Origin of the sequence: Roseiarcus fermentans, from assembly GCF_003315135.1 — a bacterium.
In the GTDB taxonomy this organism is placed as follows: domain Bacteria; phylum Pseudomonadota; class Alphaproteobacteria; order Rhizobiales; family Beijerinckiaceae; genus Roseiarcus; species Roseiarcus fermentans.
In genome coordinates this window covers 55,056-144,165 of record NZ_QNRK01000018.1, presented here as the reverse complement: position 1 = coordinate 144,165, position 89,110 = coordinate 55,056, and the positions used below count along the sequence as shown (strand labels likewise).

Annotated in this window: 71 protein-coding genes and 1 tRNA gene (1 of these 72 running past the window's edge); 20 read left to right on the top strand and 52 right to left on the bottom strand. The window is 68.5% G+C overall.

Features of this window, described 5'->3' with window-relative positions; translation table 11 throughout:
* Positions 1–115: 115 nt before the first annotated feature.
* From DFR50_RS16950 to kdpF, 14 genes are all read right to left on the bottom strand, one after another.
* A complete protein-coding gene (locus DFR50_RS16950; protein WP_113890454.1) occupies positions 116–571 on the bottom strand; it encodes a YbhB/YbcL family Raf kinase inhibitor-like protein in 456 nt (151 codons plus the stop codon).
* A 78-nt stretch (positions 572–649) separates the two neighbouring features.
* Positions 650–1,078, bottom strand: coding sequence for a TA system VapC family ribonuclease toxin (locus DFR50_RS16945; protein WP_113890453.1), 429 nt, complete (start codon positions 1,076–1,078; stop codon positions 650–652).
* Positions 1,038–1,313, bottom strand: a complete 276-nt coding sequence (locus DFR50_RS31445; RefSeq protein WP_147262792.1) for a DUF2191 domain-containing protein — start codon at positions 1,311–1,313, stop codon at positions 1,038–1,040. The genes DFR50_RS16945 and DFR50_RS31445 overlap by 41 nt, the downstream gene beginning before the upstream one ends.
* A 158-nt stretch (positions 1,314–1,471) precedes the next feature.
* Positions 1,472–2,167 carry an urea ABC transporter ATP-binding subunit UrtE gene (gene urtE / locus DFR50_RS16935; RefSeq protein WP_113890451.1) on the bottom strand — a complete coding sequence of 232 codons (696 nt, stop codon included), beginning with the start codon at positions 2,165–2,167 and terminating at the stop codon, positions 1,472–1,474.
* A 205-nt stretch (positions 2,168–2,372) separates the two neighbouring features.
* Positions 2,373–3,143: an urea ABC transporter ATP-binding protein UrtD gene (urtD, locus tag DFR50_RS16930; RefSeq protein WP_113890450.1), complete on the bottom strand. Its 771-nt coding sequence runs from the start codon at positions 3,141–3,143 to the stop codon at positions 2,373–2,375.
* Positions 3,140–4,267, bottom strand: coding sequence for an urea ABC transporter permease subunit UrtC (urtC, locus tag DFR50_RS16925; RefSeq protein WP_113890449.1), 1,128 nt, complete (start codon positions 4,265–4,267; stop codon positions 3,140–3,142). The genes urtD and urtC overlap by 4 nt, the downstream gene beginning before the upstream one ends.
* Positions 4,264–5,871: an urea ABC transporter permease subunit UrtB gene (gene urtB, locus DFR50_RS16920; protein WP_113890448.1), complete on the bottom strand. Its 1,608-nt coding sequence runs from the start codon at positions 5,869–5,871 to the stop codon at positions 4,264–4,266. Before urtB ends, urtC begins: the two co-directional genes overlap by 4 nt.
* A gap of 76 nt (positions 5,872–5,947) precedes the next feature.
* Positions 5,948–7,201 (bottom strand): urea ABC transporter substrate-binding protein, encoded by a 1,254-nt coding sequence (urtA, locus tag DFR50_RS16915; protein ID WP_113890447.1) that lies wholly within the window; start codon positions 7,199–7,201, stop codon positions 5,948–5,950.
* A 229-nt stretch (positions 7,202–7,430) separates the two neighbouring features.
* Positions 7,431–8,126 (bottom strand): response regulator, encoded by a 696-nt coding sequence (locus tag DFR50_RS16910; RefSeq protein ID WP_113890446.1) that lies wholly within the window; start codon positions 8,124–8,126, stop codon positions 7,431–7,433.
* The gene (locus DFR50_RS16905; protein ID WP_113890445.1) at positions 8,123–10,822 is read right to left on the bottom strand and encodes a sensor histidine kinase; all 2,700 of its coding nucleotides are present in this window, start codon (positions 10,820–10,822) and stop codon (positions 8,123–8,125) included. Before DFR50_RS16905 ends, DFR50_RS16910 begins: the two co-directional genes overlap by 4 nt.
* Before the next feature lie 16 nt (positions 10,823–10,838).
* A complete protein-coding gene (gene kdpC / locus DFR50_RS16900) occupies positions 10,839–11,444 on the bottom strand; it encodes a potassium-transporting ATPase subunit KdpC (protein ID WP_113890444.1) in 606 nt (201 codons plus the stop codon).
* Positions 11,445–11,458: 14 nt separating this feature from the next.
* Complete coding sequence (gene kdpB, locus DFR50_RS16895; protein ID WP_113890443.1) at positions 11,459–13,516, bottom strand: potassium-transporting ATPase subunit KdpB; 2,058 nt, start codon at positions 13,514–13,516, stop codon at positions 11,459–11,461.
* A 20-nt stretch (positions 13,517–13,536) separates the two neighbouring features.
* Entirely contained in the window at positions 13,537–15,246 is a 1,710-nt protein-coding gene (gene kdpA / locus DFR50_RS16890; RefSeq protein WP_113890442.1) for a potassium-transporting ATPase subunit KdpA, read from the bottom strand.
* A gap of 16 nt (positions 15,247–15,262) precedes the next feature.
* Positions 15,263–15,337 carry a K(+)-transporting ATPase subunit F gene (gene kdpF / locus DFR50_RS16885; RefSeq protein WP_245427865.1) on the bottom strand — a complete coding sequence of 25 codons (75 nt, stop codon included), beginning with the start codon at positions 15,335–15,337 and terminating at the stop codon, positions 15,263–15,265.
* Between the two features lie 547 nt (positions 15,338–15,884).
* Here kdpF and DFR50_RS16880 point away from each other — a divergent pair.
* A complete protein-coding gene (locus DFR50_RS16880; RefSeq protein ID WP_113890440.1) occupies positions 15,885–16,862 on the top strand; it encodes an EpsD family peptidyl-prolyl cis-trans isomerase in 978 nt (325 codons plus the stop codon).
* 17 nt (positions 16,863–16,879) lie between these two features.
* Here the strand turns inward: DFR50_RS16880 and hypE are convergent, their stop codons facing one another.
* From hypE to DFR50_RS16845, 7 genes are all read right to left on the bottom strand, one after another.
* Positions 16,880–17,929 (bottom strand): hydrogenase expression/formation protein HypE, encoded by a 1,050-nt coding sequence (hypE, locus tag DFR50_RS16875; protein WP_210208940.1) that lies wholly within the window; start codon positions 17,927–17,929, stop codon positions 16,880–16,882.
* Positions 17,926–19,080, bottom strand: a complete 1,155-nt coding sequence (gene hypD, locus DFR50_RS16870) for a hydrogenase formation protein HypD (protein WP_113890439.1) — start codon at positions 19,078–19,080, stop codon at positions 17,926–17,928. Before hypD ends, hypE begins: the two co-directional genes overlap by 4 nt.
* Before the next feature lie 13 nt (positions 19,081–19,093).
* A complete protein-coding gene (locus tag DFR50_RS16865; protein WP_113890438.1) occupies positions 19,094–19,315 on the bottom strand; it encodes a HypC/HybG/HupF family hydrogenase formation chaperone in 222 nt (73 codons plus the stop codon).
* Between the two features lie 2 nt (positions 19,316–19,317).
* Positions 19,318–21,597 carry a carbamoyltransferase HypF gene (gene hypF / locus DFR50_RS16860; protein WP_210208939.1) on the bottom strand — a complete coding sequence of 760 codons (2,280 nt, stop codon included), beginning with the start codon at positions 21,595–21,597 and terminating at the stop codon, positions 19,318–19,320.
* 5 nt (positions 21,598–21,602) lie between these two features.
* Positions 21,603–22,499, bottom strand: a complete 897-nt coding sequence (hypB, locus tag DFR50_RS16855) for a hydrogenase nickel incorporation protein HypB (protein ID WP_113890437.1) — start codon at positions 22,497–22,499, stop codon at positions 21,603–21,605.
* A 230-nt stretch (positions 22,500–22,729) separates the two neighbouring features.
* Entirely contained in the window at positions 22,730–24,139 is a 1,410-nt protein-coding gene (locus DFR50_RS16850) for a GumC family protein (protein ID WP_147262791.1), read from the bottom strand.
* Between the two features lie 681 nt (positions 24,140–24,820).
* Positions 24,821–25,063: a 2-C-methyl-D-erythritol 2,4-cyclodiphosphate synthase gene (locus DFR50_RS16845; protein WP_210208938.1), complete on the bottom strand. Its 243-nt coding sequence runs from the start codon at positions 25,061–25,063 to the stop codon at positions 24,821–24,823.
* Positions 25,064–25,175: 112 nt separating this feature from the next.
* Here DFR50_RS16845 and DFR50_RS16840 point away from each other — a divergent pair, with 112 nt between their 5' ends.
* Positions 25,176–25,661, top strand: coding sequence for a cupin domain-containing protein (locus DFR50_RS16840; RefSeq protein WP_113890435.1), 486 nt, complete (start codon positions 25,176–25,178; stop codon positions 25,659–25,661).
* A 75-nt stretch (positions 25,662–25,736) separates the two neighbouring features.
* On the opposite strand, the gene DFR50_RS16835 is transcribed toward DFR50_RS16840, so the two are convergent.
* The 3 genes from DFR50_RS16835 to DFR50_RS16825 form a co-directional block, all read right to left on the bottom strand.
* Positions 25,737–26,072 (bottom strand): c-type cytochrome, encoded by a 336-nt coding sequence (locus DFR50_RS16835; protein WP_170153251.1) that lies wholly within the window; start codon positions 26,070–26,072, stop codon positions 25,737–25,739.
* Positions 26,073–26,242: 170 nt separating this feature from the next.
* The gene (glnA, locus tag DFR50_RS16830) at positions 26,243–27,652 is read right to left on the bottom strand and encodes a type I glutamate--ammonia ligase (protein WP_113890434.1); all 1,410 of its coding nucleotides are present in this window, start codon (positions 27,650–27,652) and stop codon (positions 26,243–26,245) included.
* An 86-nt stretch (positions 27,653–27,738) separates the two neighbouring features.
* A complete protein-coding gene (locus DFR50_RS16825) occupies positions 27,739–28,077 on the bottom strand; it encodes a P-II family nitrogen regulator (RefSeq protein ID WP_113890433.1) in 339 nt (112 codons plus the stop codon).
* Positions 28,078–28,599: 522 nt separating this feature from the next.
* Between DFR50_RS16825 and fabD the strand changes: the two genes are divergently transcribed.
* The 5 genes from fabD (at position 28,600) to mltG (ending at position 34,035) form a co-directional block, all read left to right on the top strand.
* The gene (gene fabD / locus DFR50_RS16820; protein WP_113890432.1) at positions 28,600–29,571 is read left to right on the top strand and encodes an ACP S-malonyltransferase; all 972 of its coding nucleotides are present in this window, start codon (positions 28,600–28,602) and stop codon (positions 29,569–29,571) included.
* Between the two features lie 11 nt (positions 29,572–29,582).
* Positions 29,583–30,320, top strand: a complete 738-nt coding sequence (fabG, locus tag DFR50_RS16815; RefSeq protein WP_113890431.1) for a 3-oxoacyl-[acyl-carrier-protein] reductase — start codon at positions 29,583–29,585, stop codon at positions 30,318–30,320.
* A gap of 276 nt (positions 30,321–30,596) precedes the next feature.
* Positions 30,597–30,839: an acyl carrier protein gene (locus DFR50_RS16810; protein ID WP_113890430.1), complete on the top strand. Its 243-nt coding sequence runs from the start codon at positions 30,597–30,599 to the stop codon at positions 30,837–30,839.
* A 140-nt stretch (positions 30,840–30,979) separates the two neighbouring features.
* Complete coding sequence (gene fabF, locus DFR50_RS16805; protein WP_113890466.1) at positions 30,980–32,239, top strand: beta-ketoacyl-ACP synthase II; 1,260 nt, start codon at positions 30,980–30,982, stop codon at positions 32,237–32,239.
* Positions 32,240–32,355: 116 nt separating this feature from the next.
* Complete coding sequence (gene mltG, locus DFR50_RS16800) at positions 32,356–34,035, top strand: endolytic transglycosylase MltG (protein ID WP_113890429.1); 1,680 nt, start codon at positions 32,356–32,358, stop codon at positions 34,033–34,035.
* Positions 34,036–34,132: 97 nt separating this feature from the next.
* Here the strand turns inward: mltG and epsI are convergent, their stop codons facing one another.
* Positions 34,133–34,825 (bottom strand): exosortase-associated protein EpsI, B-type, encoded by a 693-nt coding sequence (gene epsI, locus DFR50_RS16795; RefSeq protein WP_170153250.1) that lies wholly within the window; start codon positions 34,823–34,825, stop codon positions 34,133–34,135.
* 241 nt (positions 34,826–35,066) lie between these two features.
* Here epsI and amaB point away from each other — a divergent pair, with 241 nt between their 5' ends.
* Positions 35,067–36,569, top strand: a complete 1,503-nt coding sequence (amaB, locus tag DFR50_RS16790) for an L-piperidine-6-carboxylate dehydrogenase (protein WP_113890427.1) — start codon at positions 35,067–35,069, stop codon at positions 36,567–36,569.
* A gap of 67 nt (positions 36,570–36,636) precedes the next feature.
* Here amaB and DFR50_RS32135 read toward each other — a convergent pair whose 3' ends face one another.
* Complete coding sequence (locus tag DFR50_RS32135; protein ID WP_113890426.1) at positions 36,637–37,068, bottom strand: leucine-rich repeat domain-containing protein; 432 nt, start codon at positions 37,066–37,068, stop codon at positions 36,637–36,639.
* A 360-nt stretch (positions 37,069–37,428) separates the two neighbouring features.
* On the opposite strand from DFR50_RS32135, the gene DFR50_RS16780 reads away from it, so the two are divergent.
* Both DFR50_RS16780 and rimO read left to right on the top strand, forming a co-directional pair.
* Positions 37,429–38,790, top strand: coding sequence for an MFS transporter (locus tag DFR50_RS16780; protein ID WP_170153249.1), 1,362 nt, complete (start codon positions 37,429–37,431; stop codon positions 38,788–38,790).
* A gap of 1,165 nt (positions 38,791–39,955) precedes the next feature.
* Positions 39,956–41,296 (top strand): 30S ribosomal protein S12 methylthiotransferase RimO, encoded by a 1,341-nt coding sequence (gene rimO / locus DFR50_RS16775; RefSeq protein WP_113890424.1) that lies wholly within the window; start codon positions 39,956–39,958, stop codon positions 41,294–41,296.
* Between the two features lie 42 nt (positions 41,297–41,338).
* Here rimO and DFR50_RS31435 read toward each other — a convergent pair whose 3' ends face one another.
* The 7 genes from DFR50_RS31435 to DFR50_RS16750 form a co-directional block, all read right to left on the bottom strand.
* A complete protein-coding gene (locus tag DFR50_RS31435; RefSeq protein ID WP_147262789.1) occupies positions 41,339–41,782 on the bottom strand; it encodes a hypothetical protein in 444 nt (147 codons plus the stop codon).
* Between the two features lie 33 nt (positions 41,783–41,815).
* Positions 41,816–43,399, bottom strand: coding sequence for a P-loop ATPase, Sll1717 family (locus DFR50_RS31430; RefSeq protein WP_147262788.1), 1,584 nt, complete (start codon positions 43,397–43,399; stop codon positions 41,816–41,818).
* 270 nt (positions 43,400–43,669) lie between these two features.
* A tRNA-Val gene (locus tag DFR50_RS16770) sits at positions 43,670–43,744 on the bottom strand.
* A 70-nt stretch (positions 43,745–43,814) separates the two neighbouring features.
* A complete protein-coding gene (locus DFR50_RS16765) occupies positions 43,815–45,035 on the bottom strand; it encodes an NAD(P)/FAD-dependent oxidoreductase (RefSeq protein ID WP_113890465.1) in 1,221 nt (406 codons plus the stop codon).
* A 27-nt stretch (positions 45,036–45,062) separates the two neighbouring features.
* Positions 45,063–46,643, bottom strand: coding sequence for a heme biosynthesis protein HemY (locus DFR50_RS16760; RefSeq protein WP_113890423.1), 1,581 nt, complete (start codon positions 46,641–46,643; stop codon positions 45,063–45,065).
* Between the two features lie 60 nt (positions 46,644–46,703).
* Positions 46,704–47,852: a COG4223 family protein gene (locus tag DFR50_RS16755; protein ID WP_113890422.1), complete on the bottom strand. Its 1,149-nt coding sequence runs from the start codon at positions 47,850–47,852 to the stop codon at positions 46,704–46,706.
* 31 nt (positions 47,853–47,883) lie between these two features.
* Positions 47,884–48,630, bottom strand: a complete 747-nt coding sequence (locus DFR50_RS16750) for a uroporphyrinogen-III synthase (protein ID WP_113890464.1) — start codon at positions 48,628–48,630, stop codon at positions 47,884–47,886.
* Between the two features lie 105 nt (positions 48,631–48,735).
* Here DFR50_RS16750 and DFR50_RS16745 point away from each other — a divergent pair, with 105 nt between their 5' ends.
* Positions 48,736–50,790 carry an acyltransferase family protein gene (locus DFR50_RS16745; RefSeq protein ID WP_170153248.1) on the top strand — a complete coding sequence of 685 codons (2,055 nt, stop codon included), beginning with the start codon at positions 48,736–48,738 and terminating at the stop codon, positions 50,788–50,790.
* Between the two features lie 114 nt (positions 50,791–50,904).
* On the opposite strand, the gene DFR50_RS16740 is transcribed toward DFR50_RS16745, so the two are convergent.
* Complete coding sequence (locus tag DFR50_RS16740; protein WP_113890420.1) at positions 50,905–51,474, bottom strand: hypothetical protein; 570 nt, start codon at positions 51,472–51,474, stop codon at positions 50,905–50,907.
* 16 nt (positions 51,475–51,490) lie between these two features.
* Positions 51,491–52,318, bottom strand: coding sequence for a hypothetical protein (locus tag DFR50_RS16735; protein WP_113890419.1), 828 nt, complete (start codon positions 52,316–52,318; stop codon positions 51,491–51,493).
* Between the two features lie 149 nt (positions 52,319–52,467).
* Between DFR50_RS16735 and tsaD the strand changes: the two genes are divergently transcribed.
* Positions 52,468–53,529: a tRNA (adenosine(37)-N6)-threonylcarbamoyltransferase complex transferase subunit TsaD gene (tsaD, locus tag DFR50_RS16730; protein WP_113890418.1), complete on the top strand. Its 1,062-nt coding sequence runs from the start codon at positions 52,468–52,470 to the stop codon at positions 53,527–53,529.
* 8 nt (positions 53,530–53,537) lie between these two features.
* Here the strand turns inward: tsaD and DFR50_RS16725 are convergent, their stop codons facing one another.
* Complete coding sequence (locus tag DFR50_RS16725; RefSeq protein WP_113890417.1) at positions 53,538–53,786, bottom strand: hypothetical protein; 249 nt, start codon at positions 53,784–53,786, stop codon at positions 53,538–53,540.
* Positions 53,787–53,999: 213 nt separating this feature from the next.
* Here DFR50_RS16725 and DFR50_RS16720 point away from each other — a divergent pair, with 213 nt between their 5' ends.
* Positions 54,000–54,710 (top strand): DUF1013 domain-containing protein, encoded by a 711-nt coding sequence (locus DFR50_RS16720; RefSeq protein ID WP_113890416.1) that lies wholly within the window; start codon positions 54,000–54,002, stop codon positions 54,708–54,710.
* Between the two features lie 91 nt (positions 54,711–54,801).
* On the opposite strand, the gene DFR50_RS16715 is transcribed toward DFR50_RS16720, so the two are convergent.
* From DFR50_RS16715 to bmt, 6 genes are all read right to left on the bottom strand, one after another.
* Positions 54,802–55,902, bottom strand: coding sequence for a calcium:cation antiporter (locus DFR50_RS16715; RefSeq protein ID WP_113890415.1), 1,101 nt, complete (start codon positions 55,900–55,902; stop codon positions 54,802–54,804).
* Positions 55,903–56,011: 109 nt separating this feature from the next.
* Positions 56,012–57,205 (bottom strand): tlde1 domain-containing protein, encoded by a 1,194-nt coding sequence (locus DFR50_RS16710; RefSeq protein ID WP_170153247.1) that lies wholly within the window; start codon positions 57,203–57,205, stop codon positions 56,012–56,014.
* Positions 57,206–57,407: 202 nt separating this feature from the next.
* Entirely contained in the window at positions 57,408–58,865 is a 1,458-nt protein-coding gene (locus DFR50_RS16705) for a hypothetical protein (RefSeq protein ID WP_113890414.1), read from the bottom strand.
* Positions 58,866–58,952: 87 nt separating this feature from the next.
* Positions 58,953–59,858, bottom strand: a complete 906-nt coding sequence (gene rpoH, locus DFR50_RS16700; RefSeq protein ID WP_113890413.1) for an RNA polymerase sigma factor RpoH — start codon at positions 59,856–59,858, stop codon at positions 58,953–58,955.
* A 133-nt stretch (positions 59,859–59,991) separates the two neighbouring features.
* Positions 59,992–61,089: an RluA family pseudouridine synthase gene (locus DFR50_RS16695; RefSeq protein WP_113890412.1), complete on the bottom strand. Its 1,098-nt coding sequence runs from the start codon at positions 61,087–61,089 to the stop codon at positions 59,992–59,994.
* Entirely contained in the window at positions 61,086–62,087 is a 1,002-nt protein-coding gene (gene bmt, locus DFR50_RS16690; protein ID WP_113890411.1) for a betaine--homocysteine S-methyltransferase, read from the bottom strand. Before bmt ends, DFR50_RS16695 begins: the two co-directional genes overlap by 4 nt.
* A gap of 130 nt (positions 62,088–62,217) precedes the next feature.
* Between bmt and DFR50_RS16685 the strand changes: the two genes are divergently transcribed.
* The 4 genes from DFR50_RS16685 (at position 62,218) to DFR50_RS16675 (ending at position 66,148) form a co-directional block, all read left to right on the top strand.
* Positions 62,218–62,802, top strand: coding sequence for a DUF2478 domain-containing protein (locus DFR50_RS16685; protein ID WP_113890410.1), 585 nt, complete (start codon positions 62,218–62,220; stop codon positions 62,800–62,802).
* 632 nt (positions 62,803–63,434) lie between these two features.
* Positions 63,435–64,970 carry a PLL family lectin gene (locus DFR50_RS31425; RefSeq protein ID WP_147262787.1) on the top strand — a complete coding sequence of 512 codons (1,536 nt, stop codon included), beginning with the start codon at positions 63,435–63,437 and terminating at the stop codon, positions 64,968–64,970.
* Positions 64,971–65,474: 504 nt separating this feature from the next.
* Positions 65,475–65,729 (top strand): FitA-like ribbon-helix-helix domain-containing protein, encoded by a 255-nt coding sequence (locus DFR50_RS16680; RefSeq protein ID WP_113890409.1) that lies wholly within the window; start codon positions 65,475–65,477, stop codon positions 65,727–65,729.
* Complete coding sequence (locus tag DFR50_RS16675; protein ID WP_113890408.1) at positions 65,726–66,148, top strand: type II toxin-antitoxin system VapC family toxin; 423 nt, start codon at positions 65,726–65,728, stop codon at positions 66,146–66,148. The genes DFR50_RS16680 and DFR50_RS16675 overlap by 4 nt, the downstream gene beginning before the upstream one ends.
* Before the next feature lie 115 nt (positions 66,149–66,263).
* On the opposite strand, the gene DFR50_RS16670 is transcribed toward DFR50_RS16675, so the two are convergent.
* The 7 genes from DFR50_RS16670 to DFR50_RS16640 form a co-directional block, all read right to left on the bottom strand.
* A complete protein-coding gene (locus DFR50_RS16670; protein WP_113890407.1) occupies positions 66,264–67,367 on the bottom strand; it encodes a hypothetical protein in 1,104 nt (367 codons plus the stop codon).
* A 353-nt stretch (positions 67,368–67,720) separates the two neighbouring features.
* A complete protein-coding gene (locus tag DFR50_RS16665) occupies positions 67,721–70,867 on the bottom strand; it encodes an efflux RND transporter permease subunit (protein ID WP_113890406.1) in 3,147 nt (1,048 codons plus the stop codon).
* Between the two features lie 64 nt (positions 70,868–70,931).
* Positions 70,932–72,203 (bottom strand): efflux RND transporter periplasmic adaptor subunit, encoded by a 1,272-nt coding sequence (locus DFR50_RS16660; protein WP_113890405.1) that lies wholly within the window; start codon positions 72,201–72,203, stop codon positions 70,932–70,934.
* On the bottom strand, positions 72,200–72,838 hold the full coding sequence (locus DFR50_RS16655; protein ID WP_170153245.1) for a TetR/AcrR family transcriptional regulator: 639 nt from the start codon (positions 72,836–72,838) through the stop codon (positions 72,200–72,202). The genes DFR50_RS16660 and DFR50_RS16655 overlap by 4 nt, the downstream gene beginning before the upstream one ends.
* A 220-nt stretch (positions 72,839–73,058) precedes the next feature.
* Complete coding sequence (locus DFR50_RS16650) at positions 73,059–78,998, bottom strand: DUF3320 domain-containing protein (protein WP_113890403.1); 5,940 nt, start codon at positions 78,996–78,998, stop codon at positions 73,059–73,061.
* Positions 78,999–79,296: 298 nt separating this feature from the next.
* Positions 79,297–80,970, bottom strand: a complete 1,674-nt coding sequence (locus tag DFR50_RS16645; RefSeq protein ID WP_113890402.1) for an electron transfer flavoprotein-ubiquinone oxidoreductase — start codon at positions 80,968–80,970, stop codon at positions 79,297–79,299.
* A 615-nt stretch (positions 80,971–81,585) separates the two neighbouring features.
* Positions 81,586–82,536 carry a glutathione S-transferase family protein gene (locus tag DFR50_RS16640; protein WP_113890401.1) on the bottom strand — a complete coding sequence of 317 codons (951 nt, stop codon included), beginning with the start codon at positions 82,534–82,536 and terminating at the stop codon, positions 81,586–81,588.
* Between the two features lie 147 nt (positions 82,537–82,683).
* On the opposite strand from DFR50_RS16640, the gene DFR50_RS16635 reads away from it, so the two are divergent.
* From DFR50_RS16635 to lon, 3 genes are all read left to right on the top strand, one after another.
* Positions 82,684–83,265, top strand: coding sequence for a Uma2 family endonuclease (locus DFR50_RS16635; RefSeq protein WP_113890400.1), 582 nt, complete (start codon positions 82,684–82,686; stop codon positions 83,263–83,265).
* 129 nt (positions 83,266–83,394) lie between these two features.
* Positions 83,395–83,796, top strand: a complete 402-nt coding sequence (locus tag DFR50_RS16630; RefSeq protein ID WP_113890399.1) for an Hsp20/alpha crystallin family protein — start codon at positions 83,395–83,397, stop codon at positions 83,794–83,796.
* A 2-nt stretch (positions 83,797–83,798) separates the two neighbouring features.
* Positions 83,799–86,207: an endopeptidase La gene (gene lon / locus DFR50_RS16625; protein ID WP_113890398.1), complete on the top strand. Its 2,409-nt coding sequence runs from the start codon at positions 83,799–83,801 to the stop codon at positions 86,205–86,207.
* 46 nt (positions 86,208–86,253) lie between these two features.
* Here the strand turns inward: lon and DFR50_RS16620 are convergent, their stop codons facing one another.
* The 3 genes in view from DFR50_RS16620 to DFR50_RS16610 are tightly spaced (at most 5 nt apart) and all read right to left on the bottom strand, a layout consistent with a single transcriptional unit that may run on beyond the window.
* Complete coding sequence (locus DFR50_RS16620; RefSeq protein WP_113890397.1) at positions 86,254–87,870, bottom strand: alpha/beta fold hydrolase; 1,617 nt, start codon at positions 87,868–87,870, stop codon at positions 86,254–86,256.
* A complete protein-coding gene (locus DFR50_RS16615; protein ID WP_113890396.1) occupies positions 87,867–88,652 on the bottom strand; it encodes an ATP-binding cassette domain-containing protein in 786 nt (261 codons plus the stop codon). Before DFR50_RS16615 ends, DFR50_RS16620 begins: the two co-directional genes overlap by 4 nt.
* Before the next feature lie 5 nt (positions 88,653–88,657).
* Positions 88,658–89,110, bottom strand: the final stretch of a protein-coding gene (locus DFR50_RS16610) for an ABC transporter permease (RefSeq protein WP_113890395.1). Its footprint extends 576 nt past the window's final position; 453 of the gene's 1,029 nt are visible here — the last part of the coding sequence; its start codon lies beyond the right edge, outside the window — the gene reads right to left on this strand; it ends in the stop codon at positions 88,658–88,660.

Below are 89,110 nucleotides of genomic sequence, written 5' to 3'. Positions count from 1 at the left end.
AAAAACCCCTCTTGTAGTGAAGACCTTTTCGCTCAAGCCATTGCTTTCCTTCACGCCGCTACCCGAAAATTGGCCGAATCCGCGAAGACGGGCTAGGGGCGGCGCGTTCGCGCGTTCACCGCTCGTACAGCCCGACGAAGGTCGCTTCCGCGAGCACATGCTTGCGCGCTTCGCTCTCGACGTCGCGGCAGCGCGGGTCGGCGTGGACGTTGAGCTTGTCGACCGAGAGCGCGAGCAGGGTGAAGCGGTAGTGGTGCGACCCGTCGCCCTTGGGTGGGCAGGGTCCGCCGTAGCCCACCCGCTTGAAGTCGTTGACCGCCTGCCGGAAGTGCGACGCGCCGGCGCGACCGGCCCCGCGCGCGAGGCGCGACCAGGCGTGCGGGATGTCGTAGGCCGCCCAGTGCCGCCACACCCCGTCGGGGGCGTCGGGATCGTTGCACAGGAGCGCGAAGCTCCTGGTCGCCGGCGGCGCATCGGTCCATTGCAGCGCGGGCGACAGGTCCTCGCCGTCGCAGGTGCAGATTTTGGGGATTCTGCCGTCGTCGGAGAAATCGGTCGAGGTCAGACGCATTGGTCCTCCATTTTCTTCTTGATTGGAATATGGCCACCACCGCGGTGAGCGGCTCGGCGCCTATTGCCTGAAACAGACCTATTTGCAGGGGTCGACCCAGCGAAGTCCCGGAAAGCGCGCGAAATCGCCGTCCGTCGAATAGAGCACGTAATTTCGCTCCATCGCGAGGACGGCGAGATGGGCGTCCGTGGTGAGATTGCCCGCCGCCCCGAGGCGCTCGAGTTCAGCGCGCAGCCTCGCAAAATGGTGGTCGGAAGGGAGCGCCACGTGGACGTGCGGCTGTGCGAGCCATTGTTCGAGCCGCGCTGTGGCGTCGGTCACGGCGAGCGGCCGCTCGAAGATTCTGCGGTTCGTGACGATCCGTATGAAGCCGAGCATCACGACCCACGCCAGACCGACGCCTTCGTTCCCGGCCAGGCACGAGTCCCACCAGCGCCGCGCCCTCTCGTGAACGGCCGAGTCGACGTTATGAGCGTGAATCAGGAGGTTGACGTCGGGTAAGATCATGCGCGCGGGCGGCGTAGTCCTCCGCCTCCAGTTCGTCGAGGAATTGGCCAAGCTTGTCGAGGTCGATTCCTGGGCGGACGCCGAAGGAATGAGGAATCACTTTCGGCGCCGTCCGGGGACTCGCGGCCTCGCCGAGACCGGCGCGAAGCGTGCGGTTGACGGCCTCCTTGAACGGGACCCCGAGTTCGCGCGCGCGCTGCTTCAGGAGGCCCGCAAGATCGTCGTCGAGCGTCAAGGTCGTCCGCATGACGGCAATGTCGGTTCGCGGCAGCCTGATGTCAAGACATCACGCCGGCGCTCTCGGCTCGACGACATCGTCATGATGTTATATTTGACAATAGCAATATGGGGAACCGGTTCGGCAGCGAGAGGCAATTGATTGCCGGTACGGCGTCACACGGTCATCCGCCCGCGCACGTCGGCCTCGTTCATCGCCTCGCGCGTTCCCGCCAGCACCACCGCGCCGCGGTCCATCACCGCGTAGTCGTCGCAGATGTCGCGCGCCCACTCGAAATATTGCTCGACCACCAGGATCGCCATGTCGCCCCTGCGCCTGAGGTGGACCAGCGCCCGGCCGATGTCCTTGATGATCGAGGGCTGGATGCCCTCGGTCGGCTCGTCGAGGATCAAGAGTTTCGGCTTGGTCACCAGCGCGCGGGCGATGGCGAGCTGCTGCTGCTGGCCGCCCGACAGGTCGCCGCCACGCCGGCCGAGCATGTCGTTGAGGACGGGAAAGAGCGAAAAGATCTCGTCGTCGATGACCCGCTCGGCGCGTTTCAGGGCGGCGAAGCCGGTCATCAGGTTCTCGCGCACGGTGAGCAGCGGAAAGATCTCGCGGCCCTGCGGCACGTAGCCGAAGCCGCTGCGCGCGCGCAAATGGCTCGGCAGCCGCGTCACGTCGTGGTCGTTCCAGCGGATCGCGCCCGAGGCGACCATGTGCTGGCCGACGATGGCGCGCAGGAGCGACGACTTTCCCACGCCGTTGCGGCCGAGCACCGTCAAAATGCGGCCGGTCTCGGCCTTGATCGACACCGAGCGCAGCGCCTGCGCCGCGCCGTAGAAGAGATCGATGCGGTCGACGGTCAGCATCGCCCTTCTCCGCGAAGCGGGGAAGGTGGCGCGAAGCGCCGGATGGGGTGGGGAAAGCAGGACACCGGGCGCGACGAGAGGGCGGCGACGGTCGCGCGATCCGGCCAGTATCGATGCATCGGCCCACACCCCATCCGGCGCTTCGCGCCACCTTCCCCAGCAAAGCTGGGGAAGGGAAATCCGTGGCCAGGTTCTGCCATCATCCTCACCGTCCCAGATAGACTTCGACCACGCGCGGATGAGCGCTCACCTGGTCGAGCGTCCCTTCCGCGAGCACCGCGCCCTCGTGCAGACAGGTCACCTTGACGCCGAGTTCGCGCACGAAGGTCATGTCGTGCTCGACCACCACCACCGAATGGGTCCTGGCGATCTCGCGCAGAAGCTCGGCGGTGGCGGCGGTCTCGGCGTCGGTCATGCCCGCGACCGGTTCGTCGACGAGCAGGAGCTTCGGGTCCTGGGCGAGCAGCATGCCGATCTCGAGCCATTGCTTCTGCCCGTGCGACAGCGACCCCGCGACCCGGGCGCGATGGTCCTGAAGGCGGGTGGTGACGAGAATGCGGTCGATGGTCGCCCGCACCCCCGGCTCGGCGCGCCCGAACAAGGTCGCCCGGACGCCGCGCGGCGCCTTCACCGCGAGCAGCAGGTTGTCCTCGACCGTGTGGTTCTCGAACACCGTCGGCTTCTGGAATTTTCGGCCGATTCCCAGCGTGGCGATGTCGGCTTCGTCGAGGCGGGTGAGATCGTACTTGCCGTCGAACATCGCCTCGCCCGAGTCGGGGCGGGTCTTGCCGGTGATGACGTCCATCATGGTGGTCTTGCCGGCGCCGTTGGGGCCGATGATGGCGCGCATCTCCCCCCGCTGCAGCACGAGCGACAGTTCGCGCAGCGCCTTGTAGCCGTCGAAGGACACGCTGATCCCGTCGAGATAGAGGATCGAGGAGGTCAGCGTCGGGTTGGCGGTGTCGGCGAGCGTCATGGGTCGGCCCCTTCCTCGACCGCCAGGGCCGGCGGTTCCGGCGTCGGCGCTTTGTCCCGCGGCGGCGCGAGCAGCAGTCCGAGCAGGCCGCGCGGCAGGAACAGCGTGACGAGCACGAACAGCGCGCCGAGGCCGTAGAGCCAGAATTCCGGAAAGACGCCGGTGAACCAGGTCTTGGCGAAATTGACCGCGATCGCCCCGATCGCCGCGCCGACCAGCGTCGCCCGGCCGCCGACCGCGACCCAGATCGCCGCCTCGATCGAATTCGCCGGGGCGAACTCGCTCGGGTTGATGATGCCGACCTGCGGCACGTAGAGGGCGCCGCCGATCCCCGCCATCACCGCGGAGACGACGAAGGCGGTGACCTTGTAGGTCTCGACCCGGTAGCCGAGGAAGCGCATCCGGCTCTCGGCGTCGCGGACGGCGGTCAGCGCCTTGCCGTACTTCGAGCCGATCATCGCGCGCGCCGTCGCATAGGCCAGGATCAGCGCCACCGCGCTCGCCGAGAACAGCGCCGCCTTGGTCGAGGCCGACTGCAGCGAAAAGCCGAGCAGGTCCTTGAAGTCGGTCAGGCCGTTGTTGCCGCCGAAGCCGAAGTCGTTGCGGAAGAACTCCTTGTAGAGCGCGAAGGTCATCGCCTGGGTGATGATCGAGAGATAGACGCCGGTGACGCGCGAGCGGAAGGCGAACCAGCCGAAGGCGAGCGCGAGCAGTCCGGGAACCAGCATGACCATCAGCATCGCATAGGGGAACCAGTCGAAGCCCCACCAGGCGACCGGCAGCGCCTTCCAGTTCAGGAACACCATGAAGTCCGGCAGGATCGGATCGGCGTAGACGCCGCGCGTGCCGATCTGGCGCATCAGGTACATGCCCATGGCGTAGCCGCCGAGAGCGAAGAAGGCGCCGTGGCCGAGCGACAGGATGCCGCAATAGCCCCAGACGAGATCGAGCGCGACCGCGAGGATCGCGTAGCAGAGGTACTTGCCGAACAGCTGCACCAGATAGGGCGGCAGGCTGAACGGCGAGCTCTCCGGGACGCCGAGCGAAAGCGCCGGCACGGCGATCGCCGCGGCCGCGAGCAGGAGGACGAACACGAGTCCGATGCGGTCGAGTCGCGCGCTCATGCTTCCACCGCCCGGCCCTTGAGTGCGAACATGCCCCGCGGCCGCTTCTGGATGAACAGGATGATGACCACCAGCAGCACGATCTGGCCCTGGACCGCGCCGATCAGCGGTTCGAGAATCTTGCCCGCGACGCCGATCATCAGCGCGCCGAGCGCGGTTCCCCACAGGTTTCCGACGCCGCCGAACACCACCACCATGAAGCTGTCGATGATGTAGCCCTGGCCGAGGTTCGGCGAGACGTTGTCGATCTGCGACAGCGCGACGCCGGCGATCCCCGCCACCCCCGAGCCGAGCGCGAAGGCGAGCATGTCGACGCGGGCGGTCGAGACGCCCATCGCCGCGGCCATGCGGCGGTTCTGGGTGACCGCGCGCATCTGCAGACCGAAGCGGGTCGCGCGCAGCACGAACTGCAGGCCGACGAACACCACGATCGCGAGCGCGATGATCCACATGCGGTTCAGCGTGATCTCGAGGCCGCCGACATGAAAGGCCCCGGACATGAACGGCGGGTTGGAGACCTGGCGGTTGGCGGCGCCGAAGGTCGAGCGCACCGTCTGCTGAAGAATGAGCGAAACGCCCCAGGTCGCGAGCAGCGTCTCGAGCGGCCGGGTGTAGAGGTAGCGAATGATCAGGCGCTCGATCAGCACGCCGACCGCCGCGGCGACCACGAAGGCGAGCGGAATGGCGAAGGCGAGCGACCAGCTCTGCAGCGAGGGCGGCAGGAGCAGCTGGACGACATAGGTGGCGTAGGCGCCGAGCATCACCATTTCGCCGTGCGCCATGTTGATGACGCCCATGACGCCGAAGGTGATGGCCAGTCCGATGGCGGCGAGCAGCAGCACCGACGACGCGCTGAGGCCGTACCAGAGGTCCTGCGCCGCGCCCCAGAGCATCAGCCGCGTGCGAACGTTTGTCAGCGCCGACTGCGCCGCCGCCTTGACGTCGGGATCGGCGGCCTTCTCGCCGATGGCGGCGATCAGGCTCTCGGCGTCGCGGTCGCCCCGCGCCTTGAGGGCCTCGATCGCCGACAGCCGGTCCGCCGACGTCGCGGACTCGCTTTCGGCCAGGATCGCGGCGACCGCGAGGTTGATCGCGTCGGCGACACGGCGGTCGCTTTCCCGCGCGAGCTGGCTCTTGAGCGCCGGCAGCGCCTTGGCGTCGCGGCTCTTGAACGCCGCGGCCGCCGCGGCGAGCCGCTTGTCGGGGTCGGGACTGGCGAGCGTCAGGGTGCCCAGGGCGCTGTCGATCGCGACGCGCAGCGCGTTGCTGACCCGCACTTTCCTGAAGCCGTCGGGCGAAGCGAGGGGTTCGCCGGTCCTGGCGTCGACGAGCCCGCCGTCGGTCGCGCGGATGGCGACGACATGACTGGCGGGATCGGCCATGAGGCGGTTGTCGCCGAGCGCCTCCAGGATCGCCGCCGCCCGTGGCGGGGCTTGCTCGGCGAGCTGGCCGATCGCCTTCTGGGTGTCGGGAAACTTGTCGGTGAGGAACAGCGCCAGCGTGTCGTCGAGACTGTCGGCCCGGGCTGCGCCGGCGAAACCGGAGACGAGCGCGAGAACGGCGAGCGCGAACGCGAGGGCGCTTAGGCGAACGGCGGGGAGCAATCGGGCCTCGCTTCGGCTCGGGGGGCCTCCCCCGCGCGACGGCGCGGGAGAGGGGTTCGACGGGACGGTCGGGCGATCAGCCGCCGCACTTGCCGGTCTTGACGTTGAAGTTGCCGCACGACATCGGCTTGCGCCAGTCGGCGATCAGGTCCTTCGAGCCTTCGAGATACGGCGACCACTCGTTGGCGACGACGGTGCCGGGCGTCTGCCAGACCGTGTTGAGCTGGCCGTCGGCCTGGATCTCGCCGATGTAGACGGGCTTGGTGATGTGATGGTTCGGCATCATGGTCGACAGGCCGCCGGTCAGGTTCGGCACCGCCACGCCGATCATCGCGTCGATCACCTTGTCCGGATCGAAGCTCTGCGCCTTCTCGACCGCCTTGACCCACATGTTGAAGCCGATGACGTGCGCCTCCATCGGGTCGTTGGTGGTGCGGTTCGGCTTCTTGGTGAAGGCGTGCCATTCGTCGATGAACGCCTTGTTGGCGGGCGTGTCGATCGACTCGAAGTAGTTCCAGGCGGCGAGATGGCCGACGAGCGGCTTGGTGTCGAGACCAGCGAGTTCCTCTTCGCCGACCGAGAACGCCACCACGGGGATGTCGGTCGCCTTGATGCCCTGGTTGCCGAGCTCCTTGTAGAACGGCACGTTGGCGTCGCCGTTGATGGTCGAGACGACCGCCGTCTTCTTGCCGGCCGAGCCGAACGCCTTGATCTTCGACACTTCGGTCTGCCAGTCGGAGAAGCCGAACGGCGTGTAGTTGATGGAGATGTCCTCGGCCGGCACGCCCTTCTGCTTGAGGTAGGCCTCGAGGATCTTGTTGGTCGTGCGCGGATAGACGTAGTCGGTGCCCTCGAGCACCCATCGCTTCACCGATCCGCCTTCCGGGCTCATCAGGTAGTCGACGGCGGGGATCGCCTGCTGGTTGGGCGCGGCGCCGGTGTAGAACACGTTGCGCTCGGATTCCTCGCCTTCATACTGCACCGGGTAGAACAGGATCGAATCGAGTTCCTTGAACACCGGCAGGACCGACTTGCGCGACACCGAGGTCCAGCAGCCGAACACCGCCGACACCTTGTCCTTCTGGATGAGCTCCTTGGCCTTTTCGGCGAACAGCGGCCAGTTGGAGGCCGGATCGACGACGACCGCCTCGAGCTTCTTGCCGAGCACGCCGCCCTTCTTGTTCTGCTCGTCGATCAGCATGAGCATGACGTCCTTGAGGGTCGTCTCGCTGATCGCCATCGTGCCCGACAACGAATGCAGGACGCCGATCTTGATCGTGTCGTCGGCAGCCCAGGCCGCGGATGCGCCGAGCGCCAGCGCGCCGCCCATGAGCGCGCCCGCCGCGCGCGATAGGATACCTTGAGTCAAGGACATCGAAGACCTCGTGAAAAGGGCCCGTGCAGGGCCGTGCCAGCCTGGCCCCGCAGGAGCCGGGACTGCCGACGCAACGAGCATGCCAGCGGCGTTTTGCCGCGGTTCCCCGCGCGCCGGCGCCGGCGCCGGAGGCTCGGGCGCCGAGGAATTCATCAGATCGTTGGAACAAGACTGCTTCGGCGCCTCAGCCTTCGGCAGCGCGGTAGCCGACGCCCGGCTCGGTCTTCACGATCCTGGGCGAGGTCGGATCGCGCTCGATCTTCGCCCGCAGCTGGCCGATGAACACGCGCAGATATTGCGTGTCCTCGGTGTGCGCCGGCCCCCAGACCGCCGACAGGATCTGGCGGTGGGTGACGACGCGGCCGGCGTTGCGGAACAGGACGGCGAGGAGGTCGTATTCCTTGGGGGTCAGCCGGATCGGCGCGCCGTCCCGGGTGACGAGACGCCGCTCGAAATCCATCGCGACGCCGTCGATCTCGATCCGCTCGGCCGGGTGCGCCGCCGTCGCCCTGTGGCGCAGGGCGGTCCTCAGCCGCGCGGTCAATTCGCCGATCCCGAACGGCTTCTCGACGTAGTCGTCGGCGCCGAGGTCGAGGGCGGCGATCTTTTCGGACTCGCGGTCGCGCGCCGAGAGGATGATCACCGGCGTTTGCGAGAACGTGCGGATGTCGCGCAGCACGTCCTTGCCGTCGCGGTCGGGAAGGCCGAGATCGAGGACGATGAGGTCGGGCGCGCCGGTGACGGCCAGGCGGAGCGCCTGCGCGCCGGTCTCGGCGGCGACGACGTCGTATCCCGCCGCGGTCAGGGCGACGTGGAGGAAGCGCTGAATCTGCGGCTCGTCGTCGACGACGAGAACGCGAGGGCCCTTCGCCTGGGTCATGTTCGGGCCCGGGCGGCGGCGGAGGGCGCGGCGGCGGGCAGCCGGATGACGATGCGGGTGCCTCGCCGCCGCACCGCAGGGCTCTGCGCGGCGATCGTTCCGCCCATCAGCTGGATCAGGCTGCGGCAGACCGAAAGGCCGAGACCGGTGCCGGGCTTGCGCCCGTCGGCGCGTCCGCCGCGATAGAACTTCTCGAACACCTTCTCGAGGTCGGCCGGCTTCACCCCCGGCCCTTCGTCGGTGACGCTGATGACGACCTCGTCCCCCTCCCGGCGTCCGTGAATGCTGGCGCCGCTGTCGGCGGCGTACTTGTGCGCATTGTCGAGCAGGTTGAACAGGACCTGCTCGAGAAGCTTGTCGTCGCCCCGGACGAACGGCAGGTCGGGCGCGAGATTGATGCGCACCGGCTGCTTGGGAAACGCCTTTCGGCTGCGTTCGGCGGCGCCCTGCACGACGTCCGCCACGTCCACCAGGTCGCGATTGACCTTGAGGCCGCCCGCTTCGATGCGCGACATGTCGAGCAGGTTGGCGACGAAACGCGACAGGCGCGCCGTCTCGTCCTCGATCGAGCTCAACAGCTCGACCCGCTCCTCCGGCTTCATCTTGTCGCCGAGCGCGCGCAGCGAGGTCGCCGCGCCCGCGATCGCCGAGAGCGGGGTGCGCAGGTCGTGCGACAGGGAGGCGAGCAACGCGTCGCGGACGCGCTCGTTCTCCTGCATGGCCGCCGTGTCGACCGCCTCGCGCGCGAGGTTCACCCGGTCGAGCGCGATCGCGGTCTGGTCGAGGATCGAGGACAGCGCCCGCTCCTCGTCCCCCGAGATCGGCTGGTCGGGCGCGTGCGGCTCGAAGCCGCAGACCGCGATCGGCCCGCGCGCGGCGAGGAGGGGGCGAAACTGGAACTCGACGTTCGGCAGGGTGCCGGTTCCCCAGCCGGCCGCCTCGTTTTTCTGCTGCGCCCAGCGCGCGGCGGTCATGGCGGTGGCGTCGAGCTGCGCGTCGGGCGGCCAGGCGGCGCGCAGCTCGAGGTCGTCGCCCTCGGCCACCAGCAGCACGATCCGGCCGCCGAACATCGAGTGCAGATGCGCCGCCGCCGCCCACAGCACGTCGTCGGCGGTCGAGGCGCCGGCGAGCTTGCGCGAATAATTGTAGAGCGAGCGCATCACCTCGGCGTTCTTGATCACGCCTTCGCGCTGGTCGCGCGCGCGTCCGGTGAGCGAACCGGTCAGGACCGAGACGCCGAGGAAGACCAGCAGCGCGAACAGCTCCTGCGGCTGGGCGACGCCGAAATTGTAGACCGGCCGGACGAACAGCACGTTGAAGGCGGCGAAGGACAGGAACGAGGCGATGACGGCCGCCCGGGTGCCGAAACGCATGCCGGCGATCACCACCGCAGCGAGGAAGATGATCGACAGGTTCGGCAGCTTCACCGCCGCGTTCAGCGCCTCCCCGATCGCGGCCGCGCAGGCGACGAAGCCGAGCGCCGCCAGGAGCTCGACGCCGAGCCCCTTCGGGTCGAAGCTCGGCCTCGGCAGGAACCGCCGCGCCGGCTCGCTCTTCTCGTGCGGCACGATATGGACTTCGATCGACCCCGACCGCCGGATGATGGCGTCCGGCAGGGAGCGGCCGAGCGCCCGCGCCAGCGCGCCGGCGCGCGACTGGCCGAGCACGATCTGGGTCACGTTCTCGCGCCGCGCGAGGCGAAGGATCTCCTCGGGATAGTCGGCGCCCTGCAGGCGGGTGGTGTCGGCCCCGAGGCGTTCGGCGAGGCCGAGGGTCCGGGCGAGCTGGCTCGCCCGGGTGGCGTCGTTCACGTGGCCGACCGGCTCGACATAGACCGCCGTCCAGGCGGCGTTCAGCGAGGTCGCGAGTTGCGCGGCGCGCCGGACCACCCGCTCGGAGACTTCGGCCGCGCCGACGCAGGCGAGCAGTCGCTCGGACGCGCCCCACGGGCCCTCGATCGCCTTCTGCCGCAGATAGTCGACGATCTGGTCGTCCACCCGGTCGGCGGTGCGCCGCAGCGCCAGCTCCCTCAGCGCGGTCAGGTTGCCGGCGGTGAAGAAATTCTGCGTCGCCCGCCGCGCCGTCTCCGGGAGATAGACCTTGCCCTCGTTGAGGCGCTGGATCAGCTCGTCCGGCGTGATGTCGACGAGCACGACGTCGGTGGCTTCCTGAAGCACCCGGTCCGGAACGGTCTCGCGCACCGTCACCCCGGTGATGCGCGAGACGACGTCGGCCAGGCTCTCGAGGTGCTGGATGTTCATCGCCGTCCAGACGTCGATGCCGGCGGCGATCAGCTCCTGCACGTCCTGCCAGCGCTTCGGGTGGCGGCTCTCGGGCGCGTTGGTGTGGGCGAGTTCGTCGACCACGATCAGGGTCGGCTTGCGCTCGAGCGCCGCGTCGATGTCGAAGTCGGCGAACGCGTGGCCGTGATAGTCGCCGATCCGCCGCGGCAGGACCTCGAGGCCCTCGAGCAGCGCGCCGGTCTCGGCGCGCCCGTGCGTCTCGACCAGGCCGACCACGACGTCGACGCCCTCGTCCTTCAGGCGCCGCGCGGCCTGCAACATCGCAAACGTCTTGCCGACCCCGGGGGCGGCGCCGAGAAACACCTTCAGCTTTCCCGACGTCTCCCTGCGGAACGCCGCAAGGAGCGCGTCCGGATCCGGACGACCGTCGTCGGGTCGATTCAGTTGCGCCATGTCGTACCGAAGTCCCTCAGGACGACTTTATCCGATCCAGCGCCAAATTCAGCTGCAAAACGTTGACCCGCGATTCGCCGATCCAGCCGAGGGCCGGCCGCGCGACCGACGCCTCGACCAGGGCGCGCACGCGCGCTTCGTCCAGGCCGCGCGCTTTCGCCACCGAGGGGACCTGGGCGAACGCGTTCGCCGGCGAAATGTCAGGATCGAGTCCGGACGCGGACGTTGTGACGGCGTCGGCAGGGACCGGACCCGCGCCGAACTTCGCCCGCCAGTCCGCGACCCCGGCCTTGACCCGATCGACCAGCTTCTGCGACGTCGGGCCGAGGTTCGAGGCGGCGGAACCGGCGGCGTTGTAGGGCGCGTCGATCGTCTTCGTCGAATCGTTCGGGTCGGTGTCGGTGGTGGCCGACGGACGCGGGTGGAAATACCGGTCGCTGGTGAAATTCTGGCCGATCAGGGCCGAGCCGACCACGACGCCGTCCTTCTCGATCAGGCTGCCGTTCGCCTGCCGCGGGAACGCGATCTCAGCGATGCCGGTGACGGCGAGCGGGTAGACGAGGCCGGTCAAGAGCGTGAACAGGACGAGCAGCACGACGGCCGGGCGGATGTGTTGCAGCATGAGTGTCAATCCTTTCAGGCCAGATGCAGTGCGGCGACGAGCAGGTCGATCGCCTTGATGCCGACGAACGGCAGGACGAGTCCGCCCAAGCCGTAGATCAGCAGGTTGCGGCGCAGGAGCGCTGCGGCCCCGACCGGACGGTAGGCGACGCCGTTCAGGGCCAGCGGGATCAGCGCGATGATGATGAGGGCGTTGAAGATGACCGCGGACAGGATCGCCGACTGGGGCGAGGCGAGGCGCATGACGTTGAGCCCGGCGAGCTCGGGATAGGTCGCGAGGAACAGCGCCGGCAGAATGGCGAAATATTTGGCGACGTCGTTGGCGATCGAGAAGGTGGTGAGGGAGCCGCGGGTCATCAGCAGCTGCTTGCCGATCTCGACGATCTCGATCAGCTTGGTCGGGTTGGAGTCGAGATCGACCATGTTGCCGGCTTCGCGCGCGGCCTGCGTGCCGGTCTGCATCGCGACGCCGACGTCGGCTTGCGCGAGCGCCGGGGCGTCGTTGGTTCCGTCGCCGCACATGGCGATCAGCCGGCCGCCGAACTGCTGCTTGCGGATGTAACCGAGCTTGTCCTCCGGCGTCGCCTCGGCGAGGAAGTCGTCGACGCCGGCCTCGGAGGCGATCGCCGCGGCGGTGACGGGATTGTCGCCCGTCACCATGACCGTGCGGATGCCCATGGCGCGCAGGGCGGCGAAGCGCTCCTTGATGCCGGGCTTCACGATGTCCTTGAGATGGATGACGCCGAGAAGGCGGCCGTTGTCGGCGACGGCGAGCGGCGTGCCGCCCGACATCGCGACCCGCTCGACCGCCTGGCGGAACTCGTGCGGCGTCCTGTCCATCGACGTTTTCAGATAGCGCAGGATCGAGTCGATCGCGCCCTTGCGGACCGAGCGGGTCCCGACGTCGACGCCGGAAATGCGGGTCTGCGCGGCGAAGCGCACGACCTTGGTCTCCGCCGGATCGAGGTCCGGATCAGGCAGCCCGAAGTCGCCCTTCGCCAGCGCCACGATCGACCGGCCCTCGGGCGTTTCGTCGGCGAGGCTCGACGCCAGCGCGGCGGCCGCGAGATCGTCGACCCGGACGCCGGCGACCGGCAGGAATTCGGTCGCCATGCGATTGCCGAAGGTGATCGTGCCGGTCTTGTCGAGCAGCAGCGTGTCGACGTCGCCGGCCGCCTCGACCGCGCGCCCGGAGGTGGCGATCACGTTGAAGCGGATCAGCCGGTCCATGCCGGCGATGCCGATGGCGCTGAGCAGCCCGCCGATGGTGGTCGGGATCAGGCAGACCAGCAGGGCGATCAGCACGGTCGCCGACAGTTCCGTGCCCGAATATCTGGCGATCGGCCACAGGGTGACGCAGACGATCAGGAAGATCAGCGTCAGGCCGGAGAGGAGAATCGACAGCGCCATCTCGTTCGGGGTCTTCTGGCGCTCGGCGCCCTCGACCAGCGCGATCATCCGGTCGATGAAGGTCGATCCGGGCGCCGCGGTGATCCGCAGCTTGAGCCAGTCGGAGAGAACCGTGGTGCCGCCGGTGACCGCCGAACGGTCGCCGCCGGCCTCGCGGATCACGGGCGCCGATTCGCCGGTGATCGCCGATTCGTTGACCGACGCCACGCCCTCGAGAATCTCGCCGTCGCCGGGGATGATCTCGCCGGCCTCGACGAACACGACGTCGTCGAGCTTGAGGTCGAGCGCGTTCACCGTCTCGAGCGGCCCGCGCAGGTTTTCCGGGTTCGCGTAGCGTCGGGCCGGCGTGTCGGTGCGCGTCCGGCGCAGCGCGTCCGCCTGCGCCTTGCCCCGCCCCTCGGCGACCGCCTCGGCGAAATTGGCGAACAGCACCGTAAACCACAGCCAGGCGGCGATCTGACCGGAAAATGCGGCCTGCCCGTTGTGAACGACGAGATCGCGCACGAACAGGACCGTCACCAGGGCCGACACGACCTCGGTGACGAAGATCACCGGATTCCGGGCGAGCGCCCGCGGATCGAGCTTGCGCAGGGCGTCGACCGCCGCGACGCCGATGATCCGCGTGTCGAACAGGCTTTGCGGTTTTGATTTGTGGGATGACATGGGAATCCGCGCCTTTCCGATCAGTAGGTCTTGCCGGCGAGCATCAGGGCGTGCTCGACGACCGGTCCGAGCGCCAGGGCCGGGAAATATTGCAGGAGGTAGAGAATGACGATCACGCCGACGAGCAGACCGACGAACAGCGGCCCGTCGGTCGGGAAGGTGCCGGCCGAGGCCGGGATCTTCTTCTTCGCCGCGAGCGAGCCCGCGAGCGCCAGCACCGGCACCACATAGGCGAACCGGCCGAGCAACATGGCGAGGCCGCCCGTCGTGTTGAACCAGAGCGTGTTGCCGTTGATCCCGGCGAAAGCCGAGCCGTTGTTGGCGTTGCTCGAGGCGAAGAGATAGATGATTTCGGACAGGCCGTGCGGTCCGCTGTTGCCGAGACTGTCGAGCGCCGTCTGGAGGAGAACCGACGCGCCCACGAAGCCGAGCACGATGAGCGGATAGATGAGCACCGCCAGCATCGAAAGCTTCATCTCGCGCGCCTCGATCTTCTTGCCGAGATATTCCGGGGTGCGGCCGACCATCAGCCCTGCGATGAACACGGCGATGATCGCCACAACGAGGAAGCCGTAGAGCCCAGCCCCGACGCCGCCCGGCCAGATGCAGCCGGCGAGCAGGTTGAACATCGGCACGAGGCCGCCGAGCGGCGTATAGGAATCGAACATGGAGTTGACCGCGCCGGTGCTCGTGCCGCTGGTAGCGGTCGTGAACAACGCGGACATCGCCTGTCCGAAGCGCACCTCCTTGCCCTCGAAATTGCCGAGCGAGGGATCGACGCCGAGCGCGGCGAGGATCGGATTGCCTGCGGCCTCCGACCAGTAGACGACAAGAATGCCGATCAGGACGAACACCGCCATCGTCGCGAGGATCGCCGAGCCCTGCCGCACTTGGCCGACGACGCGGCCGAACGCCAACACCGAGGCGGTCGGGATGAGGAGAATCGCAAAGATCTGCAGGAGATTCGTCCAGGCGTTGGGGTTCTCGAACGGGTGCGCCGAATTGGCGTTGAAGAAGCCGCCGCCGTTGGTGCCGAGCTCCTTGATGATCTCCTGACTGGCGACCGGGCCGATCGAGATCGTCTGCTTCGCCCCCTCGAGCGTGGTCGCGTCGACTGCGCCGAGAAGCGTCTGGGGGACGCCGAGGGCGACGAGCGCGAAGGCGAGCACGAAGGCGAGCGGCAGGAGGAGGTAGAGGGTGATCCGGGTGAGGTCGGCCCAGAAATTGCCGACCGTCTGCGCGGACGACCGCACGAAACCGCGCGCCAGCGCAAACGCCATCGCCAGGCCGGTGGCGGCGGACACGAAGTTGTGAACGGTGAGGCCGAGCATCTGGGTGAGATGGCTCATCGTCGTCTCGCCGCTGTAATTCTGCCAGTTCGTATTGGTGATGAAGCTGGTCGAGGTGTTGAACGCGAGGTCCGGCGCGACCGCGTCGAACCCCCTCGGGTTCAGCGGCAGGACGCCCTGCAGCCGCTGCAGGGCGTAAAGAGACAGGAAGCCTGCGATGGAGAAGACGACCATCGCGAGGGTGTAGCCGAGCCAGTCCTGCTCCCTCCCCGGATCCACTCCGGCCAGGCGATAGAAGCCGCGCTCGACGGGTCCCACGACCGGCGAAAGGAATGTCCTTTCGCCCGCGAAAACCCGGGCGATGAATGCGCTGAACGGCACGGCGCACGCCACGACGAGGGCGAGAACCAGTGCGATTTGCGACCAGCCGGTCAAAGTCATCGTGACATCCTCGGAATCAGAATTTTTCGGGTCGGATCAGGGCATAGAGAAGATAGAGGCCGAGCAGCACCGCCGCGGCCAGCCCAATCATCGGTTCGATCATTGTGTCCGCCTCCTGAAGCGCTCCGCCAGCAAGCGGACGCCGCCTCGTTCGCAAAAACTCATGAGATCATGGGTAGATCGGAGTGAACTCGCGCTTCCCGGGGCGCGCCCGTTCGCGCTACAGCCGGCGCAATCCCACGGCGTAAATTCCCATCGAGCCGATCAGCGCCAATCCAATGGCGACAAACGTGACGTCGAGCATGACCGCCTCCTTCGATCAGGCCTTGTACGGGGCGAACTGTAAGGTTTCGATCGCGATTGAACCGGCGCCTCGTAACGATCTCATAAAGCTTCGGCCGGCGTTCAGGCGGCGTGGCGGTCTCTTGACGTTGAAAACTCAATTCACATCTGTTTTAAGGAGCGCGGTTAGCAAATTCGCGCGAACGGTCCTATAGCGTACGCCCGAGCGCGCAAACCCCTGAAGGGACGCGCCGGACAAGCAGTACGCGGGGAGCAGACGGCGGGTTCGCCAAGCTTTCGAGATCGCGCCCGCCGCTGCCTTCCGACGCGCGGCAGGCCAACCTGGGAGACTAGCTTTGCTGCATGTTCTGAGACGGAGCGACGCGCGATGGCGGATCGCGGCGACGATTTTGGCGGTGACGGGCGCGCTCGCCCTCGCCGGATGCGGAAAAAAGGCGGACACGGCCGTGGTCGGGCAGGTCGTGGCGCATGTCGGCCCGGACGACGTCACACAGCAGGAAGTCGACAACGAACTGCGTCTCGCCAACGTCCCGGCGGACAAGCGGACAGACGACGTCGTCAAGGCGATTCTGACCCGCATCCTGGAACGAAAATATCTGGTGCAGCAGGCGATCGCCGCCAAGATCGACCGCGAGCCGACCATCCATCTCGACCTGATGCGGGCGCGCGAGAACATTCTCGCCGGGGCTTTCGCCCAGCGCGAAGTCGGGCAGAAGGCCACCGCCATCTCGAAGAGCGAAGTCGACGGCTACATCCAGGGGCATCCCGACCAGTTCGACAGGCGCAGGATCTTCGAGATCGAGCAGGTCTCCTTTGCGCCGATCAAGGACATGGAGGGGCTCGCCGCCGCGACCAAGGATTACAAGACCATCGACCAGGTCGAGGCGAAGTTGAACCAGCTCGGCATCAAGTACAGCCGCGGCCCCGCCGCGCTCGACAGCGCGACCATGCCGGAACAGATGCTCAAGACGCTCGACGCAAGGAAGCCTGACGATGTCTTCTTCGTCCGCTCGAGAAGCAACGCGAGCTTCTTCAAGGTCGCTTCGGTCGATAACAAGCCTTTGACCGGCGACGAGGCGCAGGCGCTCGGCAAGCGCGAGCTGGCCCAGGAGCTCCTGAAGAAGACGGCCGAGGACACCTCCAGGGCGGCGGTCGCGTCGACCAAGTTCGAGGGCGACTACAACCGGATCATGTCCGCCGCCACGCCCGCGGCCCCTGCGCCCGCCGCCGACGCCGCTCCCGCCGCCGGCGAAGCGGCGCCGGCCATCGCGACGCCGGGGACCGAGCCGCAAAAGGACGCGCCCAAGAACTGATCCCGGGCGGCCGGGACTCAGCAAATGCGGGGGAGCTGCTCGCCGGCCAGCCAGTCGACGATTCGCCCCCCGCCGAACACGGTGCGCATTTCGACGAAGCGATCGGGGTCCTCGACCGCCCGGCCGATCATCGCGGCGCGCGCGCCGAGCGGATGGGCGCGCATGGCGGCGAGCAGCGGTTCGAGGCGGTCCGGCGCGACGATCGCCACGAGCTTGCCCTCGTTGGCCACGTTCAGAGGATCGAGGCCGAGGAACTCGCAGGCCGCGGCCACCTCGGCGCGCACCGGAATCGCGTCCTCCTCGAGGGTGAAGCCGACGCCCGACTGATTGGCGAGTTCGTTCAGGGTCGCAGCGAGCCCGCCCCGGGTCGGGTCGCGCATGACCCGCAGGCCCGGTCCGGCCGCCGCCACCATGTCCGCGACGAGGCCGTGCAACGGCGCGCAGTCCGACAGGATCGCCGTCTCGAACTCCAGGTTTTCGCGCTTCGACATGACCGCGACGCCGTGATCGCCGATCGTTCCCGAGACCACGACCGCGTCGCCCGGCTGGACGGCGTCGCTCGACAGCGCCAGTCCGGGCGGCGTGACGCCGACGCCGGCGGTCGAGATGAAGATCTTGTCCGCCTTGCCGCGCTCGACGACCTTGGTGTCGCCGGTGATGATCGGTACGCCCGCCGCGCGCGAGGCCTCGCCCATGCTGCGGGCCACCCGGACGAGGTCGGCGAGCGGCAGTCCTTCTTCGAGCACGAAGCTCGCCGACAGATAGAGCGGGCGCGCCCCCGCCATGGCGATGTCGTTGATCGTGCCGTTGACCGCCAGCGTCCCGATGTCGCCGCCGGGGAAGAAGATCGGCGAGACGACATAGGCGTCCGTGGTCATCACCATCCGGCACGCCGCCACCTCGAAGGCGGACTGGTCGTTGCCGGCGGCGAGCCAGGCGTTGTCGAAGGCGGCGAGGAAGACGTCCTCGATCAGGCGCCCCATCGCGCGACCGCCCGCGCCGTGCGACAGGTCGACGCGGCCGTTGGCGAGGTCGAGCTTGCGCCGGATCGGCTTCGCCAGGCTCACGCGATCTCCTTTCGCCGGGCGGCCGCGGCGTTGTCGCGAAAGCGCCCGTAGGTCCAACGCGCGGCGCAGGCGCCCTCGGGGGAGACCATGCACGAGCCCATCGGCGTGTCGGGAGTGCAGACCGTGCCGAACAGCCTGCATTCGCGCGGGGTCTTGGCGCCGCGAAGGATCGCCCCGCATTCGCAGGCGGGATTGTCCGCCGCCGGCGTCTCCGCGAGGCCGAACCGCCGCTCGGCGTCGTAACGAGCGAAGGCGGGGCGCAGGCGGAGCGCGCTCGCCGGGAGAGAGCCGAGGCCGCGCCATTCGAACGCCTCGCGCGTCTCGAACACCGCGGCGATCTCCGCCTGCGCCCGCGCGTTGCCCGAGGGGGTCACGGCGCGGATGTATTGATTCTCCACCTCGGCGCGGCCGTCGTTGATCTGTCTGACCAGCATCAGGATCGCCTGCGCGACGTCGAGCGGCTCGAAGCCGGCGATGACGACCGGCTTGCCGTCGTCGCGCGCAAACGGCCGATAGGGCTCGACGCCGATCACCGTGCTGACGTGAGCCGGGCCGATGAAGCCCTCGATCAGGACCGGCGTCTCGTCGCCCTCGCCCCCGCCGTCGAGGATGGCGCGCATCGCCGGCGGCGTCATGACGTGATTGCACAGGACGGAAAAGTTCCCGAGCGCCTGTCGTTCCGCCGCGCGAACGGCGAGCGCGGTCGCCGGCGTCGTGGTCTCGAAGCCGACGGCGAAGAACACGACCTCGCGGGCGGGCTCCGCCTCGGCGATGCGGAGCGCGTCGAGGGTCGAATAGACCATGCGGATGTCGGCGCCCGCCGCCTTCGCCTTGAGCAGGCTCGAGCCGTTCGAGCCCGGCACACGCATCAGGTCGCCATAGGCGCACAGCGTGACGGCGGGCAGACCGGCGCAGGCGATCGCCATGTCGAGCCGCGCCATCGGCAGCACGCAGACCGGGCAGCCGGGGCCGTGAATCAGGCGCACGTTCGCCGGCAGCAGGTCCTCGAGCCCGTAGCGCGAGATGGCGTGCGTGTGCCCGCCGCAGAACTCCATCAGGCGATAGACCCGGTCGGGCCTCACCTCGCGCGCGATCGCGGCGGCGATCGAGCGGGCGAGCGCGCCGTCGCGATATTCGTCGACGTATTTCATCGGCGGCCTTCCTTCACGCGTCGGCTGCGACCGCTTGCAGGAGCGCGAGCGTCTTTCGGGCTTCCTCGGGATCGATCCTGGCGAGCGCGTAGCCGACATGCAGCACGACGTAATCGCCGACCTTCACGTCCTCGACGAGCGCGATCGAGACGACCTTGACGACGCCGTCGAGGCTGACCCTGGCCATGTCGCCTGGCAGAATTTCGCGCACTTCGACAGGGATTGCGAGGCACATCGTCACGTCTCTCCAGATGGCGCGGGCGCCGCGCCGGCGCGGGCGAGAGCGAATGCGGCCTGCCCGAACGACACGCCGCCGTCGTTGGCGGGAACCTGGCGCGGCAACGCCGGCTCGACACCGGCCGCCCGCAGCGCCTCGACCAGACCTTCGGCCAGCACGCGGTTCATCAGGCAGCCGCCGCCGAGCGCGATCCGCGTCAGGCCGCGCGCCCGCGCCGCCGCGCCGATCCAGTCGGCGAGCCCGGCGACCAGCGTGCCGTGAAACGCCTCGGCCGCTTCGCGACCGCCGAGGCCGCCGTCCAACATCGCCGCCATCAGCGGCGCGAAATCGAGCCGATGATCGGCGACCGCCCATCCGCCGGGGACGACCCGCGGGCGCTCGACCAGCGCCTCGAACTCCATCGCCGCCTGGCCCTCGTAATGCTGCACGAGGCGGACGCCCGCCAGGGCTGCGGCCGCGTCGAACAGCCGCCCGAGGCTGGTCGTGCGGCGCGCGCGCGGCCCCCGCCGCAACGCTTCGGCGAGCCGCGCCGCTTCCGGCGCGGCGGTGAACAGGGTCTTGGCGTCGTCGAGCCGGCCGAGGCGCTCGAGCATCGCAACGCCCATGCGCCACGGTTCGCGCGCCGCCCGATCGCCGCCCGGCAGCGCCAGCGGCGCAAGCGATCCCAGGCGTTCCCATCGCGCGCCGTCGAGGGCGAGGAGTTCGCCGCCCCAGGGCGCGCCGTCGGCGCCGTAGCCGTAGCCGTCGAGGGCGACGCCGAGGATCGGCCCGCGCCAACGCCGCTCGGCCGCGGTCGCTGCCACATGGGCGACGTGGTGCTGCACCGGGATCAGCGGCAGGCCCGAGGCCTCGGCGGCCCGGGTCGAGACGAAATCGGGGTGAAGGTCGCAGGCCGCCAGCTCCGGCTCGACCTGCAGCAGATCGATCAGCCGCCGGACCGTCTCCTGCCGGAAGCGGATCGTCTCGCGATCGTCGAGGTCGCCGATGTGCTGCGACACGAACGCCTCGCGGCCGCGGGTGATGGTGACCGTGTTCTTGAGATCGGCGCCGGCCGCAATCACGCACGGGCCGTCCGCGCCGAGATCGATCGGGTCGGGCACGAAGCCGCGCGCCCGGCGCAGGAAGGCGGGGGCGCCGTCGACGACGCGCAGGACGGAATCGTCGGCCCTGACCACGATCGCCCGCTCGTGGGTCACGATCAGGTCGGCGACGCCGCGCAGGCGGCTGTCGGCGTCCTCGTCGGAGGCGACGAGCGGCTCGCCGCCGAGATTGGCGCTGGTCGCGACCAGCGCCAGCTCCGAGGGGGCGTCGCGCCAGCGCCGGAAGTCGGGGGCGCCGGCGAGCGCGTGCAGGACGAGCCAGTGCAGCGGGGTGTAGGCGAGCATGACGCCGATGTCGCGGAGGTTGGGGGCGACGCTCGGGGCGAGCGCGCCGCGGCTCCGCGCCAGCACGATCGGCCGCGCGCGATGGGTGAGCAGCGCCCGCTCCGCCGGCCCGATGTCGGCCAGCCGGGCGGCGCTCGCCGCGTTCGCCACCATGACCGCGAACGGCTTGGCGTCGCGCGCCTTGCGGCGCCGCAGCGCCGCGACGGCCGGCTCGTCGCGCGCGTCGCACAGAAGGTGAAACCCGCCGAGGCCCTTCAGGGCCACGATCTTTCCGTTCCGCAGCGCTTGCGCGACCTCGGCTATGGGGACACTGAGCTTCGGCCCGCAGCGCGGACAGGCGATCGGCTCGGCGTGAAACCGCCGGTCGCCGGGATCGGCGTAGTCGCGCGCGCAAGCCTCGCACATCGGGAACGGCGCCATCGACGTCTGCGCCCGGTCGTAGGGCAGCGACCTCGTCAGGGTGTAGCGCGGCCCGCAATGGGTGCAGGCGATCAGCGGGTAGCCGAAAAAGCGGCTGGCGGAATCGAACAGCTCGTCGAGGCAGGCCTCGCAGACGCCCGCGTCCGCGCCGATGCGGGTGCGCGACCGGCCGCCCTGCGTGGCGTCGATCGAGAATCCGTCGCCGCCCGTCGCCGCAATCGCCGTGACCTCGATCGAATCGATGCGGGCGAGCGGCGGCGGCCCGGTTTCGAGCGCGGCCAGGAAGGCTTCCGTCCGCGGCCCCTCGATCTCGATCAGCACGCCCTCGCCGTCGTTGCGGACGAAGCCCGCGAGCGACAGCCGCGCCGCGAGGCCATAGGCGAACGGCCGGAAGCCGACGCCCTGCACCGACCCGCGCACGCGCAGCCGCAGCCGCAGTCCCGGCGGGCGGAGCGCGGCGGCGGTCGCGCCCACGCTCCTCAGGCCCTGGCCAGGGCCGCGACGTGGCGGGCGGCGCTGGCCTCGATCCAGGCGACGAACGCCGCGATTCCTTCGCCGGTTCGCGCCGAAACCGTCAGGGTCTGAAGGTTCGGATTGATTCGCAGCGCATTGGCGAGACAGAGGCCGACGTCGAAGTCGAGATGCGGCAGAAGGTCGGCCTTGTTGAGCAGCATCAGGTCGGCGCTCACGAACATGTCCGGGTATTTGAGCGGCTTGTCCTCGCCTTCGGTGACGGACAGCACGACGACGCGCCGGGCTTCGCCCAGGTCGAAGGCGGCGGGGCACACCAGGTTGCCGACGTTCTCGATGAACAGCACCGCGCCCGCCTCCGGGCGCAGCGTCTCGAGCGCATGCCCGACCATGTGCGCGTCGAGGTGACAGCCGCGGCCGGTGTTGATCTGGATCGCCGGCGCGCCGGTCGCCCGGATCCGTTCGGCGTCGTTCGAGGTCTGCTGGTCCCCCTCGATCACCGCGACCGGCGTGCGCGCCTTCAGCGCCGCGATGGTCTTGACCAGGAGGGTCGTCTTGCCCGAACCGGGACTCGAGACGACGTTCAGCGCGAACAGCCGCCGGGCGGAAAAGACGCTCCGGTTCTGGCGCGCGAAGGCGTCGTTCTTCGACAGAATGTCCTGCTCGATCCGAATCAGGCGTTCCGCGCTCACGCCCGGGGCGTGCGCCGCGTGGCCGTGGTCGGGCGCGTCGCCGCCGGGACGGCGCCCGGGATCGTGATCGTGATGGGGGTGGGGATGCGCGTGCGGTCCCGCGCCGTCGCCGTGATCGTGGACGGCGTCGTGTTCGTGACTTTGAATCCCGGCGGCGGTCCTGCCGTCTGCGGGGGCGACCTCGGCCTGACCGCACCCACATATGCCGCACATTCAGCGTCTCCCCCCGACAAGGCCCGGTCTCGAGCGCCGCTTCGGCTCACCGGCGCTCGAGCGATCCTATCGGGGCGGGACGCCGCTTTCCACTGTCAATCGAGCGTCGGGAAGACGGGTGCGCCGCGTCGGATGGTCTCATCCGCGTGACGGCGCCGCCGCCCGTGCGGACAGGCGACGCCGCCGCGCGTCTCCGCCGCGCCGGTCCGGGCGCGAGCCCGCGACGGGCTTCAGCTCGCAGCCAGCAGCCGCCGCCGCCGCTCGTCGCCAAGGCGCCTGCCGCGCCTCGTCGCCTGGATGACCCCGAGCAGCGGCGCAGACGTGGCGCTGGCGAAGTCCGCGGGGAACCGGATCCGCCGGTCGGTCGCTTCGGCGATCAGCGCGAGGATCATGCCCAGGGTCAGACCGCCGCCGAGCGCGGCCGGGATGACGATGATCGGCTTCGGGAACGCCGGGCTGATGGGCGCAACGGCCTTGTCCAGCGGGGAGATGTCGCCAAAGGTGAGCTTGCTCTGCAGTCTCGCCTGGGACGCCACCCGCTCGCGGGCGTTCAGTTCGTCGAGCTTGAAGACGACGTCGCGTTGCAGGTCGCCCAGACGATCGCGCTGTCCCTGCGCAGCGATCAGCGTCTTCTGGTCCTGGGCCTGGGCCATCTCGAGCGCAGCGATCTGGCTCTGCACGGACGCGATCCTCTGCTTCAGGTGCTCCCGTGACTTCTCGGTGGCGTCCGCGAACTGCTTGCGCAGCGTCGCGAGATTCGCCGAGGCAGAAACCATTTTCGGATTGTTCGCGCCGAGCGAGTTCTTGACCGACTCGATCTCGGCCTGCGCGCTCGCGATCTTGTCCTTGAGCCCGTTGATCAACTGCAGGTCGGGGTCCGACGGATCGGCCGCCAGCTCCGTCGCGCCCGAAGCCAGGCGACTCTGGAGCGACGTCAACGTCGCGCGCGCGTTCGCGAGGTCGGTCGTCACGGCGCCGAGAGCGGCCGACTCCGTATCGGAGCCCAGATTGTTGGCGCTGGGCGCCACGACGTTGGTCCGCGACTGGAACTGTTCGAGCGCGTTGCGCGCCTCCTGCAGGTCTCTGCGCAAGTCCTGCAGCTGCGGCGCGAACCAGCGCGCCGTCTGGTCGCCGGCCGCCGCCTTCATGGCGATCGTCTCGTCGATCGTCGCCGCCAGGAACGTGTTGGCGAACAGGGCGGCCTGGTTCGGATCGGACGTCTTGTACTTGATCGACAGGACGTTCGTTCCGGGTTCAAACTGCGCGACGACGTTCTTGATGATCGTCCCCGCCATCCAGTCGTCGATGCTCTCGCGGCCGAACGACGACGACGCCCGATACTCGGCCTGAATATACGGGCTCGAGGTCAGGTTCAGCCGCTTGACGACGTCCAGCGCGACACGCTGACTTCCCACCAGCTGAATCAGGTTGCCCTGGATCAGCGTGGTCGACATGGGCGACGCGGCCATGTCGGTCACCGGATTGATGCTTCCGGGATCGATGCTCGCCGTCGCCTCCGCGTCGTACCGGGACGGCACGAACAGCACCACGCCGGCCGCGACGACCGCGGCGGAGAGAAATGTCAGCGCGACGATCCAAGCCCGTCGCCAAAGAATATACAACATCTCGCTGGGTGACACAATCGGCTCCTCTTGATGAAATTCGCCGGAAAGCCTAAGCGCCCAAGGACCGTCCGCCGGTTCGGCGACGGCCCATCTCTTCGGGGTGTCGAGCGTCGGCTGGGCCAGACTCGCTCGTCCCGGAAAATCGCCCGTACCGCGCCGCCGCCCGTATCAGGGTCTCGTCACGCCTCCTGTGGCATATAGAGCACCCTGAAAAAATATCCACAGGATTCGCTTAAGGCCGGGTGTACGGCCGCCGAGCGGAGTCCGTCCGGCGCGAGGCCCGCGCCTTGGCTGCGCCCGCTGTCGTCCAGCGCCTGCTGTCGATAGCGAATTCAGTTGTCCGGTTTTGGTAGCTCATCAAATGTCCGCTTCTTCTGGTTCTGTTCTCCTGTGGACATGTGGGCGAAGCGAGGCGTCGTCCAAGGTCCACAGGTCGCGCCGCCGAGCGGATACAGGCGGCGCCAAGGAACGGCTTGAGCTGCCCTTTCTGGTCGTAGCGGCCGACCTCGACATTGCGAGCGACGAAGTCATCCACGCCGACGCCGCGCCCCGCCGCATGGATCGACTTGCCTTCGGCTCGGCAATGACAGCGCCCCCCGAGGCCCGGCTCAGCGGTCGCTGAATCCCTCGATTCCCGCCCAAGCGCTTGAATGCATTGCGCCGGTGGTCTGAAAACCCGCCGCGGCGCCCAGGACGTTATTGAAAGCGTTGAGGTCCGGTCGGAAAACCGGGGTCGCGGAGGATCGGGGTCGCGAGGCGGCCGATTCCCCCGGTGAAGCCGAGCCGTTCGGCAGCGGTCGCCTCTACCGACACCCGCCCGGCGTCGAAGCCGGCGATCTCCGCGACACGGGCGCGCATCGCCTCGCGGTGCGGACCGACCTCGGCGCTTCGCAAAGCCGGCGCCGCGCGTCCCGCCTCGGCAGGGACGCCGGCCGTCATTGCAAGCGTCGAAAAGGTCTGATTCCGCCTCGTGGGTCGCGCAAGGCCGTCGCGAAGACCGCCCTTCCGGTCCGCGCCGACGCGCTCTAGAGTCGGCCCCGGAGGCTCGCCCATGTCCGCTGAAACCTCATCCCGTCCCGTCGCGCTCGTCGCAGCCGAGGCGCCGCTGCGCGCAAAGGCGTCCAACTATCCGGCGCCGTTCGTCGCGCGGGTCAGCAACCGCGACAAGCGTCCGCTCGGCGACCTGTTCGGCCTGTCGAATTTCGGCGTCAATCTCACGCGCCTCGCGCCCGGCGGCGAATCGGCCCTGCGCCATGCGCACCGGATCCAGGACGAGTTTGTCTTTATCCTCGAGGGCCGGCCGACGCTGGTCACCGACGCCGGCCGCACGACGCTTTCCCCCGGCATGTGCGCGGGTTTCAAGGCGGGGAGCGGCGACGCCCATCACCTGATCAACGAGACGGACGCCGACGTCGTCTATCTGGAAGTCGGCGACCGCATGCCCGGCGACAGCGCGGCCTATCCGGACGACGACCTCTCGGTGGCCATGGTCGACGGCAAGTGGCGTTTCTCCCGCAAGGACGGCACGCCCTACTGACCGCGCGCGGACTCGCGTACGGGCATTGGGCCGTTCGCCCGATGCGCCGGCAAGCCGCCCGCCGCGGTCGCCGCCCTACTTGCCCAGGCTCGCGATATAGGCGCCGAGGTCTGCCGCCTCGCCGCGGCCGAGCTGCATGTCCGGCATCTTGGGATGGGGGTCCATCAGGAACTTCGCCGTCTTGTCGGCGCTGAAGTCGGGGCGCCTGGCGATCGAGGCGAAGGTCGGCACGCTGTCGGCCCCATGGGTCTGGTCGGGCGCGACGATGTGGCACGCAGCGCACCAGCGCTTCGCGATCGCCTCGCCGTTGGCGACGTCGGCGGCGGCCAAGGCCGCGCCGGCGAGGCCGGACCAGAGCAGGAGCCCGAGCGCGGCGGACGGGACGAACGAACGGACGGCGGACGGGATCATGACAGGGCGCCTCCCAGCGACGACGGAAAGACTCGGTCTGTCAGGATACGCTGGCAGGGCGCCGGCTCCAAGCGGCGAAGCGTCGCGCAAGAACGCCGGCGGAGGACCGGGTTCCACACAAGCAAAAGGGGCGGCCGAAGCCGCCCCCTCGATCCTTCCGAGACCGAGCCTCAGCAGGAATAGTACATGTCGTACTCGACCGGGTGCGGCGCCATCTCGAAGCGATAGACCTCGGACATCTTCAGCTCGATGTAGCTGTCGATGAAGTCGTCGTTGAACACGTCGCCGGCCTTGAGGAAGGCGCGGTCCTTGTCGAGGCTCGAGAGCGCCTCGCGCAGCGAGCCGCACACGGTCGGGATCTTCTTGAGCTCCTTCGGCGGCAGGTCGTAGAGGTCCTTGTCCATCGCCGGACCCGGGTCGATCTTGTTCTTGATGCCGTCGAGGCCGGCCATCAGCATCGCCGCGAAGGCGAGGTACGGATTGGCGGTCGGATCGGGGAAGCGGACCTCGACGCGCTTGGCCTTCGGGTTGGACGTCCACGGAATGCGGCACGAGGCCGAGCGGTTACGGGCCGAATAGGCGAGCAGCACCGGCGCCTCGAAGCCCGGGACCAGACGCTTGTAGCTGTTGGTCGACGGGTTGGTGAAACCGTTGAGCGCCTTGGCGTGCTTGATGATGCCGCCGATGTAGTAGAGGCATTCCTGGCTGAGGTCGGCATAGAGATTGCCGGCCATGATCGGCTTGCCGGCCTTCCAGATCGACTGGTGGACATGCATGCCCGAGCCGTTGTCGCCGTAGACGGGCTTGGGCATGAAGGTCGCGGTCTTGCCGTAGCTCTGGGCGACCATGTGGATGCAGTATTTGTAGACCTGCATGTGGTCGGCCATCGTGGTCAGCGACCCGAACTTGAGGCCGAGCTCGTGCTGGGCGGAGGCGACCTCGTGGTGGTGCTTCTCGACGACCGCGCCCATCTGGGCCATCGCGGCCAGCATCTCGCCGCGCATGTCCTGTGCCGAGTCGATCGGCGGGACCGGGAAGTAGCCGCCCTTGGTGCGGACCCGGTGGCCGAGGTTGCCGCCCTCGTAAACCGTGGCGCTGTTGGTCGGCAGCTCGGTCGAATCGACCTGGAATCCGGTGTTGTAAGGCTCGGACGAGAAGCGGACGTCGTCGAACACGAAGAACTCGGCTTCCGGGCCGACGAAGCAGGTGTCGCCGATGCCGGTCGACTTGAGATAGGCCTCGGCCTTCTTGGCGATGCCGCGCGGATCGCGATTGTAGGGCTGGCCGCTGGCGGGATCGAGAATGTCGCAGTTGAGGACCATGGTCGAGGCGGCGAAGAACGGGTCCATGCACGCCGACGTCGGGTCGGGCATCAGGGTCATGTCGGATTCGTTGATCGCCTTCCAGCCGGCGATCGAGGAGCCGTCGAACATCAGGCCGTCGGCGAACGCATCCTCGTCGATCAGGGTCTGGTCGAAGGTCACATGCTGCCACTTGCCGCGGGGATCGGTGAAACGCAGGTCGACATACTTGACGTCGTTGTCCTTGATCGCCTTCAGGACATCCTTGGCGGTCTTCATGATTACCCTTTCCTTACGATTGAAGTCGTTGTTCCGCCCGCCACCGTCCGCGGCGGGTAGCCCTCGAAAATTCGCCCTTTGGAGCCCTAGATCGCGTCCGCGCCTGTCTCTCCGGTGCGGATTCGGATGGCTTCGTCGATCTGCGATACAAAAATCTTGCCATCGCCGATGCGGCCGGTCTGCGCGGCGTTCCGGATCGCCTCGACCGCGGCCTGGAGGTTCTCGTCGGCGACGACGACCTCGATCTTCACCTTCGGCAGGAAGTCCACGACGTACTCAGCGCCGCGGTAGAGTTCCGTGTGGCCCTTCTGCCTGCCGAAGCCCTTCGCCTCGATCACGGTGATTCCTTGGATTCCCGCTTCTTGCAGCGCTTCCTTCACCTCGTCGAGCTTGAACGGCTTGATGATCGCCTCGATCTTCTTCATGGCGGAGAAACTCCCCTGGCCCCGGGCCGCCGGGCCGATCGGCGCCTCCGGCAGCGGGCGCGAGGCTCATAACACCGGATTTTCGATCGCGCCATGGGGCGCCCGGCATTCGGCTGCGAGCCGTCGCCGGGTTCGTATCCGCCTAATTTTCAGGCAATAACGGCTGCGATTCAGGCAACCCGCCGGCTGTTCCCTGTTCACCGCGGGGACAGCCGCCGCCTTCGACGGTCTCGGGGAGGCGAAGTGGATCGCGGCTTCACACATCAGACCCGCGGGCTCCCTTCGCCGGACGCCAGGACTGGAGGCTGGCCTTCGCGACCGCCTCTGCGCCGACGTCGCCGCGCCGACGAGGCGGGAGAACACGCGGCGATCACGCTCGCATCGTGGAAATCGCTTCCCCGCCACGCTTCGGGCGGCGAGCGGGAGAGGGCGGGGCCGGGCCGCGGCGGGGTTGCGACATGACGTTCCTTGACAGCGCAGAGGAACCTGTGTCTTTGCGCGCCCGGCATGACGAGGGTTCCCATGAAGACGGCCTTGGTGTTTCCGGGTCAGGGGTCGCAGGCGGTCGGCATGGGCAAGGCGCTCGCGCAGGCCTATCCGGAGGCGCGCGCGGTGTTCGAGCGGGTCGACGCGGCGCTGTCCCAAAATCTGTCACGGCTGATGTTCGAAGGGCCGGAATCCGATCTGATCCTGACGGCGAACGCCCAACCGGCGCTGATGGCGGCGAGCCTCGCGGCGCTGCGGGCGCTCGAGACCGAGGCGGGCTTCGACATCGCGCGCGACGCCGCCTTCGTCGCCGGACATTCGCTCGGCGAATATTCGGCGTTGTGCGCCGCCGGCTCGATCACCCTCGAGGACACGGCGCGGCTCCTGCGCCTGCGCGGCGAAGCGATGCAGAAGGCGGTTCCCGTCGGCGAAGGCGCGATGGCGGCCCTGCTCGGGCTCGACTTCGGCGCGGCCGTGGCGATCTCCACCCAGGCCGCGAGCGACCTCTATCTCGAAGGCGCGGTCTGCCAGGCGGCGAACGACAACGGCGGCGGCCAGGTCGTCGTGTCGGGATCGAAGGCCGCGGTCGAGCGCGCGATGGAGCTCGCCAAGCTCGCCGGGGCCAAGCGCGCCGTGCTCCTGCCGGTCAGCGCCCCCTTCCACTGCGCGCTGATGAAACCCGCCGCCGAGGCGATGCAGGCGGCGCTGAAGGCGGTCGACATCCGGGCGCCCAAGCCGCCACTCGTCGCCAACGTGCGGGCCTCGGCGGTCGAGGACCCGGAAGCGATCCGCGCCGGCCTCGTGGAGCAGGTGACGGGAACCGTCCGCTGGCGCGAGAGCGTCGCCTGGATGCACGCGCAGGGCGTGACCCGCTTCATCGAGGTCGGGACGGGCAAGGTGCTGGCGGGTCTCGTCAAGCGCATCGCCGACGGCGCGACGGCGATCAGCGTCGGTCAGCCCTCCGACGTCGCCGCCTTCGTCGCGGCGACGCGCTCCAGGCCCGATTGAAAGGCGCCCGCATGTTCGATCTCACCGGCAGGTCCGCGCTGGTCACCGGCGCATCGGGCGGTCTCGGCGGCGCCATAGCCCGGGCGCTCCATGCGCAAGGGGCGGTCGTCGCGCTGTCGGGGACGCGGCGCGAGGCGCTCGAGGCGCTCGCCGCCGAACTCGGGGACCGCGTCCACGTGACGCCCTGCGATCTCTCCGATCCCGCCGCGGTCGAAAGGCTCGTCCCCGCGGCGGAAGCCGCGCTCGGCGCGCTCGACGTGCTGGTCAACAACGCCGGGGTCACGCGCGACAATCTCTTCATGCGGATGAAGGACGCCGAGTGGGACACGGTGCTGGCGATCAACCTCACCGCCGCGTTCCGCCTTTCGCGCGCGGCGCTGAAGGGCATGATGAAGCGCCGCTTCGGCCGGATCATCAACATCACCTCGATCGTCGGCGTCACAGGCAATCCGGGGCAGGGCAACTACGCCGCCGCCAAGGCCGGCATGATCGGGATGTCGAAGGCGCTGGCGGCCGAGGTGGCCTCGCGCGGGATCACGGTGAACTGCATCGCGCCTGGGTTCATCGCCAGCCCCATGACCGACGCGCTCAGTGACAAGCAACGGGAGCAGATCCTCGCCTCGGTTCCGATGGGGCGGCTCGGCTCCGGCGCCGACATCGGGGCGGCGGCGGCCTGGCTCGCGAGCCCGGAGGCGGCCTACGTCACCGGGCAAACGCTTCACGTCAACGGCGGAATGGCAATGATTTGAAACGTTTGGATGGCGCTGACGGAGTTGCGGAAAGCGTCGCCGGCCCTCTCGCCTTCACGGGAAAGATATGCTATCGACCCCGGTCGTCGCCGGGCGTCCAGCACGTTCCGGGGAGGGTTTTCGAGCGTCGGCGTCACCGTTACCGCTGAGAAACTCGAGCCGCCCGCAACAAAGCTTGCGCGAGGCGGAGGGTCGAACGGTCGGCGCCCCTCGCGGGGGTCGATCGGGGAACATGAACAACGCGGGCGAGGGCCCGGCGCACAAGGGAAGTTGACAATGAGCGATGTCGCAGAGCGCGTAAAGAAGATCGTCGTGGAACATCTCGGCGTGGACGCCGACAAGGTCGTCGAAAGCGCCAACTTCATCGACGATCTGGGCGCGGACTCGCTCGATACGGTCGAACTGGTCATGGCGTTCGAGGAAGAATTCGGCGTCGAGATTCCGGACGACCAGGCCGAGACGATCGTGACCGTCGGGGACGCGGTCAAGTTTCTCGAGAAGGCTTCGGCTGACAAGTAAGCAATACGGGGCGTCGCCGCGCACAGCGCCGGGCTCTTTCGAGCGCTTGGGGGCCGGCGTCTCGTCCGGCCCTTCGCGATTTGGGGTCGCCCCGTCGCGCGTGGGCGCTTTGAGCGCGATCGCGACATAGGATGGAACGCATGAGGCGGGTCGTCGTCACAGGGCTTGGCATGGTCAGCCCGCTGGCATGCGGCGTCGAGGCGACTTGGCGTCGCCTCATTGCAGGGGAATCGGGCGCCCGCAAGGTCGAGCGGATCGAAGTGTCGGACATCCCGTGCCAGATCGCGGCGCAAGTGCCGCGCGGCGATGCGCCCGACGCCTTCCACCCCGACGAATGGATGGACCCCAAGGAGCAGCGGCGCGTCGACGACTTCATCGTCTACGCGATGAGCGCCGCGACCCAGGCGCTCCGGGACGCCGATTGGGCGCCGAAGACCTACGAGGAAGAGATCGAGACCGGTGTCCTGATCGGCTCCGGAATCGGCGGCCTGGGCGGCATTTACGACGCCTCGGTCACGCTGCACGAGAAGGGTCCACGCCGCATCTCGCCGTTCTTCATCACGGGTCGGCTTATCAATCTCGCCGGCGGCCAGGTGTCGATCGCCCACAAGCTCAAGGGACCCAACCATGCCGTCGTGACGGCGTGCTCGACCGGCGCGCACGCGATCGGCGACGCCGGGCGCCTGATCGCGCTCGGAGACGCCAACGTAATGGTGGCGGGCGGCGCCGAATCCGCCGTCAACCGGCTGGCGCTGGCGGGCTTTTCGGCCTGCAAGGCGCTGTCGACCGGGTTCAACGACCGGCCCCGTCAGGCGTCCCGCCCCTACGACCGCGATCGCGACGGGTTCGTCATGGGCGAAGGCGCCGGCTGTGTGGTGCTGGAGGAATACGAGCACGCCAAGGCGCGCGGGGCGCGCATCTACGCCGAGTTGATCGGCTATGGCCTGTCCGGCGACGCCTACCACATCACCGCGCCGTCGCCCGACGGGGACGGCGGCTTCCGATCGATGGCCGCTGCGATCAAGCGCGCCGGGATCAGCGCGTCGGACATCGACTACGTCAACGCGCACGGCACCTCGACCCCGATGGGAGACGAGATCGAATTGCGAGCCGTCGAGCGGGTGCTGGGCAATTCCGCCGCCCGCACGACGATGTCGTCGACGAAATCGTCGATCGGCCATCTGCTCGGCGCCGCCGGCGCAGTCGAGGCGATCTTCTGTGTTCTGGCGATCCGGGACCAGATCGCGCCGCCGACGCTCAATCTCGACAATCCGTCGGTCGAGACCGCGATCGATCTGGCGCCGCACGCGGCGCGCAAGCGGCCGATCGAGATCGCGCTGTCGAATTCGTTCGGGTTCGGAGGCACCAACGCTTCGATCGTTTTCCGCGCGGCCTCGTGAGCGGCGCGGCGCCGACAAAACTTTCGCCCTGCAGCGCGGTCATATAAGGTCGCGGCGGCGCGCCGCGGCGTAACGCAAGGTCCCGGCGCGCTCCACAAGAGTACGAGAGCGTCGGCATGAGCGCACCACCAGGCAACGGCGGCGACCCCCCGCGGGCGAGGGCGAGTCTGTTCCGGCGCGCGAGCAAGCCCGCGCGGGTCGAGCCCGACCGCGCGCAACCCAGGAAGCCGAAGAAGCCCCGCGGGTCGCTGCTGTCGTCGCTCAGCGCCTTCCTGACCTTTGTCCTGATCGGGGCCGTCATCGCCATCGGCGCCGTCGCCTGGCTGATGGTCGATGCGCGCCGGCCCGGCCCGCTGACGGCCGACCGAATCGTCAACATTGTGCGCGAGGACGACGGCGGCAGCATCGCCGACCAGCTCCAGCGCGCGGGGGTCATCGACAGCTCGACTTGGTTCACGCTCCTGACCCTGCTCGACGGCAACCGGAGCGCTCTCAAGCGCGGCGAGTACGAGTTCAAGGCCGGCGTCAGCATGAACGAGATCGAGAGCCTGTTGGCTTCGCACAAGGTCGTCCGCCACAAGATCACCATTCCAGAAGGCCTGACGAGCGATCAGATCGTCGGGCGCCTTCGGGACGACGACGTTTTGGTCGGCGACATCAAGGAGACGCCGCGCGAGGGCTCTCTGATGCCCGACACCTATTATTTCGAGCGCGGCGACACCCGGCAGTCGATCATCGCCCGGATGGCGAAGGCGCAGGTCCACATCGTCGACGAGATCTGGAAGGAGAGGTCGCCGGATCTGCCGATCCGCTCGCCCGGGGAAATGGTGACGCTCGCCTCGATCGTGGAGAAGGAGACCGGCAAGGCCGACGAACGGCCGCGCGTCGCCGGCGTGTTCGTCAACCGGCTACAGAAGCACATGCGGCTCGAGTCCGATCCGACGATCGTCTACGGGCTCGTGTTCGGCAAGGGAACGCTCGGGCGCCCAATCACCCGCGCCGACGTCAATCAGGCGACGCCCTACAACACCTATGTCGTGGACGGCCTGCCGCCAGGGCCGATCTCGAATCCCGGCAAGGCCGCGCTCGAGGCGGTCGCCAACCCGGCCCGAACGAAAGACCTATTCTTCGTCGCGGACGGAACCGGTGGGCACGTCTTCGCCGAGTCGTTCGGGGAGCACCTCAAGAACGTTGCGCGCTGGCGGCAGATCGAGAAGGACGCCAAGGACCATCTCGCCCCCGACGCGACGCCGACTGCGCCGCCCGCCATTCACGGCGGCATCGAACCCGCCGACCCCGCGTCGTTCGGGGCCCTCGTCCCGATCTCGCCCGCCGAGGCCGGTCAGACGGCCGTGGTCGCCCGGCTGGCCAGGATCGGCGCGAGCCGCAAGGCCATGGCGACCGCCCTCTCCTCGCTCGGCGGCGGCCAGTCGGGTGGCGGCCGATCGATCGAGGACCTCGGCGCGGTCGTGGCGGGCGTGAACGACGCTCCCAGCGAGGGCGACGCCTTCGGCGACGTGGACGCTTCGATCGACGGCAGCGGCTCCGCCGCTTCGGTCCCGATGTCGCCCCGGATGCTCGCCGACCAGAGGGCGCGCGAGGCGAAGTACGGCCTCGGCGCTCCGCAGCCCGCGGCGGAAGCCGGCGCGGCGGTCGCCCCGCCGACGGCCTTGCCGCCGACCGCGTCGGGACGGCCGCGCATCTTCGACGCCTCGGAAGGCACCCGGCTCGATCCGCTGCTCAACAAGACCTACGACCTGAGCTACGCCAAGGCAGTGCCGACGGTCGGCCCATAGCGGAGAAAACCATTCGCGAAGGGTGAGTGGCGCATGGCGAGTTGGTATGTTCGCTATCACTGCTCGCCGCTGGAAGGCGCACGGGCGCGTTCAACTCCTACAGCAGAGCCTTCGACGGCTCGCCGACGAGGAAGGCGCGGGTGTCCGGCGGCACGCTCCCGAGCAGATCGCGGATGAACTTCTCCTCCAACGCGGCCGCCCGGTCCGGCGGGACGTTGAGGGTGGAGACGCGGAACAGAGCGCCGTCGGGTATCAGGCCGCGCAGGCCGTATTCGAGCTTCAACCGGTTGCGCGCCCAGTTGCTGTTGGTGACGTCGTAACCGATCCGCATCCAGTAGGCGATCGGCTCGGTCCGTCCCTCGCGGGTGGCGACGAGCCGCGTCAGCGGGATCGGCTTGCCCGAGGGGTCCCAGGCGAACGCAGTCGTCACTGGGTTCGTCACCCGGAACCCCTGCGCGGTGTAGCAGACCTCGGGATGGTGCAATTGCAGCCGGTCGCTCTGGCTCTCGCCGTAAGCAATCATCAGCATGATCCCGCGCCCTTGCTTGTCGACGAATGCCCGGGACACTTCCTGGTTGTAGATTTCCGCCTCCAGACCATCCGGCGGCGGCTTGATCGCCTGGACCCCCGGCAGGGCCGACCATTCGCCGAAGGCGTGGGGAATGTGAGCGTCGATGTCGAACGCCTCGTGCGAGCGGGCCATGAGCCGGCTTGGCGTCAGCACGTAGGCGAGCGCGGCGGCGGCGAGCATCGCCACGCAAGCCAGCAAGACATTCATCGAACGGGCCATCTCGCAATCCGAAGGTTGTTTCGAATGAATCAACATATGCCCCAAAACCGGCGAGCGGAAAAGCCGGTCATGAAGTTTCCGCTCATCACATACGGGCGCGATCGGGCTAAATTGCGGCCTCGTCGCCGTCGCACGAAAGCGCGCCTCCCGACAAATAGGCCTTGCTCCCCTGCGGCCCGTTTTGCCATGGAGGGCGCTGCCCGCCGGACCGACGCCGGCGATCCGAAAAAGAGGAACGGCCATGACCGCCCATGACACTCTCGAACGCGCCGGGCTGTCCCGCGGGCAGTTCGCCGGCGGGACCCTCGCGGTCCGTTCGCCGATCGACGGCTCGGAGATCGCGCGCGTCAACGAAACCTCGCCCGGCGACATGGCCCGAGTGATCGCCGCAGCGAAGTCCGCGTTCCGCATCTGGCGCGACGTCCCGGCGCCGCGCCGCGGCGAACTCGTGCGCCTGTTCGGCGAGGAGCTGCGCGCCGCCAAGGCGGCGCTCGGCGCGGTGGTCACGCTGGAAGCGGGCAAGATCGTCTCCGAGGGACTGGGCGAAGTTCAGGAGATGATCGACATCTGCGATTTCGCCGTCGGCCTGTCGCGCCAGCTGTACGGGCTGACCATCGCCTCCGAGCGCCCGGGCCACCGCATGGTGGAGACCTGGCAGCCGCTCGGCCCCTGCGCGGTGATCTCGGCGTTCAACTTCCCGGTGGCGGTGTGGGCATGGAATGCGGCGCTGGCGCTCGTCTGCGGCGATCCTGTGATCTGGAAGCCGTCGGAGAAGACCCCCTCGAGCGCGCTGGCGGCAATGGCGGTTCTGGAGCGGGCGCTGAAACGCTTCGGCCCCGACGCGCCGCAGGGGCTGGCGCAGATCGTGATCGGGGGGGCTGCGATCGGCGAGGCGCTGGTCGCCTCGAAGGACATCGCAATCGTCTCGGCGACCGGCTCGACCCGGATGGGCGCCGTCGTCGGCCCCAGGGTCGCCGAGCGCTTCGGCCGCGCCCTTCTCGAACTCGGCGGCAACAACGCCATGATCGTCGCCCCGTCCGCCGACCTCGACATGGCGGTGCGGGCGATCCTGTTCTCGGCCGTCGGCACCGCCGGGCAGCGCTGCACCTCGCTCCGCCGGCTGATCGTTCACCGCTCGATCCGCGCCGATCTGACCCGCCGGCTCGTCAAGGCCTATTCGAGCTTGGCGATCGGCGATCCGCGCGACCCGAAGACGCTGGTCGGACCGCTGATCGATCCCGCCGCGCGCGAGCGCATGGGCGCCGCGCTCGCCCGCGCCGAGGCCGAGGGCGGGCGCGTCCACGGCGGCGGGGCGGTCGTCACGGGGGTTCCGGACGGTGGCGCCTACGTGAAGCCGGCGATCGTCGAGATGCCGGGACAGGGCGGGGTCGTGCGCGAGGAGACCTTCGCGCCGATCCTCTACACCCTCGGCTACGACACGCTCGAGGAGGCGATCGGGCTGCAGAACGACGTTCCCCAGGGGCTCTCGTCCTGCATCTTCACCCTCGACCTGCGCGAGGCCGAGACGTTTCTCTCGGCGGCCGGTTCCGACTGCGGCATCGCCAACGTCAACATCGGCCCCTCGGGCGCGGAGATCGGCGGCGCCTTCGGCGGGGAAAAGGAGACGGGCGGCGGGCGCGAGAGCGGCTCGGACGCCTGGAAGAACTATATGCGCCGCCAGACCAGCACGGTGAACTATTCGGCCAGCCTGCCGCTCGCGCAAGGGGTCCGGTTCGACGTGTGAGGCCAGGCGCCGCGCGAGCGGCGGCGTCTCGCCGCGCCCCGGGCGCCCTCGGTCGGTCGCGCGCGCTTTACACCCACGTCGCGCGCAGGCAGCGGCCGACGCGCTTGAGCTGGACGTGGGCGGCGACGCCGGTGTTGTCCAGGTTCAGGCTCTGCAGGCACAGCGTCTCGGTCAGCGAGACGTCGAAGCTTTCGAGCGGGTTGCCGGACAGATCGAGGGTCTCGAGGCCGACGGCGCCGTTCAGCACGTCGGCGTGGAACGCGCGCAGCTTGTTGTTGGCGAGCGACAGGTCCGTCAGCTTGGCGTTCTGGCTGAAGGCGCCGAGCGGAATGAACTCGATCTGGTTGCCCGACAGGTTGATCTTCGTCAGCTGCTCGTGATCCTCGAACGCGTTGATCGCGATGTCGCCGATGTTCTGGCTGGAAAGATCGACGACTTCGCTCCGTATCGTATATCCGAAGTCCGTGAGTACGTCTTTGGTGAGAGTGAGACCCGACATCGCCGCCCCTCGTTGTGGCTTGCGGGCGCCGACCGCGGCGCGGCGCCTTTGCGCGACCAGACCACGAAACAGCGCCCTCGCTAATGCGACCGGTCGTCGCGCGCCGCCGGGAGGGCGAAGCCGCCGACGGCTCGTGGGCGGCGGCGACAATGGGCTGGTCGCAGCGGCCTGTCTCGGCGACGGCGTTCCGGCTCGTCGACCCACCCCGGCGGCGGGGTCAGCGGCCTGCCGGGCCGCAACGCCGCTCGCGAGATCGTGAAGGGCTCGCGCAGACGGCGCGTCGGGCGATGATCGCCGCCCCATTGCGCCGCGCCGCCGGATCGGTCTATGCGCGGCGACCCCCCAGGTCCCGTCCCTCTCATGACAGCAGCCAGCGACGCCGCCACGCACGACGGCCTCCCCAATCCGCAGCGCCTGCTCGCCTTCCTGACGCTCGCCGTGGCCGTCTCCATGGCGGTGCTCGACGGCAGCATCGTCAATGTCGCCCTGCCGACGATGGCGCGCGACCTCGCGATCCGGCCGGAGGCCTCGATCTGGATCGTCAACGCGTTCCTGCTCGCGGTCACGGTGTCGCTGCTGCCGCTGTCGGCGCTCGGGGACACGATCGGCTATCGCCGCGTCTACACGCCCGGTCTGGCGCTGTTCACCCTCGCCTCGCTGGCCTGCGCGCTCGCGCCGTCGCTGCCTTTCCTCACCGTCGCCCGCGCCGTGCAGGGTTTTGGCGCGGCCGGGATCATGAGCGTCAACATCGCGCTGGTCCGCTTCATCTATCCGTCGTCGAAACTGGGCCAGGGCGTCGGCAACGTCGCCGTGGTTGTCGCGGTGTCCTCGGCGGGAAGCCCGACGGTCGCGGCGGCGATCCTTTCGGTGGCGTCGTGGCGCTGGCTGTTCCTGATCAACGTTCCGTTGGGGGTCGTCGCCCTCATCCTCGCGATGCGCACCCTGCCGGACACGCCGCGTTCGAAGCGTAGCCTCGACTTCGTCAGCGTCGCGCTCAACGCGCTGACCTTCGGCCTGCTGATCGCCGGCGTCGACGGCCTCGGCCAGAACCGGGAATTCGGCGTCGCGATCGGCGAGCTGATCGCCGCGGCGGCGTTCGGCGCGCTGTTCGTGCGCAGGCAGCTCGGGCAGGCCGCGCCGCTGCTGCCGGTCGATCTGCTGAAGCGGCCGATCTTCGCCTTGTCGCTCGCGACCTCGATCGCCTCGTTCGCCGCGCAGAGCCTCGCCATCGTGGCGCTGCCGTTCTACTTCGAGGACACGCTCGGCCGTTCGGAGACCGTGACCGGCCTCTTGATGACCCCGTGGCCGCTCGCCACCGCGTTGATCGCGCCGATCTCGGGACGGCTCGCCGACCGCTTCGCGCCCGCCCTGCTCGGCGGCGCCGGGCTTCTGGCGATGTCCTGCGGCCTCGCCTTCGTCGCCCTCGACGTCGGCCATGCGGACACGGGCTCGCTGATCTGGCGCCTGGCGTTGTGCGGCCTCGGTTTCGGCTTCTTCCAGTCGCCCAACAACCGGCTGATCATCGGCAGCGCGCCGCCGAACCGCAGCGGCGGCGCCGCCGGCCTGCAATCGGCCGGGCGGCTGATCGGGCAGTCGTTCGGAACGGCGCTGATGGCGGTGGCGTTCGGCCGCGCGCCCGGGCACGCGACGGCGATCGCGCTCTGGGCCGCGGCGGGCCTGGCGCTGTTCGGCGCCTGCGCGAGCACGCTCAGGAAGCGTTGAAGGCCGGCGTTGCGGGCGCAACGGGAGAAGAGTCGGCGCAATTCAGGCAAGCTCCGAAAGATATCAGCGGGATAGGCGCCAAAACCTGTCACTTTGTAACTGCCAAACCCGTCATTGCGAGGAGCGAAGCGACGAAGCAACCCATGCCGCCGCTTGCCTCCTGCGGAAAAAATCGCTCCGTCTTCTGCTCGCAACGAAGGGCGGCGGGACGATCAGAGGGCGCAACAGCAGCCCAGCGGCCCTGGATCGCTTCGCTTCGCTCGCGATGACGGCGCTGTTCGCTGCCGGCTTGGGAGTAACGTCACTTTGTCACTTTGTAACGCCCAAGTGGACGCCGAAGAACGCCGTTGCAAAATCGACGCAAACGGCGGCGTGGATGGCTTCGTCCCCCCGGGCTCTTCGACCCGGGGGTTGCTCCTCGCAATGACGGTGGGCGTTACCTGTCACTTTGTAACTCAAGCCTTGGGGCGCCTTGGGCATGACGGGCGGTCGTCGACGCCGAGGCGGGGGCGATGGCGCCTCGAGCCGTCCTCGCGAGGCGCCCGAAGGCGACACGGCGATCCAGGCGGCCGCCTGCGCCGACGTTGCAGCGCGGCGACGCCCGGCAGGCCTTGGCCGCGCCGCCCTGGATCGCCACGTCCCCCCCGATCCAGGTCTCGATCCAGGTCCGGGGGTCGCTCCTCGCGATGGCGGGCCACGTCGCTTCGCTCCTCGCGAGATGGCGGCTTTGGTGTTACTTTTTCCCGTCATTCTCCCGTCATTCCCATCTTCCCATCGTGTCTCCCGAGCGCCCGTTTCGCCATCATGGCGATGAGCCGGAACGGCGACGTGGCGATAAACGGCCGCCACGGCAGCCAAGCGGCCCTTGAATCGCTTCGCCTTGCTCGCTCTCGACGCGTTCCTCGGCGCCCACCCAGCTGTCACAAACGTCTCCTTGCGAGGATCGCGAAGCGGACTCGGGCGCGCGGCGTTCCATTCCAACGGCGACGGAACAAAGATAGAACATAGCTGACGGTCCGGCAAGATTTTGCTGCCTGCCCGTTCGGCCGTTCTCCGGAGGCGAGGGGCGCTCGGCCTGTCCGGCGCCCGGCGTTAGCCTGCTCCCAGGGCGCCGGATCGGCGCGCGCGCCTTGCGGCGGGGCCCGGCGCGTGGCAAGCGGAGCCGATGTCCGACCTTCCCGATCCCGACCTGCGCCCCGCGCCGCGCATTTCCTTCGTCTCCCTCGGCTGCCCCAAGGCGCTGGTCGACAGCGAGCGGATCCTCACGCAATTGCGCGCCGAGGGCTACGAACTGTCGAAGACCCACGCCGGCGCCGACGCGGTGATCGTCAACACCTGCGGCTTCCTCGACAGCGCCAAGGCCGAGTCGCTGTCGGCGATCGGCGCCGCGATGGCGGAGAACGGCCGCGTCATCGTCACCGGCTGCATGGGCGCCGAGCCGGACGCGATCCGCGACGCCTTTCCCAACGTCTCCGCGATCACCGGCCCGCAGTCGCTGGAGAGCGTGATGACGGCGGTGCACGCGGCCGCGCCCGCGCCGCACGACCCGTTCGTCGATCTGATCCCCGAGCAGGGGGTGAAGCTGACGCCGCGCCATTACGCCTATCTCAAGATTGCGGAGGGGTGCCACAACCGCTGCACCTTTTGTATCATCCCGAAGCTGCGGGGAGATCTGGTGTCACGGCCTGCGGGGGACGTCCTTCGCGAGGCGGAAAAACTGGTCAAGGCGGGCGTGAAGGAATTGCTGGTGATCTCGCAGGACACCAGCGCCTATGGCCGGGACCTGCGCTACGCCCCGAGTCTCTGGCGCGACCGCGAGGTGGCGGCGAGGTTTTTCGACCTCGCGCGCGAACTCGGCTCGCTCGGCGCCTGGGTGCGGCTGCACTACGTCTACCCCTACCCGCATGTCGACGACGTGATCGCGCTCATGGCCGAGGGCCGCGTGCTGCCCTACCTCGACATTCCGTTCCAGCACGCCGCGCCGAGCGTGCTCAAGGCGATGCGCCGTCCGGGCGATCAGGCGAAGACGCTCGACCGCATCCGGGCGTGGCGCGCCGCCTGCCCGGACCTGACGCTGCGCTCGACCTTCATCGTCGGCTTCCCCGGCGAGACGGAGGAGGATTTCGAGACGCTGCTCGCCTGGCTCGACGAAGCCAGGCTCGACCGCGTCGGCGCCTTCCCATACGAGCCGGTCAAGGGGGCGGAGGCCAACGACCTCGGCCTTGCGCCGGTCCCGCCCGAGGTCAAGGCCGCCCGCCACAAGCGCTTCATGCTCCGCCAACAGGCGATCAGCGCGAAAAAGCTCGCGGACAAGGTCGGCCGGCGGCTCGAGGTGATCGTCGACCAAGGCGGCGTCCATTCGGCGAAGGGCCGCACGAAGGGTGACGCGCCGCAGATCGACGGCGCTGTCCACATCGCCACGAGGCGGCCATTGCGCGCCGGCGACCTCGCGACCGTCAGGATCGAGCGGGCGGACGCTTATGATCTGTGGGGGACGGCGGTGTGAGCCTAAGAAGCAGCATAGTCGGCGAAACCTGAGTCGCCCTGTCTAGGGAGCGTGTTTGCAAATCAAATCTCCGAAAGTGTGCAAGACCTCCCCCACTACGCCTGTACATAAAGTGTTGGCTAGAATGATCCACCTCATACGTTGTAAATCCTGCCTTTCCATCGCCAAGACTTTTGCATGCTTGGAATTGGCTTCAAACAATGATAAACCATATTGTTGCAATTCCCGGGCGCTATCATCATCCTTGCGGTCTCTATGATTTCGCTCTAAACGAGATTCCATCCATCGTTCGTAGGCGAACTGCAGCAAAGAAAGCCCAAGTGACATGGTAACAACCATTCCACCGAACCTATTCAACCAATGCTCATCATGTGATTTGAGTGTGACGAATATTGCCGTAAATGTGATAACTATAACGACATAGTATAAAAAGAGCACGCCGATAAGTAATAAATAGCGGCCGTCAATCTCTCTACGGGTTTTCATAGTCCGTGATCCCCGGAGTACGAATATATATAATTATTCCTGTATCACTGCATGGGCTTCTAGGTAATCTGCCCCGCGCGGTAGAACAACTAGTCGAGACTCCTGCGGCTTTAATTCGTATGTGCGAGAGAATAAAGGATGAACACAAAGCTCGCTTTCGTCGTTCGCCGTAAGAGGACGATTTTGATTGAATTGAAAGCGCGCCTTGATATACGTATCTGTTCTTGCCGTGACGAGTCCAATTGCCCCAGTAGAGAATAGTAACTTGCGGAACAGCCAAAAATCTGGTTCCGGATAAACAGAACTAGCCATAAGCTTCCGCGCGCCGCTCTGATTATATACATTGTGTAATACTCCGTAAGAAAACGTTCTCGTTAATAACGGCATCACCTCATCAAATAATCTAACTATATTGTCGTATAAAGTCTTATACATCGCAAGTATGGCATCTTTGTTTATGACTTCGACTTCCGCGATCGCTCTCTTTATTTGAGTCTCTGATGCTCGTCCCTCAAATATGAGATGATCTGGTATTCCCGTTTTACTTCCCCATAGTTGATTAAGAATCATAATGAATTGTCGTGGCAACATGTGGGTATGACGTAAAAGATATATTAGCGTGTCCTCAGTTTCGCCTAAGTCATTTTTAATTGTCTTTGGAAGAAAATTACTCCAGAACTGCCAGAGACTGTCCCTATCCATCAATCGAAGGTCACCGAATCGCTCAAATTGCGTAGGAGCATAGAGTTTTAAATATATCAAAATCCTTGCGGCTGAAATTCTGTATAATTCTTCGGCAGTCCAGTGCAAATATTGTCGACGAAAGCTGTCTTTCCCAGGATTAGAAAGCAAATGCTGCATCTCTTCAAGCAACTCTGATGGTATACATAAGCGGATGTCTATGCCTTGCCTAAGAGCTATAATATTACTTGCCGCTCTGCAAAGGCCTTCGAATACACGACTCTGTAATGGATCGGTCAATTTGTATTCGTCATTACTGTCAAATATGACAACACATCGAATTGCATTATCAGACACGGTTCGTTCTATACGATCAAGAAATTCTTCCGAAGTTACCGTTGGTGTCACATCCTCCCGTATTACGCTTCGTATCGCATCGTCGACAGTATCCGGTCTAACGATCTCCAGTCGCCTCGCTATGAGTAGCCAAATGCGTCGCCTCCATGCCTCAGCGACTATTTCTGGAGGTGGAATAATCTTTGCATCGACATACATATATTCGAGATTGAATATCTCACTTGGCGTGTTTGCTTCAACGACAAGATCCGGTGCCTGAGCTAGCGTCTCCGGCGGTAGGCTAAAGCGTTTAATGAAATCTCGGGACTCTTTACCGGCTTGCGAATTCAATACATAAGGTGTTGCGGTATAGCTTCGCACAAGAGCGCTCTTGCCCGACCCACGTCTACCAATTATTAAATGCGAGCCCCGAAGCAAGTCCGCAAAGGCGTGGTTATACCAATCGAATAACTGAGAAGCAGCTTTTGGATCTTTTATTAACTCCGTCTGTGAGGGACCAAACGGCATTCCCGGGTGAACAAGCTTTCTAAGCTCCCGCGCGAGATTCGTGTTGCTGCCGATATCGCGTATGTTACTCACTGCTAGGTACCCCCCTCACAAGTTGTTAACTTGGTCGTACGAAAAGTCAGCTTTGTCATTGTTGACGTAGACGCTAATGAAAACATCTTGCGCAATGTCAGTCGCGCATAGCCGAAGCACACTAGCTGAATTGAATACCGAGTCCACTGCGGAGAGATAACTCTCGTCCAAGTCGGGGGGGCAATGCCAGCGACAATTCGCCACCCTCGCTTGGGCTCGAAACGCCTTCCCCGCGATTCAGACAGATAGCTTCCGGATGGTCCATCAGGCTGGTGGGCGATGCAGGGATCGAACCTGCGACCCCTCCCGTGTGAAGGGAGTGCTCTACCGCTGAGCTAATCGCCCGAGCCGTGACGGCGCGAGGGTCTTTACGGCCCCCGGGGGCGCCGCGTCAAGATGCGCCTCGTGGCCGCTTTCAGCCTTTCGCCAGCGCCCGGATGTCGAAGTCCGGGTCGGCGGCCTGCTCCGGGGTCAGGGTCTTGCCCGAGGCGAGAATGCGCTTGGCGGCGGCGTGGTCGCCGGCGCGGTTCACCGATTCGACCACCGCCAGCCTGCCTTTGCGGAAGCCGTAGGTCGAGAAGGCGCGGGTCGCCGGATCGCCGCGCACCACCCACTGGTCGACGTCGTGCGACAGACCGACGATCAGGAGCTTCAGGTCCCCCTGGTCGCTCCAGAACCACGCCAGCGCGTCGTAGGCTTTCGGCTTGCCGGCGAGCCGGGCGGCGACCAGCTTGCCCTGGTCGACGGCGTTCTGGATCGACTCGAGCCGGGTGACGAAGCCGAGGGTGGCGTTGGGAAAGGCGGCGCAGTCGCCGATCGCGGAAATCGCGGGATCGGAGGTGACGAGACGCTCGTCGACCAGCACCCCGTTGCCGCAGTCGAGGCCCGCCGCGCGGGCGAGCGCATCCTCGGCGGTGACGCCGACGCCGACCAGCACGAGGTCGGCCGGCAAGACTTCGCCGTCGCTGAGCACCACCGCCTCGGCCTTGTCGGTCCCGCTGATCTCCCTCACGCCGACGCCGAGAAACAGCCGGGCGCCGAACGAACGGTGGGCCTCGGCGTAGAAATCCGACAGCGCCGGCGACACCGCGCGGCCCATCGGCCGGGCGATCTCGACCACCGCCGTCTCGGCGCCGAGCTTGGCCGCGGTCGCGGCGACCTCGAGCCCGATGAAGCCGGCGCCGATCACCACCACCCTGAGGCCCGGGACGATGCGTTCGCGCAGGGCGGCGGCGTCGGCGATGGTGCGCAAAGCGTAGACGCCGGGCAGATCGACGCCGGGAACCTCGAGCCGCCGTTGCCGCGCGCCCGTCGCCAGAATGAGGTGTCCGTAGGGAAGCGACGTCCCGTCGGCGAGCGCCACCGTTCGCGCCGCCCGGTCGATGCGGACCGCGCGCGCGCCGAGCCGGAGGTCGATGCGCTGGGCGGGATAAAAGGCCTCGGCCCTGAGCGGGAGGCCGTGCAGGTCCATCTCGCGCTTCAGGAACGCCTTCGACAGCGGCGGCCGCTGATAGGGCAGCTCCCGCTCATCGGACAGAAGGACGATCTCTCCGTCGTACCCTTCCTCGCGCAGGCTCGCGGCGGCCTGCACGCCGGCATGACCCGCCCCGACGATGACGACGGGGGACACAGACAGCGAATGCTCCAATGCGAAGCGCCTCGTTCAATCGTTTGCGTAGATCCAGGACCGGCGACGCTTCCGCGGCGGCAGCCTGGGGCCCGGATCGTCCGGCGCGACGCTGTCCGGATCGACCACGACGCCGGCGCGCGGCGGAGAGGCCGGCGCAGGACCCGCCGGGGGCGCCTCGACGACCGGCGCGCGCGGCTCGGGGATCGCCGCGGCTTCCAGCGCGGCCTTGGGCGCGGCCGCGGGCGCGACGTCGGCGGCGCGCGGCAGAAGGCTCGGGGCTTCCTGGGGCGGCTGCGGCTCGCTCGGCTCGGGCGGCGCTTCGAAACGCTCGTCGGGCGTGCGCCAGACGTAGGCGTCAAGCGTCCCCGCGGGCGAGACGGGCGCCCAGCGATCGCTGATCACGCCGTCGGCGATCCAGGCCTTGTCGTGCGGGGCTCGGGCCGCGCGCGACAACCATTCGCGCATCGCGCCGAGATTGCCGTCGGCCTCCTCGATGTCCGCCACGAGGACGCAGACGCGTCGGGTCGGACGGCCATGCGGGGAATCGGAGGCGAGCAGCGGCGCGATCGCCGAGCGGGCCGCGTTCAGGTCATGCGCTTCGAGCGCGGCCCGGCCGATGGTCAGCATCGACTCGGGATCGTTGGGGGCGAGACGGGCGAGGGCGCGAGCGCGGGCGAGGCGGTCGGCCGGCGAGTCGCTCGGGCGCATGCGAAGGTAGGCGGCGGCGAGATCGGGGTGCGGCGTCTCGGCATAGGCGTTCTCGATCGCCCGGTTCGCCTTGCGGGCGTCGCCCGTCCCGGCGCCGGCGAGGCGGCCGAACAGCGCCGCCGCCGGGACGAGGCCGGGCGCGAGCCGGCAGGCCTCCTGCGCGAGCGCCGCCGCGCCTTTCGGATCGCGCTCCCTGGCTTCGTCCGCCATCGCCGTCTTGAGGACGGCGCGCCAGCGCTGGGCGGTCGGCTTGTCGAGCAGGCGCGCGGCGGCGTTGGTGTCGACGGTCGCCAGCGCGCCGGCCCAGTCGCCCTGGCGGGTGCGGTCGTCGAGAACGGCCTGCCCGGACCAGGCGGCGGGGTGCTGGGCGTTGGCGCGCATCGCATATTGCAGCGCCGCGACGTGATCGCCGCCGCGCCGCGCCTCGACATGCAGCCCGCGCAGGCCGAGGCCGCGGGTGTCGTGATCGTCGAGCATGGCGTTGTAGGCCGTGATCGCGCCTTCCCGGTCGCCGCCGAGTTGCGCGGCCTGGGCCGTCAGCAGCCGGGTCAGCGGGTCGTTGGCGACGAGGCGGTTGGCGTCGGCGGCGTGCTTGACCGCCGCCCGCGCGTCGCCGGCATGAACCGCGACGAAGCCGCGCGAAATCGCGTCGATCCAGCGGGCGCGCCGCCGCGCCCGCGACGACAGCGACACGAGCGAGGGAATGCGAAACACGAATCGCAGAATGCTCCACAGAATCGTCCACAGGATCGCGATGACGACGACAATGCCGAGCGCCATCATCAGCGACACTCTGTACTCGACCCCGAACCAGGTCAGCGTCACCACGCCCGGATTGTTGGCGAGCCACATCAAGCCCCAGCCGGCGAGGGCCACCCCAGCAAGGAGAATCAACAGACGAAACATGATGTCTCCGACTTCGAAATCCGCGACGACCCGCCGGAGGCGGATCCCGTGGGGACGTCCTCAGGGCTTGGCTTCCGCCAGCCGCGCTACGGCGGCGTCGCGGATCGACTGCGCGGCGGCGATCGCCTCCAGCTTGCTCTTCGCGTCGGCGGCGAACCCGGCGGCGGCGTCGCGCGCCGGCTCGGGCAGCTTGGCGAAGGCCGCGAGCGCCGCGCCGAGGTCGCCGCGCCGAAGGTCTCCGAGGACCTGCGAGGCCACCGCCTGCGGATCGTCGCCCTGGACCTCGCCGACGTCGCGAATCTGGACGAGGCTGCGGACGTGGGCGAGCATCCGCTCGGCGACCGTCCCGGTTTCCTTGGGGGCGATGGCGGCGAAGAGCTTCGGCTCCACGGACTGGAACGAGGCGGCGAGCGCATTGGTCGTCGGCGCGCCGCCGGCGAGCGGCTTCAGGGCCGCGAGCTTGGCCGGATCGACGCCGAGCCCCGTCAGGGCCGAAAGCTCGGCCGTATACGGCGCTCCGGTCGCGAGCTTGTCGCGGATCGTTTCGGCGACGATCGCCACCGCTGCGGGATTGCCGCCCGGTTCCGGGGCCTTCGCCGCCGCGACCGCGTCCTCGAGCTTCTGCATCCGGCTGGTGAGCGCGGACAGATCCGGCGCGGGCGGTTCTTTCTCGAGCTTGTCGAGGCGGGCGGCGAGCGCCGGGATCTCCGCCGAGACGGCCTCGGCGCCCTCGTCGTTCTTCGGCGCCGCGGCCTTTGCGGCTTCGAGCGCGCCGATGCGCTTGTCGAGCCCGGCGATCGCCGCGCTGTCGTGACCGACCGCCGTCTCGACGGCGGCGAGCCGGCTCAAATCGGATTCCGAAAGCTCGCCCTTCGGCGGAAACTGCAGGAAATAACCGGCGGCGAGCGCCGCGACGATCGCGCCGCCGACGGCGCCGCTGACGAGCGCGAGTCCGGCGCCGGGTCCCTTGGACGCCGGGGGCTGGCGAGGCGGCAGAGCGCTGGCCGCCGCCGGTCGGGGGCGGACGTCCTCCTCGGCGGCCGCGGGGCGCGCCTCCGGGCTCTCGGCCGAAGCGCCCGGGACGGCGTCCTCCGCCGCCGCCTTGACCTCGCCCCCTGCGATCGCGCCGTCGCGCGGCGGCTCGTCGCGATGGATCGGCGCGCCGCCGCTCTGCTCGGTCGTGATCTCACGGTTTTCGTTGTCGACCATCGCTCATGCGTCCCCGAAGCTCAGCGCCGCCCTATATACGGGACCCGCAATGGGTTGGAAACACCGTCGCGGCGTCCGCCAGGGTTGTGAACAGCGCCGCCTCCTCCGGCCTTGCCGCCACGCGCACGTCGGGCGCGCCCGCGGCCGTCAACGGACCGGCCGTGTCCGCCGACATGCAGATGTGGATCATGCGCCGGAAATGCCCGTCCTGCCCGGCCGAGCGGGCGAGTTCCGCCGCGAGCGCCGCCGATCGGCGCGAATAATGCAGCGCCGCGGCGCAGCCGCCGAAGACCCGTATCTCCTTTGAAGTCCAGTGCTTGCGCGCCTCGGCGGCGTATACCTCCACGATGTCCATTTCATGCGTGGTCATCAGAGCGGCTTCGATCGCCGGTTTCCGATCCCGCCCGGCGAGATAGAGCACCGCTGCGCCGGGTGAAATCGTCCGCGCGAGCAGATCGATCAGATGCGCCGAATCCGGCGCCGGCGGTGCGACAATTCGCCACCCGCGCCGTTCCGCCGCGCGCGCCGTTTTTGCGCCCACCACGAACAGGGGAGCCGCGTGATCGATCGGCGCATCGCGGAGAAAGGCCTTGGCGCTGGTCGCGATCACGGCGTCGTAAGCAGGCCTGCGCGGCGCGACGGCGAGCGGCAGGGCGTCGATCACCGGCAGACAGACCGCAGAAAAGCCGAGGCGGCGCAATGCGATGGCGCTCCCGGCGGCATCGTCGCGGGCGCGGAACAGCGCAACCCTCCGCTTCGTCGCGTTCCGGTTCGGCATGGCGGCATTATCGGCGCTCGGGCGGGCGACACAAGCGCGCCTTGCGGTCCGGCGCTCCGGGCTTTACCGGTCACGCCCTCGCGCAACCCGAGAGACGGGATTTCTTTGGACCAGCCGCTCGACACGCCCGACATCGCCGCGGCAAGGGCCGGCCGCGACCTCGGTTTCCGGCCGGACATCAACGGGCTGCGCGCGCTCGCGGTGATCGGCGTGGTCGTGTTCCACGCCGATCGCGCGATCCTGCCCGGCGGCTTCGCCGGAGTCGACGTGTTTTTCGTCATCTCCGGATTTCTGATTTCGCGCATCATTCTGTCGGAATGCGCCGCCGGACGCTTCTCGCTGGCGATGTTTTACGCCAAGCGCGCCCGGCGCATCCTGCCGGCGCTGCTGGTCGTGGTCGCCGCGGTCTGGATCGTCGGCTGGTTCCGCGCCGCGCCGACGCAGTTTCGCGACATCGGCGGCGGCATGCTGGGCAATTCCTATTTCACCGTCAATTTCTGGCTTCTCCGTCTCGCCGGCGTCGGCGGCTATTTCGGGACCGACTCGGCGACCAAGCCGCTCCTTCACCTGTGGTCGCTCAGCATCGAGGAACAGTTCTACCTCGTCTGGTCGGTTCTGACGGCGGCGCTGCATCGCCTCGCGCCGCGGCTGCTGCCGTTCGCGATCCTGGCGATTTTCGTCGCCTCGTTCGCCTACTGCGTCTTTCTGACCCCGGTCGATCCGATCGGCGCCTTCTACCTCCCGTGGGCCCGGGCCTGGGAACTGGCGCTCGGGGCGCTGCTCGCCTATCGCGAGGTGTTTCTGCCCGCCCCGCGGCCGTCGCGCCTGCGCGCCGACGTGGGCGCGGGGCTCGGCGTGGCGCTGATCGTCACCGCCTATTTCGTTCTCAGCGAGGCCCTGCCGTTCCCGGGTTGGCGCGCCGCGATTCCGACCCTCGGCTGCGCGCTGGTGATCGCGAGCCCGGGCTCACGGATCGGCGCGATCGCGCTCGGCAACCGCGGCGCCGGCTTCTTCGGCCTGATCTCCTATCCGCTCTATCTCTGGCACTGGCCGCTGTTCGCCTTCGCCCACGCCTGGCCGGGCGTGATCCCGACCCGAGCGGTGCTGTTCGCCCTCGCGGCGGCGGCGGTCGCGCTGGCCGACCTCACCTACCGCTTCGTCGAGCGGCCGGCGGCGGCGCTGTTTCGGCGTCGGCCCTACGCGCTCGCGATCGGACTGGTCGCAGCCCTCGCTGCGACCGGCGTCGTCGGTCGCCTCACCTACGACTCGAAAGGCTTTCCCGGTCGGTTTCCGCCGCTGGTGACCCGCGTGTTCAATTTCAGCGCCAACGGCGCGGACGGCGATCCCTTGATGTCGTGCTTCTATCAGCGCGACGATCGCGCCTACCCGCTCGACGAGGAGCGGCGGCGCGCGGCGGCGTTCTTCGAGGCCCATCGCTGCGGCGTCCCGCGCGATCCGTCCAGGCCGACCATCCTGGTCGTCGGCGATTCGCACGCCGCCCACCTGTTTTCCGGCCTCACCCGGACCTACGGAGACCGGGCCAACGTCGTGGCGCTGGCGGCGGTGTTCTGCGTTCCGCTCGTCGAACATGTCGACATGGACCAGGGCGTGGCGGGAACGCCGCGCTGCCGGGCGATCAACGACGACGTGTTCAGCCGAATCCGGCGGATCAGGCCCGACGTGCTGGTGGTCGGCGGCTATTTCTCCCAGTACGATCACGAAGCGAACTGGCGCTATCCCGGTTTTCTCGACGCGATGGTCGCGGGCGCGAGGACGCTGCACGCCGACGGCGTCGGTTCGATCGTGATCGCGGGCGAGGTGCCGACCTGGGCGCCGGTGCTGCCGATCCTGGTCGGGCGCGACCTGCTCGAGTCGGGGTCGGCCGCGGAATTCTCGCCGATCGGGGTGCGTCCGGATTCGCTCGACACCGACCGCGCCCTCGCGGCGAAGGACTGGGGACCGGGCGTCGTCTACGTGTCGCAGGCGGACAAGCTTTGCGGCGCCGACGGCTGCCGGCGCCTCGTCGGGCGCGATCTGCCCGACGATCTGCTGGCTGTCGATTACGGCCATTACAGCGTCCGGGGATCGCGGTTCGCCGTCGAAACCATCCTCGCCCCGGCGATCGACGCGGCGCTCGCCGCCGCGCGACCCGCGCGCTAGAGCGAGATGCGATTCTGTCGAATCGCATCTCGCTCTAATTCTTTGAAAGAGCGGGATTATTCGCGAAAAACCGGCGTCCACTTCTTCGCATCCCGCTCCAGGCGGAGGCGCGGTTCAACCCACCTCCGCCGATTGCCGCAGCGCATTCGAGCGCAGCACCGGCTCGGCGCGCGGCAGGCGCACCGCGGCGAGCCCGTCCGAGTCGACCGGAAGCTCGTCGGCGTAATCCTGGAGGCGCAGGAGCGACAGCCAGCCGCCCTCGTTGGCCTCGTCCGCGCCGAAATCCTCGAACGCCAGGAATTCGAGATCGGCCACGCCCGCGGTCTCCTTGACCCACAGGGCGGACGACATCTGGATGGCGTCGAGCAGCGACAGAAAGCGCGGCTGCTCGTCCGGTCGGCGCAGCGCCGCGGGCCGCTGCCAGCGAACGTCCCGCAACCGGGCGGCGCGCAGCATGCAATTGGGATCGGGCGTGACGAAAGTCGCGATCGAGCGCAAATAGCGGGTGAATTCGGCCAGGGCCGCGAACCGGCCGGCCACGAAGGCGGACGGCCTCATCTCCGCGAACATGATGCTGTTCACCCAGATGCGGCGCTTGCCGGTCGCGGCCTCGGTGAGAATCGTCTCGATGTCCGATTCCGCCTCGCCGGACCGGCCGCTCGCGTGCCGCAAGAGCACGTTCATGTGCAAAAAGTGCCTATCACTTGTAGAAATGATCGAGCCCATCGTCCCAATCTCCGACCGAAGCCGGCGTCATAGCCCCCCGAATGTCGAGCGTCCGGGTCGCCCGCGGCAGTTCCTCGATTGTCATGACTTCTATGCGTTCAGGCAGATTGCTGTCTCCGGTGAAGATCGCGCGTCCCGCGACCGAGACGTCCTTGTTGCCGAACGGGTTCAAGGCGTCTTCTCCCATCGACCTGTCGAACAGGCATTCAAGCTGCGTCTCCCCACCGGCGAGCGCCAGGCGACCCGTCCAGGCCGCGCTGCGATAGTCGATGGCTTCGAGGCGACCCTCGAACGACATGATGACGCTGCCGGCGAACCAGATGTCCCGCGACGGCGGTTCGTCGCCGAGGCCGACGCGGTCGACCTGACGGCGGAAGAACGCGTCGAGCGGCAGTTCGCTGTCGTGATAGCGAACGAGGACGACGTAGGCCGGATCGAGCGCGGCGGCGATGCGCTGAAACCCCCGCATCAGGCGGCGGTACTGCAGCAGAATGCGATAGTCGCTCTGGTAGACCCGCCCGGCGCAGCGCCGGAACAGCGCGATCGACGAGGGCGCGCGCGGGTCCGTCGCTCTCATCGTCTCGACGAACCCGAATTCGCAAGGGTCGACGGACAGGCCGCAAACGTGGAACTCGCTCGCCGCGGCCTTGGCGTGGACCTCCCGGTCGGCGGCCAGGAGCGCGGCCCAGACAGCGTCGAACACCTTCTTGAAGACGGCGGTCGCCACGACTCCGGTCAGCGGTCCGCGCGGGCGGACCGGCTGGATGACGACGCGAAGCTCGGTCGGCCCGATCGGGGTCATCGTCGCTTGCCTCCAAGATCGGCTTCGTTATCACGCTGTCCAGCGCCCCGACAGGCGGCGAATCGCCGCTCCTCGCCTCTTCCTCGGCGCCGCGTTCGGGTCTAAGTGCGGGCGAAGCTGAAGCCCGACGCGCCGGGCGAAGGAGAATCATGCGGATTCTGGGCATCGAAACGACCTGCGACGAGACCGCCGCCGCAGTCGTCAGGCTGACGCCCGAGGGCTCGGGCGAGATTTTGGCCGACGAAGTGATGAGCCAGATCGCCGCGCATGCGGCCTTCGGCGGCGTGGTTCCGGAGATCGCGGCGCGCGCGCATGTCGAAGTCATCGACATGCTGATCGCGCGCGCCCTCGCCAGGGCGGGGATCGCCGCCAGGGACCTCGACGGCGTCGCCGCGGCCGCCGGGCCCGGCCTGATCGGCGGCGTCCTGGTCGGCCTGATGGCCGGCAAAGGGATCGCGCTGGCGACCGGAAAGCCGCTGATCGCGGTCAATCACCTCGAGGCGCATGCGCTGACCGCGCGGCTGACCGCCAACATCGCCTTTCCCTACCTGATCCTGCTCGCCTCGGGCGGCCACACGCAGATCCTCGCGGTCAAGGGCGTGGGCGATTACGACCGGCTCGGCGCCACCATGGACGACGCCATCGGCGAGGCGTTCGACAAGACCGCGAAGATGCTCGGCCTGCCCTACCCCGGCGGGCCGGCCGTCGAGGCGGCCGCGCAGGCCGGCGACCCCGAACGGTTCGCCTTGCCGCGGCCGATGATCGGCAGACCGAATGCGGATTTTTCCCTGTCGGGGCTCAAGACGGCGGTCCGCTTCGCGGCGGAGCAGGCGGCCCCGCTCACCACCCGGGACGTCGCCGACCTGTGCGCCTCGTTCCAGGCGGCGGTCGTCGACGTGGTCGAGGACCGGATGCGCGTCGGCCTCAAGCGCTTCCGGGAACGCCTCGCGACGGCGCCGCAGGCGGTGGTCGTGGCGGGCGGCGTCGGGGCCAATCTGGCCATCCGCGGCGCGCTCGCGCGGTTGTGCGCCGAAGCCGGCCTGCCGATGGTCGCGCCGCCGCAAAAGCTCTGCACCGACAACGGCGCCATGATCGCCTGGGCGGGCATCGAACGACTGCGGCTCGGCCGCGCCGATCCGCTCGACTTCGCCGCCCGGCCGCGCTGGCCGCTCGACCCGAAGTCGGAGCCGGCGCGCAACAACAAGGCCTGAGCGGCGACTCAGTCGCCGTCCGGCTGCGTCGCGGAATTCTGGTTCTGCTGCGCGGCGCGCTTGTCCTTCTCGCTGGCGAGATGATGGCCGACGACGCAGCCGCCGATGGCGCCGAGCACGCCGTGATGACCGGCGTAATGGCCCGCCACGCCGCCGACGAGCGCGCCCTTGAGGCAACCCTTGGCCGCCGCGGGCGCCGAACCGATCATCGGCAGGAGGGCCAGCGCGACGGCGCCGGGGACGAATGCGGCCTTCATGGATCACGCTCCTTTGCGCCGCCAACCCGCGAGGCGACGCAAGGTTCCCGATTCGCTGGCCGGACGCGGCGCAAACCGTTGGCCGCCGATTGCAATTCGGCCTCGAGGCGCCTATAGAGAGGCATCCCCCCTGAGTTTTGTCGTTTGAGGCTGCGCCTCCTCCCGGGCCAAAGACCGGATGCGCGCGGCCGAACGATCGCAAGGAGAAGCGCAATGAGCGACGCGCCGCTAATGCCCAAGGCGACCGCCGTCTGGCTGGTCGAGAACACCTCTTTGACCTTCGACCAGATCGCCGATTTCTGCAAACTGCATCCGCTCGAGGTCAAGGGCATCGCCGACGGCGAGGTGGCCACCGGCATCAAGGGTTACGACCCGATCTCGACCGGCCAGCTCAGCCGCGAGGAGATCGCCAAGGCCGAGCGCAGGCCGGACTATCGGTTGCACCTTTCGGTCTCCAAGGTTCGCACGCCCGAGTTCAAGAAGCCGCGCGGCGCCCGGTACACGCCGCTGTCGCGCCGGCAGGACCGCCCCAACGCGGTCTTGTGGCTGTTGCGCAACCACGCCGAGCTCAAGGACGCGCAGATCATGCGCCTCGTCGGCACGACCAAGCACACGCTGCAGGCGATCCGCGAGCGGACGCACTGGAACTCCGCCAATCTCCAGCCGATGGATCCGGTGACGCTGGGTCTGTGCTCGCAGATCGACCTCGATTTCGAGGTCAATCGCGCCGCCAAGGATCGGCCCAAGGTGGAGGAGGCCGGCGGTCAGACCCTGGTTTCGGCGGAGATCACCACGGCCAAGCCCACGCCCGCGCCCGCGAGCCCGTTCGAGGTGTTCGGCGCGCCGAAGCCCAAGCCGGTCGAGGAGCGCATCGACGTCGATACGGTGTTCGGCAAGGTCAAGGAGCCGCGCGTCGAGGAGTGAGGCGCCGATCTCGCCGCTCGAGGCCGGTCGGTCCCTCGTTGCGAGATGCGGCCGGTCCCCGTCGACGCCGAAGAGGCGCCGCCGCGCTTGGTCACGGCACGGCGGCGAGCAGCAGGAACACGCCGAAAATGACGAGGTGCACGGCGCCCTGAAGGATGGTCGCGCGCCCGGTCGCGAGCGTCAGCGAACTCACGAACAGGGTGAGCAGCAGGATCGCCGTGCCCTCGGCGTCGAGACCGAGGGTCAACTCGCGTCCCAGATAGAGCGACACCCCCGCGACGACCGGGATGGTCAGGCCGATGCAGGCGAGCGCCGAGCCGATCGCGAGGTTGAGGCTCGTCTGAAGATGGTTGCTCCGCGCCGCCTTCACCGCCGCCACGCTCTCCGGCAGGAGGACGAGGGCGGCGATGACGACGCCGAGGAAGGACGGCGGAAGATGGGCGGCGTGGATCGCGCGCTCGATCGATTCCGCCAGGGTCTCGGCCAGCAGCACGACCGCCAGCAGCGACACGACGAGCATGACCGCGCTGACGCCGGTCGCGCTCGCCGAGGGCGGCTCCGACTCCTCGCCGATGTCGCTTGCCCCCTCGGGCAGGAAATAGTCGCGATGGCGGACCGACTGGACGAACACGAACACGAAATAGAGCAGCAGCGACAGCACGCTGACGAACACGAGCTGGGTGGGCGAATATTGCGGGCCGAACTTGGCCAGCGTGTAGTTCGGCATCACGAGGGTCAGCACCGCGAGCGTCGCGAGCACGCTGAGCGCCGAGCCGGTTCCCTCGACCCGGAAGCCCTGTTCGCGATAGCGCGCGCCGCCGACCAGCAGGCACAATCCGACGACGCCGGTGAGGACGATGACGACCGCGGCGAACACCGAGTCGCGCGCCAGCGCGTTTTCGGTCGCGCCGCCCGACAGCATCGAGGTGACGATCAGCGAGGCCTCGATCACCGTGACGGCGAGCGCCAGCAGCACCGAACCGAACGGCTCTCCGACCTTCAGCGCGACCACTTCCGCGTGATGAACGGCGGCGAACACCGAGCCCAGCAGCAGCAGGCCGGACAGGATCGCCACCCAAGGGGTTTCGGCGTCGACGACGTGGGCGTGCTCGAGGCCGAACAGGACGAGCGCCGCGAGCGGCGGCGCGTAAACCCGCACGATGGCGGCGGTCGTCCCGTGCGTTGCGGACATGGTTCGCTCCCCTCGCGCCAACGGCCGGCGAGCCGGCGTTGTCGCCGGCGAGGCGATAGCCGATCGGGAGGCAAAACGATAGTCCGGCGCGGACTCCGCCGGCGTCCGCTCAGAGCCTGGAGACGACGGCGAGCTTCCTGACCTGCCCGTTCTGGTAGGCGCGCAGGAAGGCGTCGTAGTCCTTGAACGACACGCAGCCGTTCGAATCGCCGTTCGGTCCCAGCATGTAGGGATGCGCCAGAAGGCCGGCGCGGCCATAGACGCCGCCGTCGCCCACGGGGGTCAGGCGCAGCGCCTGCACCCCGTGAAACAGGGATTCGCGCAGCGTCAGTTCGTAGAGGTGCGGCGGCGTCGGCCCGACTGCGCGCTCGCTGACGAAGCGAATGTCGTCCAGCGCGGCGCCGAGGCCGGAATGGGCCTCGAGGCGGGTCCCGTCCGGAAGATAGACCACCCGCGCCGAGATGTCGTAGATGGCCGTCTGCCGGTCGTAGCCGAGATGGTCGACCGAGGGCGCCGACGAGAACGCGCCGAACAGACCGGCGATGCCGCTGCGCGCATCGCCCGCGGCCGGCTTGGAGACCACCGTCGTCGCCGGCGCAGAAGCGGGACGCGACGGAAGCGCCTCCGCCGCCGGCGGCGCCGAGGTCGGACGCGAAGGCGGAGCGGGCGGACGGGACGCCACGACGGCGCCCGGCTGCTGGCCGATGCCGAGCAGCTTCTGGAAGATATTGCGGCCGTCGCCGGGCGCGGCGGAACCGGGCGCCGGCAGCGCGATCTGGCGCTCCGGGGCGACGGGATTGGGCGCGGGCTCGGCGAAGTCGGACGGGCGGACCGGCGGCAGGGGAACACTTTCGTCGATCCGCGGCACGTCGCGGATCGGCGGGAGCGGAATGACGTCCGGCAGCGCGTTGACGGAAGCGGGCGGCGCGCTCTGAGGCGGCGGCGCCGGCGGGGGCGTCTCCAAGCGCAGCGAGTCCGCGGGCGTCGGCGCTGCGGGCTGCTCGGGAGCGAGACTCGCGAGCGTCGGCGAGGGCGCCGGGGCGTTGGCTTGGGCGCGCCACTCCGGCTCGACGATGAGCGCGCCGAACAGCTTCTCCGGATCCTCGGCGGTCACGGGCGCGTCGACCGGCGCTTTCGCCACGACCGGGGCCGAGCCGTACCGCGCCTGGTGCAGCGCATAGGCGGCGACACACCCGACCGTCGCCGCCGCGACCGCCCCAAGGATCACATGCCTTGCGGCTCTCCCGGAGTTACGTCCCCGCTCCAGCGGAATGCCGCCGATTGCTGCGTCGATCCCCTGCATCCTGCCCTACGCTGAACGCCTCGCTACGAATGGGATGAGAGTTAGCGGCTTTAGGTTTAGGTCCGATTAACGCAGTTCGAGACGGAAGGCCAGACGCTCCGTTGTCCCGCCGGGCAAAAAAAACCTGCGGCGAACGGATTTCACTGTTTTCCAGCGCGCGTCGGGACGTCGGCGGATCGAGGGCCTCGGCGAATCGCGGCCGTCACTTGTCGGCGCTGAGCCGAACGCCATTGACCGTGATCGACCGGTCGTCGCCGATCTCGACCAGCCAGCTCAGCGCGCCGTCGCTCTCGGTCTTCGCCAGGCCCTTGGCCATCGCCACCATCGGCAGCGACTTGGCGGCGACCTCCGGCCCGAGCTCCCTGACCGCGCTCATGGTCCGGTCGAAGTTGCGCATCCGAATCGTCACGACGCCGGAGGTCCTGCCGGCGGCGTAGCGCATTTCGCCCGCGAGATCGGCGTCGATCGCCGGGGCGACGACATGCGACGGCGCCAGCACCACCTTCAGCGGGCCGGCGCCGATCAACGCCGCCGAGACCCTGGCCGAATCGTCGTCCGAAATCGCCGGCCCCGGCCCGCCGAGGCGGAGGCTCTCGATCGCCTTTGCGGCGGCGGCCGCGATGTCGATCCCCTTGACGGTGAAAGCGAGGTTCACCTTCGAGGGCGTGAGGTCGGCGGCGTTGGGGGGCGCGAGCCCGGCCGGGAGGCTGAGGCCCTCGGCGTCGAGGGTGGCGTCGACGGCGCTGTCCGGACCGGCGTTGGTCACGCCGACGCCGAGCTTCGCGCCGGCGAGCGCGATCGCGCCGATCGGGGATGCGATCATCAGCTTCGTGGCTTCGCCGCCCTCGACAAACCGCGTCCCGGGCGCGGCGAGCGTCCGCAGCAGGTCCTTGAGCTCCGATTCGTGCTGGGCGAGATCGGCGCGATGGACGGATAGCAGGCTGACGAGATCGAACAACTTTCTCGTGTTCAGGCCGTCGACCCCGAGGTTGACCGACGCGCTTTCCAGCCGGCCGCTCGAGGCGACGGGATTGCCGTCCTTGTCGGTCACGGAAATCTTGAAGCCGACGTCGCCGAACGCTTGCCTGACCGTGCTCGAGACCGCGCCGTCGGGCTTGACGGTCGTCGCATAGTCCCCCGCGAGCGAGCCGAAATCGAAAGCCTGGGCGAGCTTCGGCGCTTCGGCGGTGAGGAGGCCCTTGCCGGCGCTGGCGGCGCCGCTCGTCCACCAGGCGAGCTGCGGATCGACGACCAGGGTCTGGCGGTAATTCTCGACCTCGAAGACGCTGGTCGCGTCCCCGGTCCGGGTGACGATGCGCGGCAGCGAGTCCTGAACCACGCGCCATTTGCCGTCGTCCTGCTCGAACAGCTTGTAGACGAGCGTCGCGGGCTCGTAGGTCGCGCCCACGCCGGCCCCCTTGAAGAGGCCGTTCACGGCGGCGAGGTCCACGGACAGGATATAGGCCTGACCATCCGGCTTCACGCTGACCAGAGCAGAGCCGCCGGCCGGCGGCGCCGGAACGAAACGGTCCAGGAAGGCCTGGACCGTCCGGGCGCCTTCGGGGGTCGCAGGCCTGTCGCCGGCGAAGGCGGGAACGATCGCGACGCCCGCGAGCAGCCCGGCCAGCGCCGCCCGGCGGCAAAAAACAGTCGCGATCATGCTCGAACCTGCTGCAGTCGGAGAAACCGGCGCGACTCTATCGCATATCCGGCCGTCGCGCGTCTCTCCGAAACGCAGGGGGTCCGATCACGGCGCCGGCAGCGCGGCGGGCGCTCGCGACTTCGCCGCCTGGGCCCGCGCGACTCCCGCCTTGACCGCCGCCTGCACCTTCTCGAAGGCGCGGACCTCGATCTGGCGGACGCGCTCGCGCGAGACGCCGAATTCGGCGGACAGGTCCTCGAGGGTGATCGGGTCCTCCGCGAGACGGCGCGCCTCGAAGATTCGCCGCTCGCGCGGGTTCAGCACCGACAAGGCGCCGCGCAGCGCGCCGAGGCGAGCGTCGGATTCCTCCCGGTCGGCCAGTTGCGACTCCTGGTCGGCCGATTCGTCGACCAGCCAGTCCTGCCACTCGCCTTCGCCGTCCTCGCGCAAGGGCGCGTTCAGCGACGCGTCGCCGCCGAGGCGGCGGTTCATGTCGATCACGTCCTGCTTGGCGACCCCGAGGCGCTTGGAGATCGATTCGACCTGGTCGTCGCGCAGGTCGCCCTCGTCGAGCGCCGAGATGCGGCTCTTCGCCTTACGCAGGTTGAAGAACAGCTTCTTCTGGCTGGCGGTGGTGCCCATCTTCACCAGCGACCAGGACCGCAGGATGTACTCCTGGATCGAGGCGCGGATCCACCACATCGCGTAGGTCGCGAGCTTGAAACCCCTTTCGGGTTCGAATCGCTTGACCGCCTGCATCAGGCCGACGTTGCCCTCGGAGATGACCTCCCCGATCGGCAGGCCATAGCCGCGATAGCCCATGGCGATCTTGGCGACGAGGCGCAGATGCGAGGTCACGAGCTTGTGCGCGGCCTCGCGGTCGCCGTGCTCGCGCCAGCGCTTGGCCAGCATGTATTCCTCTTGCGGCTCCAGCATGGGAAACCGCTTGATCTCTTGCAGATAACGGGCGAGTCCCGATTCGCTGGCGATAACGGGAAGCGACGCGGCCATTGGATCCTCCAGTCGGAGCCGGGATCGAGGCCGGCTCCGTCGGCGCTACGGCCGTCGTGACATTGTGGTCGAGCAAGGATGGCCGAAAAATGGCCAGCCCACGACCGCAAAACGAAACCGCCGCGGCTTTGGATCACCGGCGCGCCGGGCGCCCGGCGCGCAGGACGTCGACCAGACGCGCCAGATCCTCCGGGAGCGGACTGTCGAAGCGCAGCGGCGCGCCGGTGATCGGATGCTCGAAGCCGAGCGCCGCGGCATGCAACGCCTGCCGCCCGAGCGCGGCGAGCGCCGCTCTCGCCTCCTCGGTGAGGTGGGCCGCCTTGGTCTTGAACCCCGCGCCGTAGACCGGATCGCCGAGCAGCGGATGGCCGATCGAGGCCATGTGGACGCGGATCTGGTGGGTCCGCCCGGTCTCGAGCCGGCAGGCGACCAGGGTCGCAGGCCCCAGCGCCTCCACCACCTCCCAATGGGTCACCGCGTGGCGGCCGCGCTCCTCGGGCACGACCGCCATGCGCTCGCGGTTGTGGGCGTGGCGGGCGATCGCGGCGTCGACCTTTCCCGCGCCGGCCTCGAAACCGCCCCAGACGAGCGCGAGGTACTCGCGTTCGAGCGAGCCGGTGCGGCCGTGGTCGGCGAACAGCCCGGCCAGGCCCTGATGGGCGGCGTCGGTCTTGGCGACGACCAGCAGCCCCGAGGTGTCCTTGTCGAGCCGGTGGACGATGCCCGGCCGGCGCACGCCGCCGATCCCCGACAGGCTCGCGCCGCAGTGGCTGATCAGCGCGTTGACCAGCGTGCCGCCGGCGTGGCCGGGGGCGGGATGGACGACCAGCCCGGCCGGCTTGTCGATCACGACGAGGTCGGCGTCCTCGAACACGACGTCGAGCGGAAGGTCTTCGCCCCGCACGGAATAGTCTTCGGGCGGCGGCGCCTCGAACCGAAGCGCCGCGCCGGGCGTCAGCCGCGTCGCGGGGTCGGTCGCGGTGACGCCATCGACCGAAACCTCGCCGGCTTCGATCAGCGCCTTGATGCGGGTGCGCGACAGGGCGAGGCGGCGCTCGGCCGCCGCCCGGCCGAGCCAGCGGTCGAGCCGCTCGCCGGCCGCATCGGCGCCGACCTCGAACGTCTGCGGACCCGATGCGGCGACGAGGGCGCCTTGCGGCGCCGGGGCCGGCGCGGCCTCGTCGTCCTGAACAAAACCCCGTTGCGCGCGCGCCTTCGCCTTGGCGTTCATGTGCGCTCGCGGCGCCGGACGCGGCCGGCCGAGGGGGCGGCGGCCGGCGCGACCAGCGCCCCGAGCGCCGCCACGATCGCCTCCGGCGTCGGCCGGGCGCCGGGGCGATGGCCGTCGAGACCGCGCCGGATGGCCGCGACATGCGCCGGCGTATTGCCGCAGCAGCCGCCGACGATGCGCGCGCCGCAATCGACGGCGAGGCCGGCGTAACGCTGCATCAGCTCGGGTGTGCCGGAATAGTGGATCTCGGCGCCGTGCCAGTGCGGCACGCCGGCGTTGGCCTTGGCGATCAGGACGGCGTCCGGGTCGGCCTCGCTCATGGCGAGGATCGACACCAGCAGGTCGGAAGCGCCGACGCCGCAGTTGGAGCCCCAGGCGAGCGGCTTGTGCTCGAAACCGTCGGCGAGCGCGGCGAACGCCGCCGGCTCGACCCCCATCATCGTCCGCCCGGCGGTGTCGAAGCTCGCCGTCACGGTGAAGGGCATGCCGACCCGGGCCGCCGCCAGCGCCGCGGCGCGAACCTCCTCGGCCGCCGACATGGTCTCGATCCAGGCGACGTCCGCGCCCCCCTCGCGCAGGCCCTCGATCTGCTCGGCGAACACGTCGATCGCCTCGTCCTCGGTCAGCGGGCCGAGGGGGGCGAAGATGTCGCCGGTCGGCCCGACCGACCCCGCGACGACCACCGGACGGCCGGCCTCGTCCGCCACCGCCCGCGCGTTCTGCGCCGCGAGCCGGTTGAGCTCCCGGGCGCGCGCCTCGGCGCCGTGCAGCGCGAGCCGGCGCCGGTTCGCCCCGAAGCTGTTGGTGAGGATGATGTCGGAGCCGGCGTCGACGAAAGCCCGATGCAGCGCCTGGATACGGTCCGGGTGGTCGACGTTCCACAGGTCCGGGCAGTCGCCCGACGTCAGCCCGACGGCGAACAGGTTCGTTCCGGTCGCGCCGTCGGCGAGCAGGGGCCGGCCTTCGGCCAGAAGCGTCTCAAGCAGGGAGGTTGGCATCGTCGCGCCCGGGAAAAGTGTCGCCGACAGTTACGCGGGCGCCTCGACCCGCGCAAGGCCGAGGCGGACGCTGCGCCGCTTGTGTCCGGTTGTTCGCGTGCGTAAGGAGGCGGCAGCGAGAACAAGGGCGATGGCGATGACCGCCGAAGCGAGGAAAACGGGGCCCGATGCCGGCGCGAGCCGGCTGGCGGCGGTGGTGTTCGACCGCGACGAGGAGCCCGATCCGCCGCTGATCGCCTTCCTCGACGCGGCCGCGGCGCGCGGCGTGCGCGTCGCGGGCCTCGTGCAGGAGCGCGCCGGCGACGAGGACCTGTGCGCCCTGCGCGACGTGCGCGTGCGCGACCTCGTCACCGGCGCGACGCTCGCCATCATGCAGGACCTCGGCCGGGACGCGACCGGCTGCCGGGTCGACCCCGAGGCGATCGCCGTCGCCGCAGGCATGCTCGACCGCGCGCGCGCCGGAGACCCGGATTTGCTGGTCGTCAACCGCTTCGGGCGGCTGGAGTCGGAAGGCGACGGCATGCTGGCCGAGATCGGCCGGGCGTTCGCCGACGATCTGGCGCTGATCGTGTGCGTGCCGAAGCGCTATCTCGCCGCGTGGGACGCTTTTGCCGCGGGCCTCGACGAAAAGCTGCCGCCGACGCGCGAGGCGATCGAGGCCTGGTGGGCGGCGGTTGCGCCGGCGGCGTCGCCGGACCGGGCGGCGGCGGCGTGAGCCTCTGCCGCCCGCCGCGCGCCGGACTCCCGGTCGTGGAGCCCCTCCCGCACGCGAACAGCGCCAATATCCGGTTCATGCAACGCCCGCCGCCACGAGGGATGCCGGCCCCATTCTTCCTACCGTGCAAAGCGCCGGAGCGACCGTCCCCGAAAAGGACTTCGAAGGCGCCGGCTCAAGCCGACCCGTAACGAACGTGCAATTGAGCAGCGGGATTCGACGGGAAGGGGGCTTCGCGGATCGCGGCTTTGGACGCCTCGATTGGACGAAGCGGACCTACGGAGGACGTCAGGGAAAACGCGGAATCCGTCCGAAGGTCGCGTTCGTCAGCACCTGAGCGAATAACCGGCGCAAATCGGAGAGCGGACCTTTCCACCGTCATCACGGAGCGTAAACATAAAGACTATTCAATTCCTGGCGTGGTGAATATTCATTCTTACACCCCTTTGGGTGCGCCCTGAATGCGTTATGCAGAACTTGCATTTGTGAGAGACGCTACCGCGACAGAAGTCTCTTGTCAATTCGGTCTAGATGTGTTGAGATGTTCTTCAATACGCAAAGCGTACCGGTTAACTCTGTTACCGCAAGGGAGTATTGATTTTCGACTCCAATAAAAATATCGGGAGGATGCAATGGGCAATTGGAATGTTGACTATTGGCCTTGGGGCGGCGTTAAAATTTGCCTAGACGAACAAGAAACCAAAAATGTCTTCTCTTCTGCTGACGCAGCTACGACTATCACAAGCGCTCTTGGCGCTATCCCTCCACCAGTCTCGATTGCGGCTGCGGTCGTCGGGCTCTATATTGGATTGGAGAAATCTGCTGCTGAGGCGGCCGATCAAGGAGGTGGCGTCTGCTTCGAGCTTCCGTGGGTCGCGATCTATCCCGCTGAGAATCCGCTTCTGGTTATTCCGTCTTCCAATGGCTCACCCTCCCCGCCCTTTCAGGGGAATAAACAGCAGCATGTCAATTACGCAGGGAGTGACGGGAAAGTTCACGAACTTTGGTTCTCCGACACTGGCGGCTGGAGCCACAATATCCTCAGCGACATCGCCCACGGCGGCGCGGACAGTCAAACCTCTCTCCCTGCATCTGGTAGCGCGGTGGACGGATTCGCCACATGGTGGAACAAGCAACAGCATGTCAACTACATCGGCAAAGACGGAAAAGTCCACGAACTTTGGTTCTCGGACAATGGAGGCTGGAGCCACAACGTCCTCAGTGACGCCGCTCCCGGAGCCAATGGCCAAACTTCGCTGCCGGTCGCCGGAAGTCCGTTGGATGGATACACGACGTTGTGGAACAACCAACAGCATGTGAACTACATTGGCAACGACGGGAAAGTCCACGAGCTTTGGTTCTCGGACAACGGGGGTTGGAGCCACAACGTCCTCAGTGACGCCGCTCCCGGAGCCAATGGCCAAATTTCGCTGCCCGTTTCCGGAAGTCCGTTGGACGGTTTCGAAACGCCGTGGAACAAGCAACAGCATGTGAACTACATTGGCAAAGACGGGAAAGTCCACGAGCTTTGGTTCTCGGACAACGGAGGCTGGAGCCACAACGTCCTCAGTGACGCCGCCCACGGAGCCAATGGCGAAACTTCGCTGCCGGTGGCCGGGAGCCCGCTTGATGGTTTTTTCACACCCTGGAACAGCCAACAGCATGTGAACTATATTGGCAAAGACGGGAAAGTTCACGAGCTTTGGTTCTCGGACAATGGAGGCTGGAGCCACAACGTCCTCAGTGACGCCGCTCCTGGAGCCAATGGTCAAACGTCGCTGCCGGTCGCCGGAAGTCCGTTGGATGGTTACGTAACGCCGTGGAACAACCAACAGCATGTAAACTACGTTGGCAGAGACGGGAAAGTTCACGAACTTTGGTTCTCGGACAACGGAGGCTGGAGCCACAACATCCTCAGTGACGCCGCCCCGGGAGCCAATGGCCAAACTTCGGTACCGCTCGCCGGGAGCCCGCTTGATGGTTTTTTCACGCCTTGGAATAACCAACAGCATGTAAACTACATTGGTAGAGACGGGAAAGTTCACGAACTTTGGTTCTCTGACAATGGAGGGTGGAGCCACAACGTCCTCAGTGACGCCGCTCCCGGAGCTGATAGTACCGGGGATCTGCCTGCGCCAATGGGTTACATTGACGGTTACATAACGTAAACGAGGAAACAGCGGCGCAGCCGGCGAGCAGCGTAAGGATGCGCCCTTCCGGAAGTCGGTCGGCGACCTTCTCAGGGGGTCGACACGCTGTCGCTGTTTGCCTCGGAAGGAGCGTCCCTAGCTAGCTAGCTAGCTAGCTAGAGCTTTCCTTTTCGCACCGTGATGGTCGAGGAAGGGCGGCAAAGGCTCGGTTTCGAGGTCGGGCGTACGCTGGACGGCGAGCGCGCCTCACTCCGCCGGATGAAGCTTTACATGACCACACCGAAAAATCCGCCCCGGTTACCCATGCTGAGACCGTCGCGGCGCTCAACCGGAGGGCGCCTGTCACGGGCGCCCGAGCGGCGAGACGCCGCCCCTCCCCGAGGAAGCCTTGTCCGCCCCCTCGCGCACAACCACCTTGACGGTCGCCCGCGAAGCCTGGCCGCGCGGCCGTGTGCCGTCCTCGACATGCGATAGCCTCTCGCACTATTGCTATCAATGCTATCGTTACTGGATATTGCCATCGTGGCCGCCGTCACCATTCGCAACCTCTCCGATGAGACCCATCGCGCCTTGAAGGTCCGTGCGGCGCAGCACAATCGCAGCACGGAGGCGGAAATCCGCGCCATCCTGGAGGCTGCCGTACGGCCGGAGAGCCGAATGCGTCTCGGCGCCGCGCTGGCGGAGATGAGCCGGAAGATCGGGCTCACCAACGCCGATGTCGAAGCCCTGGAGACCGTGCGCGCCGCGGCGCCTGCCGAGCCGCTCCGCTTCGAATGATTCTGCTGGACACCAATATCGTCTCGGAGGCCATGAAGCCCGAGCCGGCCCCGGCGGTCCGCGCATGGCTCGACGCGCAGTCGGCGGAGACGCTTTTTCTGTCCAGCGTCACCGTCGCCGAACTGATGTTCGGCGTCGGCGCGCTTCCCGGGGGCAGGCGCAAGGACAGGCTGGCCGCGGCGCTCGACGGCGTCATGGACCTGTTCGCGGATCGGATCCTGCCGTTCGACACCCGCGCCGCCCGACACTATGCCGAACGCGCCGTCAGGACGCGCGCCGCCGGAAAGGGCTTCCCCACGCCCGACGGTTACATCGCCGCGATCGCCGCCTTGCATGATTTCGCCGTCGCGTCGCGCGACACGAGCGCATTCTCGGCCGCCGGCCTGACGGTCATCGACCCCTGGACGGCTGGCGTTTGAGCATCAGGCGGGGCAGCGGCTCGCCGGCCGGGGTCGGCCGCCCGCCGCGCGCCGGACTCCCGGGCGTCGGGTCCGTCCCGACCGAGAACAAGCGCCAATATCCAAATCCATCGCGTCATTTCGTCTTGAACAGGCGAATAGCGTATGTGGCCACCGCGATGAGATCATCGTCTGGTCCAACCGCAATGACAGAGCCTCCCTCGGGAGAGGATTTGGTGACGCCAGTGACGATCAATCGGCCTCTTGAAACGTCACCCTCCCACAACAATCCCTCCTCTGTACTGCTGAAAAAGATCGGCCCGCTCTCACCTTCAGCGAGGACGGCGTCAAAGTCGAAAACCTGTGACTTTGTCAGGTCGACCGCAAGATTTTCCGCGTCGCTGAGAACCGGCTTGCCGGAAGAGAGGTCGAACAACCACACATTCTTGTCGGTCAAGCCCACCGCACAATTGGCGACCAGGAGGAGGTCGCCAAGCACAGAGATGTTGTTTATGCCTCGCTGGGCTTTGTCGTTATAGCGAACGCGAAAAACCTCGCCGCCATCCGGCACGCTCAACGCCGCGATGTCTCCGTCCTCCGAGCCGGTCAGGATGAGGTTGCGCCAAAACGCCAATCCCCGGACGTTCCGAAGTCCCCAGGGATTGGCCGGAGCAGCCGGCGATTTGTCATCGATGACCTTGGCGAGCTTGAATGCTCCGTCCGGCATTTTAGACCAGTACAAAACGAACCCGTTCTCATGCCCCGTGACAAGGTAGTCTCGACCGGAGACCGTTGCCGCGAGCCCGCTGTTCGCAGTCCCGTACTTCGCATCATACGAAAGCCGCTCGCTGATCTCGAAACTTCGGCCTCGATTGCTGGCGGGATCGGTCTTCCGATGCCAAATGACGATCGAATCCGCCGTGTCCGAGGACGCGATCGTCGAGTCGTCGACAGCCGCGACCATCTCGACGCCGCGTCCGGATGGCAGCGCCATGGCTTCGGTGACAACGGGACCAGATTCATCGGCATGCGGGATCCGGAAGATCGAAATCACGCCATCCCATCGTCCGACGGCGAAATGAGACTTGTCGAGCCACGACATCGTCTGGGCAAAGGCGAGCGTGACGCCTGCAGGCTGAATGGTTTGCGCTGAGCGCGCGTCCGCCAGCATTGTCGAAGAGACGACGGCTATGGCGACGACGGCCCAGCGACGCCACAGCCCGGGTGCAACTCGCATCATGCGTATCCTCCCGTGTCATCGCATTCGAGGTCGGCCTGCGGGGCGCGCCCGCTTTTCGACCTTCCCGCATCACGACGCCGCAAGGCCTCGCACGACGGATCGCCGGCGAGGCGGACGAGGCCGCGTCGCATTTTACACGCGTCGATCGCGCTCCGCCAGGAATTGGAACGGCCGGTCGGGTGGGAACGGCGGTCGGTTACGACCCTTTCGCCGGGCCGTCGGGTGAATTGCGTTCTTTGCGGGAGAGCCGTCGCTCCGGGCGTCGGCGCTGTGCAAACGTCAAATCATGGCGAGCGGGCCCCTGTAACAGCCCGCGCCTCCCGGTCGGGCGTCCGCCGGACGGCGAGCGCGCCTCACTCGGCCGGCGCCATCGCCTCCGTAGCCGGCCTCGGCCTGGACGCGGCCGGCTGGAGCGGCTTCGGCCTTTCGACCGGCGCCTCGTCCTCGCCCGTCCCGACCAGGCGGCTGAACAGGCGCCACGTCAGCCGCCCGACGTCGTCCATCACCGTGAACACCGCGGGGACGAAGATCAGCGACAACAGCGTCGACACGATCAGGCCGCCGATCACCGCGATCGCCATCGGCGAGCGGAAGCCGCCGCCGTCGCCGAGGCCCAGCGCCGAGGGGAACATGCCGGCCGCCATCGCGATCGTGGTCATCACGATCGGCCGCGCCCGCTTGCGGCCGGCCTCGACCAGCGCTTCGAGCCGCGGCGTGCCGCGCCCGATCTCCTCGACCGCGAAGTCGACCAGCATGATCGCGTTCTTGGTGACGATGCCCATCAGCATCAGAATGCCGATCACCACCGGCATCGACATCGCCTTGTGGGTGATGAGCAGCGCCAGAATCGCCCCGCCGATCGACAGCGGCAGCGAGATCAAAATGGTGATCGGCTGCAGGAAGCTGCCGAACAGCAGCACCAGCAGCCCGTAGACCATCATCAGGCCGGCGCCCATCGCGGCGGCGAACGAGGCGAACACCTCGCCCATCACCTCGACGTCCCCGGTCTCCCGGATCTCGACGCCGGGCGGCAGGTTTTTCGCGGTCGGCAGCGCGTGGATCGCCGCGACCGCTTCGCCCAGCGCCGTGTCGCCGCGCAGGTCGCCCTCGATCGTCACCCGGCGCGAGCGGTCGTAGCGGTTGATCGCGGTCGGCCCGTGGCTGATCGACACGTCCGCCACAACCGACAGCGGCGTCGCGCCGCCGCCGGCGGTCGGCACCCGCAGGTCCTGCAACAGCCCCATGCGGGCGCGCGCGGCCTCGTCGAGCTGGACGCGGATCGGGATCAGCCGGTCGCCGGCGTTGAACTTGGCGAGGTTGGCGTCGATGTCGCCGAGCGTGGCGACGCGGACCGTGCCGCTCAGCGCTTCGGTCGAGACGCCGAGGTCGGCCGCGACCTGGCGCTTGGGGGTGATGCGCAGTTCCGGCCGCTCGAGCTCGGCCGTCGACATCGGCGTCTCGATGATCGGGATCGTGCGCATCTCGCTGGCGATCTGGTTCGCCGTGGCGTTGATGACGTCGATGTCCGGGCCGGCCACGATCAGCGAGACGTCGCGCTGGCCGTTGTCCTTGAGGAACCAGTAGCGGATGTCGGGCACGTCGGCGAGGATGGCGCCGATCCGCGTCTGCAGCTCCTTCTGCGTCGCGGCGCGTTCCGACTTGTGCACGAAATTGACGACGAAGGTCGCCTTGCGCGGCTCGGCGCCGCCGCCGAGGATCTGGCCGCCGAAGATCAGGGCCGAGCGGACCTCCGGAATGGCGCGCAGCTTCTCCGAAATCGCGCGCGAGACCCGGTCGGTGTCGTCGAGGCGCGAGCCCGGCGGCAGTTCGACCGCGAGCAGCGCGCGACCGTAGTCGTCGGCGGGAATGAAGCCCGACGGCAGCAGCCGGGTCGACCAGAGCGAGCCGGCGAAGATCAGCGCCCCGATGAACACCGTGATCCAGCGATGGCGGACGGAAGCGCGCACGAGCCGGGTGTAGCCGCGCATCATCGCGCCGTCGCGCTGGACGTGGTCCTTCGGGGCGCGCAGGAAGTAGGCGGCGATGACGGGCGTGACGAAGCGCGCGACCATCAGCGAGAACAACACCGCGATCGCGACCGTCAGGCCGAACTGGCGGAAATACTGCCCGGCGATGCCGCCCATGAAGCTCACCGGCGCGAAGATCGCGGCGATCGACAGCGAGATGGCGATGACGGCGAGGCCGATCTCGTCGGCGGCCTCGACCGAGGCGCGATAGGCGGACTTGCCCATGCGCATGTGGCGCACGATGTTCTCGATCTCGACGATGGCGTCGTCGACGAGGATGCCGGTGACGAGCGTGATCGCCAGCAGGCTGACCAGATTGAGCGAGAAGCCGATCGCGTCCATCGCCCAGAAGGTCGGGATGATCGACAGCGGCAGCGCCAGCGCCGTGACCAGGGTGGCGCGCAGGTCGCGCAGGAACACGAACACCACCACGACCGCGAGCGCGGCGCCCTCGATCAGCGTCTCCATCGTCGAATGGTAGTTGCCGACCTCGCTCACCACCTGCGTGTCGACCTTGCTGAACCGCACCTCCGGATGCGCCGCCTGGATCTTCGCCAGGCGCACCGCCACCCGCTCGTCGACGGTCACGTCGCTCGCGCCCTTGGCGCGGGTGATGCCGAAGGCGACGATCGGCTCGTCGAACAGGCGGCTGAAGGTGCGCGGCTCGGCCGCCCCGTCGACCACGGTTCCGAGTTCGTCGAGACGCACCTTGCGCCCGCCCGGCAGCGCGATCGGCAGCGCGGCGAGGTCGGCGACGCTGCGCGCGCCGGCGAGCGTGCGGATCGCCTGCTCCTGGCCGGACACTTCGCCGCGGCCGCCGCCGAGATCGACGTTGTCGGCGCGCACCTGCTCGTTGACCGCCGCGGCGGTCACGCCGAGCGCCAGCAGCTTTTCCGGATCGAGCGCAACGCGGATCTCGCGGTCGACGCCGCCGAAGCGCGTCACCTCGCCGACGCCGCGGACGCTCTGCAGATCGCGGGCCACCGTGTCGTCGACGAACCACGACAGCTCCTCGACCGACAGGCCGGGCGCGGAGGCCGCATAGGTGACGATCGGCAGCCCCTCGACGTCGACGCGGCTGACGACCGGCTCGTCGATGGTGCGCGGCAGGTCGCCGCGGATCTTGGCGATCTTGTCCTTCACGTCGTTGAGCGCGCGGTCGATGTCGACCGAGCCGACGTTGAACTGCACGACGGTCGCCGACGACCCGTCGGTGACGGTCGAGATGATGTGCCAGACGCCGTTGAGGCTCGAGACCGCGTCCTCGACCTTCTTCGTCACCTGCGACTCGAGTTCGCTCGGCGCCGCGCCCGACTGGGTGATCTCCACCTTGACGATCGGAATGTCGATGTTGGGAAAGCGGGTGATCGGCATCGAGCGGAAGCTGATCAGCCCGAGGATCGTCAGCACCGCGAAGGCGACGATTGCGGGAATCGGCCGTCGGATCGACCAGCCCGAGATACTGAGCGCCATTGCCGTGGCTTCCCTAGTTGACGACGCGCGCGGCGCGCCCGACCGAAGCGATCCGCCCCATGCCTCACTCGCCGGCGGCGGTCGCGACGACCGGCGTCGGCCGGACGCGATCGCCGGGGCGCAGGAAAGCCGCGGCCCTGGCCACCACCGTCTCGCCCTCGGCCAGTCCGTCCTTGATCTCGACCTCGTCGCCCTCGACGATGCCCGGCGTCACCGTCCGCTCCTCGACCCTGCCGTCGCGCACCACGTAGAGCCGGGCGACGTCGCCGTCGCGGCTGAGCGCAGCGGCGGGCGCGCCGACGCCGTCGCGGCGGGCGAGTTCGACCTCGGCGGATGCGAAGGCGCCGATATGGGCGTGGGACACGTCGGACAGCGCGATCCGCACCTTGCCGGTGCGGCTCGCCCGGTCGACCTCCTGGGACACGAGACGCACCCGCCCGCGGACCGGGTCCTTGACGCCGGGAAGGCGAAGGGTGGCCGGCATGCCGCCCGCGAAACGGGTCAGCGACTGCTCGGGCGCGTCGGCCTCGAGGTCGATCGCGCCGTCGTCGATGATGCGAAACAGCGGCTCGCCGGCGCCCGACGCGGTCGCGCCGACCCGCGCCGAGCGGCGGCTGACGAGACCCGCGACCGGGGCCGTCACGTCGGTGCGCCCGATGCGCACCTGAAGCTCCTGCCGTTCGGCGTCGCGCGCCTTGCGGTCGGCCTCGGCGACGCCGAGCGCGTTGCCGGCGGAGGCGAATTGCGCCTGCGCCGTCTTCAGCGCCGTCTCGCGCTGCTCGATGGTCGACACCGACATGACGCCTCCGGCGAGTTTTTGCGCGCGGGCGAAGTCGTCGCCGGTCCACGTCACCTGCGCCCGAGCCTGGTCGATGGCGCTCTTGGCCTGCTCGATCGCAGCGTCCGCGCGCCTGATCGCGGCGTCGTTCTGGGCGAGCAGCGCGTCGAGCTGGGTGCGGTCGAGGCGGGCGAGCACCTGACCGGCCCTGACCCAGTCGCCGTCCTCGGCGTCGACCTCGGTGATCGTCAGGCCGTCGATCCGCGCGGCGACCATCGCCTCTTCGCGGGCCATGAGCGTTCCCGACACGAACAGACGGTCGACGAACTCGCGCCGCACGGCGGGAACGACGGTCACCGCCGGCGGCGGAGGCGGCGCGGGCGGCGCTTCGGCGGCGGCGGCCGCGGCGATCGGCGCCGGACAGGAAGCCGCGCCGACCGGCAGGCCGAGCGCGCGGACTCGTTGCGTCGGGACGGCGCAGGGCTGAAGCGTGACGAAACCCCAGGCCCCGGCGGCGAGGGCGACGAAAACGAGAAGCGGGCCAAAGCGCCGGGTCATTGCGAACCATCCTCTCCGCCAGGGGCGATCGCCCCTGCGAACAAAGCATTCAGGACGCCGTAGGCCATGGCGGCCTCGGCGGATCGGTCGAACTCGGGCTCGGTCGCCATGCGCTTGAAGAGACCGCCGACGAAGGTGAGGAAGAACCGGGCGGCGAAGCGCGGGCCGAGGGCGGGCGCGGCGACGCCCGTCGCCTTGGCGGCCTCGAACAGCCGTTCGAGCTTGCCCAGAACGGCGACGTCGAGCGCCCGCGTCATTTCCGCCACGCGCGGGTTGCGCCCGGCCTCCGCCCAGATCTCGACGATCATGCGCACCTTTTCGCGCGGCTTGCCGAGCACTTGGTCGCGCAAGGCCTCGTAGGCCGCCTTGCGCAGGTCGCACCCTTGCGCGAGCAGCGTGGCGAACGAATCCCCGGCCCCCTCCTGGTCGAGGGCGCACAAAGCCTCGACGATCGCCTCCTTGGAAGGAAAGTAGCGGTAGAGGTTGCCGGCGCTCATCGCCGCTTCCTCGGCGACATGGCTCATGGTGGCGGCGTGGAAGCCGTGGCGGACGAAGGCGCGCTCGGCCGCCTCGATGATCCGCTCGCGGCGGTTGTCCTCGGCGGGGCGGCGGCCTGGGAAGGGGACTGGCGACATATCGGTCCGATGAGAATGAATATTCATTCTCATTAATGCCCAGAATGCGGCGAGAGTGCGACGGGACGCGGCACGCGGGGTCGCCCGTTGACTTCCGCCGGCGACCGCAACCTGGGCCGGCGCGCTGCCGCCGGCGCCGGCGGATCGGTAGAGGCCGACTGCGAGCGCGGATCGTCGGGCGCCGGGCGCCGGGCGCTGCTCCGCCGGGTCGCGGGGGCGCTCAGGCCAGGTCTCGGCTCCCGGCCGCGCGGGCCGCTGCAATGGCGCGCTGGAAGCGTTCCCGGGTGGGCGACTTGAGCCGCCCGAGCTGAAGGGATTCCTGCATCGCCCGGATCACGGTTTCGTCGTCGTCGCCCGTTTCCGCGCATGTCCCGGCGAGGCTCGCGAGCTCCGCCAGCGGAATCTGGTGGTGCCGACGCGGGCCCGCGCCTCGCCATGGCCATGGCCGATTCGCGTCGGCGCCGGCCGGCCAGATCAGGTCCTGGCCGTCGTCCAGGGTCAGCGGAAACCGGCCGACGCCGAGGGCGGATTGGATGGTTTCCCGAATCGCGCCTCTGGCCCGCTGAAAGCCGTGGGCGCGCGAGACGCGGTCGACGAGCTGGTCGAAATAGATCGGCCCCTCGATCGCCACGACATGATCGACCATCTTGCGCAGGACGGGGCGGTAGCCGGCGTCGTAGAAGCGGGCTTGATCGGGAACCGCCGCGTCCGCGGGATCGGCTTCGCGATAGCGCGCGACGGCGGTTCGGGCGGGCGCTGTCGGAACGGGCGCGGTACTCGGGATGACGCCGGCGTAGACGGGATCCGGCGGGCGCTCCCAGGGCGCGGCGGGCGGCTCGGCGAAGGCCTTCTCCTCGGCATCGCCTGCTTCGAAAGGAAGGGGCTCGTCGGGCGGCGGGGGCGTTTCGACGGATGGCGATTCGACCGGCCCGGAGACGTGTTCGGCCGTTTCCTCCCGGACCGATGACGCCGCCCTCGCGCGGTCCTGCGCGAGGATGGCGGCGAGGCGTTGGTGGACCTTTTCCAGCGCCGCGCCGGAATCGAGCCACCACTCGGTCGACCAGATTCGAAGGATCCGCCAACCGAGCGTCTCGAGCGCGGCCTGACGCAGCTTGTCGCGGTCGCGCGCGGTCGCCGAGCGGTGAAACTGGGCCCCGTCGGCCTCCACCCCCGCGAGATAGACGCCGGCCTTGTCGGGATGGACGATTCCGAAATCGACGCGAAAGTTGGAGACGCCGACCTGGGGATGGACGACCCAGCCCTTGTCCTCGAGGGCCCGCTTCACGGCGTCCTCGAAAGGCGACTCGGCGGCGCGGCCGGTCGGCGCGAAGGCTTCGGCGATCGCCCGCGGACCATTCTTGGCGAATTCGAGGAAGTGCTTGAAGTCGACGATGCCGCGGGCGATCGACCGGCCGAGATCGATCTGCTCGGGGTTCATGCTCGAGAAGACGATCATCTCGCGCCGCGCCCGGGTGATCGCGACGTTGAGCCGGCGATGGCCGCCGTCGCCGTTGAGCGACGAGATTTGCGCCGTGACGCGCCCGGTGGCGTCGGCCCCCACCGCGCAGGAGAAGACGATCACTTCGCGCTCGTCGCCCTGCACGTTTTCGAGGTTCTTGACGAACACCGGCTCGGGCGTTTCCAGCTTCTGCCAGAAGCGGTCGAGGGACGGATCGGCGGCGCGCTCCTGGTCGAGAAGGTCCTCGATCAGCTTCTGCTGCTCGGCGTTGAACGTGACGACGCCGATCGAATCGCGCGACGACCGGAGGCGGCTCACGACCTCGGCGACGACCGCCATCGCCTCGGGCCGGTTGACGCGGCCTTTTCCGCGCTCGTAAAGCCCGTCGCTGACGGGCATGAAGCGGAGCGCCGTGTCCTTCGTGACCGGCGACGGAAACGTCACCAGTTCGCCGCGATAATAGCGGGCGTTGGAGAAGGCGATCAGGCTCTCGTGCCGGCTCCGGTAGTGCCAGGTCAGCCGGACACGCGGCAAATTGCAGGCGACGCACTCGTCGAGGATCGACTGCTGGCTCTGCAGGACAGCGTCGTCGTCGTCATCGGCGTCGCCGCGCTGACCGACGTTGGTCGGCGGCAGTTGTTCCGGGTCGCCGACCACGATGACCTGGCGGCCGCGCGCCATGGCGCCGATCGCGTCCCAGACGGCGACCTGGGAAGCCTCGTCGAAGATGACCACGTCGAAGGGCCTGGAGTCCGGCGGCAGATAGTGCGCGATCGACAACGGGCTCATCATCACGCAGGGAGTGAGGCGGGTCAGGACGTTCGGGATCTTGCCGAACAGCTGGCGCAGCGGCAGATGCCGGGCCCTCTTGGCCGCCTCGCGCGCCAGGGTTCCCCATTCGGGATCGGCGCCGAAGCTCGTCATCCCCGGGACCGCGCCGCCGATTCGGGCGAGGACGATCTGCCTGGACAGCGCGGCGACGCGCGCGTCGGCGGCGCAGAAGGCCTCGATGGCGGCCTCGTGATGCTCGGCGAGGAACGAGGAAAGCGTTTCGTCGCCATTGACGATCTCGTCGGCGGTCCACTTCGCATATGCATATTCGAACGCGGGCAGGATCTGCGCGCCGGCGAGGACGCCGGCTTCGATCGCAGCGACCAGGGGCTCGACGCCGTGGCGTCTGGAGTCGGCGGCGGCGGCTCGCCAGCGGGTCCATTGCGGCGCCTTGACGAGATGGGTCGTCCAACGGTCGAGCGTCTCCAGCAGGCGTTCGAAGCCGCCGGGTTCGAACGCGAGAAGCCGATCCGGCGCGGAGAGGTTCGCGGAAAGGCTCAGCGCGGCGGCGGCCGCCTGCGTCGCATCGAGACGGTCGCGAAGCGCGGCGAGCGCGCGGCCGGCGTCGCCGTCCGGGCTGACGAAGCCGGCGTAGTCGGTGAGGAGAAGGACCGTCTGCTCCCGGATCGGGCCCGCGTTTTCGAGGCGGGCGCCGAGCGCCGCGATCGCCGTGTCCATCTGGCCGGCCCAGGCGACCACGGCTTCGGTCGCGGCGGGATCGGCGCCGACCGTGTCGAACAGCCGCTCGAAGCCGGCGAAGGCGGGCCGCAGTCGTTCGGCGTCGGCGAGCAGGTCGACGAGGTCCTGGAGGAGGACGAGGTCGCGCCCGATCTCCTGCGCGACCGGCTCCGGGCAACACGGTTGCAGGGCGAGGCGAACCTTTCGCTGCCGACCGCTGCGCAGCATGAAGTTGGACGCGCAGGCGTCGCGCCAGGCGCTCTGCAGCGCCGGGAGGTCCAGTCGCGATACGGCCTTCAGATCGTATCGCGCGCCGAGTTCGGCCGTCTTGTCGCCGACGCGGCGCGCCAACGCAGCGCGCGCCCTGAGGGCTTTGACCCGCTCTGCGGCGCCGGGCCCGAGCAGGAGGACGCCGTCGATCGCCTCGGGCCGGCCGAGGCGTTCGCCGAACCGCGCGAGATGCGGGATGTCCGCAGGATCGATGAAGCCGGGCGGAAAGCCGACGGCGCCGGCGAAGGCGTCCGCCATGCGCAGGAGGTCGGCGATCGCCGCCTTCAGCACGCCCGCGAGGCGCTGGAATTCCTGGGCCCAGGCGGGCGTCCAACGGGTTTGCTCGATACCTCGGAGGGGGTGGTGAACCGGGTCGCCGATTGCGGCGAGCGCGGTCCTGAGGGCGCTGCAGGCCTCGCGCATGGCGGCGAGGTCCTCCGGCGCATGGGCGGTTCCAGCCGGCCAGGAGAAGCCGACGTCGGGAAGCGCGCCACGGTCGGCCACGACCCGCCCGAACGCTTCGTAAGCGGTCATTCCGTTCGGGCGCCGCCGGTGAAGCGCCGAGACGAGCCGGTTGAGTTCGTCGCGCCGGCTCTTGAGATCGGCGGCCGCCGCCGCCCAGTCCTGTTCGGTCGCGGTCTCGCGATGGCGCCAAGCCCTGGCGAGTTGTTCGACGACGACTGATTTCTGCGCCTTGGCGGAATGGACCTCCAGGCAATAATCGCCGAGGCCGGCGTCTTCCATCCGGCGGCGGACGACCTCGAGGGCCGCGGTCTTCTGCGACACGAAGAGAACGGTCCGACCATGGGCGAGGCAGTTCGTGATCATGTTCACGATCGTCTGGCTCTTGCCGGTGCCGGGCGGGCCGAACAGCACGAAATCCCTGCGCCGCTGCGCCGCGACGATGGCGGAAACCTGAGAGGAATCGGCCGAGAGCGGCGCAAACAGGTCGGCGGGGTCGACAGCCTGGTCGAGCGTCGAGGGATCGACGAAGTCCGCATCCCCGGCGCCGTAGGAATGGGTCGGGGTGTCGATCAGGTGCCTGACGACCGGGTTCTGCTTCAGCTGATCGGTCCGATCGACCAGGTCTTTCCAGAGCAGGTGCTTGGCGAACGACAGAGTGGTCAGCGTCACCTGCTCGGCGACCTCGAAGCCCTGGACGGTCTTGACGTGCTCGCGCACGACCTTCCAGATCCTCGCAATGTCGACGCCCGAGCCGTTGGTCGGCAGGTCGTCGTCGAGCTCCGGGATCGGGAGCTGGAAATCCCGGCGGAGCATCTGCAGAAGCGTCGGATTGAAGCGGATGTCGTCTTCCTGAAGGGCGAGGCGGAAGCCCGAGCGGACGCTCTTTCGCTCGAGCTGCACGGGGACGAGGAGGAGCGGCGCGCGATAGGGGCCGACGCCGTCCCTGGGCTGCCATCTGAGGAAGCCGACGCAGAGGAAGAGCACGTTGGCGCCGCCCTCTTCGAAGGCGAGGCGAGCGGTCCGGAACAGATCGGTCAGACGGGCGCCGGTCTCCTTTTCCGGCGCCTGCGTGTGGAGCTCGTTCCGGGCCAGCGCCTCGGCGAGATAAGCGCGGCGGCCGTCTTCATTCTGGCGTTCGAAGAGCAGGGCGGGGTCGCGCCCGTCGCTCCCGTCGAGGACGGTCGCGCGCCCGAAGATCTTCATGCGGGCGCCGGCGGAGAGCTGGTCCAGAAGACGGGCGGCGTCCGGGCATTCGATCGCGAGCGACTTGCCGTCCTTGAGATTGAGCAGACGGTTGCGAAGGGTGAGGTCGAGGAGGCTGTTCTTCCAGCTTTCGAGGCGCGTGAGGGCGCGCTCCTGCTTCGGCGGATGGATCGGCTGGTCCTCTTCGAAGACCGGCGCGGCGTCGAGGTCCTGGTGGACGGCGGCGTCGACTCCCGGTTCGAGGGCGCCCGACGCGGCTCCGCCGAGATCGAGGGGACGGATCTGCGCCTTGCGGCTCCTGCGCACGTCGATCGCGAATTCCAGCGCCTTGGGCGCGTCCTCGGCGAGATGCTTCGCGCCGGCGTCGGCGGCCTGCCTGAAACGGGCCGGATGGTCGCCGGTCAGCATCGTCGTTTCGACAAACAGCATGTCCTGCAGCTGGACGCGCTTGCGCAGCGTTTGCGCGTCGTCGACCACCGGACTCGAATAATCCTCGTCGATCAGCCAGAGGCCCGCGAACGCGTGTCCCTCGATCAGGACGACGAGCGGGTTGAGGCCGGCCTGTTCGAGGCACGAAGCGTAGAGGAGCGCCAGATCGAGGCAGGCGCCGACCCGGTGGGAAAGGATGTCCGCCGGCGGGCGAACCATCTGGCCCTGGCGCTCGAAACCTTTGGGCGGCAGAACGTAGGCGATGGCGTGGGCGACGAGCGCGGCCCAGACGGCCTCGGCGAGTTCCCAGGCGCGCGCCTTCTTTCCGGCCGCATACCCGTCGATCGCCGGGTTGCGGCCGGCCCTGGAGAGCTTGTCGGCGGCCTCGCGAAGAATGACGTCGATGCTGGGGTCGGTCGGCCGGACGAAGGCGGCGAGGAGTTCCGGCGCCGCGGCGGAGCCGCCCCAGTGCGCCGGCGGGAGAAGGTTGACCTCGATCCTGCGCTCGGCGAGCGGCTGGCCGGAGGCGTCGACCCGAACCAGAAGCTCCGCCCGGCGGGACGCCGTCAGACCCGACAGGAAGCCCTGGTCGAGCTTGAGATCGAGGGCCTTCAGGTGGTGGACATCGTTGTCGGCGATGCGGTCGATCCGCCAGACTCCAGGGGTGATGAAGGAGGGCTCGGAAGAGAGGTGGACCGAGACGTCCCGGAGGGCGGCGCCGGAGGCGTTGAGGACGGAGAGATCACGGACGATCGGAATCGCATTCTGATAGAATGCGAGATTGATGTTCTCGGCGGCCGTGCAACCGACCTGCACATTGTCCACGGATCGCCCCCAATTCCATTTTCGGCGTCAGCTCAATACCCGAGGTTTAGGAGCGGGGCCGAGAAAAGCAATGCGGTTGCGCGGCGCGCCATGCCGCGCCGCCCGTCGCTCGGCCCGGGTCCGAGGGCCGACGCTCGCTGCCAGCGACGCGCGCGCTCCCGGCGCGCATGGCCTGCGCCGCCGATTGCCGACCGTGCGCGCGTCGCTGGGCGCCCATTGCGCGGAGCGGCGGCGGGGAAGCGGCGGCGAAGCCGGCCTGCCCGTCCGCGACCGGCCCCGCTCGCGAGGCGCCTCCGCCTCACATGCCCGAATAATTCGGTCCGCCGCCGCCCTCGGGCGCGACCCAGACGATGTTCTGGGTCGGATCCTTGATGTCGCAGGTCTTGCAGTGGACGCAGTTCTGCGCGTTGATCACCAGGCGGTCGGCGCCGGAATCGTCGGGCGTGAACTCGTAGACGCCCGCCGGGCAATAGCGCTCCTCGAGACCGGCGTAGCGGGCGAAATTGACCGTGATCGGCGTCGCCGGGTCCTTCAGCCGGAGATGCGCCGGCTGATCCTCCTCGTGGGCGACGTTGGCGACGTACACCGAACCCAGCCGGTCGAAGGTCAGCTTGCCGTCCGGTTTCGGATAGTCGATCGGCGCGCATTCCGACGCCGGCTCGAGGTGCAGGTGGTCGGGCTTCGACGTGTGCACCGTCCAGGGCGGCGAGGACACGCGCACCTTCGGCAGAAGCCAGTGCTCGACCCCGGCCATCACCTTGCCGACGCGCGGACCCTTCTTGAACCACGGCTTGAAATTGCGGGCCTGCTGCAGCTCCTGATACATCCAGCTCGCGCGGAAGCGTTCCGGATAGGCGGCGAGTTCGTCGCCGCTGCGGCCGGCGGCGAGCGCTTCCGCCAGCGCTTCGGCGCACAGCATTCCGCTCTTGATCGCCGTATGGCTGCCCTTGATCCGCGCCGAATTCATGAATCCGGCCTCGCAGCCGATCAGCGCCCCGCCGGGAAAGACCAGCTTCGGCAGCGCCTGGGGGCCGCCGTTGTTGATTGCGCGCGCGCCGTAGGCGAGCCGCCTGCCGCCTTCGAGGCGCGGCCGGATCGAGGGATGCGTCTTCCATCGCTGCATCTCCTCGAACGGGTGGACCCACGGATTCTTGTAGTCGAGGCCGATGACGAAGCCGAGCGTCACCAGGTTCTCGTCGAGATGGTAGAAGAAGCCGCCGCCGAAAACTCCCTCCTGCATCGGCCAGCCGGCGGTGTGGACGACGCGGCCGGGCTTCGCCTTGTCGGCCGGCACTTCCCACAGCTCCTTGATTCCCAGCGCATAGCTCTGCGGGTCGCGGCCCTCGGCGAGCTGGAAGCGTTCGCCGAGCTGCCGGCCGAGGTGCCCGCGCGCGCCCTCGGCGAACACAGTGTAGCGGCCGATCAGCTCCACGCCGAGCGCGAACGTGTGTTTCGGCTCGCCGTTTCGGCCGAGTCCGACATGGCCCGTCGCCACCCCGCGCACGGCGCCGTCCTCTGCGTACAGGATCTCGACGGCGGCGAAGCCGGAATAGATCTCGACGCCGAGCGCCTCCGCCTGCTCGGCGAGCCATTTCACCACGTAGCCGAGCCTGACGATGCAGCAGCCGTGATTCTGGAAATTGCGGGCGACGAGGAAATCGGGAATGCGCCGCGCCCCGCGCGCGGTCAGGATGAGGAGGTCGTCGCCGGTCACCGGCTGGTTGAGCGGCGCGCCGCGCTCCTTCGCGTCCGGCAAGAGCTCGGTCAGCGCCCTCGGGTCGAGGACCCCGCCCGACAGGGTGTGGGCGCCGGGCTCCGAGCCCTTTTCCAGCACGACGACGGAAATGGCCGGATCGAGCTGCTTCAGCCGGATCGCCGCGGCGAGCCCGGCGGGGCCAGCCCCGACGATCACGACGTCGTATTCCATCGCCTCGCGCGGCCCGTATTGCTCGAGAAGGTGCTGTGGCGTCATGGCGTCCGCTCCCTCGGCTGCGGCCGGCGAAAGTGCGGCCGCCTTTGTTCCGGCTCTCTGTCGTCTCGGCGCCGGCGCCTCCCCGAAACCCGTTCCGTCGGCCGGAGTTCGCGGAAGCCGACGATCAAGAGCAGGCGTCCTCCTCCGCGGCCCTCGGGCGGCAAGCCGGACGAGCGCCGATCGGTGGGAAAGCGCCCCTTCGCAGGCGAGGCAGGCGGCGGTCGCACGACGCCGACGCCGCTCGCGATGGCGAGCGCAGCGGGAATCGGCTCGAGGGGCGAAAGCAGAGGAGCGGCGGGCGTGTCGTCCGGCCGCCCGACCCGGGTCGCGCAGTCTTCACGGCGTCGACCATCCGCCCGCCGCCAGACACCGGAACGACCTTGTCGGCGAAGCGCGACACGCCGTCATCCTCCCTCGCAGGTCCGGGATCAGGGACGCCGCCGAAACCCGGCGGGACCACAACCGGCCCCCTTATGACATTGTCTTGGCTGACATTTACCAAGCGGCAGCGCAATTTGCAAGAGCCGGACCCGCGGACCGGCATGATCCACAAGTCGAATTCCGGCGCCGTCGCCGCGGCGTCGCCTCACGCGGCCTTTCCGGTCGAAAACAGCCCTACAACGCCATCTCCGGCCCGAGCGGGACGATGCCGGTCGGATTGATGCCGCGGTGGCTCTCGTAATAATGATGCTTGATGTGGAAAAAATCGACCGTCTCGGCCACCCCCGGCCAGCGGTAGAGTTCGCGCAGATAGCGGCTGAGCGCCGGATAGTCGCGGATTTGTTTCAGGTTGCACTTGAAATGGCCGAAATAGACCGGGTCGAAGCGGACGAGCGTTGTGAACAGGCGCCAGTCGGCTTCGGTCAGGCGATCGCCGGCGAGGAATTGCCGCACCGTCAGCCGTGCGTCGAGCCAGTCGAGCGTCTCGAACAGGGCGCGGAAGGCCTCCTCGTAGGCGTCCTGCGAGGTGGCGAAGCCGGCGCGATACACGCCGTTGTTGACGGTCGCGTAGATGCGGTCGTTGAGGGCGTCGATCTCGCCGCGCAGGTCCTCGGGGTAATAGTCGCCCTCCGCAGCGCCGACGGCGTCGAAGGCGGAGTTGAACATGCGGATGATCTCGGACGATTCGTTGCTGACGATGGTGTTCGTGTCCCGGTCCCACAGCACGGGGACGGTGACGCGGCCGGTGAAGTCGGGACGCGCCTTCCGGTAGAAATCGGCCAGGGTGTCGAAGCCGAACAGCGGATCGGCGATCACGCCGGGCCCGGGATCGAAGGTCCAGCCGCGCCCGGCCATCAACCAGTTCACCACCGAAAGCGAGATCATGCTCTCGAGCCCCTTGAGCTTGCGGACAATCAGCGCGCGGTGCGCCCAGGGGCAGGCGAGCGACACGATCAGGTGATAGCGACCGGCCGCGGCGTGGAAGCCGCCGCTTCCCGAAGGCCCCGGCGAACCGTCGGCGGTGACCCAGTTGCGGAACGGGGACACGGGCCGAACGAAATGGCCGGAGGCGTCGCGGGGGAAATCCTCGTCGGCGCGCCATTCGCCATTCACCATAACGCCCATCGCCGCGTAGCCTCCGTCATGAGGGACCTCGCTCGGGTATAGCACGGGCGGTCGGGACGCGGGAAACGGGCGCCGCCGGGCGCGGATCGACGGCCTGGTCCCGCGGTCGTCGCGTCCGACCCCGATTGTGATACACTCCGAGCCGCTATGACCGTCGCCTTGCGCAAGCCCATGACGCTCGCCGAATTCCTAACGTGGGAGGAACGGCAGCCGCTGCGCTGGGAGTTCGACGGCGTCGGACCCGTCGCCATGACCGGCGGAACCGTCGGGCACGCGAACATCCAGGCCAACCTCGCCGCGGCGCTCGGCTCGCGGCTTCGCGGCCATCCGTGCCGCTTCTACGGCAGCGCCCTCAAGATCCAGGTTGCGGACGGCCATATCCGCTATCCCGACGGCATGGTCGTGTGCACGACGGTCGAGCGCCGGGCGACCGTCGTTCACGAACCTGTCATCGTCTTCGAGGTTTTGAGCCCGAGCACGGCGGCGAAGGACCGGATCGTCAAGGCGCGCGAATATCAGGCGACGGCGTCGATCCGGCGCTACGTCATGCTGGAGCAGGACGACGTCGGCGCGACCGTCTACGCGCGCGCCGGCGACGGCTGGACGCACGACATTTTGACCGCGGACTCGGCGCTGGCGCTGCCCGAGATCGGCGTCGAGCTGCCGCTCGCGGAGCTCTACGAGGGGATCGCGTTCGACGACGAGCCGGCCTCCGACGCGCCGGCTTGACGTCCGCATCCTGCCTCGAGGGGCCGGGCGCGGCGCATTCGTCGCGCCGGGGATGAACTTCCGCCGCGAATGCGATAACACTCGGGGCCGTTGCGCGCCGTCGCCCGGCGCCGAGCCGCCGAGGAGCCCATGGAAGACCAGTTTCCACGGCAATGGATGTGGTCGGAAGCGTTCGCGATGCTGGACCGCGCCGAGCGGATGCACCGGCAGTTCGTCCGGCCGGCCGGCGCGCGGCCGGTCGGCTGGGAGCCGCCGGTGGATGTGCTCGAGACCGAGCGGATGACGCTGGTGCTCGTCGCCCTTCCCGGCGTCGACCCGAGCGAGGTCCTGGCCCGAATCGAAGGCGACGAACTGGTGGTCTCCGGGTCGCGCGCCTACCCGCCGGAGATGCGGACCGCGGTCATCCACCGTCTCGAACTGCCGCAGGGCCGGTTCGAGCGGCGGGTGCGCCTGCCGCCCGGGCGCTACGCCGCCATCGAGCGGTCGTCGGCGCACGGCTGCCTGATGATCGCGCTGACCAAGGAGGCATGAGCATGGCCGAGGGCGAGACGTCGATCCACGACGCGGGCGCCGCCGGGAGCGCCGCCGAGTCGCCGCCCCTGCCGCCGGAGGGGCTGATCATCGTGCCGGTGCGCGGCATGGTGCTGTTCCCCGGCGTCGCCCTGCCGATCGCCCTCGGCCGGCCGCGCTCGATTCTCGCCGCCCAGCGCGCGGTGCGCGAGCAAAGGCCGATCGGCGTCGTCATGCAGCGCAACGCCGAGGCGGCGGAGCCGATTCCCGCCGACATGCACCGCATGGGGACGATCGCCAACATCGTCCGCTACATCACCGCGCCGGACGGCTCGCATCACCTCGTCTGCCAGGGCGAGCAGCGGTTCCGCGTCGCCGACTGGCTCAGCGGCTGGCCGTTCTTCGTCGCCGACACGGTCCGGATCCCCGAGCCGGCGGCGACGTCGAACGAGATCGAGGCCCGCTTCGTTCACCTCAAGGGCCAGGCGCTCGAGGCCCTGCAGCTTCTGCCCCAGGCGCCGGAGGAACTGATCGCCACCATCCGGGGCGTCGAGCAGCCCGGCGCGCTCGCCGACATGGTCGCGACCTTCATGGACGCGACGCCGGACGAGAAGCAGGAGATCCTGGAGACGATCGACATCGCCCCCCGGCTCGATCGCGTCTCGCGCCTCATCGCCCACCGAATCGAGGTCCTGCGCCTGTCGCAGGAGATCGGGCGGGAAACCCGGGCCTCGATCGATTCGCGCAACCGCGAGGCGCTGTTGCGCGAGCAGATGGCGGCGATCCAGCGCCAGCTCGGCGAGGGCGACGAGGGCAAGGCCGCCGAAATGGCCGAAATCGAGCGGGCGATCGTCGGCGCGCGGATGCCCAAGGAGGTCGAGGATCAGGCGCGCAAGGAGCTTCGCCGCCTGCAGCGCATGCCGGAAGCCGCCGGCGAGTACGGCATGATCCGCACCTATCTCGACTGGCTGGTCGAGCTGCCCTGGGCGCTGCCCGAGGAGAAGCCGATCGACATCGCCGAGGCGCGTCGAATCCTCGACGCCGACCATTACGGCCTCGACAAGATCAAGCGCCGGATCATCGAATATCTCGCGGTGCGCAAGCTCGCGCCGAACGGCAAGGCGCCGATCCTGTGTTTCGCCGGGCCGCCAGGCGTCGGCAAGACCTCGCTCGGCCAGTCGATCGCGCGCGCCATGGGGCGAAAGTTCGTCCGCGTCAGCCTCGGCGGCGTGCACGACGAGGCGGAGATCCGCGGCCACCGGCGCACTTACATCGGCGCCCTGCCGGGAAACATCATCCAGTCGATCCGCAAGGCCGGCTCGCGCGACTGCGTGATGATGCTGGACGAGATCGACAAGGTCAGCGCCAGCATCCAGGGCGATCCGAGCGCGGCGCTGCTCGAGGTGCTCGACCCCGAGCAGAACAACACCTTTCGCGACAACTACCTCGGCGTGCCGTTCGACCTGTCGCGGGTGGTGTTCATCACGACGGCGAACATGCTCGACACCATCCCCGGGCCCCTGCGCGACCGGATGGAGGTCATCAGCCTGCCGGGCTACACGGCAAACGAGAAATTCCAGATCGCGCGGCGCTACCTCGTTCCGCGCCAGATGGAGGCGAACGGGCTGAAGGCCGATCAGGCGTCGATCGACGACGCGGCGCTCGCCGCAATCATCGAGCGCTACACCCGCGAGGCCGGGGTCCGCAACCTCGAGCGCGAGATCGGCCGCGCGCTGCGGCGGGCCGCGACCCGGATCGCCGAAGGCGAGCCGGGCCCGATCGCGATCGGCGAAGCCGATCTCGGCGCGATCCTCGGCCCGCCGATCTTCGAGGACGAGGTGGCGATGCGCACCAGCGTCCCGGGCGTCGCGACCGGGCTCGCCTGGACGCCGGTCGGCGGCGACATCCTGTTCATCGAGGCGACCGTGACGCCCGGCGGCGGCCGGCTCATTCTGACCGGCCAGCTCGGCGACGTGATGAAGGAAAGCGCGCAGGCGGCGCTGAGCATCGTCAAGAACCGCGCCGCAGCTTATGGGATCGATCCAGCCCGGTTCGAGAAGTCCGATATTCACGTTCACGTGCCGGCCGGCGCGACGCCGAAGGACGGACCGAGCGCCGGCGTCGCCATGTTCATGGCGCTGGTGTCGCTGCTGACCGAGCGCACGATCCGCTCCGACACCGCGATGACCGGCGAGATTTCGCTGCGCGGCCTCGTTCTTCCAGTCGGCGGGATCAAGGAGAAGGTCGTCGCCGCGCACCGGGCGGGCATCACGCGCGTCATGCTGCCGGCGCGCAACCGCAAGGACTTCGAGGACATCCCCGAGGAGGTCCGCCAGGCGCTGGCCTTCGTCTGGCTGGAACGGGTCGACCAGGCGGTCGAGGCGGCGCTGGAGCCCGCGAAGGCCGCGTCCGTCGCAGCGCCGGCCGCCTGAAGACGCGCAGGTCTCGCAGGCAGAGCCAGATCGGCCGACGACGCCGTCAGCGTGTCCGGCGCCCGTTCCCCGGAGGCGGAAAGGCGGTCTCGGCCCAGAAAGGCGGCGCGCCGCGAACGACGTCGCGGATCGTGCGCACTTCGACCCGGCTTTCGCCGGGAGCGCCGACCACGGCCGCAATCGCGAAGGCCGTCATTCGGTCCTGCATCACGGCGATGTTTCGCGCGCCCCACTCGCCTTCGCCGTGAGGTCCGCGCACGCCCTGAAGGGCGCGCAGGCCGTTCGCGCGCCGGTAACATTCGAGCGTTCCTTCGAGGCTCTCTGAAAAGTCCCAGAGGCCACGGCCGATGAACAACGCCGTCCATTTGGGTATGCTGCCGAGAATCTCGCCGGAGGGAAACATCTGGACATTGAATTCGAGTCGCCGCGCCGCCTCCACCAGCGATTCGTCCGGCGATCGATACCCGAGGCCCGCCGCGAAGGGCGCGAGCACCATTGCGGCCTTGATATTGTAACCCAGCGGGCCGTGTCGGCGCGGGTTCGGGCGATCGAAATCGCAGGCGCCGACGAAGTTCTTGTACATCGCCCAGCAAACCGCCATGCCGCCCTGCGAGGGGCCGACGAGAACGACGGGCATGTCATGTGCGGCGACGCCGCCGAGCAAGCGGCCGGCGGCCCTGTCACCTTCGAGGAGCGCGCCCTCGGGGGTCAGGACGCGGGCGCCGGCTCCCGTCTCCAGCGCGTCCAGGGCGCGAAACAGGTCCTCGCCCTGCTCGCCGCAGTTGCTGTCGTTCGCCCCGCCGGACAGGCCGTGGCCCCGCTTGTCCAGGGTCAGGACATCGAAGCCTGCGTCGACAAAGGCGAGGATGTAGCTGCGCCAGGGCCGCGCGCCGCCCGATTCGCTCAGACCGTCAGAGGCCGGGTAGCTTCGCTGCAGCCACGCCCCGACCTCGGGACTCCACCCGCAGGCGAGATCGTCCGGGTGATGAATGCCCGTCGTCTCGACGTTGCGGCCGCTGACCAGGATCGCAAGCGCGCGGCGGCGGCCGCCATTCGGGTCCGGGACGCCCTCGCCGCGCACGTGCCAGCCACGCAGTTTGATTGGCGTGACGAGGCCCAGCCGCATCGTTTCGAGCGGTTCGCGAGGCGCCGTCACCTCGACCACGCTCGTGCGCGAGTCGAGCCTGGCGATGTCTTCGCGCCACGGCGCCGCCGCGAAGAAGGCGGGTCGGCGGACGGCGGAAAGATCAATCTCGCTGTGCGGATCGATCCGCCCGCGCGGATCGAGAGCCCCCGTGCCGCGAAACTGGTGCGGGATCTCGAGGTTGCGCACGGAGGCCAGAATCCGCGCCCGGGTCGCCGGGTCTTGGCGCGCCTCGATCCAGCGCGCCTTGATCGCCGCGTCGGAAAACGCCTCGACAAAGAAGTCTCCGCGGTAGCCGTCGGGCGGAAATTGCGCCATCGGCGTGAACGGGACGAGCGCCTCGCCCCCTCCCTCGGCGGGGGCGAGAAAAGCGGGAAAGCGCGCGTTCTGGTCCCAGCCGATCTCGACAAAGCCATCGGGCTCGGGCGCGTCGGGGGAAACAAACGGTCCGCTTTCCGGAAACGGGAAGAGGCGCACCCGGCGCATGCCTTCCGCCCAGCTCGAGGCCTCGTCGGTCATGCGTCGTCCTCCAGGTCGGGGCGCGGTTCGCTGCCGTCGCCGCCCGCCATCAGGTCGAGCACTTCCTCGCGGGTCTTCTCGCCGCGCCGGAAACTCGCCGCCACCGCGCCCTGGTTGAGCACCACGAAGTCGTCGCCGATCGCCATCGCGTGGCGCGCATTGTGGGTGATGAAGACGATGCCGATGCCGCGGGTCCGCGCCGCTTTCACGAGGCTCAGGACCTTCGCCGCCTCCTTGACGCCGAGCGCCGAGGTCGGCTCGTCGAGAATGAGCACCCGCGCGCCGAAGTACATCGCGCGGGCGATGCTGAGCGCCTGCCTCTCGCCTCCAGACAGCGTGCCGACGAGTTGCTCGCCGTCCGTCACGCGGGTGAGGCCGAACTCGCGGATCGCGGCGAGCGCGGCGACCGCCGCGGCCGAGGAATCGAACAAGCGGAACGGGCCCCAGCCCCTGGTCGGCTCCGCGCCGAGAAAGAAGTTCCGGGTGACGCTCATGAGCGGGATCGCGCCCACGTCCTGATGGACGGTCGCGACGCCCTTGGCGCGCGCCTCCCTCGGACTCGAAAAGCGCGTCTCCACGCCGTCCACGAGCATCGCGCCGGCGCTCGGCGGGTGAACGCCCGACAGTATCTTGATCAGCGTCGATTTGCCCGCGCCGTTGTCGCCGAGAAGGCAAAGGACAGCCCCCGGCCGAACGGAAATCGTGACGTTGCGCAGCGCCTGGGTTCCCGCGAAGATCTTGGAGACGCCGATCAATTGCAGGATGGGGTCGGATTGCGTCATCGCCCCTAACCCTCCGACAGCGCGAGTCGGCGGAAGTAGCTGTTGGCGAGCACGGCCGCGAGCAACAGGGCGCCGAGGAAAAGCATCAGCCAATCCGTGTTCCAACCTGCATAGAAGATGCCGACCGTAATCACGCCAAAGATGATCGAGCCGAAAAACACGCCGAGCGGGGATCCATAGCCTCCCCCAAGCAGTACGCCGCCGATGACTGCGACGATCGGCGCTTCGAAGACATAGCCCTGACCGTTGGCGGCGTTGCCTGAGTGAAACTCGACGGCCTGAATCACACCGAGCAGCGTCGCCGTCAGCGACGTCACGATGAACAGAACGATCTTTACGAAACCCGTGGGGACACCCGCGCCGCGCGCCGCGCTTTCATTTCCGCCCGTCGCGTAGACCCAATTCCCGAACGGGGTTCGCCACAGGACAATGGTTGCAACGACGGTGAGTGCGAGCCA

Excerpts from the sequence above, each read along its gene's own strand:
- DFR50_RS16655 (WP_170153245.1), bottom strand. The coding sequence starts at position 72,838 with ATGTCGCCAGTCCCCTTCCCAGGCCGCCGCCCCGCCGAGGACAACCGC.
- DFR50_RS16735 (WP_113890419.1), bottom strand. The coding sequence starts at position 52,318 with ATGACCCCGATCGGGCCGACCGAGCTTCGCGTCGTCATCCAGCCGGTC.
- DFR50_RS16755 (WP_113890422.1), bottom strand. The coding sequence starts at position 47,852 with ATGGTCGACAACGAAAACCGTGAGATCACGACCGAGCAGAGCGGCGGC.
- hypD (WP_113890439.1), bottom strand. The coding sequence starts at position 19,080 with ATGAAATACGTCGACGAATATCGCGACGGCGCGCTCGCCCGCTCGATC.
- mltG (WP_113890429.1), top strand. The coding sequence starts at position 32,356 with ATGAGCGCACCACCAGGCAACGGCGGCGACCCCCCGCGGGCGAGGGCG.
- DFR50_RS16760 (WP_113890423.1), bottom strand. The coding sequence starts at position 46,643 with ATGTTTCGTCTGTTGATTCTCCTTGCTGGGGTGGCCCTCGCCGGCTGG.
- epsI (WP_170153250.1), bottom strand. The coding sequence starts at position 34,825 with ATGGCCCGTTCGATGAATGTCTTGCTGGCTTGCGTGGCGATGCTCGCC.
- DFR50_RS16660 (WP_113890405.1), bottom strand. The coding sequence starts at position 72,203 with ATGACCCGGCGCTTTGGCCCGCTTCTCGTTTTCGTCGCCCTCGCCGCC.
- DFR50_RS31425 (WP_147262787.1), top strand. The coding sequence starts at position 63,435 with ATGGGCAATTGGAATGTTGACTATTGGCCTTGGGGCGGCGTTAAAATT.
- glnA (WP_113890434.1), bottom strand. The coding sequence starts at position 27,652 with ATGAAGACCGCCAAGGATGTCCTGAAGGCGATCAAGGACAACGACGTC.
- DFR50_RS16620 (WP_113890397.1), bottom strand. The coding sequence starts at position 87,870 with ATGACCGACGAGGCCTCGAGCTGGGCGGAAGGCATGCGCCGGGTGCGC.
- hypB (WP_113890437.1), bottom strand. The coding sequence starts at position 22,499 with ATGTGCGGCATATGTGGGTGCGGTCAGGCCGAGGTCGCCCCCGCAGAC.
- DFR50_RS16665 (WP_113890406.1), bottom strand. The coding sequence starts at position 70,867 with ATGGCGCTCAGTATCTCGGGCTGGTCGATCCGACGGCCGATTCCCGCA.
- DFR50_RS16615 (WP_113890396.1), bottom strand. The coding sequence starts at position 88,652 with ATGACGCAATCCGACCCCATCCTGCAATTGATCGGCGTCTCCAAGATC.
- DFR50_RS16695 (WP_113890412.1), bottom strand. The coding sequence starts at position 61,089 with ATGAACGCCAAGGCGAAGGCGCGCGCGCAACGGGGTTTTGTTCAGGAC.
- kdpC (WP_113890444.1), bottom strand. The coding sequence starts at position 11,444 with ATGCTGCAACACATCCGCCCGGCCGTCGTGCTGCTCGTCCTGTTCACG.
- fabG (WP_113890431.1), top strand. The coding sequence starts at position 29,583 with ATGTTCGATCTCACCGGCAGGTCCGCGCTGGTCACCGGCGCATCGGGC.
- DFR50_RS16780 (WP_170153249.1), top strand. The coding sequence starts at position 37,429 with ATGACAGCAGCCAGCGACGCCGCCACGCACGACGGCCTCCCCAATCCG.
- kdpA (WP_113890442.1), bottom strand. The coding sequence starts at position 15,246 with ATGACTTTGACCGGCTGGTCGCAAATCGCACTGGTTCTCGCCCTCGTC.
- DFR50_RS16630 (WP_113890399.1), top strand. The coding sequence starts at position 83,395 with ATGGAAGACCAGTTTCCACGGCAATGGATGTGGTCGGAAGCGTTCGCG.
- DFR50_RS16720 (WP_113890416.1), top strand. The coding sequence starts at position 54,000 with ATGAGCGACGCGCCGCTAATGCCCAAGGCGACCGCCGTCTGGCTGGTC.
- DFR50_RS16945 (WP_113890453.1), bottom strand. The coding sequence starts at position 1,078 with ATGATCTTACCCGACGTCAACCTCCTGATTCACGCTCATAACGTCGAC.
- DFR50_RS16715 (WP_113890415.1), bottom strand. The coding sequence starts at position 55,902 with ATGTCCGCAACGCACGGGACGACCGCCGCCATCGTGCGGGTTTACGCG.
- fabF (WP_113890466.1), top strand. The coding sequence starts at position 30,980 with ATGAGGCGGGTCGTCGTCACAGGGCTTGGCATGGTCAGCCCGCTGGCA.
- tsaD (WP_113890418.1), top strand. The coding sequence starts at position 52,468 with ATGCGGATTCTGGGCATCGAAACGACCTGCGACGAGACCGCCGCCGCA.
- amaB (WP_113890427.1), top strand. The coding sequence starts at position 35,067 with ATGACCGCCCATGACACTCTCGAACGCGCCGGGCTGTCCCGCGGGCAG.
- lon (WP_113890398.1), top strand. The coding sequence starts at position 83,799 with ATGGCCGAGGGCGAGACGTCGATCCACGACGCGGGCGCCGCCGGGAGC.
- kdpB (WP_113890443.1), bottom strand. The coding sequence starts at position 13,516 with ATGTCATCCCACAAATCAAAACCGCAAAGCCTGTTCGACACGCGGATC.
- DFR50_RS16845 (WP_210208938.1), bottom strand. The coding sequence starts at position 25,063 with ATGACGGCCGGCGTCCCTGCCGAGGCGGGACGCGCGGCGCCGGCTTTG.
- DFR50_RS16705 (WP_113890414.1), bottom strand. The coding sequence starts at position 58,865 with ATGATCGCGACTGTTTTTTGCCGCCGGGCGGCGCTGGCCGGGCTGCTC.
- DFR50_RS16910 (WP_113890446.1), bottom strand. The coding sequence starts at position 8,126 with ATGACCCAGGCGAAGGGCCCTCGCGTTCTCGTCGTCGACGACGAGCCG.
- urtD (WP_113890450.1), bottom strand. The coding sequence starts at position 3,143 with ATGACGCTCGCCGACACCGCCAACCCGACGCTGACCTCCTCGATCCTC.
- bmt (WP_113890411.1), bottom strand. The coding sequence starts at position 62,087 with ATGCCAACCTCCCTGCTTGAGACGCTTCTGGCCGAAGGCCGGCCCCTG.
- DFR50_RS16710 (WP_170153247.1), bottom strand. The coding sequence starts at position 57,205 with ATGCAGGGGATCGACGCAGCAATCGGCGGCATTCCGCTGGAGCGGGGA.
- urtC (WP_113890449.1), bottom strand. The coding sequence starts at position 4,267 with ATGAGCGCGCGACTCGACCGCATCGGACTCGTGTTCGTCCTCCTGCTC.
- urtE (WP_113890451.1), bottom strand. The coding sequence starts at position 2,167 with ATGCTGACCGTCGACCGCATCGATCTCTTCTACGGCGCGGCGCAGGCG.
- DFR50_RS16810 (WP_113890430.1), top strand. The coding sequence starts at position 30,597 with ATGAGCGATGTCGCAGAGCGCGTAAAGAAGATCGTCGTGGAACATCTC.
- DFR50_RS16685 (WP_113890410.1), top strand. The coding sequence starts at position 62,218 with ATGGCGATGACCGCCGAAGCGAGGAAAACGGGGCCCGATGCCGGCGCG.
- DFR50_RS16640 (WP_113890401.1), bottom strand. The coding sequence starts at position 82,536 with ATGGGCGTTATGGTGAATGGCGAATGGCGCGCCGACGAGGATTTCCCC.
- DFR50_RS16825 (WP_113890433.1), bottom strand. The coding sequence starts at position 28,077 with ATGAAGAAGATCGAGGCGATCATCAAGCCGTTCAAGCTCGACGAGGTG.
- DFR50_RS16840 (WP_113890435.1), top strand. The coding sequence starts at position 25,176 with ATGTCCGCTGAAACCTCATCCCGTCCCGTCGCGCTCGTCGCAGCCGAG.
- DFR50_RS32135 (WP_113890426.1), bottom strand. The coding sequence starts at position 37,068 with ATGTCGGGTCTCACTCTCACCAAAGACGTACTCACGGACTTCGGATAT.
- DFR50_RS16725 (WP_113890417.1), bottom strand. The coding sequence starts at position 53,786 with ATGAAGGCCGCATTCGTCCCCGGCGCCGTCGCGCTGGCCCTCCTGCCG.
- DFR50_RS16750 (WP_113890464.1), bottom strand. The coding sequence starts at position 48,630 with ATGCCGAACCGGAACGCGACGAAGCGGAGGGTTGCGCTGTTCCGCGCC.
- DFR50_RS16635 (WP_113890400.1), top strand. The coding sequence starts at position 82,684 with ATGACCGTCGCCTTGCGCAAGCCCATGACGCTCGCCGAATTCCTAACG.
- fabD (WP_113890432.1), top strand. The coding sequence starts at position 28,600 with ATGAAGACGGCCTTGGTGTTTCCGGGTCAGGGGTCGCAGGCGGTCGGC.
- DFR50_RS16670 (WP_113890407.1), bottom strand. The coding sequence starts at position 67,367 with ATGATGCGAGTTGCACCCGGGCTGTGGCGTCGCTGGGCCGTCGTCGCC.
- rpoH (WP_113890413.1), bottom strand. The coding sequence starts at position 59,858 with ATGGCCGCGTCGCTTCCCGTTATCGCCAGCGAATCGGGACTCGCCCGT.
- rimO (WP_113890424.1), top strand. The coding sequence starts at position 39,956 with ATGTCCGACCTTCCCGATCCCGACCTGCGCCCCGCGCCGCGCATTTCC.
- DFR50_RS16950 (WP_113890454.1), bottom strand. The coding sequence starts at position 571 with ATGCGTCTGACCTCGACCGATTTCTCCGACGACGGCAGAATCCCCAAA.
- DFR50_RS16645 (WP_113890402.1), bottom strand. The coding sequence starts at position 80,970 with ATGACGCCACAGCACCTTCTCGAGCAATACGGGCCGCGCGAGGCGATG.
- DFR50_RS16740 (WP_113890420.1), bottom strand. The coding sequence starts at position 51,474 with ATGAACGTGCTCTTGCGGCACGCGAGCGGCCGGTCCGGCGAGGCGGAA.
- DFR50_RS31435 (WP_147262789.1), bottom strand. The coding sequence starts at position 41,782 with ATGAAAACCCGTAGAGAGATTGACGGCCGCTATTTATTACTTATCGGC.
- DFR50_RS16675 (WP_113890408.1), top strand. The coding sequence starts at position 65,726 with ATGATTCTGCTGGACACCAATATCGTCTCGGAGGCCATGAAGCCCGAG.
- DFR50_RS16905 (WP_113890445.1), bottom strand. The coding sequence starts at position 10,822 with ATGGCGCAACTGAATCGACCCGACGACGGTCGTCCGGATCCGGACGCG.
- urtA (WP_113890447.1), bottom strand. The coding sequence starts at position 7,201 with ATGGGCGGCGCGCTGGCGCTCGGCGCATCCGCGGCCTGGGCTGCCGAC.
- DFR50_RS16865 (WP_113890438.1), bottom strand. The coding sequence starts at position 19,315 with ATGTGCCTCGCAATCCCTGTCGAAGTGCGCGAAATTCTGCCAGGCGAC.
- DFR50_RS16835 (WP_170153251.1), bottom strand. The coding sequence starts at position 26,072 with ATGATCCCGTCCGCCGTCCGTTCGTTCGTCCCGTCCGCCGCGCTCGGG.